This is a genomic window from Altererythrobacter litoralis, from assembly GCF_036324225.1.
In the GTDB taxonomy this organism is placed as follows: Bacteria; Pseudomonadota; Alphaproteobacteria; order Sphingomonadales; family Sphingomonadaceae; genus Erythrobacter; species Erythrobacter litoralis_A.
In genome coordinates this window covers 1-113,326 of record NZ_JAZDQV010000008.1, presented here as the reverse complement: position 1 = coordinate 113,326, position 113,326 = coordinate 1, and the positions used below count along the sequence as shown (strand labels likewise).

At 61.1% G+C, this 113,326-nt stretch carries 108 protein-coding genes and 5 tRNA genes (1 of these 113 cut by a window edge); 60 read left to right on the top strand and 53 right to left on the bottom strand.

Annotated features, from left to right (window positions below; all coding sequences use genetic code 11):
* The 3 genes in view from carB to carA are tightly spaced (each overlapping or abutting the next) and all read right to left on the bottom strand, a layout consistent with a single transcriptional unit that may run on beyond the window.
* On the bottom strand, positions 1-293 hold the 5' end (the start) of the coding sequence (carB, locus tag VRS74_RS09575) for a carbamoyl-phosphate synthase large subunit (protein ID WP_354145029.1). The gene continues 3,031 nt to the left of window position 1, outside the view; only the first 293 of its 3,324 coding nucleotides appear in the window; it begins with the start codon at positions 291-293; its stop codon lies off the left edge, out of view.
* Positions 293-730 carry a hypothetical protein gene (locus tag VRS74_RS09570; protein WP_354145028.1) on the bottom strand — a complete coding sequence of 146 codons (438 nt, stop codon included), beginning with the start codon at positions 728-730 and terminating at the stop codon, positions 293-295. Before VRS74_RS09570 ends, carB begins: the two co-directional genes overlap by 1 nt.
* Complete coding sequence (carA, locus tag VRS74_RS09565; RefSeq protein ID WP_354145027.1) at positions 727-1,908, bottom strand: glutamine-hydrolyzing carbamoyl-phosphate synthase small subunit; 1,182 nt, start codon at positions 1,906-1,908, stop codon at positions 727-729. Before carA ends, VRS74_RS09570 begins: the two co-directional genes overlap by 4 nt.
* Before the next feature lie 159 nt (positions 1,909-2,067).
* On the opposite strand from carA, the gene VRS74_RS09560 reads away from it, so the two are divergent.
* The 9 genes from VRS74_RS09560 (at position 2,068) to VRS74_RS09520 (ending at position 10,152) form a co-directional block, all read left to right on the top strand.
* Positions 2,068-2,520 (top strand): GatB/YqeY domain-containing protein, encoded by a 453-nt coding sequence (locus tag VRS74_RS09560; RefSeq protein WP_354145026.1) that lies wholly within the window; start codon positions 2,068-2,070, stop codon positions 2,518-2,520.
* Positions 2,521-2,532: 12 nt separating this feature from the next.
* Positions 2,533-4,410, top strand: coding sequence for a DNA primase (dnaG, locus tag VRS74_RS09555; protein ID WP_354145025.1), 1,878 nt, complete (start codon positions 2,533-2,535; stop codon positions 4,408-4,410).
* A 9-nt stretch (positions 4,411-4,419) separates the two neighbouring features.
* Entirely contained in the window at positions 4,420-6,486 is a 2,067-nt protein-coding gene (rpoD, locus tag VRS74_RS09550; RefSeq protein WP_354145024.1) for an RNA polymerase sigma factor RpoD, read from the top strand.
* Between the two features lie 74 nt (positions 6,487-6,560).
* The gene (gene rpiB, locus VRS74_RS09545; RefSeq protein WP_354145023.1) at positions 6,561-7,025 is read left to right on the top strand and encodes a ribose 5-phosphate isomerase B; all 465 of its coding nucleotides are present in this window, start codon (positions 6,561-6,563) and stop codon (positions 7,023-7,025) included.
* Positions 7,022-8,332 (top strand): serine hydroxymethyltransferase, encoded by a 1,311-nt coding sequence (glyA, locus tag VRS74_RS09540; RefSeq protein ID WP_354145022.1) that lies wholly within the window; start codon positions 7,022-7,024, stop codon positions 8,330-8,332. The genes rpiB and glyA overlap by 4 nt, the downstream gene beginning before the upstream one ends.
* Positions 8,333-8,335: 3 nt before the next feature.
* A complete protein-coding gene (locus tag VRS74_RS09535) occupies positions 8,336-8,554 on the top strand; it encodes a hypothetical protein (protein WP_354145021.1) in 219 nt (72 codons plus the stop codon).
* A gap of 8 nt (positions 8,555-8,562) precedes the next feature.
* Positions 8,563-9,033, top strand: coding sequence for a transcriptional regulator NrdR (gene nrdR, locus VRS74_RS09530; RefSeq protein ID WP_354145020.1), 471 nt, complete (start codon positions 8,563-8,565; stop codon positions 9,031-9,033).
* The gene (locus VRS74_RS09525; RefSeq protein ID WP_354145019.1) at positions 9,020-9,745 is read left to right on the top strand and encodes an RNA methyltransferase; all 726 of its coding nucleotides are present in this window, start codon (positions 9,020-9,022) and stop codon (positions 9,743-9,745) included. Before nrdR ends, VRS74_RS09525 begins: the two co-directional genes overlap by 14 nt.
* A gap of 149 nt (positions 9,746-9,894) precedes the next feature.
* Positions 9,895-10,152, top strand: coding sequence for a hypothetical protein (locus VRS74_RS09520; protein ID WP_354145018.1), 258 nt, complete (start codon positions 9,895-9,897; stop codon positions 10,150-10,152).
* Between the two features lie 36 nt (positions 10,153-10,188).
* Here the strand turns inward: VRS74_RS09520 and VRS74_RS09515 are convergent, their stop codons facing one another.
* A complete protein-coding gene (locus VRS74_RS09515) occupies positions 10,189-10,506 on the bottom strand; it encodes a chorismate mutase (RefSeq protein ID WP_354145017.1) in 318 nt (105 codons plus the stop codon).
* Between the two features lie 207 nt (positions 10,507-10,713).
* On the opposite strand from VRS74_RS09515, the gene rpsD reads away from it, so the two are divergent.
* Complete coding sequence (gene rpsD / locus VRS74_RS09510; protein WP_354145016.1) at positions 10,714-11,328, top strand: 30S ribosomal protein S4; 615 nt, start codon at positions 10,714-10,716, stop codon at positions 11,326-11,328.
* A 122-nt stretch (positions 11,329-11,450) separates the two neighbouring features.
* Here rpsD and VRS74_RS09505 read toward each other — a convergent pair whose 3' ends face one another.
* From VRS74_RS09505 to VRS74_RS09465, 9 genes are all read right to left on the bottom strand, one after another.
* Positions 11,451-11,879 carry a hypothetical protein gene (locus VRS74_RS09505; protein ID WP_354145015.1) on the bottom strand — a complete coding sequence of 143 codons (429 nt, stop codon included), beginning with the start codon at positions 11,877-11,879 and terminating at the stop codon, positions 11,451-11,453.
* A gap of 328 nt (positions 11,880-12,207) precedes the next feature.
* Positions 12,208-13,341 (bottom strand): tRNA guanosine(34) transglycosylase Tgt, encoded by a 1,134-nt coding sequence (gene tgt / locus VRS74_RS09500; protein WP_354145014.1) that lies wholly within the window; start codon positions 13,339-13,341, stop codon positions 12,208-12,210.
* 21 nt (positions 13,342-13,362) lie between these two features.
* The gene (locus VRS74_RS09495) at positions 13,363-14,127 is read right to left on the bottom strand and encodes an ABC transporter permease (RefSeq protein WP_354145013.1); all 765 of its coding nucleotides are present in this window, start codon (positions 14,125-14,127) and stop codon (positions 13,363-13,365) included.
* On the bottom strand, positions 14,124-15,068 hold the full coding sequence (locus tag VRS74_RS09490; RefSeq protein ID WP_354145012.1) for an ABC transporter ATP-binding protein: 945 nt from the start codon (positions 15,066-15,068) through the stop codon (positions 14,124-14,126). The genes VRS74_RS09495 and VRS74_RS09490 overlap by 4 nt, the downstream gene beginning before the upstream one ends.
* A gap of 9 nt (positions 15,069-15,077) precedes the next feature.
* Positions 15,078-16,112, bottom strand: a complete 1,035-nt coding sequence (gene queA / locus VRS74_RS09485) for a tRNA preQ1(34) S-adenosylmethionine ribosyltransferase-isomerase QueA (RefSeq protein WP_354145011.1) — start codon at positions 16,110-16,112, stop codon at positions 15,078-15,080.
* A gap of 39 nt (positions 16,113-16,151) precedes the next feature.
* Positions 16,152-16,820 (bottom strand): peptidylprolyl isomerase, encoded by a 669-nt coding sequence (locus tag VRS74_RS09480; RefSeq protein ID WP_354145010.1) that lies wholly within the window; start codon positions 16,818-16,820, stop codon positions 16,152-16,154.
* 113 nt (positions 16,821-16,933) lie between these two features.
* Positions 16,934-17,443, bottom strand: coding sequence for a pantetheine-phosphate adenylyltransferase (coaD, locus tag VRS74_RS09475; protein ID WP_354145009.1), 510 nt, complete (start codon positions 17,441-17,443; stop codon positions 16,934-16,936).
* On the bottom strand, positions 17,440-18,345 hold the full coding sequence (locus VRS74_RS09470) for a polyprenyl synthetase family protein (RefSeq protein ID WP_354145008.1): 906 nt from the start codon (positions 18,343-18,345) through the stop codon (positions 17,440-17,442). The genes coaD and VRS74_RS09470 overlap by 4 nt, the downstream gene beginning before the upstream one ends.
* 4 nt (positions 18,346-18,349) lie before the next feature.
* Positions 18,350-18,604: an exodeoxyribonuclease VII small subunit gene (locus tag VRS74_RS09465; RefSeq protein WP_354145007.1), complete on the bottom strand. Its 255-nt coding sequence runs from the start codon at positions 18,602-18,604 to the stop codon at positions 18,350-18,352.
* Positions 18,605-18,683: 79 nt separating this feature from the next.
* Between VRS74_RS09465 and VRS74_RS09460 the strand changes: the two genes are divergently transcribed.
* Genes VRS74_RS09460 through VRS74_RS09440 form a run of 5 tightly spaced genes read left to right on the top strand, consistent with a single transcriptional unit; the run spans position 18,684 to position 22,779 of the window.
* Entirely contained in the window at positions 18,684-19,085 is a 402-nt protein-coding gene (locus tag VRS74_RS09460; RefSeq protein ID WP_354145006.1) for a DUF2177 family protein, read from the top strand.
* 7 nt (positions 19,086-19,092) lie between these two features.
* Positions 19,093-19,755, top strand: a complete 663-nt coding sequence (locus VRS74_RS09455) for a metal-dependent hydrolase (protein ID WP_354145005.1) — start codon at positions 19,093-19,095, stop codon at positions 19,753-19,755.
* Positions 19,756-19,783: 28 nt separating this feature from the next.
* The gene (gene purL, locus VRS74_RS09450) at positions 19,784-22,018 is read left to right on the top strand and encodes a phosphoribosylformylglycinamidine synthase subunit PurL (RefSeq protein ID WP_354145004.1); all 2,235 of its coding nucleotides are present in this window, start codon (positions 19,784-19,786) and stop codon (positions 22,016-22,018) included.
* A 12-nt stretch (positions 22,019-22,030) separates the two neighbouring features.
* The gene (locus VRS74_RS09445; protein ID WP_354145003.1) at positions 22,031-22,375 is read left to right on the top strand and encodes a DUF6122 family protein; all 345 of its coding nucleotides are present in this window, start codon (positions 22,031-22,033) and stop codon (positions 22,373-22,375) included.
* A gap of 5 nt (positions 22,376-22,380) precedes the next feature.
* Positions 22,381-22,779 carry a hypothetical protein gene (locus VRS74_RS09440; RefSeq protein ID WP_354145002.1) on the top strand — a complete coding sequence of 133 codons (399 nt, stop codon included), beginning with the start codon at positions 22,381-22,383 and terminating at the stop codon, positions 22,777-22,779.
* 5 nt (positions 22,780-22,784) lie between these two features.
* Here the strand turns inward: VRS74_RS09440 and VRS74_RS09435 are convergent, their stop codons facing one another.
* On the bottom strand, positions 22,785-23,579 hold the full coding sequence (locus tag VRS74_RS09435; RefSeq protein WP_354145001.1) for a Coq4 family protein: 795 nt from the start codon (positions 23,577-23,579) through the stop codon (positions 22,785-22,787).
* 108 nt (positions 23,580-23,687) lie between these two features.
* Between VRS74_RS09435 and VRS74_RS09430 the strand changes: the two genes are divergently transcribed.
* Positions 23,688-24,359: a nitroreductase family protein gene (locus VRS74_RS09430; RefSeq protein ID WP_354145000.1), complete on the top strand. Its 672-nt coding sequence runs from the start codon at positions 23,688-23,690 to the stop codon at positions 24,357-24,359.
* On the opposite strand, the gene serB is transcribed toward VRS74_RS09430, so the two are convergent.
* A complete protein-coding gene (serB, locus tag VRS74_RS09425; RefSeq protein ID WP_354144999.1) occupies positions 24,360-25,244 on the bottom strand; it encodes a phosphoserine phosphatase SerB in 885 nt (294 codons plus the stop codon).
* On the opposite strand from serB, the gene miaA reads away from it, so the two are divergent.
* The 5 genes from miaA (at position 25,237) to VRS74_RS09400 (ending at position 30,797) form a co-directional block, all read left to right on the top strand.
* Entirely contained in the window at positions 25,237-26,184 is a 948-nt protein-coding gene (gene miaA, locus VRS74_RS09420; protein WP_354144998.1) for a tRNA (adenosine(37)-N6)-dimethylallyltransferase MiaA, read from the top strand. The two genes, serB and miaA, sit on opposite strands and share 8 nt — an antisense overlap.
* Before the next feature lie 141 nt (positions 26,185-26,325).
* Complete coding sequence (locus tag VRS74_RS09415) at positions 26,326-28,071, top strand: acetolactate synthase 3 large subunit (RefSeq protein ID WP_354144997.1); 1,746 nt, start codon at positions 26,326-26,328, stop codon at positions 28,069-28,071.
* A gap of 12 nt (positions 28,072-28,083) precedes the next feature.
* Positions 28,084-28,599, top strand: coding sequence for an acetolactate synthase small subunit (gene ilvN / locus VRS74_RS09410; protein ID WP_354144996.1), 516 nt, complete (start codon positions 28,084-28,086; stop codon positions 28,597-28,599).
* Positions 28,600-28,612: 13 nt separating this feature from the next.
* A complete protein-coding gene (gene ilvC, locus VRS74_RS09405; protein WP_354144995.1) occupies positions 28,613-29,632 on the top strand; it encodes a ketol-acid reductoisomerase in 1,020 nt (339 codons plus the stop codon).
* A gap of 16 nt (positions 29,633-29,648) precedes the next feature.
* Positions 29,649-30,797, top strand: a complete 1,149-nt coding sequence (locus VRS74_RS09400; RefSeq protein WP_354144994.1) for an alpha-hydroxy acid oxidase — start codon at positions 29,649-29,651, stop codon at positions 30,795-30,797.
* 10 nt (positions 30,798-30,807) lie between these two features.
* Here the strand turns inward: VRS74_RS09400 and VRS74_RS09395 are convergent, their stop codons facing one another.
* Positions 30,808-31,944, bottom strand: a complete 1,137-nt coding sequence (locus VRS74_RS09395) for an epoxide hydrolase family protein (protein ID WP_354144993.1) — start codon at positions 31,942-31,944, stop codon at positions 30,808-30,810.
* Positions 31,941-32,372, bottom strand: coding sequence for a PaaI family thioesterase (locus tag VRS74_RS09390; RefSeq protein ID WP_354144992.1), 432 nt, complete (start codon positions 32,370-32,372; stop codon positions 31,941-31,943). The genes VRS74_RS09395 and VRS74_RS09390 overlap by 4 nt, the downstream gene beginning before the upstream one ends.
* Positions 32,373-32,588: 216 nt before the next feature.
* On the opposite strand from VRS74_RS09390, the gene leuA reads away from it, so the two are divergent.
* Entirely contained in the window at positions 32,589-34,277 is a 1,689-nt protein-coding gene (gene leuA, locus VRS74_RS09385; protein ID WP_354144991.1) for a 2-isopropylmalate synthase, read from the top strand.
* Here the strand turns inward: leuA and VRS74_RS09380 are convergent, their stop codons facing one another.
* Positions 34,278-36,284: a S9 family peptidase gene (locus VRS74_RS09380; protein ID WP_354144990.1), complete on the bottom strand. Its 2,007-nt coding sequence runs from the start codon at positions 36,282-36,284 to the stop codon at positions 34,278-34,280. It lies immediately after the preceding gene.
* Between the two features lie 159 nt (positions 36,285-36,443).
* Between VRS74_RS09380 and VRS74_RS09375 the strand changes: the two genes are divergently transcribed.
* The 3 genes from VRS74_RS09375 (at position 36,444) to VRS74_RS09365 (ending at position 39,187) form a co-directional block, all read left to right on the top strand.
* Entirely contained in the window at positions 36,444-36,968 is a 525-nt protein-coding gene (locus VRS74_RS09375) for a hypothetical protein (protein ID WP_354144989.1), read from the top strand.
* 76 nt (positions 36,969-37,044) lie between these two features.
* Positions 37,045-38,094: an amidohydrolase family protein gene (locus VRS74_RS09370; protein ID WP_354144988.1), complete on the top strand. Its 1,050-nt coding sequence runs from the start codon at positions 37,045-37,047 to the stop codon at positions 38,092-38,094.
* A gap of 106 nt (positions 38,095-38,200) precedes the next feature.
* Complete coding sequence (locus VRS74_RS09365) at positions 38,201-39,187, top strand: NAD(P)H-dependent flavin oxidoreductase (protein ID WP_354144987.1); 987 nt, start codon at positions 38,201-38,203, stop codon at positions 39,185-39,187.
* On the opposite strand, the gene VRS74_RS09360 is transcribed toward VRS74_RS09365, so the two are convergent.
* From VRS74_RS09360 to VRS74_RS09350, 3 genes are all read right to left on the bottom strand, one after another.
* Positions 39,184-39,708 carry an AHH domain-containing protein gene (locus VRS74_RS09360; RefSeq protein WP_354144986.1) on the bottom strand — a complete coding sequence of 175 codons (525 nt, stop codon included), beginning with the start codon at positions 39,706-39,708 and terminating at the stop codon, positions 39,184-39,186. The genes VRS74_RS09365 and VRS74_RS09360 overlap by 4 nt on opposite strands.
* A gap of 5 nt (positions 39,709-39,713) precedes the next feature.
* Entirely contained in the window at positions 39,714-40,547 is an 834-nt protein-coding gene (locus VRS74_RS09355) for a hypothetical protein (protein ID WP_354144985.1), read from the bottom strand.
* A 114-nt stretch (positions 40,548-40,661) separates the two neighbouring features.
* A complete protein-coding gene (locus VRS74_RS09350; protein ID WP_354145052.1) occupies positions 40,662-41,147 on the bottom strand; it encodes a flavodoxin family protein in 486 nt (161 codons plus the stop codon).
* Positions 41,148-41,228: 81 nt separating this feature from the next.
* Here VRS74_RS09350 and recJ point away from each other — a divergent pair, with 81 nt between their 5' ends.
* The 8 genes from recJ to phoB all read left to right on the top strand — a co-directional run bounded on the left by recJ (position 41,229) and on the right by phoB (position 49,448).
* The gene (recJ, locus tag VRS74_RS09345; RefSeq protein ID WP_354145051.1) at positions 41,229-43,016 is read left to right on the top strand and encodes a single-stranded-DNA-specific exonuclease RecJ; all 1,788 of its coding nucleotides are present in this window, start codon (positions 41,229-41,231) and stop codon (positions 43,014-43,016) included.
* A gap of 62 nt (positions 43,017-43,078) precedes the next feature.
* Positions 43,079-43,153 (top strand) — tRNA-Glu (locus tag VRS74_RS09340).
* A gap of 94 nt (positions 43,154-43,247) precedes the next feature.
* Positions 43,248-44,435, top strand: a complete 1,188-nt coding sequence (locus tag VRS74_RS09335) for a sensor histidine kinase (RefSeq protein WP_354144984.1) — start codon at positions 43,248-43,250, stop codon at positions 44,433-44,435.
* A 161-nt stretch (positions 44,436-44,596) separates the two neighbouring features.
* Entirely contained in the window at positions 44,597-45,979 is a 1,383-nt protein-coding gene (gene pstC / locus VRS74_RS09330) for a phosphate ABC transporter permease subunit PstC (protein WP_354144983.1), read from the top strand.
* Positions 45,972-47,237 carry a phosphate ABC transporter permease PstA gene (pstA, locus tag VRS74_RS09325; protein WP_354144982.1) on the top strand — a complete coding sequence of 422 codons (1,266 nt, stop codon included), beginning with the start codon at positions 45,972-45,974 and terminating at the stop codon, positions 47,235-47,237. The genes pstC and pstA overlap by 8 nt, the downstream gene beginning before the upstream one ends.
* Positions 47,238-47,275: 38 nt before the next feature.
* Positions 47,276-48,022 carry a phosphate ABC transporter ATP-binding protein PstB gene (gene pstB, locus VRS74_RS09320; RefSeq protein WP_354145050.1) on the top strand — a complete coding sequence of 249 codons (747 nt, stop codon included), beginning with the start codon at positions 47,276-47,278 and terminating at the stop codon, positions 48,020-48,022.
* Positions 48,022-48,690 (top strand): phosphate signaling complex protein PhoU, encoded by a 669-nt coding sequence (phoU, locus tag VRS74_RS09315; RefSeq protein ID WP_354144981.1) that lies wholly within the window; start codon positions 48,022-48,024, stop codon positions 48,688-48,690. The genes pstB and phoU overlap by 1 nt, the downstream gene beginning before the upstream one ends.
* Before the next feature lie 68 nt (positions 48,691-48,758).
* Positions 48,759-49,448, top strand: a complete 690-nt coding sequence (gene phoB / locus VRS74_RS09310; RefSeq protein WP_354144980.1) for a phosphate regulon transcriptional regulator PhoB — start codon at positions 48,759-48,761, stop codon at positions 49,446-49,448.
* On the opposite strand, the gene VRS74_RS09305 is transcribed toward phoB, so the two are convergent.
* From VRS74_RS09305 to VRS74_RS09275, 7 genes are all read right to left on the bottom strand, one after another.
* Positions 49,445-50,092: a LysE family translocator gene (locus tag VRS74_RS09305; protein ID WP_354144979.1), complete on the bottom strand. Its 648-nt coding sequence runs from the start codon at positions 50,090-50,092 to the stop codon at positions 49,445-49,447. The two genes, phoB and VRS74_RS09305, sit on opposite strands and share 4 nt — an antisense overlap.
* Before the next feature lie 24 nt (positions 50,093-50,116).
* The gene (locus VRS74_RS09300) at positions 50,117-53,599 is read right to left on the bottom strand and encodes an error-prone DNA polymerase (protein ID WP_354144978.1); all 3,483 of its coding nucleotides are present in this window, start codon (positions 53,597-53,599) and stop codon (positions 50,117-50,119) included.
* 104 nt (positions 53,600-53,703) lie between these two features.
* Positions 53,704-54,036: a PilZ domain-containing protein gene (locus VRS74_RS09295; protein WP_354144977.1), complete on the bottom strand. Its 333-nt coding sequence runs from the start codon at positions 54,034-54,036 to the stop codon at positions 53,704-53,706.
* Between the two features lie 72 nt (positions 54,037-54,108).
* Positions 54,109-55,710, bottom strand: a complete 1,602-nt coding sequence (locus VRS74_RS09290) for a Y-family DNA polymerase (RefSeq protein ID WP_354144976.1) — start codon at positions 55,708-55,710, stop codon at positions 54,109-54,111.
* Complete coding sequence (locus VRS74_RS09285) at positions 55,595-56,398, bottom strand: recA-like protein (RefSeq protein WP_354144975.1); 804 nt, start codon at positions 56,396-56,398, stop codon at positions 55,595-55,597. Before VRS74_RS09285 ends, VRS74_RS09290 begins: the two co-directional genes overlap by 116 nt.
* 100 nt (positions 56,399-56,498) lie before the next feature.
* Positions 56,499-58,076, bottom strand: coding sequence for an amino acid permease (locus tag VRS74_RS09280; protein ID WP_354144974.1), 1,578 nt, complete (start codon positions 58,074-58,076; stop codon positions 56,499-56,501).
* Positions 58,077-58,164: 88 nt separating this feature from the next.
* The gene (locus VRS74_RS09275; protein WP_354144973.1) at positions 58,165-59,589 is read right to left on the bottom strand and encodes a sodium-dependent transporter; all 1,425 of its coding nucleotides are present in this window, start codon (positions 59,587-59,589) and stop codon (positions 58,165-58,167) included.
* Positions 59,590-59,704: 115 nt separating this feature from the next.
* On the opposite strand from VRS74_RS09275, the gene panB reads away from it, so the two are divergent.
* On the top strand, positions 59,705-60,577 hold the full coding sequence (gene panB / locus VRS74_RS09270; RefSeq protein ID WP_354144972.1) for a 3-methyl-2-oxobutanoate hydroxymethyltransferase: 873 nt from the start codon (positions 59,705-59,707) through the stop codon (positions 60,575-60,577).
* 7 nt (positions 60,578-60,584) lie between these two features.
* On the top strand, positions 60,585-61,664 hold the full coding sequence (locus VRS74_RS09265) for a DUF475 domain-containing protein (RefSeq protein ID WP_354144971.1): 1,080 nt from the start codon (positions 60,585-60,587) through the stop codon (positions 61,662-61,664).
* Here VRS74_RS09265 and VRS74_RS09260 read toward each other — a convergent pair.
* The 4 genes from VRS74_RS09260 to VRS74_RS09245 form a co-directional block, all read right to left on the bottom strand.
* The gene (locus VRS74_RS09260) at positions 61,642-62,601 is read right to left on the bottom strand and encodes a bile acid:sodium symporter family protein (protein WP_354144970.1); all 960 of its coding nucleotides are present in this window, start codon (positions 62,599-62,601) and stop codon (positions 61,642-61,644) included. The genes VRS74_RS09265 and VRS74_RS09260 overlap by 23 nt on opposite strands.
* 60 nt (positions 62,602-62,661) lie before the next feature.
* The gene (gene prsR, locus VRS74_RS09255) at positions 62,662-64,026 is read right to left on the bottom strand and encodes a PEP-CTERM-box response regulator transcription factor (protein ID WP_354144969.1); all 1,365 of its coding nucleotides are present in this window, start codon (positions 64,024-64,026) and stop codon (positions 62,662-62,664) included.
* On the bottom strand, positions 64,026-66,146 hold the full coding sequence (gene prsK / locus VRS74_RS09250; RefSeq protein WP_354144968.1) for an XrtA/PEP-CTERM system histidine kinase PrsK: 2,121 nt from the start codon (positions 66,144-66,146) through the stop codon (positions 64,026-64,028). The genes prsR and prsK overlap by 1 nt, the downstream gene beginning before the upstream one ends.
* 239 nt (positions 66,147-66,385) lie before the next feature.
* On the bottom strand, positions 66,386-67,771 hold the full coding sequence (locus VRS74_RS09245) for a helix-turn-helix domain-containing protein (RefSeq protein ID WP_354144967.1): 1,386 nt from the start codon (positions 67,769-67,771) through the stop codon (positions 66,386-66,388).
* 150 nt (positions 67,772-67,921) lie between these two features.
* On the opposite strand from VRS74_RS09245, the gene VRS74_RS09240 reads away from it, so the two are divergent.
* On the top strand, positions 67,922-69,520 hold the full coding sequence (locus tag VRS74_RS09240) for an isocitrate lyase (protein ID WP_354144966.1): 1,599 nt from the start codon (positions 67,922-67,924) through the stop codon (positions 69,518-69,520).
* Between the two features lie 25 nt (positions 69,521-69,545).
* Positions 69,546-69,719 (top strand): hypothetical protein, encoded by a 174-nt coding sequence (locus VRS74_RS09235; RefSeq protein ID WP_354144965.1) that lies wholly within the window; start codon positions 69,546-69,548, stop codon positions 69,717-69,719.
* Between the two features lie 121 nt (positions 69,720-69,840).
* On the opposite strand, the gene VRS74_RS09230 is transcribed toward VRS74_RS09235, so the two are convergent.
* A complete protein-coding gene (locus tag VRS74_RS09230) occupies positions 69,841-71,613 on the bottom strand; it encodes an SLC13 family permease (RefSeq protein ID WP_354144964.1) in 1,773 nt (590 codons plus the stop codon).
* A 153-nt stretch (positions 71,614-71,766) separates the two neighbouring features.
* Between VRS74_RS09230 and VRS74_RS09225 the strand changes: the two genes are divergently transcribed.
* Both VRS74_RS09225 and VRS74_RS09220 read left to right on the top strand, forming a co-directional pair.
* Positions 71,767-72,816 carry a zinc-binding dehydrogenase gene (locus VRS74_RS09225; RefSeq protein ID WP_354144963.1) on the top strand — a complete coding sequence of 350 codons (1,050 nt, stop codon included), beginning with the start codon at positions 71,767-71,769 and terminating at the stop codon, positions 72,814-72,816.
* 44 nt (positions 72,817-72,860) lie between these two features.
* Positions 72,861-72,945, top strand: a tRNA-Leu gene (locus tag VRS74_RS09220).
* A gap of 168 nt (positions 72,946-73,113) precedes the next feature.
* Here VRS74_RS09220 and VRS74_RS09215 read toward each other — a convergent pair.
* A complete protein-coding gene (locus VRS74_RS09215) occupies positions 73,114-73,932 on the bottom strand; it encodes an inositol monophosphatase family protein (RefSeq protein WP_354144962.1) in 819 nt (272 codons plus the stop codon).
* A 4-nt stretch (positions 73,933-73,936) separates the two neighbouring features.
* Positions 73,937-74,500, bottom strand: coding sequence for an elongation factor P (gene efp, locus VRS74_RS09210; RefSeq protein WP_354144961.1), 564 nt, complete (start codon positions 74,498-74,500; stop codon positions 73,937-73,939).
* Between the two features lie 128 nt (positions 74,501-74,628).
* Between efp and VRS74_RS09205 the strand changes: the two genes are divergently transcribed.
* Positions 74,629-74,985, top strand: coding sequence for an elongation factor P (locus VRS74_RS09205; protein WP_354144960.1), 357 nt, complete (start codon positions 74,629-74,631; stop codon positions 74,983-74,985).
* On the opposite strand, the gene thiE is transcribed toward VRS74_RS09205, so the two are convergent.
* On the bottom strand, positions 74,979-75,626 hold the full coding sequence (gene thiE, locus VRS74_RS09200) for a thiamine phosphate synthase (RefSeq protein WP_354145049.1): 648 nt from the start codon (positions 75,624-75,626) through the stop codon (positions 74,979-74,981). The genes VRS74_RS09205 and thiE overlap by 7 nt on opposite strands.
* A gap of 131 nt (positions 75,627-75,757) precedes the next feature.
* On the opposite strand from thiE, the gene VRS74_RS09195 reads away from it, so the two are divergent.
* Positions 75,758-76,126, top strand: a complete 369-nt coding sequence (locus tag VRS74_RS09195; protein ID WP_354144959.1) for a hypothetical protein — start codon at positions 75,758-75,760, stop codon at positions 76,124-76,126.
* 24 nt (positions 76,127-76,150) lie between these two features.
* Here VRS74_RS09195 and VRS74_RS09190 read toward each other — a convergent pair whose 3' ends face one another.
* The 5 genes from VRS74_RS09190 to tkt form a co-directional block, all read right to left on the bottom strand.
* Entirely contained in the window at positions 76,151-77,041 is an 891-nt protein-coding gene (locus tag VRS74_RS09190) for a fructose bisphosphate aldolase (RefSeq protein ID WP_354144958.1), read from the bottom strand.
* A 108-nt stretch (positions 77,042-77,149) separates the two neighbouring features.
* The gene (locus VRS74_RS09185; protein ID WP_354144957.1) at positions 77,150-77,608 is read right to left on the bottom strand and encodes a PaaI family thioesterase; all 459 of its coding nucleotides are present in this window, start codon (positions 77,606-77,608) and stop codon (positions 77,150-77,152) included.
* A complete protein-coding gene (locus tag VRS74_RS09180; RefSeq protein ID WP_354144956.1) occupies positions 77,605-78,807 on the bottom strand; it encodes a phosphoglycerate kinase in 1,203 nt (400 codons plus the stop codon). Before VRS74_RS09180 ends, VRS74_RS09185 begins: the two co-directional genes overlap by 4 nt.
* A 12-nt stretch (positions 78,808-78,819) precedes the next feature.
* A complete protein-coding gene (gap, locus tag VRS74_RS09175) occupies positions 78,820-79,827 on the bottom strand; it encodes a type I glyceraldehyde-3-phosphate dehydrogenase (RefSeq protein WP_354144955.1) in 1,008 nt (335 codons plus the stop codon).
* 15 nt (positions 79,828-79,842) lie between these two features.
* Positions 79,843-81,822, bottom strand: a complete 1,980-nt coding sequence (tkt, locus tag VRS74_RS09170; RefSeq protein ID WP_354144954.1) for a transketolase — start codon at positions 81,820-81,822, stop codon at positions 79,843-79,845.
* A gap of 230 nt (positions 81,823-82,052) precedes the next feature.
* Between tkt and VRS74_RS09165 the strand changes: the two genes are divergently transcribed.
* From VRS74_RS09165 to VRS74_RS09140, 6 genes are all read left to right on the top strand, one after another.
* On the top strand, positions 82,053-82,247 hold the full coding sequence (locus VRS74_RS09165) for a hypothetical protein (RefSeq protein ID WP_354144953.1): 195 nt from the start codon (positions 82,053-82,055) through the stop codon (positions 82,245-82,247).
* The gene (locus tag VRS74_RS09160; RefSeq protein ID WP_354144952.1) at positions 82,244-82,723 is read left to right on the top strand and encodes a cell division protein ZapA; all 480 of its coding nucleotides are present in this window, start codon (positions 82,244-82,246) and stop codon (positions 82,721-82,723) included. Before VRS74_RS09165 ends, VRS74_RS09160 begins: the two co-directional genes overlap by 4 nt.
* A 304-nt stretch (positions 82,724-83,027) precedes the next feature.
* Positions 83,028-83,600 carry a 5-formyltetrahydrofolate cyclo-ligase gene (locus VRS74_RS09155; protein WP_354144951.1) on the top strand — a complete coding sequence of 191 codons (573 nt, stop codon included), beginning with the start codon at positions 83,028-83,030 and terminating at the stop codon, positions 83,598-83,600.
* A complete protein-coding gene (locus tag VRS74_RS09150) occupies positions 83,600-83,824 on the top strand; it encodes a DUF2842 domain-containing protein (protein WP_354144950.1) in 225 nt (74 codons plus the stop codon). The genes VRS74_RS09155 and VRS74_RS09150 overlap by 1 nt, the downstream gene beginning before the upstream one ends.
* A gap of 55 nt (positions 83,825-83,879) precedes the next feature.
* The gene (locus VRS74_RS09145) at positions 83,880-85,322 is read left to right on the top strand and encodes an MFS transporter (protein ID WP_354144949.1); all 1,443 of its coding nucleotides are present in this window, start codon (positions 83,880-83,882) and stop codon (positions 85,320-85,322) included.
* Between the two features lie 13 nt (positions 85,323-85,335).
* A complete protein-coding gene (locus tag VRS74_RS09140) occupies positions 85,336-86,415 on the top strand; it encodes an MBL fold metallo-hydrolase (RefSeq protein WP_354144948.1) in 1,080 nt (359 codons plus the stop codon).
* Between the two features lie 11 nt (positions 86,416-86,426).
* On the opposite strand, the gene VRS74_RS09135 is transcribed toward VRS74_RS09140, so the two are convergent.
* From VRS74_RS09135 to VRS74_RS09115, 5 genes are all read right to left on the bottom strand, one after another.
* Positions 86,427-86,503: transfer RNA gene (locus VRS74_RS09135), tRNA-Asp, on the bottom strand.
* 85 nt (positions 86,504-86,588) lie between these two features.
* On the bottom strand, positions 86,589-87,875 hold the full coding sequence (locus VRS74_RS09130; protein ID WP_354144947.1) for a dihydrolipoamide acetyltransferase family protein: 1,287 nt from the start codon (positions 87,873-87,875) through the stop codon (positions 86,589-86,591).
* A gap of 5 nt (positions 87,876-87,880) precedes the next feature.
* On the bottom strand, positions 87,881-88,939 hold the full coding sequence (locus tag VRS74_RS09125; RefSeq protein WP_354144946.1) for an alpha-ketoacid dehydrogenase subunit beta: 1,059 nt from the start codon (positions 88,937-88,939) through the stop codon (positions 87,881-87,883).
* Positions 88,936-90,240 carry a 3-methyl-2-oxobutanoate dehydrogenase (2-methylpropanoyl-transferring) subunit alpha gene (locus tag VRS74_RS09120; protein WP_354144945.1) on the bottom strand — a complete coding sequence of 435 codons (1,305 nt, stop codon included), beginning with the start codon at positions 90,238-90,240 and terminating at the stop codon, positions 88,936-88,938. The genes VRS74_RS09125 and VRS74_RS09120 overlap by 4 nt, the downstream gene beginning before the upstream one ends.
* Positions 90,241-90,344: 104 nt before the next feature.
* Complete coding sequence (locus VRS74_RS09115) at positions 90,345-91,301, bottom strand: thymidylate synthase (RefSeq protein WP_354144944.1); 957 nt, start codon at positions 91,299-91,301, stop codon at positions 90,345-90,347.
* Positions 91,302-91,413: 112 nt separating this feature from the next.
* Between VRS74_RS09115 and VRS74_RS09110 the strand changes: the two genes are divergently transcribed.
* The 5 genes from VRS74_RS09110 (at position 91,414) to VRS74_RS09090 (ending at position 95,497) form a co-directional block, all read left to right on the top strand.
* Positions 91,414-91,490, top strand: a tRNA-Pro gene (locus VRS74_RS09110).
* A gap of 212 nt (positions 91,491-91,702) precedes the next feature.
* Complete coding sequence (locus VRS74_RS09105; RefSeq protein WP_354144943.1) at positions 91,703-92,680, top strand: site-specific integrase; 978 nt, start codon at positions 91,703-91,705, stop codon at positions 92,678-92,680.
* Between the two features lie 506 nt (positions 92,681-93,186).
* Entirely contained in the window at positions 93,187-93,492 is a 306-nt protein-coding gene (locus tag VRS74_RS09100; protein ID WP_354144942.1) for a hypothetical protein, read from the top strand.
* A gap of 86 nt (positions 93,493-93,578) precedes the next feature.
* Positions 93,579-93,851 (top strand): hypothetical protein, encoded by a 273-nt coding sequence (locus VRS74_RS09095; protein WP_354144941.1) that lies wholly within the window; start codon positions 93,579-93,581, stop codon positions 93,849-93,851.
* A 353-nt stretch (positions 93,852-94,204) separates the two neighbouring features.
* The gene (locus tag VRS74_RS09090; RefSeq protein ID WP_354144940.1) at positions 94,205-95,497 is read left to right on the top strand and encodes an FG-GAP-like repeat-containing protein; all 1,293 of its coding nucleotides are present in this window, start codon (positions 94,205-94,207) and stop codon (positions 95,495-95,497) included.
* Between the two features lie 697 nt (positions 95,498-96,194).
* Here VRS74_RS09090 and VRS74_RS09085 read toward each other — a convergent pair.
* Positions 96,195-96,839, bottom strand: a complete 645-nt coding sequence (locus VRS74_RS09085) for a hypothetical protein (RefSeq protein WP_354145053.1) — start codon at positions 96,837-96,839, stop codon at positions 96,195-96,197.
* Positions 96,840-97,377: 538 nt separating this feature from the next.
* Positions 97,378-97,989, bottom strand: a complete 612-nt coding sequence (locus tag VRS74_RS09075) for a hypothetical protein (protein ID WP_354144939.1) — start codon at positions 97,987-97,989, stop codon at positions 97,378-97,380.
* Positions 97,990-98,980: 991 nt separating this feature from the next.
* Here VRS74_RS09075 and VRS74_RS09070 point away from each other — a divergent pair.
* Complete coding sequence (locus VRS74_RS09070; RefSeq protein ID WP_354144938.1) at positions 98,981-99,739, top strand: SDR family NAD(P)-dependent oxidoreductase; 759 nt, start codon at positions 98,981-98,983, stop codon at positions 99,737-99,739.
* Between the two features lie 31 nt (positions 99,740-99,770).
* Here VRS74_RS09070 and recG read toward each other — a convergent pair whose 3' ends face one another.
* Positions 99,771-101,831 (bottom strand): ATP-dependent DNA helicase RecG, encoded by a 2,061-nt coding sequence (recG, locus tag VRS74_RS09065; protein WP_354144937.1) that lies wholly within the window; start codon positions 101,829-101,831, stop codon positions 99,771-99,773.
* A 180-nt stretch (positions 101,832-102,011) separates the two neighbouring features.
* Between recG and VRS74_RS09060 the strand changes: the two genes are divergently transcribed.
* The 3 genes from VRS74_RS09060 to mfd all read left to right on the top strand — a co-directional run bounded on the left by VRS74_RS09060 (position 102,012) and on the right by mfd (position 106,334).
* Positions 102,012-102,437, top strand: a complete 426-nt coding sequence (locus tag VRS74_RS09060) for a hypothetical protein (RefSeq protein ID WP_354144936.1) — start codon at positions 102,012-102,014, stop codon at positions 102,435-102,437.
* Positions 102,438-102,514: 77 nt separating this feature from the next.
* Positions 102,515-102,793, top strand: a complete 279-nt coding sequence (locus VRS74_RS09055; protein ID WP_354144935.1) for an FAD assembly factor SdhE — start codon at positions 102,515-102,517, stop codon at positions 102,791-102,793.
* A 55-nt stretch (positions 102,794-102,848) separates the two neighbouring features.
* A complete protein-coding gene (gene mfd, locus VRS74_RS09050; RefSeq protein WP_354144934.1) occupies positions 102,849-106,334 on the top strand; it encodes a transcription-repair coupling factor in 3,486 nt (1,161 codons plus the stop codon).
* Here the strand turns inward: mfd and VRS74_RS09045 are convergent.
* On the bottom strand, positions 106,331-107,134 hold the full coding sequence (locus VRS74_RS09045) for an EAL domain-containing protein (protein WP_354144933.1): 804 nt from the start codon (positions 107,132-107,134) through the stop codon (positions 106,331-106,333). The genes mfd and VRS74_RS09045 overlap by 4 nt on opposite strands.
* 114 nt (positions 107,135-107,248) lie before the next feature.
* On the opposite strand from VRS74_RS09045, the gene VRS74_RS09040 reads away from it, so the two are divergent.
* Together VRS74_RS09040 and VRS74_RS09035 are read left to right on the top strand one after the other, a co-directional pair.
* A complete protein-coding gene (locus VRS74_RS09040; protein WP_354144932.1) occupies positions 107,249-108,037 on the top strand; it encodes an NAD kinase in 789 nt (262 codons plus the stop codon).
* 60 nt (positions 108,038-108,097) lie between these two features.
* Positions 108,098-108,172: transfer RNA gene (locus VRS74_RS09035), tRNA-Asn, on the top strand.
* Between the two features lie 502 nt (positions 108,173-108,674).
* On the opposite strand, the gene VRS74_RS09030 is transcribed toward VRS74_RS09035, so the two are convergent.
* Positions 108,675-110,747 carry a GAF domain-containing hybrid sensor histidine kinase/response regulator gene (locus tag VRS74_RS09030; protein WP_354144931.1) on the bottom strand — a complete coding sequence of 691 codons (2,073 nt, stop codon included), beginning with the start codon at positions 110,745-110,747 and terminating at the stop codon, positions 108,675-108,677.
* Positions 110,748-111,161: 414 nt separating this feature from the next.
* Between VRS74_RS09030 and VRS74_RS09025 the strand changes: the two genes are divergently transcribed.
* Both VRS74_RS09025 and VRS74_RS09020 read left to right on the top strand, forming a co-directional pair.
* Entirely contained in the window at positions 111,162-111,656 is a 495-nt protein-coding gene (locus VRS74_RS09025; RefSeq protein ID WP_354144930.1) for an HIRAN domain-containing protein, read from the top strand.
* A 70-nt stretch (positions 111,657-111,726) separates the two neighbouring features.
* Positions 111,727-111,894 carry a hypothetical protein gene (locus VRS74_RS09020; RefSeq protein ID WP_354144929.1) on the top strand — a complete coding sequence of 56 codons (168 nt, stop codon included), beginning with the start codon at positions 111,727-111,729 and terminating at the stop codon, positions 111,892-111,894.
* A gap of 142 nt (positions 111,895-112,036) precedes the next feature.
* Here the strand turns inward: VRS74_RS09020 and VRS74_RS09015 are convergent, their stop codons facing one another.
* Together VRS74_RS09015 and VRS74_RS09010 are read right to left on the bottom strand one after the other, a co-directional pair.
* Complete coding sequence (locus VRS74_RS09015) at positions 112,037-112,621, bottom strand: flavin-binding protein (protein ID WP_354144928.1); 585 nt, start codon at positions 112,619-112,621, stop codon at positions 112,037-112,039.
* Positions 112,622-113,201: 580 nt separating this feature from the next.
* A partial coding sequence (locus VRS74_RS09010; RefSeq protein ID WP_354145048.1) for an integrase catalytic subunit occupies positions 113,202-113,326 on the bottom strand: 125 nt, incomplete at its 5' end.

The window sequence follows — 113,326 nt, the reverse complement described above, 5'->3', positions numbered from 1 at the left end:
CAATTTAGCGCGGTCTGCCCGCCCATGGTGGGCAGCAGCGCATCGGGGCGTTCCTTGGCGATGATCTTCTCGACGATCTCGGGCGTGATCGGCTCGATATAGGTCGCGTCGGCGAACTCGGGATCGGTCATGATCGTGGCCGGGTTCGAATTGACCAGCACGACGCGATAGCCCTCTTCCTTGAGCGCCTTGATCGCTTGCGTGCCGGAATAGTCGAACTCGCAGGCCTGGCCGATGATGATCGGGCCGGCGCCGATTACGAGGATCGAGGAGATGTCAGTGCGTTTGGGCATTAGTCGCCTTCTGGAATCGAAACTTGACAAGATGCGGTGATTGGCAGGCCTGTAGAGACAGTTTCACCACCTCGCATTACGACACCCTGCAATTCGTGCGAACGAAGAAGCGCGTTGCTCGGCATCACAGTAATCCGTTCTGCGTCGGTCGAGGCAACGAGATCAAAGTTGCCATTCGGGTAACGGTAGTAGTGCCCCGAAATTGGGGTAACTTCCTCGTCATTCATCGCCGATGTGATGGTCCCCGAGAACTTCCAAAGATTGTTGGCTGGCTCGGAAAGTGTCGCTTCGATACGACGCTCTACCTGCTTTGCCGCAACTGCGGGACTGGTGCGCGGGCCAAGGTGCTGCACCGTGCAGTTAAGAGACGGCTTTTCTGGCTCACTACAGCCTCCGAGCGCAAGAAATCCTATGATAAGGGGCGGCAGGTATCTCACCCCAACATCCCCACGAATTTCTCGAACAGGTAGAAACTGTCCTGCGGACCCGGACTTGCCTCGGGGTGATACTGCACGCCGAACGCCTGCTTGCCCTTGATGCTGATGCCGCAGTTCGAACCGTCGAACAACGACACGTGGGTCTGCTCGACATTGGGCGGCAGCGTATCGACATCGACCGCGAAGCCGTGGTTCATGCTGGTGATCTCGACCAGGCCGGAGGTGTCGCCCCAGCCCTCACCCACACGCTGGACCGGGTGGTTAGCGCCGCGGTGGCCCTGGTGCATCTTCACCGTCTTCGCGCCCGCCGCCAGCGCCAGCATTTGGTGGCCGAGGCATATGCCGAACAGCGGGATATCGCGATCGAGCAGCCCCTTGATCACCGGCACGGCATATTCGCCGGTTGCCGCCGGATCGCCCGGCCCGTTGCTGAGGAACACTCCGTCGGGCTTGAGCGCGAGGATTTCATCGAGCGAAGTCTTGGCCGGAACCACCGTCACTTTCGCACCGGCGCGCACAAGATTACGGAAGATATTGTCCTTCGCGCCATAGTCGATCGCTACGACATGCGGGCGGGCATCGTCGCCTGCCTCGCCATAGCCATGGCCGAGCCGCCAATAGCTGCCGTGCCATTCTTCCTGCCCGTGGCGCGTGACGATCTGCGCCAAATCCATCCCTTCGAGGCCCGGCCATTCCTGCGCCCGCTTGAGCAGCGCGGGAATGTCGAACTTGCCGCTCGGCTCATGCGCGATCACCGCATTGGGCGCGCCCGCCATGCGGATCCGCCGGGTGAGCGCGCGCGTATCGACGCCCGAAAGGCCGATCTTGCCGTTGGCTTCCATCCATTCGGTGAAGGGCTGCAGGCTGCGGAAATTGCTCGCGGGGGTCACGTCTTCGCGCACGACGCAACCGACTGCGCCTTCCACGCGGCTTTCAATATCATCGGGGTTGGCGCCGACATTGCCGATATGCGGGAATGTGAAGGTGACGATCTGCCCGGCATAGCTCGGGTCGGTCATCACTTCCTGGTATCCGGTCATCGCAGTGTTGAAGCATACTTCGCCCACCGCGGAACCGGTTGCGCCGAAGCCCATGCCCCAGATCACCGTGCCATCGGCCAATATAAGGACTCCCGTCGCACCTTTAGGTTGCGCAGGACGAGAGGCAGCAGAAGCCATTTTTGGGCTCTCCGAGTCAGGGGTTTTCCGGCGATGTCGCTAAGTCCCAGCCGCTAGACGCCAGCTGCGGGCGCGTCAACCGCATGGGGGAGAAATATCGACTATTCGGGGCACAATCACTATCTGCCCGCCCAAGACCAGACAAAAGGGACCGATTCCATGCTCCGCGACGACATCAAAGCCGCCACCATCGCCGCCATGAAGGCAGGCGAGAAGGACCGCACCGCCGCGCTCCGCCTGATCGGGGCGAAGATCAAGGACCGCGACATCGAAATGCGCACCTCCACCAAGGAGATCGCCGACGACGATCTGGTGGTGGAAGTGCTGCAGAAGATGGCCAAGCAGCGCCGCGAATCGATCGACCTCTATGTCCAGGGCGGCCGCGAGGAACTGGCCGCGCAGGAGCGCGCCGAACTCGCCGTGATCGAGGAATTCCTGCCCGCCATGCTGGGCGAAGCCGAAACTTCCGCCGCGATCGAGGCCATCAAGGCGGAGCTTGGCGCAAGCTCGATCAAGGACATGGGCCGCGTGATTGCCGAGCTCAAGGCACGCCATGGTGCACAGCTCGACATGAGCAAGGCGAGCGGGCTGGTGAAAGCGGCGCTTTCCTAATACTGTCCGCCAATGCTTTCCCCGCAGTGGCTAGACGAATTGCGTGCACGGGTGACGCTTTCGAGCGTCATCATGCGCACGACCAAGCTGCAGCGCGCGGGGCGCGAGTGGAAGGCCTGCTGCCCGTTCCATAACGAGAAGTCGCCCAGCTTCACCGTCAATGACGAGAAGGGCTTCTACCACTGCTTCGGTTGCGGTGCGCATGGCGACGTGATCCGCTGGATGACCGACCAGCGCGGCCTGCAGTTCATGGACGCCGTGAAAGAGCTGGCGCAGCAGGCGGGGATGGAAGTGCCCCGCCCCGATCCTGTTGCAGCGAAGCAGGCGGAAAAGCGCGCCAGCCTTGTCGATGTGACCGAAGCCGCACAGGCATGGTTCGTCGAGAACCTGTTTGCAGCCGAAGGCGCGGCGGCGCGCAATTACCTCAAGTCTCGTGGCTTTTCGTCTGCCGTGATGCGCGAATTCGGCTTCGGCTATGCGCCCGACAGCAAGGTCGCGATCAAACCTGCGCTCTCGCAATTCGAAGAGAACATGCTGGTCGAAGCCGGACTGCTGATCTCGGTCGATGACAAGACGCCCTATGACCGCTTCCGCGACCGGCTGATGCTGCCGATCCAGGATGCGCGTGGAAGAGTGATCGCATTCGGCGGTCGTATCCTCCAGGCCAAGGAAGGCGCGGCGAAATATCTCAACTCGCCCGACACGCCTTTGTTCGACAAGGGGCGTACGCTCTATAACCTCCACCGCGCCGGCCCGGCCTCGCGCCAGAGCGGGCGCATGGTCGTGGTCGAAGGCTATATGGACGTGATCGCGCTGGCGAACGCGGGGATTGCCGATGCCGTTGCCCCGCTCGGCACTGCGCTGACCGAAACACAGCTCACGATGCTGTGGCGCATGGTGGATGTGCTGGTGCTGTGCTTTGACGGCGATGCGGCGGGCCAGCGCGCGGCAATGCGCGCGATCGGCCGGGCGCTGCCAATGCTCCAGCCGGGCAAGAGCCTGGGCATTGTGCGCCTGCCTGCCGGGCTCGATCCGGACGACTTGATCAAGCAGCGCGGGAAGGCTGCGCTGGAACAGTTGCTGGCCCAGCCCGCGAGCCTGCTCGAAACGCTGTGGAGTTTCGAGCGCGACGCGCAGGAGCTCCGCACGCCGGAAGACAAAGCGGGGCTCAAGGCGCGGCTGCTGGCGCATGCCGACGCGATCCAGCATCCCGATATCCGCGCGCTATATCGCCGCGAACTGCTCGACCGCTTCTCCGCCTTCGCCTTCCCCCAGCGTCCGCCGCGCGAATGGAAGCCCGCTCCCTTCGGGCGCCCCGCCCCGCAACCACTCACGCCCGACGCAGCATCGCGACTGAAGCGGGTGATGAGCGGCGGCGCCCGCGACGATTTCACCCGCGCCGTGATCCATGGCTTGCTGCGCTTCCCGGCAGAGATCGAGCGTCATACCGAAGCACTAGGCAGGCTCGCCCGGCTCGACCTGAAAATGGCCGAGACTGTCGAAACCTTGCTTGAGCTGTCGGAAACGCTTGATTCGCGCGCCGACATGGCCATATCAGGCGAACGTGGCCTTCCCGCCCCACCGGATCAAACTCGATACGCCTTCCTAAGAGAAGGCATAAACCCGGTAGATGCGTGCGAGGAACTGGCCGAAGCCGTTGCGTTGCTGGTCGAAAGGCCGGCCCTTATTGCTGCGCTTGAAGCAACAAGGGGCCGGTTTGCGGAGGATCCCGAAGAGGCCTTCACCGAACAAACCCGGTTGCGCGAACGGCTCGCCGCATTAGACGAACGCCTTAAGCACTTTGGGCGAAAGAAGGCCGCGATCGCGGCAGACACGGAAATTACTCGCGGGCTGGCTGACGAGCCGGTCTCCGACCTGGAAACGGACTGATACGGACCTATGGCGTCAAAGATTAAAGGCGGGGCAAGCAGCAAAGACGATGATGCGCCTCTGATCGACCTCAACGAAGCTTCGATCAAGAAACTCATCAGCAAGGCCCGCAAGCGCGGCTACGTCACCTATGACGAGCTGAACGAGGCGCTTCCGTCGGGCGAGATGAGCCCCGACCAGATCGAAGACATCCAGACCGCGCTGAGCGAAATGGGCGTGCAGATCGTCGAGAGCGACGAGGATGCCGAGGCCGAAGGCGATTCCGACGGCGAATCCGAGGTCGATGAAGTCGAAAGCGACGATAGCGACGACGACGAGGATGAGGACGCCAAGAAGGACGTCCGCAAGACCGGCAGCGCCGCCGCCAAGAAAACCGCGACCGGCGACCGCACCGATGACCCGGTGCGCATGTACCTGCGCGAAATGGGCGCGGTCGAACTGCTCAGCCGCGAAGGCGAAATCGCCATCGCCAAGCGGATCGAAGCCGGGCGCGACATGATGATCATGGGCCTGTGCGAAAGCCCGATCACCTTCCACGCCATCATCCAGTGGTCCGAAGCGCTCAACAATGAAGAGATGCAGCTGCGCGAGATCCTCGATCTCGACGCCATGCTCTCGAAGGAGCCGCCGGCCGACAAGATGGAGGCCGACGAGGACGACGATGACGACGGCGAAATCTCGGAAGAGACCGCCGGCCCCACGATCCGCGACGACGATGAAGTCGAGGAAGAGGAAGACGAGAGCGACGAGGACGAAGACGGCGAGGAAGGTTCTTCGCGCCGCCGCGAGGAAGAGGACGAAGACGACAACACCATGTCGCTGGCGCAGATGGAAGCTGCGCTGAAGCCTGAAGCGCTGGAGCGCTTCGCGCGCATCACTTCGCTGTTCAAGACCTTCGAAAAGCTCCAGGCGGAACGCGTCGAAACGCTCGCTGCCGGGCAGGAATTCCCGAAGGCCAAGGAAAACAAGTACGAAAAGCTGCGCGAAGACCTCACCGCCGAGGTCGAAAGTGTGCAGTTCCACGCGACCAAGATCGAATTCCTGGTCGACAATCTCTATGCCTTCAACCGTCGCCTGACCGCGCTTGGCGGCCAGATGCTGCGCCTTGCCGAACGGCACAAGGTGAAGCGGATCGACTTCCTCAATGCCTATGTCGGCAATGAGCTGGACGACACCTGGCTCAACGAGAACGCCAGGAAGGACAAGAAGTGGGCCGCCTTCGCAGAGAAGGAAGGTGACGCGATCGAGCGTATCCGTGCGGAAATCGCCGACATCGCCAGCCAGACCGGCATGTCGCTCCCCGAGCTGCGCCGCATCGTCAACATGGTGCAGAAGGGCGAGCGTGAAGCGCGCATCGCCAAGAAGGAAATGGTCGAAGCGAACCTGCGCCTCGTGATTTCCATCGCCAAGAAATACACCAACCGCGGGCTGCAGTTCCTCGACCTGATCCAGGAAGGCAACATCGGCCTGATGAAGGCGGTCGACAAATTCGAATACCGCCGCGGCTACAAGTTCAGCACCTATGCCACATGGTGGATCAGGCAGGCGATCACCCGCTCGATCGCCGACCAGGCCCGCACCATCCGTATCCCGGTGCATATGATCGAAACGATCAACAAGCTGGTGCGCACCTCGCGCCAATTTCTACACGAGGAAGGCCGCGAGCCTACGCCCGAGGAAATGGCGCAGCGCCTTTCGATGCCGCTCGAAAAGGTGCGCAAGGTGATGAAGATCGCCAAGGAACCGATCAGCCTCGAAACGCCGATCGGCGACGAGGAAGATTCGCACCTGGGCGATTTCATCGAGGACAAGAACGCCGTGATCCCGGTCGATGCCGCGATCCAGGCGAACCTCAAGGAAACCGTCACCCGCGTGCTCGCCTCGCTTACACCGCGTGAGGAACGCGTGCTGCGCATGCGCTTCGGCATCGGCATGAACACCGATCACACGCTTGAGGAAGTGGGCCAGCAGTTCTCGGTTACGCGCGAACGTATCCGCCAGATCGAAGCCAAGGCGCTGCGCAAGCTCAAGCACCCGAGCCGCAGCCGCAAGATGCGCTCGTTCCTGGATCAGTAATTCTTGTCACTCTATTGGTGATTCCGGGAAAGGCTCGCTGGCAATCGGCGGGCCCTTTCTCTATGGGCCTTCCCATGCGCATCGCCATCGCCTCTGACCACGCCGCCATCGAACTCAAATCCGAGCTTGCCGAATGGCTGATGGAGCTCGGCCATGAGGTCGCCGACCTCGGGCCCTACTCGACCGACAGCGTCGATTATCCCGACTATGGCTACAAGCTGGCCGGGGTAGTTGCAGAGGGCACCGCGGAATACGGCATTGCGCTGTGCGGATCGGGCATCGGCATTTCGATCAGCGTAAACCGCCACCCGCACGTCCGCTGCGCGCTGGTTTCAGAGCCGCTTTCGGCCGCGCTCGCACGCGAACACAACAATGCCAATTGCATCGCGCTCGGCGCGCGGCTGGTCGGCATTGAAATGGCCAAGGCCTGTGTAGAGACATTCCTTGAGACCGAATTCGCCGGTGGCCGCCACCAGCGCCGCGTCGACAAGCTTTCGAACCCGCCCTCCGACACCGATACGATAGAGCCTCTCCAATGAGCACAGCGCCTTCAGCCAATACCGATATCATGCACCACTTCTGGCATGACACGCTTGCCCAGGCCGACCCGCAAGTGGCCGCGGCAATCGCGAATGAACTCAAGCGCCAGCAGAACAAGATCGAGTTGATCGCGAGCGAGAACATCGCCTCCACCGCGGTGCTCGAAGCGACCGGTAGCGTCTTCACCAACAAATATGCCGAGGGATACCCTGGCAAGCGCTATTACGGCGGCTGCGACTATGCTGATGTGGTCGAAACGCTGGCGATCGAACGCGCGAAGCAGCTGTTCGGCTGCGAATTTGCCAATGTGCAGCCCAACAGCGGCTCGCAGATGAACCAGGCCGTGTTCCTTGCACTGCTCAATCCCGGCGACACCTTCATGGGGCTCGACCTCAATTCGGGTGGGCACCTGACTCATGGCTCGCCGGTCAACATGAGCGGCAAGTGGTTCAATCCTGTCGCCTATGGCGTGCGCAAGGATGACGAGCGGATCGACATGGACGACGTCATGGCGATCGCGAAGGAGCACAAGCCCAAGCTCATCATCGCCGGCGGCACCGCCTATTCGCGCTTGTGGGACTGGGAAGGCTTCCGCAAGGTAGCGGACGAAGTCGGCGCATACCTGATGGTCGACATGAGCCATATCTCGGGTCTGGTCGCAGGCGGCGCGCACCCCTCGCCCTTCCCGCATGCCCATGTCGTCACCACCACCACGCACAAGAGCCTGCGTGGCCCGCGCTCAGGCGTCATCCTGTGGAATGACGAGGCGTTGACCAAGCCGTTCAACATGGCGGTGTTCCCCGGCCTGCAGGGCGGACCGCTGATGCATGTCGTGGCGGCCAAGGCAGTCGCTTTCCTCGAGGCGCTGCGCCCCGAGTTCAAGGCCTATGCACATGCTGTGGTCGAGAATGCACGCGCGCTCGCAGCCAGCCTTGAAGAGAACGGCCTGCGCATCGTGTCGGGCGGGACCGACAATCATTCCATGCTGGTTGACCTCACTGCAAAGGATGTGACCGGCAAGGACGCCGAGAAGGGCCTCGATCGCGCCTGGCTCACCTGCAACAAGAACGGCATTCCCTATGACACGCGCAGCCCGTTCGTTACGAGCGGTATCCGCCTCGGAACTCCGGCGGGAACGACGCGCGGCTTCGGCCCCACCGAATTCCGCAAGGTCGGCAAGCTGATCGCTGAAGTGGTAGACGGGCTTGCCAAGAACGGCCCGGAAGGCGATGCTCAGGTAGAGGAAAGAGTGCGCGGCCGGGTGGCCGAACTGTGCGAGGCCTTTCCTGTCTATCCCGGGAGATAAACCATGAGCGATAATGCACCCGAAGGCCGCGATTGGGTCAATGACACCAAGGAAGAAATCGTGGGCATGGCCAAGCAGGGAGTCAAGCACCCCTCGACCAAGCCGGTGTTGACCGGGGCCGCGATCGGAGCGGTGGCGGGCGCAATCCTGCCCGTGATCAGCTGGCCGCTTGGCCTTGCGGCTGGCGCCGGCATCGCACTCTATAGCAGGTTGAAGAAGTAAGAGACTGAATGCGCTGCCCTTTTTGCGCCCATGACGATAGCCAGGTAAAGGACAGCCGCCCGACCGAGGACAACACCTCGATCCGGAGAAGGCGCCAATGCTCTAGCTGCGGCGCCCGCTTCACCACATTCGAACGCGTGCAATTGCGCGAAGTCACCGTCGTGAAAAGCGGCGACCGGCGCGAGGCGTTCGACCGCGGCAAGCTCGAGCAATCGGTCTCGCTGGCATGCCGCAAGCGCGGGGTTGACCAGGAACGGATCGACCAGCTCGTCTCCGGCATCCAGCGCCAGGTCGAAACCGCAGGCGATGCCGAAGTGCCCTCATCGCGGATCGGCGAGATGGTGATGAACGGCCTGCGCCAGATCGACAGCGTGGCCTATATCCGCTTCGCTTCGGTCTATCGCGATTTCAGCGAAGCCAAGGACTTCGAGGAATTCGCCAGCACCGTGCAGGAAGCGGCGCAAGATGGGGCAAGCTGAACAACCGGCGATCGTGCTGGTGCGGCCGCAACTGGGCGAAAACATCGGCAAGGCTGCACGCGCGATGCTCAATTTCGGGCTCACCGAAATGCGGCTGGTCGCACCTCGAGACGGCTGGCCCAATCCATCGGCAGGTCCGGCGGCGGCGGGCGCAGATGCCGTGCTTGAACAGGCCCGGGTTTTCGACACGGTCGCAGAGGCTGTGGCGGATTGCGCGCATGTCTATGCCACCACCGTCCGCAAACGCGGCGTGACAAAGCCCGTGGTCGGGCCCGATGAGGCCGGGCGCGAAATCCATGCGGCGGCCGGCAAGAGCGCGATCCTGTTCGGGCCCGAGCGTTCCGGCCTCGAAACCGAGGACGTCGCGCTCGCCCGCACGATCCTGACCGTTCCGATCAACCCCGAATTCGGCTCGCTCAACCTCGCGCAGGCAGTGATCCTGTGCGCCTATGAGTGGTCGAAGCAGGCGCCGGTCGTCCAACCGACGCAGGAAGAGCTCCTGCCCCCTGCACCGCAGGAGGAGTTGGAAGGCCTGATCGCCCACCTAGAGAGCATGCTTGAGCCCAAGGGCTATTTCTTCCCCGAAGCCCGGGCCGAAGCGACCCGCAAGACGCTGCGTGGCGTGCTGACCAAGCCGGGCTGGAACCATCTCGAAGTCCGCACGCTGCGCGGCGTCCTCTCGTCGCTCGAACGTCCGCCACGCAAGGGCTGAGCCTGGCCGGACCTGCTGGCGTGCAATCGCCTTCCGGTCACCAGAACTATCTGCAGATGCACTAGAATATCTTTGAATACGACTTTCGACCTTCATCGCATTATGCAGCCTGCGTGTGCGGTGCATTTTGCATTCCGTAGCTGTTTTCCATGAAATCCCCCGTTCTTCTCGCCGCCCTTTGCCCGGTTGCGTTCGCGCTGGCCCTTCCCGTCCATGCTGCGGGCACGCCCGAGACCGAAACTGCTGAACAGTCCGCATCGCCACAGGCCAAAGAGGAAAAGAAGATCTGCAAGCGCGAAGAGGGCCGAACCGGCTCGCGGCTCGGCAGCAAGAAAATCTGCAAGACAAAGGCAGAATGGGAGCAAAGCGCGCGCGAAGCGCGAGATAGCGACCGCTTCGCATCCTGAACGCCGGCGACAAGCCGGTCTTGGTCGAGGAATCGGCTACGCCCGATCGCGTAGCCGGTCCCACTCCTCGAATTCGTAAGCGATCGAGGTTTCGACCAGCAGGTCCCACATCTCAGCGAGCCTGCCTGCGGGAAGGCCGCGCGCCTCCGCGTCCGCACGGGCGTTGGCGATGACAGCCGCCTTGCGCGCTTCGTCGCGCACGCTGTCCCGGTCCTGCTTGATCCGCGCAGCCGCGCGCATATAGCCAAAGCGCCGGTCGAGCAGCTCCATCAGTTCCCTGTCGGTGGCATCGACACCCGCGCGCACATCCAGCATGGTTGTGCAATCTTCGGGCAAAGTCATGGTCTTGGTCATGCCGCGCCCTGTGGCGGCTTGCCGGGCGTTTGTCGAGAGGGGGTGTGAATGCTTGACGCACCATACAATCCTGCTATGCGCGCGCCTTCGCGAATTGGCCCCGTATCCCGGTGAAGCGGTGGCCGCGTCGGACAACAGGTCCGGCGGTGCGATGCCGGGTTGAACGGTCACCATTGGGGTGATCCAGCAAATTGAAGGATACGACTTATGTCGAAGCGCAAGAGCGCCAAGTACAAACTCGACCGCCGGATGGGCGAAAACATCTGGGGTCGTCCGAATTCGCCGGTCAACAAGCGTTCCTACGGCCCGGGCCAGCACGGCCAGCGCCGCAAGGGCAAGATGAGCGACTTCGGCCTGCAGCTGCGCGCGAAGCAGAAGCTCAAGGGCTATTACGGCGACGTGACCGAAAAGCAGTTCAAGCGCACCTACCAGGAAGCGGCGCGCATGAAGGGCGACACCGGCCAGAACCTGATCGGCCTGCTCGAACAGCGCCTCGACATGGTTGTCTATCGCGCCAAGTTCGCACCGACCATTTTCGCAGCCCGCCAGATCGTGAGCCACGGCCACGTCTATGTGAACGGCGTGAAGTGCAACATCGCCAGCCGTCGCGTCGTCGTTGGCGACGTGATCACCTTGGGCAAGAAGGCGCAGGAAATGGCGCTGGTGATCGAAGCGCAGGGCCTGCCCGAGCGCGACATTCCCGACTACGTTTCGGCTGACGGCAATGCGAAGGTGACCTTCACCCGCGTGCCGAAGCTCGACGAAGTGCCCTACCCGGTCACCATGGAACCGAACCTGGTTGTTGAGTTCTACTCGCGCTAAGTCCTGACAATATCGTCACGCAAAAGGGCGGTCCGAAAGGGCCGCCCTTTTTGTTTGGCACCGGTTGTTTGGGGCTGTGTCCGATTATGGGTGGTTTGCGGACTTGCCCGTCCCGACAGGGTTCAATCGAGAATAACGCGATTGAAGAATGCTTCGTGGTTTTGGACTAGACGTGCATTCACGGTCCGTTTGCCGCCGCTTTTCAGGTGGAGCAAAGCATCCTTAGAACGGACCTCGATGCGCTCGACATCTGAGATTGGTATGCGCCTAAGTGGAACGACATACTCTTTCAAAACCTTGCCATTGTAGCTGATAGCAGGCCAACCAAGGCAAGCGCGAATGGCTGAGAACAATGCGATTAGGCTGAACACACAAAAGATCGAGAAGACCACCCCGCCAATGATCGTGAACCCTTCGTCAGTCCGGAGGACTTTGCTCATTCGTCCGTGGGGGGATGCCGGTAGAAAATAGAAGCCCACTGTTGCTGCAACCCAAAAGAACGCAAAAGCGGATACTATCCCAGTCCGAAACTTCGCTTCTCGTTTGTCCATAAGATTTATGTGGCAGGGAGACCAAATGTCCGCAATTGGGTCGTTAGTGGACATTCCCGATTTTCCTACATGGTCGCGATCTGGCAAAAGCGCGCTCCGCTCTTTGCGATCGTCGTATCATCCCAACGCTCCATCCCTCGTGTCGTCATTGCGAGGGGGCGCAGCCGACGTGGCAATCCACCTTGGCCCGCGTTTGCATGGATTGCTTCGGCACGCTCACAATGACGAGCCGGGAGTTTTCTTCTTAGACAGTGTCGCATGTGTCGCATCGGTGAGAAAAGCCGTGCGCGGGAATGACGAGTCTTGAATTGCTAGCCGGGATTCTCCGCTAGCTTGGCGCAGAAAGATAATCCCGCCGGAAGTCACTCGCGAATGCCGCGAAACGCCCTTCCCCGATCGCATCGCGCATTGCCGCCATCAACTGCTGATAGAAGCCGAGATTGTGCTCGGTCACCAGCATGGCGCCCAATATCTCGCCCGACTTGTGCAAGTGATGGAGATAGGCGCGCGAATAGCTGCCGCAGGTGGCGCAGGTGCAGCGCTCATCCAGCGGGCCGCTATCCTCGGCATGGCGCGCATTGCGCAAATTGAGCGGTCCGTTCCAGGTGAAGGCCTGCCCGTTCCGGCCCGAGCGTGTCGGCAGCACGCAATCGAACATGTCGATCCCGCGCTCGACCGCGCCGACGAGATCGTCGGGCTTGCCCACGCCCATCAGATAGCGCGGCTTGCCCTGCGGCAATTGGCCGGGCGCGAAATCGAGCGTGGCGAACATCGCCTCCTGCCCCTCGCCCACCGCCAGCCCGCCCACGGCATAGCCATCGAAACCGATCTCGATCAGCTTCTCGGCGCTGACCTTGCGAAGATCCTCATCGAGCGCGCCCTGCTGGATGCCGAACAGCGCCGCTCGCCCCGCATGTTCGCCGCCGCTGTCGAAACCGTCGCGGCTGCGCTTTGCCCAGCGCATCGACATCTCCATCGAACGGGCAATCACATCGCGCGGCTGGTCTGCCCGCGGGCATTCGTCGAATGCCATGACGATGTCGCTGCCGAGCAGGCGCTGGATTTCCATCGAGCGTTCGGGCGTCAGCATATGCTTCGAGCCGTCGAGGTGGCTGCGGAATTCGACGCCCTCCTCGGTGAGCTTGCGCAGTTCGGAAAGGCTCATCACCTGGTAGCCGCCGCTGTCCGTCAGGATCGGGCGCGGCCAGTTCATGAACTGGTGCAGGCCGCCCAAGCGGGCGACCCGTTCCGCCCCGGGCCGGAGCATCAAATGATAGGTGTTGCCCAGGATGATGTCCGCGCCGGTCGCGCGCACGCTTTCGGGCTTCATCGCCTTCACCGTGGCGGCGGTGCCGACGGGCATGAAGGCGGGCGTGCGGATTTCCCCGCGCAACATGCGGATCGCGCCGGTGCGGGCCTTGCCGTCGGTGGCGTGGATCGAGAAGGAAAAGCGGTCTGCCATAGCGCCCGCGCGCCTAGCCGTTCAGGCTCTCAGGCGCCAGCCCGTCTTGAAGATGAAGGCGATGATTGCCACGCATACCGCCAGGAAGCCGAGCGTGATGCCGAGCGAAAGCCCGAAATTGACATCGGCACTGCCATAGAAGGTCCAACGCAGCCCGCTGACGAGATAGACGATCGGGTTGAACAGCGCGATCTTGTCCCACGGCTCGGGCAGCATGTCGATCGAGTAGAATGTGCCGCCAAGGAAGGTCAGCGGCGTAAGGAACAGCATCGGGATGATGCCCAGTTTCTCGAAATTGTCGGCCCATATGCCAAGGATGAAGCCGAACAGGCTGAAGGCGGCAGCAACCAGCATGATATAGACCACCGCCAGCAGAGGATGCGCGATCGAGTAGTCGACGAACAGCCGCGCGGTGACGAGGATGATCGCGGCAAGGATCAGGCTCTTGGTGGCCGCTGCCCCGACGAAGCCGATCAGCGTTTCCGCCACCCCCACCGGCGCGCTGAGAAGCTCGTAGATCGTCCCCGTGAAGCGCGGCATGTAGATGCCGAAGCTCGAATTGCTGGTCGTCTCACCCAGCAGCGTAAGCATCAGCAGGCCGGGAATGATGAAGGCGCCATAGCCGACCCCGCCAAGGTCAGGCATGCGCCCGCCGATCGCCGCGCCGAACACGATGAAATAGAGCGAGGTCGTGAGCACAGGCGCCAGCACCGACTGAAACGCGGTGCGCAGGAAGCGGACCAGTTCGCGCTTGTAGATCGACCAGGTGGAACGCCACGCAATCATGCTGCGGCCTCCTCGTGATCGAGCAGCGAGACGAAGATCTCCTCAAGGCTGCTCTCCCGCGTGTCGATCCCGGTATAGTCGATCCCGGCGCGGGTCAGCGCCTTGGTCAACTCGGCGACTTCGGCCTTGCCCTTGCCGGTGCCATCGCCCCCGCGATAGCGCAGCGACGTACCGCCGTTCTCCAGTTCGACCGGGAAACCGGCGATGGCGGGCGGTATCTCGCTCATCGGCGCAGCCAGCGCGATATGCGCTTCGGTTCGGCCGAGCTTGGCCATCATGGCCGCCTTGTCGTCAACGGTGATGATCCGCCCCTTGTTGATGATGCCCACCCGGTCGGCCATCTCCTCGGCCTCTTCGATATAGTGGGTGGTGAGGATGATGGTGACGCCGCGCGCGCGCATCTGGTCGATGATCGCCCACATGCCCTTGCGGAGCTCGACATCGACCCCGGCTGTGGGTTCGTCGAGGAACAGCAGGTCAGGCTCGTGTGCCAGCGCTTTGGCGATCAGCACGCGGCGCTTCATCCCGCCCGACAGCGTCATGATGCGATCGTTGCGCTTCTCCCACAAGCTGAGCGAACGGAGGATTTCCTCGATCCGCCCCTTGTCGGGCGCAAGGCCAAACAACCCCCGCGAATAGCTTACCGCGCGGATCACCGGCTCGAACATGTCAGTGCTGAGTTCCTGGGGCACCAGGCCGATCCGGCGACGCGCATCGCGCCAATGCGATGTTATGTCCTGCCCGAACGCATGGATCGTGCCGCTGGTGGGTCGCACCAGCCCGCACACAGCGCCGATCAGCGTGGTCTTGCCCGCACCATTGGGGCCAAGCAGCGCGAAGATTTCGCCTTTGCGGATCTGAATATCGACGTGATCGAGTGCTTTCAGGCCACCGGGATAAATCTTGGACAGGCCGCGCAACTCAAGAATGGGTTCGCTCATTGCAACTGATTAGGGCAAGAGCAATGAGGAGTCACCATAGGAATAGAAGCGGTATTCCGCCTCGATTGCATGGTAATAGGCCGCCATCATGCGCTCCCTTCCCATCAGTGCGCTGACCAGCATCATCAAGGTCGATTTGGGCAGGTGGAAATTGGTCATCAGCCCATCGACCGCCTTGAAGCGATAGCCGGGCGTGATGAAGATCGCGGTGTCGCCTTCGAACGGCGCAATCGTACCGTCTTCGCGCGCGGCGCTCTCAAGCAGGCGCAGCGAAGTCGTGCCGACCGCGATGATCCGTCCGCCCGCGGCGCGTGCCGCGTTAAGCCGCGCAGCCGTCTGCGGTTCGATCCGGCCCCATTCGGCATGCATCTGGTGATCTTCGGTGTCTTCGGCCTTCACCGGCAGGAATGTGCCTGCGCCTACATGCAGCGTCAGCATTTCACTCAGGATGCCGTGCTCGGCGAGGTCCCGCATCAGGCGATCGGTAAAATGGAGCGCCGCTGTCGGTGCGGCAACGGCACCGTCCTTCGCCGCGAACATCGTCTGATAGTCCTCACGGTCACGTTCGTCAGTTGCGCGCTTGCCCGCGATATAGGGAGGCAAAGGCATGGTACCGGCACGGTCGAGCAGCACCTCGACCGGCTCCTCGCCTTCGAAGAACAGCGTGAAGCTGCCGTCCGCGTGCCGCGCTTCTGCAATGGCGGTAACTCCGCCGCCGAAGACGATCTGGTCGCCTTCCTTCACGCGCTTGGCATTGCGGATAAAGGCGATCCATCGGCGCAGGTCTTCCCGCTTGTGCAGCGTTGCACCGATCTTCGCTTCGCCGCCAGCTTTGCGGCCTTCGAGCTGGGCGGGAATTACGCGGGTATCGTTGAAGACCAGCACGTCGCCCGGCTCGAGCAAATCGGGCAAGTCGCGCACATGGCGGTCAATGAACTCGCCTTCACCGTGCACCACCAGCATGCGCGCGGAATCGCGCGGACGCACCGGGCGCAGCGCTATCCGTTCTGGCGGAAGCTCGAAACCGAACAGGTCTACACGCATGGCCTGCGCCCCTAGAGGCGGTATGCGGCGATGGGAAGGCTAATTGCCGATCGGCGCGCTCAGCATGTCGGCAGTGATGTCCTGCGACGCTTCAGATTCGGGTATCGCCGGGCGCGGCTTGTTGTCCGCGGCGATCGATGCCTGCAAGATACGCGTGGGATTGGCGGGCGGTTCGCCGCGAGTGATCGCATCGACACCGGCCATGTTGCTGATTACGCGCCCGAAATTGGTGTAGCGCTTGTCGAGGCTGAAGCGCGGGTAAAACACGATGAAGAACTGGCTGTTGGCGCTGTCTTCATCGTTGGCTCGCGCCATCGAGACCGTGCCGCGAATGTGCGGGATCGGGCTGAACTCCGCCTTGAGGTCAGGCAGTTCCGAACCGCCCTGCCCCGTGCCGGTAGGGTCACCGCCCTGCGCCATGAAGCCTTCAATCACGCGGTGGAAGATCACCCCGTCGTAGAACCCCTGGCGGGTCAGCGTCTTGATCCGCTCGACATGGTTGGGCGCCCAATTAGGCATCAGGCGGATCGCCACACGTTCGCCATTGGAGAGGTCGAGCAGCCAGATATTCTCCGGATCTGCGGTCAGGTCGTAATTGACTGACTCGTAGATACGCGGGCCAGCAGGCGCCTCTTCCTGGGCGATGGCCGGAAGCGGGGCGGACAGCAGGCCGAGCAAAGCGGCGATTGCGAAAACGTTCTTCAGCATGTTTGACGTCACGAAGGTTTGAATTCCCGATGAGTTGGCGCGCGGTCTAGCCGCACATCTCTGTCGCCGCAATGAATGATCACCTGTGGCTGCACAGCTTAGTGAGACAGTCTCTAGCTACCAAGCCGCCCGTTGTGCTCGACCCTTGCCATGACGTCGTCGCGCACGCTCTGCGTCACGAACTTGGAGATGTCGCCTCCGTAGAGAGCGATTTCCTTGACCAACCGGCTGGCGATCGGTTGCAGCGCCACATCGGCCATCAGGAACACGGTTTCGATCTCGTGGTTGAGTTGGCGGTTCATGCCCGTGAGCTGGTATTCATATTCGAAGTCGGTCACTCCGCGAATGCCGCGGATCACGACCGAAGCGCCCATCCGGTCGGCAAAATCCATCAATAGCGAATTGAACCCAACCACGCGGATCTTGCCGTCTGCGATCGAAGCCACCTCGCGCTCGACCATGGCTAAGCGTTCGTCATCCGAGAACATTGGCGATTTCGCGGCATTGGTGGTGACGCCAATTATCAGCTCGTCGACGAGCTTCGCACCGCGCTCGATAATGTCCATGTGGCCCAACGTGATCGGGTCAAAGGTTCCCGGATAAATACCGATGCGTCGTGTCACCTGTCCCTCTCCACAATATACCGCGCGACTGCCGCGAGCATCCGTGCATCCTCACCATGCGCGGCAAGATGCCCTACCGCTTGCTCTACCAGAGCCTTGGCCTGTTCGCGCGCCTTTTCAGCTCCCATCAGCGTGACGAAGGTTTGCTTGCCCTGCCCATCGTCTTTTCGCAGCGCCTTGCCTGCCTTGGTTTCATCTCCTTCGTGGTCGAGCAAGTCGTCCGCGATCTGGAAGGCAAGCCCGATGTCGCGGGAATAGGCGCGCAAATGTGCACGCCCCTCCGGCGGGACATGGCCCATGATCGCACCCATCTCCACTGACGCAGCCAGCAAGGCCCCGGTCTTTAACTGCTGCAACCGCGTGATTGTGTGGAGGTCGTAATCCTGCTCCTCGGCCATCATATCCATCATCTGGCCGCCTGCCATGCCGTCCTTCCCGCTCGCGCGGCCGAGAGTGGAAATCAGCTCAACCCGGATGAACGGATCTGCGCTGGTTTCCGGGTCTGCAAGTATCTCGAAGGCGAGCGCATGCAGCGAATCTCCGGCCAGCACGGCTGTCGCATCATCGAACGCCTTGTGCAGCGTGGGCTTGCCGTGGCGCAGGTCGTCATTATCCATGCAAGGCAAATCGTCATGGATCAGAGAGTAGACGTGGATCGCCTCAACCGCGCAGGCCGCGCGCAATGCCCGGTCGCGATCCACACCGAACAATTCGGCCGTGCTCACCAGCAGCAGGGGACGCACGCGTTTGCCGCCACCGATTGCGGCATATCGCATCGCTTCGACGAGCCTCGCACGGCTGTCTTGCGGCACCGGCAGCATGGCGTCGAACACGCTGTCGACCTCGCGCTGAACGCGTGCAAGCCCATCCTTCAGGAGGCTTTGTCCGATACCCCCGCCCATTGATTTACCCGTCGGAATCGAACGGCGCTGTGCCCGCAGCCGCGCCTGCACCGTCACTCACAATGCGCTCGATCCGAGCCTGCGCATCGTCGAGGCGCTTCTGGCAATGCTTGCGCAGCGCTTCTCCGCGTTCATACAGCGCAATAGATTGATCGAGCGGAACATTCCCGCTCTCCAACTGCTGCACGATTTCTTCCAGCGCGCCCAGCGCCTGCTCGAAGGTCAGCTGCGATATCTCGGTCGTGTCGGAAATGGCCATGGCCCCTTTCTCTTGCACAGCGAGCATTGACCGCCACGACGCAGACGGTCAAGCTGTCAGTCGACAACGGGAGACGTCGATGAAGTGGATAATCGCCTATGTAGTGGCTGCGGTCGCCTTCGGTATCCTCGACTCAATCTGGCTGCGGTGGGCAGGACCAAACCTCTACCGCCCGGTTATCGGCGAAATCATGGCAGATGATTTCCGGCTGGCGCCCGCAGCAGTTTTCTATGTCGCCTACCTCGCCGGAATGGTCTGGTTCGCGATTCGACCAGCGCTTGAAAGCGGCCAAGTGACTACCGCAATCCTCAACGGCGCGCTGCTCGGCGCGCTATGCTATGCCACTTTCGACCTCACCAGCCAGGCAGTATTCAAGGTCTGGGCGACCCATGTGAGCGTAGCCGATATCATTTGGGGCACCTTTGCCACCGCCACCGCCAGCGCGATCGCGACCTGGGCCACCCTCAAGTTCGCCAGCTGAGACCGGCATGTTCATCGGACACTTTGCCCCAGCCTTTGCCGCCGCCGCGGTCAGCCGCCGGGCACCCGGCCTTGGCACGCTCTTCGTCGCTGCGCAGTTGGTCGACTGGGCCTTCTTCGCTTTCGCAGCAGTCGGAATAGAGCACATGCGGATCGATCCGCATGCAACGGTGATGGTGCCTTTCGACCTCTACGACATGCCTTACACCCACAGCCTGCTGGGCAGCGGCGTGTGGGCGGTGATCTTCGGTCTCTTGGTTTTCGCGATCTTGAGAGAAAAAATTGCAGGCATACTGGCCGGACTGGTGGTGCTTTCTCATTGGGTGCTCGACTGGCTGGTACACCGGCCCGACCTGACACTGGCGGGCGGCAACACGGCTTACGGCCTTGGCCTATGGAACTATCCCGCGATCGAAATGCCACTGGAAATTGGCATCACCCTGGCGGCATTCTATTGGTATATCAGGAGCACTCGCGGGCCGATTGGCCAACCGCTGGTGCTGATGGCGCTGCTGCTGGTGTTCCAGGCGATCAACTGGTTCGGCCCGCATCCCACAGAAGCCGGGCTTGGCCTTTATCTCCAGGCGCTGGCCGCCTTTGCCGTAGCCACATTCTTTGCGCGGTGGGTGGGGGACAATCGGCGGCACAAACGCGCTCGGGACTGGCGATAGAGGCACGCGGGCGCTAAGGGCGCTCTCCATGTCTCAGATCACGCCCGAAATCGTCGAATCGCACGGCCTTTCGCCGGAGGAATATGACCGCGTGCTGCATGCGCTCGGTCGTGAACCCAATCTGGTCGAGCTTGGCATCTTCTCCGTGATGTGGAGCGAGCATTGTTCCTACAAGAGCTCGCGCCTGCACCTCAAGAAGCTGCCGACCAAGGCACCATGGGTGATCCAAGGCCCGGGCGAAAATGCAGGTGTGATCGATATCGGTGATGCGCAGGCGGCCATCTTCAAGATGGAGAGCCATAACCACCCGAGCTACATCGAACCTTACCAGGGCGCTGCTACGGGCGTGGGCGGCATCCTGCGCGACGTCTTCACCATGGGTGCCCGGCCGATCGCCAATGCCAATGCCCTGCGCTTCGGGCGGCCCGAGCACCCAAAGATGCAGCATCTCGTAAAAGGCGTGGTCGCCGGCATCGGTGGTTATGGCAATTGCGTGGGCGTGCCGACGGTCTGCGGCGAAACCAATTTCGACCCCGACTATGACGGCAACATCCTCGTCAACGCGATGACGGTCGGCCTCGCCGATGCAGACAAGATCTTCTATTCCGCCGCGACCGGCGTCGGGAATCCGATAGTCTATGTCGGTTCGAAGACCGGGCGTGACGGCATCCACGGCGCGACCATGGCCAGCGCCGATTTCGGCGAAGACGCCGAGGCGAAGCGCCCGACCGTGCAGGTGGGCGATCCCTTCACTGAAAAGCTGCTGATCGAGGCCTGCCTCGAACTGATGGCGACCGACGCCATCGTCGCTATCCAGGACATGGGCGCCGCCGGCCTGACTTCGTCGAGCGTCGAAATGGCGACCAATGGCAAGGCCGGCATCCGGCTCGACATGAACAAGGTGCCGTGCCGCGAAGAGGGCATGACGCCTTACGAAATGATGCTTTCGGAGAGCCAGGAGCGCATGCTCATGGTGCTCAAGCCAGGCAAGGAAGCCATGGCCGAAGCGATCTTCCGCAAGTGGGAACTCGATTTCGCAGTTATCGGCGAAGTCACCGACACGCAGCACATGGTGCTCGAATGGAACGGCGAAGTCGTGTGCGACATCCCGCTGGGGCCGCTCGCCGCCGACGCGCCCGAATACGACCGGCCCTATCTCTCGAAGGAGGAATACAGGGCCTGGGCGCAGGTGAAGCCGCTGGCTGACGTGCCCGCAAGCGCTGACGTGGGCGCCGATCTGCTCAAGCTGATGGCCAGCCCCAACCTCGCTTCAAAGCGCTGGATCTACGAACAGTATGACAGCCAGGTGATGGGCGACACACTCCAGACCGGCGGCGACGCAGGCGTTGTGCGCGTGCATGGCACGAAGAAGGCGATCGCGATCTCGACCGATTGCACCCCGCGCTATGTTTTCGCCGACCCCTACGAGGGCGGGAAGCAGGCGATTGCCGAGGCATATCGCAACCTTTGCGCGGTCGGCGCGAAGCCGCTGGCGGTGACCAATTGCCTCAATTTCGCCAATCCGCAGCGCCCAGAAATCATGGCGCAACTGGTGCATGCACTCGAGGGCATGGGCGATGCCTGCCGCGCGCTCGATTTCCCGATCGTGAGCGGCAACGTCAGCCTGTACAACGAAAGCAAGGCAACCGGCGGCGGCTCGGCCATTCTCCCCACCCCCGCAATTGGCGGCGTGGGCATCATCGAAGACTATTCGAAGATGATGACGATGGGCTTCAAGAACGCGGGCGACACGCTGTATCTCGTCGGCCCCGAATTCTGGGCAAAGCCGGACCCGACGCGGTCGCATCTCGGTAAGTCGCTGTGGCTACGCGTTATTCACGGCCGCGACGAAGGACGCACTCCTCCGACCGATCTCGTGATCGAACGCAATGCGGGCAAGATCATCCACCAATTGATTGACGAAGGGCTGGTCAACGCGGTTCACGACCTGTCCGACGGCGGCCTAGCCGTCGCTCTCGCCGAGATGGCTCTGGCCAGCGGGCTTGGCGCAGAGGTCGAAGCCAATTCCGACTATACCGCCGCGCAATGGTGGTTTGGTGAGGACCAGGGCCGCTATGTGATCAGCGTCCCGGATACCGAAGCGCTTAACGCCGCGCTCGCCAAGGGCACCGAGAATGCAGAAACCGCGCAGATCGGTTTCCGCCGGATCGGGACCGTGGGCGGAGATAGGCTGCTCGGTGTGTCGCTGGCAGACCTGCGCAACGCGCACCAGAGCTTCTTCCGCGACTGGATGGAGGGCTGAGGCCAAGAGCAGGTGCAACTGCTCCAGCCCCTGATCCACTACGGCGGGCATCTTGCCGCGCCGTTTCTGATCGCCTGGCTATTGTGGCGCGAGCGCTGGAAACAGGCAGGTCTCGTCATTCTTGCAGCGAACCTGATCGACCTTGATCATTTGCTGGCCGATCCGATCTTTGACCCCAATCGTTGCAGCATCGGCTTCCACCCGCTGCATGGCGGGGAGGCCGCGATCGCCTATGTCCTCATGCTCGGCGTGCCCAAATGGTGGGTGCGCGCACTGGGATTAGGCGCATTGTGGCACCTTGCTGTAGACTGGAGCGACTGCGGGATGCAGGGTCTGGGGCAAGCGATCGGAGGCTAACTATCATGGCGGGTTACTCAGGCACGCCACTGGCAAAGAAGCTCTCGCTGAAGCGCGGCCTGACAGCCTGGTTCCACGAAATGCCGGAGCCGATCCATGTCGAGCTAGCGGAAGCGGATGTTCAGGAACAACCCGGCCCTATCAAAGACCTCGACGTTGCGCATATTTTCGTAACCAGGCGCACCGAGCTCGAACACCTGCTCACCGAATTGCGCCACACAATTGCGCTCAATGGCTTCGTTTGGGTGAGCTGGCCGAAGAAAGCCTCGAAGGTCGCAACCGACATCACGGAAGACACGATTCGCGAGATCGGCTTGCCGCTCGGCTTCGTCGATGTGAAAGTATGCGCAGTTGACCAGACTTGGTCTGGTCTCAAGCTGATGATCCGCAAGGAGCTCCGCTAAGGAGCTCAGGCAGCGAGCGGCTCGGGCAAGCGCATGTCGCTGTCCGCCAGCCCTTCCTCGATCAGTTGCGCGATGCAGCGACGATAGATCACCGGCTCGCCGATGTTCAGCCGCTTGCGCGCCGCATCGATATCCTCGCGCATTAACGCTTCGACATCCTCATGCGCGATCTTTGCTGCCGCGCGGCCAAGCGCCCTGCCTTCGCGGATGGCGTCAAAAAGCGGCGCGTTCGTCTTGCTTTCCTTCAGCCGCTGGCGCGTGCCGGCATAGGCGATGAAGAGAATGCCGAGATTGTGGTTCTGCTCATAGCTGAAGCCCAGCAGGCAGGCTTCCCCTAAGCCGTCGCGTCCATAGCTGGTCAGCACATGGAACAGGTCATGCGTGTCGCGAAGGCGTTCGAAATACCATTCTGTCTGGTCCTGGTGGCGGTTTTCGGGCGGCGACCACTTGTGGCTTTCCGCCACAAGTCCGGCAGCGCTGAGCCCTTCGCGCTTCATGAAACGGATATAGTGCTGCGCCACGCTGTTCGGTCCGCAATCGGCCCAGCGTGCGTGGTCGTCGAGCATCTTCGGTATGTTGACCTCTTCGCGCATCATGCGCTTGCCCTCATCCGACTGGATGAAATTCCATGCCTGGCGATGCCCCTTGCGCCCCTTGAGCGCCTCGATGATGTGGAACACCTGTTCGGTGTCTTCCTTGTCGGCTACCAGCTTGCGGAAATGCTTCCACACCTTGAACGGGCGGAAACCGGAAGTTTTGCGGCCGGACGCAACGAGTGGACGATCAGTTAGGCTTGTCATGGCTTCCTCATTATCGCGACACTATTTACAGGATTGTAAATTGTCTGTCCACGGCTGCAACATGCTTACCGCTTTGCCTTTCCCTGGGAATGCGCGAGTAGTTCGCCCATGCAATCACACGAACAGATCCCCTATTCGCTGCCCAGCCTGCCAGAAGCGGAAAGCATCGCCCGCGCGCGCGCCATGCGCGACCGACTGAAGCAGCGGCGCAGCTGCCGCTATTTTTCCGCAGAGCCGGTGCCGCGCGAAGTCATCGAGGCCGCGATCGAGGCCGCTGGCAGCGCGCCCAACGGCGCGAACCACCAGCCGTGGCATTTCGCGGTGGTCTCTTCGCCCGAGAAGAAGCGCGCGATCCGCGAAGCCGCCGAGGAGGAAGAGAAGCGCTTCTACGCTGGGAAAGCGAGCGAGGAATGGCTTGATGCCCTTGGGCCGCTCGGGACCGATGCAGACAAACCCTTCCTCGAAACAGCACCATGGCTGATCGTGGTTTTCGCACAGCGCAAGGGCGGGATCGACGAGGACGGAGCGACTCAGAACTATTACGTCAATGAAAGCGTCGGCATCGCCTGCGGCATGTTGATCGCGACGCTCCATGAAGCCGGGTGCGCCACACTGACCCACACCCCTTCCCCCATGGGATTCCTGCGCGAAATTTGCGGGCGCCCCGAACACGAGAAGCCGCTGATGATCGTGGTGGTCGGCCATCCCGCAGAAGGGGCGACCGTTCCGGCCCATGCATTGAGGAAGAAGACGCTTAGCCAGATCGCCACTTGGCTATGATTAACCCGCAACCCATTCGCTTTGGGCAATGCCGAGCAGTTTGAGCACTGAAGTCAGGTCGCCGCGATCGATCCAGCCATTGGCGGCAAGTTTTGCGGCAGGCTTGGCGCGATAGGCCACGCCATAATCCGCCGCGAGCAGCATCGGAACGTCATTTGCCCCGTCACCTGTCGCAAGCGATACTGCGCCCTCACCCAATTCCGCCAGTTCTCCTTCAAGTGTGGCGCGCTTGACCGAGCTGTCGGTTACCGGACCCGCTAGCTGCCCTGTGAGTTTGCCGCCGTCGATGGCGAGCCTGTTTCCGACAACCCGCTCGAAACCGAGCTGTTCGGCTATCGGATCGGCAAATTGGTGAAAGCCGCCGGTGACCAAAACGGTGCGACATCCCCTGGATTTCAGCGTTTCGACCAGCATGCGCGCGCCCGGCATCGGCACGATGCGCGTCGAAAGGCATTTGAAAATTGCCTCTTCGGACAAATCGCGCAGCAACATCACCCGTTCGCGCAGCGCACTTTCGAAGTCGAGTTCCCCCTGCATGGCGCGTTCGGTTATCGCGGCAATATGGTGCTTGATCCCGGCGAAGTCGGCCAGCTCATCGATGCATTCCTGCTCGATCATGGTCGAATCCATGTCGGACACGAACAGTGCCGGCGTAACAATCGGCGCTTGCGACACCAGCACGTCAGCCGGGTCGAAATGTTTCGAGAGCAGCTTCTGCAGCGCCTCCGCTTCCCCATCGGGAACGAGCAGCTCAAGCACATCCTCGTTCGATTCCAGCATCATCGCCGATGCCAGCTCATAGCCATCAGCCTCGATTGCGCGCGTTGCAGCATCGAGGCGCGTTTCCAAGCTGGCCGGGTCTGCTATCAGCCGGGCGATGGGCACTTCGGATTCTCCTCGACAACAACCGGTCGCGCTCATCGCAGGGCCAACCGCCAGCGGCAAGAGCGATCTCGCGGTTCGGCTGGCATTGACGCTGGAAGAGCAAGGAAAGCGGGCGGTTGTAATCAATGCCGACAGCGCACAGGTCTATGCCGATCTGCGTGTGCTCAGTGCGCGGCCCGATGATGAAGAGATGCGCGGGATCGAGCACCGCCTGTTCGGCGCATGGGATGGAGCGCAGCCCTGCTCGGCGGCGGATTGGGCTGATGCGGCCAAATGCGAGATCGCAGCGCTGCATGCCGATGATGCCTTGCCCATTCTGGTCGGTGGGACCGGGCTGTACATGCGGACGCTGTTGGAAGGGATAGCCCCGATTCCGCCGATAGACCCGGCAATGCGGGACGCGGTGCGTGCGCTCCCGACTGGTGAGGCCTATGCGGCATTGCAGGTAGAGGATCCCCAACGCGCCGCCTTGCTCAACTCGGCCGACAGCCAGCGGATTGCACGCGCGCTGGAAGTAGTCCGCTCGACCGGCAAGTCGCTGGAGCATTGGCAGGCCGAGAAGGCGGGAGGGATCGGTGAAGAGATTACGCTTCACCCGCTGGTCCTGCTGCCCGATCGCGAATGGCTCTATGCCCGCTGCGACCTTCGCTTCGCACGCATGCTCGATATGGGCGCGATAGCGGAGGTCGAAGCCCTGCTTGCGCGCAAGCTCTCCGCGGAACTGCCTGTGATGCGCGCGATCGGTGTACAAGAGATTTCGGCCTACCTGCGCGGCGAGGTCTCTCGCGATGAAATGATAGCCAGCGGGCAGCAGGCAACGCGCAACTATGCCAAGCGGCAATATACGTGGTTTCGGCGCCAGCCGCCGAAAGATTGGCCAAGATGCGAGTCTCAAAATATCTCTATTGGAGATCATTTTGCATCATTATTACGTGGTTAACGGTTGACACGTTAGATTTGAACGCATAGCGGGTCATTCGCTGGCTCGGTGCGTGACCCTGCACCGGGCCGCGTTTTATTGTGAAGCGCGCGAAATGCGCATAAATGCGGGGGTCGCCCGCGCGGATGGAAGGAAGCGAACGTGTCACAGGAGCGCAGCGGCGCAGCAATCCTGGTCGAATGCCTGATCGAGCAGGGTGTCGAATTCGTATTCGGCTACCCCGGCGGCGCTGTGCTACCCATCTATGACGAGCTTTTCGGCGACGAGCGCATTCGCCACATTCTCGTCCGGCACGAGGCAGGCGCGGCGCATGCGGCTGAGGGCTATGCCCGCTCTACCGGCAAGCCCGGCGTTGTGCTCGTCACTTCCGGCCCCGGCGCGACCAATGCTGTTACCGGCATCGCGGACGCGTTTCTCGACTCGATTCCCATGGTGGTGATCACCGGTCAGGTTCCGACAGCATTGATCGGTACCGACGCATTCCAGGAAGCCGACACGGTCGGCATTACCCGCCACTGCACCAAGCACAATTACCTCGTGAAGGAACCGGCGGACCTGAAGCCGACGATCGAGGAAGCGTTCCGTATCGCCACCACCGGCAGGCCTGGTCCGGTGGTGATCGACATACCCAAAGATGTGCAGATCGCGGTCCCTTCCACGACTAAGACGTCGAATGGCTCGGCGGCACACCGCTACCAACCTCGCATGGTCGGCAGCGCCGACGAGATCGCCGAAGCGGTCGAACTGCTGGCCAAGGCCGAACGCCCCGTGTTCTACACGGGCGGCGGGGTGATCAACTCAGGTCCCGAAGCAAGCCGCTTGCTGCGTCAGCTGCAGGATATCACCGGAGCGCCCACTACCTCAACGCTCATGGGCCTCGGCGCATTCCCGGCGGACCACCCGGACTGGCTCGGAATGCTGGGCATGCACGGTACGTTCGAAGCCAATATGGCGATGAACAAATGCGACGTGATGGTCTGCATCGGCGCTCGCTTCGATGATCGCGTGACCGGCAGGCTCGACGCCTTCAGCCCGGATTCGACCAAGATCCACATCGATATCGATCGCAGTTCGATCAACAAGACGGTCCATGTCGACTTGCCGATCGTGGGCGATTGCGCCCACGTCCTCTCGCAACTGATCTCCGCCTGGGGCGATCGCAAGCCGAGAGACCTGGGCGAATGGAAGGCGCGGATCGCGGGCTGGCGCGCACGCGAATGCCTGGCCTATCCCGAAAAGTCGGACATGATCATGCCGCAAAAGGCGGTGGAGCGGCTTTTCGCGCTGACGAAGCACCGCAATCCGATCATTTCGACCGAAGTCGGTCAGCACCAGATGTGGGCGGCGCAATATTTCGGCTTCAACGATCCGAACAAGTGGCTGACTTCCGGCGGGCTCGGCACGATGGGCTATGGCCTGCCCGCAGCAATCGGCGCGCAGCTCGGCAATCCGGACGACCTCGTGATCGATATCGCGGGTGAGGCTTCGATCCAGATGAACATTCAGGAGCTCGGCACGGCCAGCCAGTATCGCCTGCCGGTGAAGGTGTTCATCCTCAACAACGAGTTCATGGGCATGGTGCGCCAATGGCAGCAGCTGACCTATGAGAGCCGCTATTCGAACTCCTATTCGGACAGCCTGCCCGATTTCGTGAAACTGGCCGAAGCCTATGGCTGGAAGGGCATACGCATCGAAGACGAGGCCGGGCTCGATGCCGGGATCGAAGCCATGCTGGCCCACGACGGCCCGGTGATGGTCGATTGCCTGGTCGCCAAGGAAGCCAATTGCTTCCCGATGATCCCCAGCGGCGCGGCGCACACCGACATGTTGCTTTACGGCGAGCAGGTCGAAGGCACTATGGACGACGAAGCCAAGGCTTTGGTCTGAGGAATTGACGACATGAAAATCGCAACCGCTGCCAGCGAACGGCACGTGCTCAACATCACGGTCGACAATGAATCGGGCATCCTCGCCAAGATCGCGGGGCTATTCACCGCGCGCGGCTATAATATCGACAGCCTGACCGTGGCCGACATCACCGAGAACCACGCGGTGAGCCGGATCACCATCGTCACCAACGGCCCGCCGCAAGTGATCGACCAGATCGAGGCTCAGCTCGAACGCCTGGTGCCGGTCCATAAGGTAACCGACCTCACCAAGGCCGGCCCGCACGTCGAACGCGAGCTGGCGCTGGTAAAGGTTGCGGGAACCGGCGAGAAGCGCGTCGAGGCGCTTCGCATCGCCGATGTGTTCCGCGCCAGCGTGGTCGACACCACCACCGAAAGTTTCGTGTTCGAGATCACCGGCGCGCCGGACAAGATCGACAGTTTCATCGCGCTGATGCGCGGCCTTGGCCTCGTCGAGGTCGGTCGCAGCGGCGTGGTTGGCATGATGCGCGGCGCGCAAGGCGCTTAGAAGAGGGAAGACAATGAAAGTTTATTACGACGCCGATGCGGATCTGGGCCTCATCAAGGACAAGAAGATCGCCGTCCTCGGCTATGGTTCGCAAGGCCATGCCCACGCGCAAAACCTGCGCGACAGCGGTGTGAAGGATGTCGCCATTGCGCTGCGCGAAGGCTCGGCAACCGCGAAGAAGGCTGAAGGCGCGGGCTTCAAGGTGCTCAGCAACAAGGATGCCGCGGCATGGGCCGACATCCTGATGGTGCTCGCGCCGGACGAGCACCAGGCCGCGATCTGGGAAAACGACCTCAAGGGTAACATGAAGCCCGGATCGGCACTCGCCTTCGCGCATGGCCTCAACATCCATTTTGGCCTGATCGAAGCCCCGTCGGACATTGACGTGATCATGATCGCGCCCAAGGGCCCCGGCCACACCGTGCGCAGCGAATACCAGAAGGGTGGCGGCGTGCCCTGCCTCATCGCTATCCACCAGGATGCCAGCGGCAAAGCACATGACATTGCGCTGGCTTATGCCAGCGGCGTCGGCGGCGGACGCAGCGGCATCATCGAAACCAACTTCAAGGAAGAGTGCGAAACCGATCTCTTCGGCGAACAGGCGGTGCTGTGCGGAGGCATTACCCACCTGATACAGGCCGGCTTCGAAACGCTGGTCGAAGCGGGCTATGCGCCCGAAATGGCCTATTTCGAATGCCTCCACGAAACCAAGCTGATCGTCGACCTGCTTTATGAAGGCGGCATCGCCAATATGCGCTATTCGATCAGCAACACTGCGGAATATGGCGACATCACCACTGGCCCGCGCATCATCACTGCCGAAACCAAGGCAGAGATGAAGCGCGTGCTCGATGACATCCAGTCTGGCCGCTTCGTGAAGAACTTCGTGCTCGACAATCGCGCCGGCCAGCCCGAGCTGAAGGCCGCCCGCAAGCGCGCCGAAGCGCACCCGATCGAACAGACCGGCGCTCGCCTGCGTGCCATGATGCCGTGGATCAGCGCCAACAAGCTGGTCGACAAGGCCAAGAACTAAGCCGAAAAGGTGCCTCATGCGCCTTTCCGACTGCCACAATATCGACGATTTCCGGAAGCTGGCCAGGGCGCGACTGCCCTGGCCGGTTTTCGACTATATCGACGGGGCAGCGGATGACGAGCTGACCAAGGCGCGCAACACCGCCGCCTTCGAAACGTGCGATCTGGTGCCTGACGTGCTGGCAGGGGTCGCCCAGATCGATACCAGCTGCACGATCATGGGGCGCAAGAGCGCCCTGCCTTTGATGCTCAGCCCCACGGCCGTCCAGCGCGCTTTTCACTGGCAGGGCGAAACTGCGGTCGCCAAGGCAGCGGAAAAGTTCGGCCTGTGGTTCGGCATTTCAAGCCTCGCGACACGCAGTATCGAGGAAGTGGCCGCGCTCACCAACGCCCCCAAGCTGTTCCAGCTCTATGTGCACAAGGACAAGGGGCTGAACCGCTCGATGATCGAGCGCTGCCATGCCGCCAAATTCGATGCCCTGGCGCTCACAGTCGACACTATCGTATCTGGCAAGCGCGAGCGGTGCCTGCGCAGCGGGTTCACCACCCCGCCCCGCTTTTCGGCCAGCGCGGTGTGGAGTTATGCCACGCGCCCGCGCTGGACGCTCGATTACCTCTTCCGCGAAAAATTCCGCCTGCCCAATCTCGACACCCATGTCAGCGAAGGCAGCGGCAAGGCGGTGAGCATCGCCGACTATTTCAACACCATGCTCGACACTTCGATGGATTGGGACACGGCGGCCCGCATCCGCGAGGATTGGGGCGGAAAATTCTGCCTGAAGGGCGTGATGAGCGCGAATGACGCGCGGCGAGCGGTGCAGATCGGAGCGGACGCGATCATGATCTCCAATCACGGCGGGCGCCAACTCGACGGCAGCCGCGCGCCTTTCGACCAGCTGCGCGAGATCGTCGATACAGTCGGCGGCGAAATCGAGATCATCGTTGACGGCGGCGTTCGACGCGGCACGCATGTGCTCAAGAGCCTGTGCGCCGGCGCAACCGCCGCATCGGGCGGCAGGCTTTACCTCTATGCCCTTGCCGCCACCGGCCAACCCGGCGTCGAACGCGCGGTCGGCATCCTCAAGGATGAAATCGAACGCGGGATGCGGCTGATGGGCGTCACCAGCATCGATCAACTGACCCCCGAAAGGCTGCGCTGGCGCTGACCGATCCCGCCTAACGCATCTGCACGAAACAGGCCCGCAATTCATCGACGAACAACTCGGGCTGTTCCCATGCCGCAAAATGCCCGCCCTTGGGCAAGTCGTTCCAATAGACGAGATTGGTGTAGCGCCTTTCCGCCCACTTCCGCGGTGCCGGGATGATTTCCTTGGGGAAGGCGCTCGCCCCAGTTGGAACCTTCACTTCTCCTTGTCCGAACTTGGCGAAGCTCTCCCAATACAGGCGCGCCGAGGACGCACCCGTGGCCGGCAGCCAATAGAGCATGATGTTATCGAGGATCCTGTCACGCGACAGCGCATCGAACGGCGAACCATCATTGTCCGTCCATGCCCACATCTTCTCGAATATCCACCCGGCCAGCCCAACCGGCGAATCGACGAGGCCATAACCCACGGTCTGGGGCCTCGTGCTCTGCTGCTTGGAATAGCCCGAGTCCCAATCCTGGTAATGCTGCAGCGCCCCCAGCGCCTTCAGCTCGGCTGGCGTAGGGCTCGCAAGGTCTTCCGGCGTCGGTTGCCCGAGCGGCATGTTGATGTGAATTCCCGCGCAACCTTCAGGCGCTTGTGCACCGATGGCGGTCGTCACAGCGCTGCCCCAGTCGCCGCCCTGCGCCACCCAGCGAGAATAGCCGAGCCGCCGCATCAATTCGGCCCAGGCAGTCGCAATCTTCTCGACGCCCCAACCCGTGGCATTCGGCTTGCCGGAAAAACCGAAGCCGGGCAGCGACGGCGCGACCACATGGAATGCCTGGCTGGCATTCCCGCCGAATTCCTCGGGCTGAGTCAAACGCGGAATCACTTCGAGGAACTCGATCACCGATCCCGGCCATCCATGCGTCAGGATCAGCGGCAAGGCATCCTCATGCGGCGAGCGGACATGCAGGAAATGGATGTCCAGCCCGTCGATCTCGGTCACGAACTGGCCCAGAGCGTTAAGCCGGGCCTCACACGCGCGCCAGTCATACCCGTGACGCCAGTAGCGGCACAGCTCCTGCAACTCGGCTAGCGGCGTCCCTTGCGACCAGTCGTCGACCGCTTCCTTCTCGGGCCAGCGGGCCATATCGAGTCTGAGATGCAGATCGGCGAGTGCCGCGTCCTCGATATCCAGGTTGAATGTGCGAATCTCGTTCATTGCGTTGCTGCCTTCGATGCCGCGACCACTCGTTCCGTATCTACCAGAAGGATCGTGCTGGTCGCCTTGGCCAATACAGTCCCGTCCGGGGCCTTGAGGTGCCCCTCATAGAAATTGGTGCGCTTGCCCGCGCGCTCGACCCAACCCTCTGCGATCACCAGCCCAGGCCGCGCCGGAGCGAAAAAGCTAACCTTGAGTTCGAGTGACATCGGCACGAAGCCTTTGCCGTGCCGCGCGATCACCGCATGCGCCATTGCCGCATCGATCCACCCAGTCACGAAGCCGCCCTGCACTACGCCACCCGAATGGCACATCTCCGGTCTCGCTTCGTATTCAAGCGTCGCGCGCCCTTCCGGGTCGAGGATGACGATACGTACCAGCCCCATGATCTGGTACAGTGAAGGCTCTGCGGCGTGAGTGTCTGTCATGCTTCGGTGATAGTCGGCTCGCTTTTTCTCTCCAAGCGCCTTGCGCTCGACGCAATTTTCGGCAATTGAGCCCGCATGACACGTAACGGATCGCTGCCGCTGCTACGACTTACACGCCCTTGGGCGTGACCAGTCGCGTGCCTTGATGGCGCGCGGGGCGCCCAAGGGAGCATCGCCGCACCGCCTCAATCCAGTTTCGTTACGAGTTCGATACCAATGACCATGCTGTCCGATCCAAGCCGCAAGTACCGGCCCTTCCCTCAGGTCAACCTGCCCGACCGGCAGTGGCCAAGCCGCACCATCACTTCGCCGCCGCGCTGGCTTTCGACCGATTTGCGTGATGGCAACCAGTCGATCATCGACCCGATGGATGCGGTGAAGAAGAACCGCTTCTTCGAGGAACTCGTGCGCATCGGCATCAAGGAGATCGAAGTCGGGTTCCCGAGCGCTGGCGCCACAGAGTTCGACTTCATTTCCGGCCTCGTCCGATCAGGCAAGATCCCGGACGATGTGACGGTGCAAGTGCTGACGCAAAGCCGTGAAGACTTGATCCGCACCAGCTTCGAAAGCCTCGAAGGCGCCCGGTCCGCCATCGTCCACCTCTACAATGCCGTCAGCCCCGCATGGCGCGATATCGTGTTCCGCATGTCCAAGGACGAAGTGCGCGAAATCGCAATCGCGGGCGCGAAAGTGATGCGCGACGAAGCCGCCAAGCGGCCTGAAACCGACTGGCATTTCCAATACTCGCCCGAAACCTTCTCAACTGCCGAGCTCGATTTCAGCATCGCCGTGTGTGAGGCCGTGATGGAAGTTCTCCAGCCAACGCCGGAGCATCCCATCATCCTGAACCTGCCCGCCACGGTCGAAGCGGCAACTCCCAATATCTACGCCGACCAGATCGAATATTTCTGCCGCAACCTGCCCAATCGCGACAGCGCGGTGATCAGCCTGCACACGCATAACGATCGCGGTACTGGCGTTGCGGCGGCGGAGCTGGGGTTGATGGCGGGCGCCGACCGCGTCGAAGGCTGCCTGTTCGGCAATGGCGAGCGCACCGGCAATTGCTGCATCGTGACCGTCGCGCTCAACATGTACACGCAGGGTGTCGACCCCGGCCTCGATTTCTCCGACATCGACCGGATCATCGAAACGGTGGAATATTGCAACGAGCTGCCCGTGCACCAGCGCCACCCCTATGGCGGCGAACTGGTCTTCACGGCCTTTTCGGGCTCGCACCAGGATGCAATCAAAAAGGGCTTCGAAGCCCACACCAAGCAGAATGACGAGTTGTGGCGCGTGCCATACCTGCCGATCGACCCGGCAGACCTCGGCCGCAATTACGAGGCCGTGATCCGCGTCAATTCGCAATCCGGCAAGGGCGGCTTCGCGTGGGTGCTGGAACAGGATCAGGGCCTGAAGCTGCCGAAAAAGATGCAGGCGGACTTTTCCAAGCACGTCCAGCACCTTGCCGACGAGCTGGGACGCGAGCTGAACGCAGCCGATATCTGGAACGCTTTCCGCAAGGCCTACTACGTCAAGATCGAGCCGCGCCACTTCCGCCTTGTCGACTATGAAGAAAGCCGCGCAGCAGACGGTACGCGCATTTTCTCCGGCAAGATCGCAGTCGATGGGCAGGAACAGACCGTCAGCGGGCGCGGAAACGGGCTGATCTCCAGCGTGATGAGCACGATCCGCAACACGTTTGGTGTCGAGCTGGAAGTGACCGACTACACTGAACATGCGCTCGGAACCGGCACCGATGCGCGTGCAGCCGCCTATCTCGAATGTCGTACGCCCGATGGACGCACCATTTGGGGCTGCGGGATCGACGAGGACATCGCCACGGCGAGCGTTCGCGCGGTGCTCAGCGCCGCCAACAGCGCCGTACGGGAAGTCGCCGCTTAGCTATTTGACCTTCGCGTCGAACCAGCCGAGCCAGCGATCCATCCGGTCCGTGACGAAGCTCGGGCGACGAATTCCGTGCGACTCGCCGGGATAGATCACCAGCTTCGTCTCGATCCCGCGCGAGCGCAGCGCCTGGTACATCTGCTCGCTGGCAAGCGTCGGCACGTTTACGTCTGAGCCACCCACCATGAACAAGGTTGGCGTGACGATCCGGTCGTTGTGGAAGAAGGGATAGCTGATCCGATCCCAGACCTCACGGTTCTCCCAAGGGTAACCGAGTTCGACGTCGTACTCGTAGACGTAGTGATCGGTGCCATAGCCGGAAAGGACATTGCTGATCGACGCACCGCTCACCGCACCCTTGAAGCGCTTGTCGCTGGCGATGGTGTAATTGGTCAGCATGCCGCCATAGGACCAACCGCCGATCCCGAGCCGGTCGGGATCGGCCACACCGCGCGCCACGGCGTCGTCCACGGCTGCAAGCACGTCTTCGACATCGACCGAACCCCACGCCGCATTGATCGCGGCAGCAAAGGCTTCACCGCGACCGGTGCTGCCGCGCGGGTTCACGAAGACCACAGCATATCCGCGCGCCGCCATCACTTGCCGCATCATATCGAAATCAGCTTCGAACTGAGCGGTCGGGCCGCCGTGGATGTGCAGGATGGTCGGAACCTTCGTGCCCTGCTTGTAGTCAGGCGGGGTCATCAGGAACCCGCGCACTTCGGTTCCGTCCTTGCTCTTGAAGCTGGTCCTCACGACCTTGCCGAGATCGAGTTCCCCGATCAGCGCAGAGTTGTGATCGGTGAGCGCGCGCAGCTTGCCCTTGTCTAAGGCAAAAACCTCCGTGGGGCTCGTCGGATCGGAAGAAAGAAGCGCCAGCCGCCCATTGGCTGAAGCCGTTGGCGAGGTAATCACGCGCTCGCCGCTTGCCACCTGCGTAATGGCGCCGCCCTTTGCGGAGACACTGTCGAGCCGCTGCACACCGTCGTCCTCGACGATGAAATTGATCGAGCGACCGTCGGCCGACCAGAACGGCTCGGTGACATTGCGATCGAGCGATGCCGTGACGATGCGTTCCTCGCCACCGACCGAGGGCACGACAGCCAGTGCATTCACCGCATACCAGATCAGCTTGGGATCGCCCGTGCGAATATAGGCTATCTGCGATCCATCGGGGCTCCATGCAGGATAGGATCCGGTAGACGGATCATTGTCTGCGCCCGGATAGGTCGTCAGTTGGCGCGGTGTGGCACCGACATTCGCCGCATCAGCAATGAACAGGTTGAAGTCGGGCGAACGCTCAGCGTCGGGGAAGCGGCGCGATACGAATGCGATATGCTTTCCATAAGGAGAAAACGAAGGCAGCGCCTCGTCATAATCGCCATCGGTCAGCCGCTCTGCCTTGCCGCTGGCGATATCGTATAGCCACAGCCGCTCGCGCCGATTGTCGAGATAGCCGGTGCCGTCGCGCTTGAAGCGGTAACGATCGATCACGATCGGCTCAGGGCGATCCTTGTCCTTGCCTTCCTTCTTCGGCTTCGGGTCTTCCACTACCAGCACCAGCTTCTTGCCGTCCGGCGAGAAGGCATAATCGGATACTGAACCGCTGATCCCCGGCAAGGGATAGGCCTCGCCACCAGCGCGCGGCAGGAACCAAAGCCGTGCATTGCTGTCTTCGTCGTCCTTCGCCGCACGCGAAGAGATGAAGGCAATCACCGATCCGTCAGGGCTGAAGCGCGGGGAGCTTTCGCTTTCGCCGGGACGACTGGTCAATTGTCGCTTGCCCGACCCATCCCACGCCGCGAGCCAGATATGGCTGACATTTGCGTCCTTTTCGGTATCGGCAGTGGTTACGGTGTAGACTACCGCGCTCCCGTCGGGCGCGATGTCGGGATTGCCGACCCGCGCGACCTTCAAGAGATCTGCTACCTCCGCTTTGCGCGCCTCGGCGATGGTTGGTGCAGTAGTTACCAGAAGTGCCAGAGCCAGTGCCGCGTAACGCATGAAAATCTCCCGAATGTTGTGCCGCTAGGGGATAAGGATTCACGCGCCAGAGGCAATGCCGAAGATCAGTCGAAAGGAGATCGATCAATAGAGCGGCTGATTTGTGGCTCGGAAATCGGTATAGGGATCATAGGCCGGTAAGGCAGAGCGGAGGGGATTATGGTTTCACGTTTTCTCGGTGCACTGATGGTCTCAGGGTTGATCCCTTCCCTCAGCGCTTGTTGGTCCTCCGATGAACCTTTGATCTTCCAGGCGGGGTCTGTGCAGCCGGTCGAGGCAGGCGCCTATCGATTCCATGCCCATGGTGAGGACCCGGTCGATGTCGAACTCCAGGTGATACCGGGCGGCGGCTATGTCTATCACAGTGACGATGAAGTGATGTCGCTGTTTGTCCATGAAGCAGCAAAGGGATGGTATGCGGTGCAATTCGCGGGAGAAGGGTCATCCCTGCTGTTTGCCGTCGCGCATGTCAGTGAGCGCCGCGTCGATTTCTACGACCCGCCATGCGATGAGGAGCTTGGTGCAATCGAAGGTATCGAGCAGGACGGAAACGACTGCCTTATCACGAGCAGCGATGGCCTGATGGACGCAACACGCATAATCGCGGGACGGATCGACCGAGGTGCAGAAGTGGAGCTGAACAGTTGGGCCGAACCCGCATGGCCACAATACAAACCGGACTAGAGAGGATTGGTCTCTTTAGACAGTTTGATCTGTGCGGCTTTGCGGGTGAGATGGGTGGAGTGGAGAGGCGCCTGATATGACCGAAGAAATTCTCGAACCCGACCTGCCGATCATCGACCCGCATCACCATTTGTGGGACCTGCGACCGCTGATGGGAGCCTTTCCGGAACCACGGCACCCCTTTATCGAGGCGCTGGGCGACAACGCCTATTACACCTTCGATGAGCTTCACGCCCACCTGACTAGCGGCCACAATGTCATCGGCACGGTCTTCATGGAATGCGGTGCCTTTTACCGGGCCGATGCGAGCGACGATATGAAGGTCGTTGGCGAAGTGGAATTCGTGAACGGCGTTGCCGCGCAATCGGCCTGCGGGCTCTACGGCCCATTGCGCGCCTGTGCCGCAATCATCGGACACGCCAATCTCCAATTGGGAGACAAGGCAGCGCCAGTACTCGAAAGGCTCAAGGCCGCCGCGCCAGATCGCTTTCGCGGAATCCGCCATCAGGCTGCATGGGACGCCGACCCCAAAGTCCTCGGCGCCCCCTTCCACGCCCCCGAAGGCCTCTATCGGGATGTGTCTTTCCGTGAAGGCTTCGCACATCTGGCTCGCATGGGCCTGACCTTCGATGCCTGGCTGCTCGAACCGCAATTGCCCGACATTATCGACCTTGCCCGCGTTTTTCCCGACCAGCCAATTTGCCTCGACCATTGCGGCACGCCGCTCAATATCGCGAGCTACCACGGCAAGTTGCATGAACGCTTCGACACGTGGCGGCACAACATCCACGAACTTGCGAAATGCGAGAACGTGGTCGTCAAGCTCGGCGGATTGGCGATGGCTTTCTGCGGGCTACCCGAAAAGGGCCCGGCGGCAGGATTCAGCTCCGAAGACCTTGGCGCGATGTGGCGGCCCTATATCGAAACCTGCATCGAAGCATTCGGCCCTTCCCGGGCGATGTTCGAGAGCAATTATCCGGTCGACTACTGGGGCGCAGATTATCCCGTGCTCTGGAACGCGTTCAAGCGCATCACCCTAGGCGCAAGCGCCGATGAGAAGCGCGCGCTTTACGCAGGCAACGCGGCACGCTTCTACGGCATCGAACATATCCTGCCAGCAGCCTGACGCTACGGCATCGAAGCGCACGGGGCCCTAGCAAATTCAGGGCCTCGACAGCGGCTGCGGCGCTGCCTAATCGATCCGCCAAACAGTATCTTGAACGGAGAACCCGATGGCCCTTCCCGCACCCTTCGACCGACTGCGACTTCCCCTGATCGGCTCGCCGCTGTTCATCGTTTCAGGCCCTGAACTGGTGATCGCGCAATGCAAGGCAGGGATTATCGGCAGCTTCCCCGCGCTGAATGCCCGGCCGCAATCACTGCTCGATGAATGGCTGCACCAGATCACCGAGGAACTGGCCAAGCACAATCGCGAGAACCCCGACCGCCCGGCTGCCCCCTTCGCCGTCAACCAGATCATCCATAAGTCGAACGACCGCGTCGAAGCCGACATGGCGACTTGCGAGAAATGGCAGGTGCCGTTGGTAATCACTTCGCTTGGCGCACGCGAAGAAGTGTTCCAGGCCGTGCGCAATTGGGGCGGGATCACCATGCATGACGTGATCAACAATCGCTTTGCCCAAAAGGCGATCGAAAAGGGTGCCGACGGCCTGATCCCGGTAGCCGCCGGCGCTGGCGGGCACGCAGGTTCCCTTTCACCCTTTGCGCTGATGCAGGAAATTCGAGAATGGTTCGACGGGCTGGTCGCCTTGTCCGGCTCGATCGCCAATGGCTATTCGATCCTGGCCGCGCAGGCGATGCGCGCCGACTTCGGCTATATGGGCAGCGCCTTCATCGCCACGAAGGAAGCCAATGCCGACCAGCGTTACAAGGACGCAATCGTGGAAGGCAGTGCCGAAGGAATCGTCTACACGAACCTCTTTACCGGCGTTCACGGCAACTATTTGCGCAGTTCGATCGTTGCCGCAGGACTCGACCCTGATGACCTGCCTGTCAGCGATCCATCCAAGATGAATTTCGGCAGCGGCGGCAACACCAAGGCCAAGGCATGGAAGGATATCTGGGGCTCGGGACAGGGCGTTGGCGCGATCAAGCAGGTCGGCACAGTGGAAGACCTCGTGGCCCGGCTCGAACGCGAATATCACGCGGGCAAAGCCGAACTCGCGGCAAAGTCAGCCTACAAGCCCTGGGTCGGCTAGGTAACTTGCCATAGCGTCTCGGCCATAGCGTCGAGCTCGCTGAAGTCGAAGCCTGTCCCCAGCGGGTCTTTCCGATTGAGCACCATCCTGCGGCGCTCCGCGAGCAGGCGCGTGTGAAGTGCGCGTTGCAGCAGCGCGAGCCGAAAGATCGCTTCTTCCAGCGCCTCTTGCGGCGCGCGCGCCCTCGAGTAGGACCAGCGATGCTCGATGCACCCTACCCGCTCGATCACAATGGCATTGTACTCGCGGTGAGGACCGCGATGCAGTGGCATGCCGATGCTTGCAGCGCGCTTCTCGGTCGCTGGTAACGGCAAGCCGTTCGCGCGGAAATCATCGAAGCCAACCCGCCGAGTGCCGATGCTCTCGAACATCGCGCCAAAGCATCGCTGTGACAGCAATTGACGCGGTAAAAGGTGGTGTCGCTGGAGTGCCGGGTCGTAATCGGGGGCTTGCTTGCGATTTACCGCTCGAAAGGGAATGAAGGAACGATTGGCGCGGGCAGCCCCTGAGAAATCCCTCATCCGGTTCAAGCACCCCAGACGCGGACGAACCTGCCATTGCTTGAGGGCTCGAGTTGCAAACGCTGGCCATCGGGAGCGATAATTTGTTCCATTCCCTCAACCGGGCCAGACAGCACCAACTGATTGACCAGTCGAACCCCCAGGCGGGTGGCCGCAACCTTGTCTCCGGCAAGTGGTGGTTCGATGCGCAGTTCCTGGCCAATCAGGAATTCGAGCCCGACACTTACGAGGCCGCCATTAAGTGTTTCGCGGAACGCAGTCAGGCCCAGCGCAGGAAAGGCTCCCCCTTCAAGCCAAGCCGTAACCGTGGATTCGAAGAATCGCCGGCCGATCAGGCTCGATGATGGGGGCCATGCGATCGCTTCGATCGCCTCGGAGTGCCGCACCAGATCGCGCGTAAGCGAAAACATGCCTCGCAACACGGGCAGGCTGGCCTCTCCTCCGGCAAGGTGCGATCCGGGCGTAAGCCGCACAGCCTCAAGGCGACTACGGCAAATCTCTTCACGATAGTCGAATTGATGTTCGCACGGGGGAACCTCGAGGCCTTCTCCGGGCAAAAGGCCAGCGATGTCGAACGTAAGTCCTTCGCGCAGCAGTTCCAGCCAGACGAGTTCGTTGTCACTTCCCCCATCGTTACTCGTCGAAGTGGGATGTAGCGCTTCCGTTTCACCAACGAGATGCAGTTGTGTTCTAGCGGTCCGATCGTGCGTCAGTGAAATTGTCGGATGCGATTTGACGAAATCGCGGATTGCTCCTCGATCGGGGCGCTTATGGCGGGAAAAGAGTAAGAATACCCCTCGCACGACATGCCGTGCATGGTTGTCCCGGCCCTCCGTCACGCTTACGACCAGCCGCCCGCTCCTACCTTCATGCCTAAAAACGAATAGTGACTCTATTTTTGGGCGACGTCGAGTCTTGATTGCTCCAGATTGGAGCCGTTTGACTTTGAAACTTCAATAAATTCCGAGCTCGATACCTTCCGCCAGAGCGGCGCCAAGTTCGCTCGCCCGCGTCAATTGGGCACTATCTAGGTGCTTCGGGGCCAGGATTTCTTCCGGCGTTTGCGCATGGACGTTGACGATGATCGGGTCGGCCACGCGTCGCAATCGCCAGCCAGTAGCAATCCGATCGATCTGGCGCTGCGCGCCCTCCCCATCGGACCCGGCCGAAATAATGGTAGCGTATGCTCGCCCTTCGATTTGACCGAGAACCGGATAATAACAGCGATCGAACATCTCCTTCATCAGCCCGCTCATGGTGGCCAAATTCTCGGGACAAACGAAAAGATAGGCTCGTGCGCGGATGAGGTCCTCCGGCCGGACTTCATCGGCGCGTGCCAAAAGCGCTGCCGAGCCTGCTCCCTGCGCGGCCGCACGAGCAAGCGCCTCGCTCGCGCCAGTGCGGCTGTGCCATGCGATAAGGAGTGTTCCCTCTGCCATCCAACGCAACAGACGGGCCAAGATGTCGAAAGTCAATCTTGCAGCCTTCTCGCGCCCGCAGCGATCGGATAGGTATTGGAAATGGCCTCCCGATCGATCTCCCATGTGCTTGGCGTAACATCATCCCTGTCAGGCCGTGCATGGCATTGGCGCGGAGGGAATATGGAAATCGAACCAGGCGTAGCCGGCCTGGAAGACGATATACTCACGCAACTGCTGCTGACGCGCGGCGTCACTCGAGAAGACCTTGCACGCAATTTGACGCCCACTTTGCGCGAATTCCTGCCCGACCCGAGCGAATTCCGTGACATGGAATCCGCCGCCGAGCGGATCGCCCAGGCTGTGCTGAGCGGAGAGGCGATCACGATCTATGGCGATTACGACGTCGACGGGGCAACCAGCGCGGCCCTTCTCGTCAATTTGCTGCGAGAATTGGGGGCGGATGCGAACTACTACATCCCCGACCGCTTGCTTGAAGGTTACGGCCCCAGCGGCGAGGCACTGCTGAAGCTGGCAGAAGCGGGATCGAGCCTGATTGTCACGGTCGATTGCGGCGCAATGGCGCATGAGGCTCTGAAGCAAGCGCATGACGCAGGTGTCGACGTGATCGTGGTCGATCACCACAAATGCGCGCCGGAACTGCCGCTGGCGGCTGCGCTGGTGAACCCGAACCGGCTCGACGAATCCGACCTTGCGGCCGCCCATGGCCACCTGGCCGCAGTGGGCGTGGCCTTCCTGCTGGCGATCGCACTGGTGCGAACGCTGCGTGAGCGCGGATTCTTCGAAGACCGGCCAGAGCCCAATCTCATGGCGCTTCTTGACCTTGTTGCGCTCGGCACGGTGGCCGATGTCGCGGCGCTCCACGGCCTCAACCGGGCCTTCGTGGCTCAAGGGCTCAAGGTGATGTCGCGCCGTGAGCGCATTGGTATGGCCGCATTGATCGACGCAAGCAGGCTGAAGCGCGCGCCACAATGCAGTGACCTGGGTTTTGCCTTGGGCCCGCGCATTAACGCCGGCGGGCGCGTAGGCGAATCGACGCTTGGCGTGCGGCTGCTGACCACTTCCGATCCCGATGAAGCCCGCGAGATCGCCGAACAGCTGTCGCAACTGAACGAGGAACGCCGCGCAATTGAGGCCGAGGTACAGCAAGCCGCCGAAGCGCAGATCGCCTCGCAGCACAACCGATCGGTCGTGGTGCTCTCAGGCAGTGGCTGGCACCCGGGCGTGATCGGGATCGTGGCTGGTCGGATCAAGGAAAAGACCGGCAAACCCAGTATCGTGATCGCACTCGATGAAGACAGTGGCACCGGCAAGGGATCGGGGCGCTCGATATCGGGCGTGGATCTTGGGGCCGCAATCATCGCTGCACGCGAATCGGGCCTGCTCCTCGCCGGTGGAGGCCACGCCATGGCCGCGGGGCTCACGGTGGAGCGCAGCCAGATCGATCCGCTCGGCGAGTTCCTCGACAATCGGCTTGCACGCGATGTCGGCAGGGCGCTGGAAAGCCAGGCGATCCAGCTCGATCTGGCGGTGGCGCCCGGTGGCCTAACTCCGGACCTGGTCGAAACGCTCGACCGGGCCGGGCCGTTCGGCGTCGGCTGGCCCGGCCCGCGAGTGGCCGTTGGGCCGGTACGAATCGTGAAGGCCGATATCGTCGGGCAAGACCATTTGCGAGTGATCGCCGCAGGAGACGATGGGCGCTCGCTCAAGGCAATCGCCTTCCGCGCGGCGGAGACCGAAATGGCGCAAACGATCCTGCATCGCGCGCAGGGCAGGCGTTTCCACCTCGCAGGCCGGGTCAAGATCGACGATTGGGGCGCACGCCCTCAGGCTGAGCTTCACCTCGAAGATGCGGCCTTCGCGGATTGACGAAAAACTGGGGTTGACCGGAATCACCCGCGCCCCTATTGGCGCGCTCTCGCAACGAGCGTGGCCCCTTCGTCTAGCGGTCAGGACGCGGCCCTTTCACGGCTGAAACACGGGTTCGATTCCCGTAGGGGTCACCACCTCCTTCACATTGTTTTCATAATTTCCCCTCGCGGGGGACAGCGACTTGTTGGCGCTTTCCTTGCCGCGAGGTTCTGGTATGCCCCGCCCGCCATGGACGATCGCCAGCAGCATCCGATTGCGGGAATCCTGATCGCGCTCGCCACTGCGCTTGCGCTGATTCTACTGGGTTTCGACGCCTTTATCGCCCTTGGTATGCTGGTGATCTGGATAGGATCGCTCTACCTCGTCAGCAGCAAACCGCCCCAGACCAGCGCCCCCGCAAAGGCTGGCATTATCTCGCGCGAGAACATGGGCGAACTGTTCGAGCATTCGGCAACACCCTTGCTTGTGCTTGACCGCGGACGTATCGCAATCGCCAACCGGGCAGCACAAAAGGTTCTCGGCAAGCACGTGATCGGCCAGGACGCGCGCATGGCCTTCCGCCAGCCCGAAGCAATCAAATTGCTGGGAAAGAAAGGCAATGGCGCTGCCATCATCCGCGGGCTGGTGCGCCGTCGCGATATCTGGCGGATCAACCGCCAGAAGGTCGATGGCGAGCTGTCGGTCATCGAACTGATAAACCTCACCGCCGAAGCTGACATCAGCCGAGCGCATACCGATTTCGTTGCCAATGCGAGCCACGAATTGCGCACCCCGCTCGCTTCAATCATCGGCTATGTCGAAACCTTGCGCGATGACGACCTTGATGCGCCGACCACGCAGAAATTTCTCGATACGATCCTGCGTGAAGCGCACCGGCTCCAGTCACTGGTCAGCGACCTGATGTCCCTCTCGCGAGTCGAGGCCGAGAAGCACGACCAGCCGACCGAAGTGATCGATCTCGCACCGGTGGTCGAACGCGCCGCGCGCGACGCAGCCGGGCATGAGCGTGCCGCGCGATTGCAATTTGAAATCAAGCAACCCATGCAAATTCAGGGTGATACGCAGCAAATCGAACAACTGGTGCGAAACCTTGTCGACAATGCGCTCAAGTATGGCGAGGCCGGAACGCCGGTCACCGTCGAACTCGCTGAAGCAAAGGACGGGCAGGCTCGCCTGACAGTGTCCGATCAAGGCGAAGGCATTGCGGCCGATCACCTGCCCCACCTCACCCGTCGGTTTTATCGCACCGATCCCGGTCGCAGCCGCGCTTCAGGCGGAACCGGCCTCGGCCTGGCCATTGTGAAGCACATTGTTGAACGTCACTGCGGGCGTCTCGACATCCAGAGCGAACTGGGCAAAGGAACTTCGGTGGTGGTGCGGATTCCGGCCGCTACGAATGAGCCGGACGGAATGTAATGGAACTGTCACATTTCTTTAACATTGGGGCGGTGAGCCATGTGCGAATCCACGCCCGATCGAGGACAGTCCGCGTCTTACGCCAGTTTGAAACACACGCCGCCTAGCCCATCCTTGGGCTGCCAGCGCCGGACAGAAGTGCAGGTTTTAACAGTAACCCGATGACTTCGATTACCTTGCTCTTGATCGCCCTCGGGCTTGGCCTTGCCGCCTGGCTTGCGGCTCGCGCGAAGGCGTGGAGCTTCCAAAAGGACAGCGAACCCCGCCGACTTGCCGCTCGCCCAAACTATCACGCATGGTATGTGGCCCTGTGGGTCGTGGTGCCCCTGCTGGCCTTTACCATTCTGTGGGCAATGATTGAGCCGCAACTGGTGACGAATGCGGTGCTGGCCTCGCCTGCCGCTCAAAACCTCCCCCTGTTCGGTTTCGAGCGCGACTCTATCCTGGCGGAAGCGAGCTCGGTCGCTGCAGGCGGCGGAGCTGTGTTCAATCCGGATTCGGAAGCGCTGGTCGCTCCGTTTACCGATGCGATCCAGCGATTCCGCCTTATCGGCATAGCGATCGCAGCGGCGATCGCCTTGCTCACCGGCATCTTCGCTTTCCTCAAGGTCAAACCGGACTTTGCAGCCCGCACGCGCGTTGAACGCGCTGTCATGGCCATCCTGCTGCTGGCTTCGTTGGTCGCGATCCTCACGACTTTCGGCATCTTCGCCAGCCTCGTGTTCGAGACAGTCCGCTTCTTCGGAATGGTTTCGCCGATTGATTTCCTGTTCGGCACGCACTGGGGCCCGGACCCGATGAGCAACCCCGACAATCCGGACCCGAGTCGATATGGCGCGATTCCGCTTTTCTGGGGCACGATCTACATCGGTGCGATCATCGCCATGATCGTGGCCATTCCACTGGGCCTGATGAGCGCGATCTACCTGACGCAATATGCCAACCCGCGCCTCCGCGCCTGGCTCAAGCCCGCGCTGGAAATTCTCGCTGGCGTTCCGACCGTCGTTTACGGTTATTTCGCCGCGCTTACAGTTGCACCGGCAATCCGCGACGCGGCCGTAGCCATGGGCATCGCCAATGCTTCGAGCGAAAGCGCCCTCGCTGCCGGTGTCGTTATGGGTGTGATGATCATCCCGTTCGTTTCCTCCATGGCAGACGACTCCATCGCTGCGGTGCCCAGCGCGATGCGCGATGGCAGCCTGGCGCTTGGCGCAACAACGTCGGAAACGATCCGCCGTGTGCTGGTGCCTGCCGCGCTGCCCGGTATCGTTGGCGGCGTCATGCTGGCGATAAGCCGCGCCATCGGCGAAACCATGATTGTGGTGATGGCGGCCGGCGCTGCGGCAAATCTCTCTGCCAACCCGCTTGAGGCAATGACGACTGTCACCTTCCAGATCGTTGCCATGCTGACCGGCGAAGGCAGCTTCGACCATCCTGCCACGCTCAGCGCCTTCGCGCTCGGCCTGGTCCTGTTCATCGTGACGCTTGGGCTCAACTTCGTTGCCCTGCGCGTCGTCAAGCGGTTCCGCGAAGCATATGAGTGACGCTGCAACATCCACGCATATAGCGCCGACGCGGACCGAGGCCTTTCGCAAGCGCCTCGCCAAGCGCTATGCTGCCGAGCGCCGCTTCAAGCTGGCTGGGCTCAGCGCCGTGCTTGTGTCGGTTGCTGTGCTGATCTTCCTGCTTGGCAATATGACCTTCAATGGCGTTGCCGGCTTCCAGCGCGCCGAGCTTGATGTCACCATCGACTTTCCTTCTTCGGGGATTTCCGGTGACGCCAACAGCCTGAGCGGACCTGGTGGGCTCCAGACGCTGCAGATCCAGGGCCTGCCCGATGTCGTTGCGTTCTACGCGGAGCAATCGCTCGGCAGCGAAGCTGCTGAGGGCCTCAGCACCGAGGCATGGCGCGATGTGGCAGCCGCAGTGATCAAGGACCCCGCCCTGTTGCAGGGCACCCATCAGTTCAGCCTTCCGGCGACTGACAACCTTGCTGCAGCACTGAAAGGCGAAGGCACGCCTGAAGAAAGGGCACTCGCAGAGCGGCTCGAGGCGGAAGGCAAGCTGTCGAACAATTTCGACCCCGGCTTCCTGTCACGCGCCGACGCCACCAGCCCGCAGAAGGTGGGCATCTGGGGCGCCTTGAAGGGCTCGATCCTGACCATGATCGTGACCTTGCTGCTCGCCTTTCCCATTGGCGTGCTGGCCGCGCTCTACCTCGAGGAATACGCTCCGAAGAACCGCTGGACCGACGTGATCGAGGTTTCGATCAACAATCTGGCGGCAGTTCCTTCGATCATCTTTGGCCTGCTTGGTCTGGCGGTATTCCTCTGGATATTCCCCAACTTCCGCTCGGCCCCGCTGATCGGCGGCATGACGCTGGCACTGATGACTATGCCGGTGATCGTGATTTCAGGGCGCAACGCGATCAAGGCCGTGCCGCCTTCGATCCGCGACGGTGCGCTGGCGATCGGCGCTTCGCCAGTGCAGGTGGTGTTCCACCATGTCCTGCCGCTCGCGCTGCCGGGCATCCTTACAGGCACCATCATCGGGATGGCGCGTGCATTGGGTGAAACTGCGCCGCTGCTGATGATCGGCATGCGCGCATTCGTGGCGACCCCGCCCGACGGCTTCACTTCGCCCGCAACGGTGCTGCCGGTGCAGATTTTCCTGTGGTCCGACGAGATCGACCGCGGCTTTGTCGAGCGCACCAGCGCTGCGATCATCATCCTGTTGCTGTTCCTCCTGGTGATGAACGGCCTCGCGATCTACCTCCGCAACAAATTCGAGAAAAAGTGGTGACTGTAATCCATCCAAACCTGGAGGTCATCGACCCCAAGATGCGCGCCGTGGACGTTTCGGTCTACTATGGCGACAAGCAGGCGATCGACAATGTCTCGATCGACATCCCCGCCCGTTATGTGACGGCTTTCATTGGCCCATCGGGTTGCGGCAAGTCGACTTTCCTTCGCGCGCTCAACCGGATGAACGACACCATCCCTTCCGCGCGCGTGGAAGGAACGATCGAGCTCGACGGCGAGGACATCTATCGTTCTGGCATGGACGTGGTGCAGCTGCGTGCTCGGGTGGGGATGGTGTTCCAGAAGCCTAACCCCTTTCCGAAGACGATCTATGAGAACATCGCCTACGGCCCGCGAATCCATGGCCTGGCAGAGACCAAGGAAGAACTCGACGAAGTGGTCCAGCGTTCGCTGACCCGCGCCGGCCTGTGGGACGAAGTGAAGGACCGATTGAACGATTCGGGCACCGCGCTTTCGGGTGGCCAGCAGCAGCGCCTCTGCATCGCACGCGCGATCGCGGTCGATCCCGAAGTGATCCTAATGGACGAGCCCTGCTCGGCGCTTGATCCGATCGCCACCGCCAAGATCGAGGAACTGATCGCCGAACTGACTGATCGCTACGCAATCGTGATCGTCACCCACTCGATGCAGCAGGCGGCGCGCGTTTCGCAGCGCACTGCGTTCTTCCACCTTGGCAAGATGGTCGAATACGGTCACACTTCCGACATATTCACCAATCCGATCGAAGTGCGGACCAAGGATTACATCACAGGACGGTACGGGTAATGGCCGAGCATACAGTCAAGGCATTCGACGAGGACATCACCCGCCTGCGCGGATTGATCGCAGAGATGGGCGGCTTGGCCGAGGTTTCGATCAACGAGGCGCTCGATGCGCTGGTACGCGGCGACGAAGTGCTGGCGGACCAGATCGTTGCGCGCGACAAGAAGATCGACGCACTCGAAATGGAAGTCGACAAGCTCGCGGTGCGCGTGATCGCCTTGCGTGCGCCCATGGCGGACGACCTGCGCGAAGTGATCGCGGCGTTGAAGATCGCCGGCGTGGTTGAGCGCATTGGCGACTATTCCAAGAATATCGCCCGCCGTGTGGGTGAAATCCAGGATCGCAAGCGGTTCGAACCGCTGACCCTGCTGCCCGCGATGGGCGAACTGGCAGGCGAGATGGTGCATGACGTGCTTACCGCCTATGCCGCACGCGACCCTGAGCTGGCGCGCGAAGTGATCGCCGCGGACGCTAAGGTCGACGCGTTTTACGACAGCATTTTCCGCAATCTTGTCAGTTACATGGTTGAAAATCCTGCCACTATTTCGAGTGCTGCACAGCTGCTGTTCGTCGCGCGCAACATCGAGCGGATCGGCGACCATGCGACAAATGTGGCCGAGATGGTGCATTTTGCCGCAACCGGGACTTATCCGCCCGATCATGACGACTGACATCATTCTGTCTTGAAAGTGACATAAGGGCAGGAGCCGGAAAGCGCATCTAAGGAGTGAAGCGCCGCATGTCTGCCGCAAAACTGCTCTTGGTCGAAGACGATCCGGCCCTGTCCGAACTGCTCGAATACCGTTTCCGCAACGAAGGTTATGCGGTCCGCTGTACCCCGGATGGCGACGAGGCTTTGATCCTCGCGGCAGAGGATACGCCGGACCTGATCATCCTCGACTGGATGATCGAAGGCACCAGCGGGATCGAAGTCTGCCGCCGTTTGCGCCGCGACAAGCAGACAGCCCATGTCCCGATCATCATGCTGACCGCGCGCGAAGCCGAGGATGACCGGGTACGCGGGCTCGAAACCGGCGCCGACGACTATCTCACCAAACCGTTCAGCCCGCGCGAACTGCTCGCACGGGTCGCGGCGGTGATGCGGCGCATCCGCCCTGCACTGGCCGGCCAAACGGTGTCTGTCGGCGATCTCAAGCTCGACCCGGTGGCGCACAAGGTGCAGCGGCGCGGCAAGGATTTGAAGCTCGGCCCGACCGAATACAGGCTGCTCAAATTCTTCATGGAAAGCCCCGGTCGCGTGTTCAGTCGCGGGCAGTTGCTCGATGGCGTGTGGGGCACCAGCAGCGATATCGAACTGCGCACGGTTGACGTGCATATCCGGCGCCTGCGCAAGGCGATCGAGCTTGGCGGCGCGAAGGATCCGATCCGCACGGTCCGCTCGGCCGGATACGCGCTCGAAGCGGTCTAGATCAGGCCACCGGGCGCGCTTCCCATCAAGTCTGCCAGGATCAAGCCGCCTATCAGCAGGAATACTGCCCCGATTCCGCGATCCACCCAGCGCCGAGTGTTTGGGCGATCCAGCGTGCGAGCGAGCTGACGCCCGGCAAAGATGTAGAGCGCGCCCGCGATCAGGTCGATGACCAGCGCAACGATGGCCAGCAAGGCAATCTGCCAGCCGATGGATTTGCCCGGGTCGACGAAGGGCGGGATCAGGGCAACCATATAAATCAGCGATTTGGGATTGCCGATGGCGACAAAGATGCCGTCGCGAAATGCGTTGCGTGAGGCCTTCTCCGTTGCGGGTTCGTGCGCTTCCTCATGCTTGAATGAGTGACGGATAGCCATGATCCCAAGCCACATGAGATAGGCCACACCTGCCAGCGCAAGGCCATAGAAGGCGAGCGGATATGCCTTGGCCAGCGTTCCCAGCCCCAGTGCCGCAAGCACCCACCACACACCGTAACCGATCTGCATTCCTAACAGCGCGGCCCAGCCAGAACGCGTGCCGCGCCAGATCGCCTGACTCATGACAAAGGCCATCGAGACACCCGGGACGATGCTGGTCACGCCGGTCACGATCATGAATGCGATGAGTTTTTCGGGATCGAGCATGGCGCACGCGCGCTAGCTTCGGGATCAATGGAAGTCACGTGATTTGGGGAGGATCCTCAGATCGCGTGGGTGCCCGCGGCTGGGCGGCGCTCGCTCACAATGCAAATCCCGCGGGCGGATAACTGGCGGATTACGCCCCGTCAGCGGACTGCTGACATGGTCAGCACGCGCAACTGGGGCAGAAAGAAGGTCGTCAGCCAGGCCGTAAAGCGCATCGGTCGCATCGGTCAGGTGCTGCGCGATCACATGAATCACTTCGTCATCATATTCGACCCGGCCGCGTACCTCCATCAGCCGCGCCCCCATGATCACACGGCGCTGTTTCTCCATCAGATCTGGCCAGATCACGAGGTTTGCCACCCCGGTCTCGTCTTCCAGCGTGATGAAGCACACGCCCTTGGCGCTGCCGGGCCGCTGGCGGATCAGCACCAGCCCGGCGACCTGCACCATGCTGCGAAAATTGCGTTCCCTCAGGTCGCAGGCGCGCACGAAGCCGCGCTCGGCCAGCGAAGCCCGCAGGAAAGCCATGGGATGCGCTTTCAGGCTCAACCGCATGGTCTGGTAGTCATTCACCACTTCCTCGCTGAGCGGCATTTGCGGCAGCAGCGTACGTGCGCGCTCCGCGCCTTCATCGCGCTCGGCGGCGGCCCGGAACAGCGGCAAATCGGGCGCAGCGATCAGGCTGCGTGCATCCCACAGCGCCTGCCGCCGCGACAGCCCCATCGAGCTGAAGCAATCCGCACTGGCGAGCCGTTCAATATGCGCGGGCGAGAGCCCCGCCCGTTCGCGCAACTCGGCCACGTCACCGAACACCCCGCCTTCAGCACGCGCCGCCACGATCCGCGCCGCGACATGCTCGGGCAGGCCATCGACCTGGCGCAAGCCGATCCGCATGGAGATGTGCCGGTCAAACCGCCCTTCCCGCGCCCCGTCCGCCGCGCTGACTTCCTCAAGCGTATTGTCCCACATGGAATGGTTCACGTCTGCAGGCAGGACCTCGACCCCATGTTCGCGCGCATCGCGCACGATCTGCGCCGGAGCGTAAAACCCCATCGGTTGCGAATTGAGCAGCGCGCAGGCGAAAGCCGCAGGGAAATGGCATTTAAGCCAGCTCGAAACATAGACAAGATGCGCGAAACTCGCCGCATGGCTCTCCGGAAAACCGTATTCGCCAAAGCCCTTGATCTGGTTGAAGCAGCGCGCGGCGAAATCGGGATCGTATCCGCGCGCGACCATGCGCCCCACCATCATGTCTTCCAGTTCGTACACCATGCCGCGGCTGCGGAAAGTCGCCATCGCTTTCCTTAACCGGTTGGCCTCGGCGGAAGAGAACCTGGCCGCGTCGAGCGCGATCTTCATCGCCTGTTCCTGGAAGATCGGCACCCCCAGCGTACGCGCGAGGATGCTGGAAAGCTCGTCAGGCGGGCCGTGCTCGGGGCTCGGGGCCGGGATCTGCACCGGTTCCGCCCCTCGCCGACGCTTCAGATAGGGATGCACCATATCGCCCTGGATCGGGCCGGGCCGCACGATCGCCACCTGGATGACGAGATCGTAGAACTCGCGCGGGCGCAGGCGCGGCAGCATGTTCATCTGCGCCCTACTTTCGACCTGGAACACGCCGAGCGAATCCCCTCGTCGCAGCATGGTGTAGGTTTCCGGATCCTCACGCGGCACGCTTGCCAGCGTCAGTGCGCGGCCATGATGCGCCTCAAGCAAGTCGAAGCACTTCTTGATGCAGGTAAGCATGCCCAGCGCCAGCACATCCACCTTGAGGATGCCAAGCGCTTCGATGTCGTCCTTGTCCCATTCGATGAAGCTGCGATCGGGCATGGCGCCATTGCCGATCGGCACCGTTTCGGTAAGCGCGCTTTCGGTGAGGATGAAGCCGCCGACATGCTGGCTCAAATGGCGCGGCATGCCGATCATCTGTTCGGCCAGTTTGATCACGCGCCTCAAGTATGGATCGGTGATGTCCATGCCTGTCTCGGCGACATGCTTCTCACCGATCTCGCGCCCGTAGCTGCCCCACACGGTGCGTGCGAGCGCACTGGTGACATCTTCGGAAAGACCCATTGCCTTGCCCACTTCGCGGATCGCCATGCGCGGGCGGTAATGGATCACTGTGGCGGCAAGCCCGGCCCGATGGCGGCCATATTTGCGATAGATATACTGGATCACCTCCTCGCGCCGCTCATGCTCGAAATCAACATCGATATCGGGCGGCTCCTTGCGTTCCTCGGAGATGAAGCGATCGAACAACAGCTGGTGCCGTGCCGGGTCGACGCTGGTGATCTCGAGACAGTAGCACACTGCCGAATTGGCCGCCGAACCGCGCCCTTGGCACAGGATCGGCGGATCGACCCCGCGCGCATAATCGACGATATCCTTGATGGTGAGAAAATAGCGCGCGAGATCGAGCTTGCCGATCAGCGCCAGCTCGCGCTTCAGCGTGTCGCGCACGCTGTCAGGCACGCCTTCAGGATAGCGCCGGTCCGCACCCTTCCATGTTTCAGCTTCGAGATATTGCTGCGGCGTCATACCATCGGGATGGATTTCCTCGGGATATTCGTAGCGCAGTTCGTCGAGGCTGAACTGGCAGGCATCGGCCACTTCGCGTGAGGCAGAAATCGCATGCGGCCAACGCGCGAACAGGCGCTGCATTTCTTCCGGCGACTTCAGATGCCGCTCGGCATTGGCGGCGAGCAAGTGCCCGGCCCTGGCGACCGTGGTCTTGTGCCTGATCGCAGTCATCACGTCCTGCAACGGACGGCGCTCGGGCGCATGGTAATGCACGTCATTCGTGGCCAGCAGGCCAAGTCCATTGGCCCGTGCCAAGGCGTCGAGCCGGGTGATCCGCGCCACATCATCCCCGCGATAGAGGTAGCTGGCCGCAAGGAAGCGCAATGTCGGCAAACCCAGCGTCAGGTGCGGAAGCAATTCGGAAAAGCTGCCAGTGACCGTTTCCGACAACTCACGGCCGTCGAGCATCACGACATTGCCGGCCCAGGCGGGAATTGTGAAACGCGCTTGCAAATCATCGGGCGGCAGCAGAACCAGTTGCACGCCCTCTGCGTGCCCGGCGAGCATCGGTAGCGATATATCGCAAGCTCCCTTCTCCTGCCATTCGCCATCGATCGTCGCCATCCGCCCGGCGCTGATCAGCCGGCATAGCCGCCCATAGGCTGCACGGTCTTGTGGATAGGCAAGGAAGGCGAGGCCTTCGATCGTCTCGATCCTCGTGCCGATCACCGGCCGCAGCTTGAGCGCCTTAGCCTCGGTATGGATGCGCACCACGCCAGCCATCGAATTGACATCGGCGATCCCGATCGCATCGTAACCGAGCGCGCGGGCCTGGCTCACCAGGTCGACCGCATCGGATGCCCCACGCAGAAAGCTGAAGCAGCTCGCCAGCCCGAGTTCGACAAAGCGTGCACGCGCTGGCGGCTCAAGCGTATCGGGGTCGAGCTCGATCCGGCGTTTGGCAGGTGTCAGCGGTGCATCGGGCATGGTTTCAAGGCCAGCGACTGAATTCGGTCGGCCTTATGTTCACTATATGTTCTTATATAGACTTTCAACCGGAACATGCCCGGTTGAAGCACCACAGTGAAGGATCAGGCTGCCTTGCTTTTGCCCGATGCCGGCTTGCGCTTGAGCCGCTCGTGATAGAGATGGTCGACGATCGCCGGATGCATCGTGCCCTCGAAGGCAATTCCCGTAAACTCGCCATCGACCCACACGATCTTGCCCAGCGGCGTACGTACGCCGTCGATCCGCAGGCTGACCTTCTCGCCTTCTTCGGCGAAGCCATGGCGCCCCTTGATCTTGCAGCCGCCTTCGGAAACGTCGACCACTTCGACGTAGAGCGTGCGCGAACGCATCCGGCCCTGCACCAGCAGGTCGAGCCGCTTGCGATCTGAGGAGCGTGTCGAACCAGTTTCTTGCATTGGTTCTATATGCCGAAAAACCGTAAAGAAATGTCTATCACCAATTTCCGTTATTTTATCGTAACTTGGGCGTTAACCGTAAAGCCCGTGCAGATACCAGAGCGGCAAATCGCCGCGCTCGTCACCGGCGAGGCCGTGGCGATAGATCCAGTATCGCCGCCCCTTCTCGTCCTCGATACGATAGTAATCGCGCAGCCGCGCGCTGGAGCGTTCCCGCCACCACTCGGGCGCGATCCGCTCGGGCCCTTCCACCTTCACCACTTCGCGCACTGCGCCGCGCCAGCGGAACGAACGCGGATAGCCATCGGGCGTGGCATAGAGCACCGCGATAGCCTCGGGCCGGTCGAGCAGCTTGAGCGGGCGCTGATGAAACGCCAGCTCGCCTTGAGTGGCAGGTTCAGGTTCGAGCGGGGGCTGCCAGCGCTGCGCCCGCTCGGGCACATGGCTGGCATGCGGGACAGGGCGGCGCACCGCCTGCGGCCCAAGGCGGACGGTAAGCCGGTCGATACAGGCATTGAGCGATGTGCCATGCGATTCCGCCGCACTTTCGATATCGCGCTGGCCGAGTGCAAGCGGCTCGACCCAGCTGGCCCGCAAGCGCAGCAGTTCGATCCCGAAACCGGCATCCACACCATCCAGCTTGGCGCCGAACAGGCGACAGATATGCGCTGGATCGCGAGTGGATGCGGAAAGCTCAAGCGCACGGATGATGACTTCTCCATCGACCCGCCACAGCCCCAGCTCGAGCCGCCGAGCGCCCTCGCCCCGCCCTTCGAGTTCGCGCGTCATATCGGCGGCAAGGTCGCGCAGCACCTGGTCCAGCAGCTCGCGGTGACGGATCGGTTCGAGCAAGCGCCGCTCGACCAGTGGAATGTCCTGCGGCACGACCGGCAGCAGCGGCTCGGGCACGCGGCCAAGCAGCTGGTCCATCCGCACCAGCGGATTGGCCGAGGGTGACTTGCGGTTGCGGAAGCGGCGCTGCAGCGCGTCGCGCCCCACTCCGCCGAGTTCCCCAAGCCGCTTGAGCCCCAACCTGCGCAGCACGGTGAGCACATCGGGATCGAGACGCAACGCCGCCACTGGCAATTCGGCAAGGCGCATCGCGGCATCGTTGTCCGGGCCCAGAATCGCGCCATCCGGCCCGTAATGCGCGAGCGCCCATGCTGCACCGGCAGTGGGCGCGATCGCCAAACGAGCATTGAGGTCGCGTGCGGCAATTGCAGCGCGTGCATCGGCGATCAGGCGCCGCTCGCCCCCGAACAGATGCGCTACAGCCGTGACATCGACGACCAGCCCGTCGGGCGGGTCAAGCGCGCTCCATGGCCCCCAGCGTTGCGCCCACAACGCCAGCTTCTCCAGAAAGGCAAGGTCGCCTGCCGGATCGGATGGCGCGACGGCAATCGCGGGGCACAGGGTACGCGCATCGGCCAGCATCATGCCCGCGCGTGCACCGGCAGCTCGCCCTGCATCATTGGCTGCGGCGATGCGCGGACCATGCGCCGTTTCGGCAATCAGCACAGTGGGCGCGGCATCCGCGCCTTCACCGCGCCTGAAGCCGTTAGAGAGCCGCCAGCGATCGACCGCAAACTGCGCGAACCAGATCGACATGATCCGGCGCGGCGGCCCTTTCAGGGCTGTTGTGCGGTCGAGCGGCGGCGAGGCTGTTGCCGTCATCGCTCAAGCTCCATTCCCCGTGTGGATGCGACCGTGCACGGAACAGTTCGGCATACCAGGCAGGGTGGCCCGGCGCAGCCGCATTCCACCTTGCAGGAGCCGAAGGTGCAGCCGCGACTTTCCAGCGCATCCGCGCAGAGGAAAGCTCGGGCTGCGCTTCTAGCCGCACCAACCATAGTGGCACGCCATGCTTCTCCGCTGCGAGGCTGAGCCGACGCGAAGCGGTGAAATCCAGCGCGCGCGGATTGCCAGCGATTTCACCCAGCACGAACGCCAGGTCGCGGCAACGCAGTCCCTCTTCCAATGCGAACAGCGCGTCCTCCGGAGTCTGGGCTTCGACATGGATCAACCGGTGGCGCAATTCGGGTGGAAGCCCGTGGCGATAGGGGCGCCCGGTCAATCTCACCGCTGCACGATCCTGCACCCACAGCAGTTGGCGCCGGTCCTCTTGCGCCGGGCCGGATCGCCCGGCTGCTTTCAGCGCATCGCGCGCCAGGGCGAGCGCCAGCCCCGCCCCGCTCGCTTGATCGCCACTTGCAAAAACCTCGCTGTGCGCGGGCGCGGCCAAGCCCGGCCGCCAGCGCGGCAAGCGGGTACGCAGCAGCGCAGCGGCACCCTCGCCAGTGACAGCGAGCGGCGGCGTTTCCGGGGAATGGACGGCAGGATGGAGCATATGGGAACGACTCATTTGTTCTTATTATGTTCCATCCAGTCCCGATTCGCAATCGCGCACAAAAGAAAAGGGGCCGCCCGCAAGCGACCCCTTCGCAAATCATCCCAGACGCAGATCACTCATGCGGCGGATGGATCGGAACCATCAGTTCCTCCCCTGCGACATCGTCAACCACTTCAACGATTCCGCGCCCAAGGTGGCTACGGCTGCGGGAATAGAAGAAATAGACCAGCAACCCGAGCGCCCCCCAAGCCGGAAGGAACAGCATTGCAGCGCTGGGCAGGTTGAAGAACAGCAGGACACAACCGATGATCGTGAGCGGCGCAACCAGCCAAATTGCCGGCACCTTGAAATGGCGCTGGCGCGTCGGATCCTTCACCCGCAACACCATTACGGCCACCGCCACCATCAGGAATGCGTAGAGCGTACCGGCATTGGAAATGTCAGCCAGCTGACCGACAGGGAAAAAGGCTGCGGCAACCGCCACTGCGAGGCCGGTCATGATCGTCACGACGTGCGGCGTCTTGAACCTGGGATGCACGGTGCTCAGCTTCTCGGGCAGCAGCCCGTCACGGCTCATCACGAAGAAGATGCGCGTCTGGCCGAAAATCAGCACGAGAATGACAGACGGCAGCGCAAGGAAAGCCGCGATGCCCAGCATGTTGCCGATGCCAGAGAACCCGATCGCGCGCAGCACATGCGCCAGCGCCTCGTTCGAACAGACCAGCGCCTCGGCGTGTTCCGGCATGGCGCATTGCCGCGCCAGTTCTGCCGATCCAGCCTCCAGCGGGAATCCGGCGGCATCCATGATCGGCTGTCCGCCTAGCGTGCCAATGGCACCAGCAGCCACGAGGATGTAGAACACGGTGCAGAACAGCAGCGAACCGACCAGACCGATTGGTACGTTGCGCTGCGGGTCCTTGGTTTCTTCTGCCGCGGTCGAAACCGCGTCGAACCCGACATAGGCGAAGAACATAGTCGCCGCCGCGCCAACCGCACCGACGCCCGTACCCCAGCCACCGAACAGGCCCGCAGGTAAGAAGGGGTTGAACTTCTCCGCGCTGAATTCGGTGCTGCTGAGCGTGAGCGCGATGAAGGCCGTCAGCGCAGTCACCTTGATCGCCACCAGGATGGCATTGACCTTGGCGCTTTCGCTGGTGCCAATCACCAGCAGGCCGGTGATGAGCAGTGCGATCACCAATGCAGGCAGGTTGATCAGCCCGCCTTCTGCACCGCCCAGTGCCAGCGGCCCCGCGCTCAGCCAGCTAGGTAATTGTATGCCCAAGAACTCGTTGAGGATCGTACCGGTAAAATAGCCTGACCAGCCAACCGAAACGGCGCTGGCGGCAATCGCATATTCCATGATCAGCGCCCAGCCGACGGTCCATGCGAAGAACTCGCCAATGGTCGCGTAGCTGTAGGTGTAGGCGCTACCGGCCACCGGGATCATCGCTGCGATCTCGGCATAGCAGAGCGCAGCAACGATGCAGACAAGACCGGCAATGGCGAATGCAACCATCAGTCCGGGCCCGGCCTTTTGCGCGCCGACTGCGGTCAGCACGAAAATCCCCGTGCCGATAACGCAACCGATCCCCAGCAAGGTGAGCTGCAACCAGCCCAGCGTACGATGCAACGACTTCTTCTTCGCCGTCGCAAGAATTGCGTCGAGCGGCTTAACCCGGTCCAATAGCATAGAGCACTCCCCAATCAGGGGAGGAGATCCCTATCCTCCCCGACGGGAACACAGTTACCCTTCATTCGCCGGCAAGGAAAACGAATTCCTAGGCCGAAAGGCCGCTCACCATGATCCCGATCAGCGCCGCCGGGCACAGATAGCGCACCAGGAACCGCCAGAGCTTGTGTAGAGCCCCATCGAGCCCGTTCTCGCGATCGATCAACTTGGGATCGGCAACCCAGCCCACGAAGATGCAGGTGAGCAGTGCACCGATCGGCATGAACAGCTTCGACGTCACGCCATCGAGCGCGTCGAAGAAATTGGCCTCCGCGAACAGCGGAATGAGGGCAAGCGGCCGAAAATCGGCCATGTCGTTGAACGAAAATGCCGCCAGCGATCCCAGAACTGCGGCGCCCATTCCGACAATCAGCACGCTGGTTACACGAGAAATGTCGAAACGCTCCATCATCCACGATGTCGGGACTTCAAGCAGCGAAACCGAGCTAGTCAGTGCGGCGAAGGCAACCATCACGAAGAAGGCCACACCCACCAGCGAACCGATGGGCATGTTCTGGAAAGCCACCGGCAAGGACTGGAAAATCAGTCCCGGACCCGCGCTGGCGGACAGGCCTGCCGCAAACACAATCGGGAAGATGCACAGCCCAGCGATGAGCGCGACGGCGGTATCGGCACTAGCGATGATACCCGAGGTCTTGCCCAGATTGACGTCACGCCCCGCATAGGCGCCATAGGTGATCATGCCAGCCACACCCAGCGAAAGCGAGAAGAACGCCTGCCCGACGGCGGCAAGCATCACTTGCGGGGTCAGCTTCGAGAAATCGAAGGTAAACAGATAGTCGACCGTCTCGCTCGCAGCGCCGGTCGCGAAACCATAGACGGTGATCAGGATGAGCAAGACGAAGAATGCGGGCATCATCCAGGTCGCCACCCATTCGATACCCTTCGATACGCCGCGCGCCACGAAATACACAGTGATGCCTAGGAACAGCAGTTGGAGCCCGACCATCAACTGACCGTCACCGAACAGGCCGGGCAACAGGCTTTCGATGTCCTCGGCCGGGCGGCCCTGGAACGCACCGCCCATAACCCCGGTATGGAAAAGGTCGTTGATGAATACGCCAACGTAATAGAGCACCCAGCCGCCGACCACGCAGTAGAAACTCAGGATCAGGAACGCAGCGAAGACGCCGATCGAGGCGAAGATGTCCCAATGCTTCGATGCGCCGCTTTCGATCGCCAAGCGGCGCACGCTCTCAGGCGCAGAAGCCTGGCCGTGCCGCCCGATCAGAGTCTCCGACAGCAAGACTGGCAAACCGATCAGCAGCACACAGAGGATGTAGAAGAGCACGAAGGCGCCGCCGCCATTCTCGCCCGCTTCCGCAGGAAAGCGCCAGAGATTTCCCAAACCAACCGCGGCTCCGATCGCAGCCAATGCAAAAGCAGTTCGCGATGACCAGCCCTCACGCTTCGTTGCGGTGGTTCCGGAATTGTTAGCGGGTGCTGCAACCATCTGTATTCCCTTATATCATTGACGTGGCGACCTGCGGAAGGTGGTTACTGCCCCGATTTGCCAGTCCAGTCGAGCGGGCATTTGCGCAAATCCCCGGCTGGGCTAAAAGCGCGCCATGTCCACGACTTTCCAACTCGACACGGCAACCAGCCGTTCCCACCCCACACCGCAACCGATGCGGCGGCTAACCGTTCCCGCAATCAGGCAGCGCAAGAAGGATGATGTGACCGAGCAGCCCATCGTGATGCTTACCGCATACACGGCGCGCCAGGCGCAACTGCTCGACACGCATTGCGATATCCTGCTGGTGGGGGACTCGCTCGGGCAGGTGATCTACGGGCTCGATTCAACGGTGCCCGTCACGCTCGAAATGATGGCAAACCATGCTGCGGCGGTGGTCCGGGGCTCCTATCACTCGGTGGTGGTGGTCGACATGCCCTTCGGCTCCTACGAAGCGTCGAAGGAAAAGGCCTTTGAAAGCGCAGCCTACCTGCTCAAGGCGAGCGGCGCTGCGGCAGTGAAACTGGAAGGCGGCGCGGCAATGGCCGAAACGGTCGCGTTCTTGAACCAACGCGGCATCCCGGTGATGGGCCATGTCGGGCTGACCCCGCAGGCGGTCAATGTTCTGGGCGGCTATGGTGCGCGCGGACGCAGCGATGCGGAAGCCGAAAAAATCGTCAATGACGCCAGGGCGCTCGACGAAGCCGGTGCCTTTGCGATCGTGATCGAAGGGGTGGTTGAACCGATTGCGATCGAGGCTACCAGGGCTGTTTCCTGCCCCACTATCGGTATTGGAGCATCGGCCCAGTGCGACGGGCAAGTGCTCGTAACCGAGGACATGCTGGGCATGTTCGACCGCGTGCCGCGCTTCGTAAAACGCTACGAGGACATTGCCGGCATCATCGAGAAGACCGTCGCCCAATATGCGGAGGAAGTGCGCAATCGCAGTTTCCCGACCGAAGACCAGACCTACCAGCCCAAGGCCTGACGAGACCATGCAAACATTGATCCGCTACTACGGCTTCTCGCTGGCCTTCTCTTCCGTCTGCCTTGCGCTTGCGGTTTGGTACGGCTGGGCCAGCACTGAAAACATCACTGCCACCCTGGGCATCCTTTGGATCGTTTTCGTCCTGTCGATCCTCGAAGTCTCGCTCAGCTTCGACAATGCAGTGGTCAATGCCACCGTACTGCGGAACATGGATCCGGTGTGGCAGCGCCGCTTTCTCACTTGGGGCATCCTTATCGCAGTGTTCGGCATGCGCATCGTGTTTCCGATCGCCATCGTTGCCATTGCAGCAAAGCTGGGACCGATCGATGCGATCAACTTGTCGCTCAACAATCCGGAGGAATACCAAAGGATCGTATCCGCGGCCCATATCGGGATTGCCGGGTTCGGTGGCGCGTTCCTTGCGATGGTCGGGCTCGTCTTCTTTTTCGAGGAAGACAAAGAGATTCACTGGATCGCGGTGCTTGAGCGCAACATCAATCGCTTTTCGACCGTTCCAGCTGTCGAAATCGGCCTCGTGCTGGCGCTGATCTATGGCGTGTCGACCATGCTCAGCCCTGAAGATGCGAATACCTTCCTGACGGCGGGCATACTGGGACTGCTTACCTATATTGGTGTGAACGCAATCGCTGCCCTGCTGGAGCAGCACGAGGCGAAAAAGCGTACCGCCGGGGTTATCGTAAAGTCAGGCCTCGGCGGGTTCCTTTACCTCGAAGTGCTCGATGCTAGCTTCAGCTTCGACGGCGTGATCGGCGCCTTCGCACTCTCGAACAACATGATCATCATCGCGCTGGGCTTGTCTGTGGGCGCGATCTTCGTGCGTTCGATCACGATCCACCTGGTGCAGACCGGCACGCTGGCGCAGTACCGCTATCTCGAACACGGCGCATTCTGGGCGATCATCGTGCTCGGCGCGATCATGCTGCTATCGGCCAAGTTCCACATTCCCGAAACTATCACCGGCCTGATCGGGGCGACGCTGATCGGCCTGTCGTTCTGGTGGTCAGTGCGGCATAACCGCCGCGAAGGCAGCGGAATGATCGATCTCAATGCCGCGCAAGACGGCTAGCCAGCGGCGCTGCCATCAGAAGTTGCAGCAGGTGATAGAGCAATAGCGGTGCGATCACGAAGCCCGCGACCTCGGGCTTGAAGAGGATCGCAGCAAGCGGCGCCCCGATTGCCACGCTTTTCTGCGCGCCCGCATACATGAAGGCCTTTCGGTCGGAGCGAGGATAGCCGAGCAGTCCTCCGGCCCACCAAGCCGCCAGATGGGCCAGCAGCAGGAACGCGACGGTCAGCGCGAGCAGCCATGCCCAGATTGCCCCGCCGAACATATGGAGCAAGCCCTGCTCGACTGCACCCGACATAGCCACATAGACCGCAATCCCGATTACGGTCCGATCGAGCCACACGATCCGCGCCTTGCGTTCGCGCACCCATTCTCCGGTCCAATCCTGCAGCGCCTGGCCGATCATGAACGGCAGCACGAGGATCATCCCGATGCGGATAATCGCTTCATAGCCGACATCCACAGCCGCGCTGCCGGCCATCAGTGCAAACAGCGGCGCGGTGACAAACACGCCGGCGATGTTGACCAGCGCCGCCCCCACCACGGCAAGCGCGATATTGCCGCCCGCCAGCGTCGTGTAGGAAGTCGCCGACTGGATGGTCGATGGCAGGGTGCCGAGAAACAGGAAGCCCAGCGCCACAAGCGGCGGCAGCAGCGGCGTCGCCACTGCCGCGAAGCCCATCCCGCCCAGTGCCATCACGCCGAAAACCCACAGCATCAGCGGGACGAAATAGCGCCAGTTCCGCAGCCCCAGCGCAATCTCGCCGCGAGGGACACGCATCCCGTTGACAAGGAAAAGCAGGAAGATGCCGATACTCGAGATCAGCCTGGCCGTTTCGCGCAACTCACCTTCCGCCGGCAGGGCGAGCGCCAGCAAGGTCGCCACCAGCAGGACTGCGATCATCGGGTCAGCGAGGAGCGAGAGGCGCGAACGCATCCCCGACAACTGCCCGCATGGTGCAGGCTTGTCGAGTGGCGACCGCCTTGCCTTCCCCCGTCAGGCCTGCAGCCCGTATTGCCTAAGCAGGTCGTAAAGCGTCGGGCGGCTGATCCCCAGCATCTTGGCGGTGCTGGAAATATTGCCTTCGCTGCGCGCCAGCGCATGGCGGATCACGCGCCGATCTGCATCCTCGCGTGCGCTCTTGAGGTTGAGCACATCGTCGCGATCCTCACCGTTTTCCTGAAGGTCGAGATCGCCCGCGCCGACCAATTTGCCATCGGCCATGATCACCGCGCGCTTCACGCGGTTTTCGAGCTCGCGCACATTTCCGGGCCAATGCCATTCGTCGATCGCGGCCAGAGCATCGGGCGCGAAGCCGCTAACCTGTGGGTTCATTTCATTAGCGAAGCGCTTGAGGAAGGCCTTGGCCAGAAGCGTCGCATCGCCATGCCGCTCCGCTAGGGTCGGGACCTTCACCACGATCTCGGCCAGGCGATAGAACAAGTCCTCACGGAAAGTGCCCTGTGCGCACATTGCCTCGAGATCCTGGTGCGTGGCGCATACGATGCGGGTGTCGACCTCGATCACCTTGCGCCCGCCCAGCCGCTCGATGGTGCGTTCCTGCAGGAAGCGCAGAAGCTTCACCTGCAGCGACAGCGGGATATCGCCCACTTCGTCAAGGAACAGCGTGCCGCCTGCAGCATTTTCGATTTTGCCTTCGGTCGTCTTGACCGCACCGGTGAAGGCGCCCTTCTCATGGCCGAATAGTTCGCTTTCAAGCAGGTTTTCCGGGATCGCCGCGCAGTTGATCGCGATGAAAGGACCGCGCGCGCGGTCGCTAGATTCATGCAGCCCCTTGGCGAGCAGTTCCTTGCCGGTCCCGCTGGCGCCAAGCAGCATCACTGAGACATTGGTCTTGGCGACGCGCTCGATCGTGCGCGCGACCTTGACCATCTCCGGAGCTGCGGTGATCAGCCCGCCCAGCACGCGATTGTCATCGCCCGAGCGGTCCTTCAGCCTGCGGTTTTCCTGCTCGATCTGGTGCAGGTTGAAAGCGCGGCGCACGATCAAGCCTAGCGCCTCGATATCGACCGGTTTCTGGTAGAAATCATAAGCTCCGCGTTCGATCGCATTTAGCGCGCTTTCGCGCGCGCCATGGCCCGATGCGACGATGACCTTGGTGTCGGGCTTCAGTTCCATGATCGCATCCAGCACGGCAAAGCCTTCGCTGGTGCCATCCGGATCGGGCGGAAGGCCGAGATCGAGCGTAACGACAGCGGGTTCGACCTGGCGCAACGCGGCAATTGCGCCTTCGCGATCGGTCGCCTGGACGACTTCGAAGTCGTCATAGGCCCACTTGAGCTGCGCCTGCAGGCCCTCGTCGTCTTCCACGACCAGCAATGCGGGTTTCCTGTCGGCCATCACGCCACCTCACTCTTGAATTGATTGTCTTGGCCCAGCAGGTCCGCCGCCGCTGCGAGCGGCAGGCTCACGATAAATCTTGTGCCGAGGCCCTCGCGGCTTTCGACGTTCAGCCGACCGCCCATCGCACGCACCAGTTCGCGCGCCTCGAAGGCACCGATACCGAAGCCGCCATCCTTGGACGAGACGAAGGGCTTGAACAGGCCGCCGCGCACGAATTCGGGCGTCATTCCCGAACCACTGTCGACGATTTCAATTCGGCCGTTGAGCCCGTCGCTCGAAATATCGAGATAGACCGGGGCATCGGAGGCACTTGCGTCGATCGCATTCTGCACCAGGTGCTGCAGCGCCTGTTCCAGCGCTTCGGCGTCTCCCTGCACCACGCACAGCTCATTGCGCGTGAGCTTCACCGGATGGATCGTGCCAAAGCGTTGCACGAGCCGCTTGGCGACCGCGCCCAGATTGCCTTCGCGACCGCCGCCAACCTTGCCGGTGCCGTAACGCCCCAGTCGCGCCAACAAGGTCTGAAGCTTGTCGGCGCTGTTGCGCAGGGTGATCAGCATGTCGGCACGGAAATCTGGGTTCTCCGCATGCTTCTCGGCATTGCGGGCAAGCAACGTAAGCTGGCTGGCGAGGTTCTTGATGTCATGCATCACGAAAGCGATGCGTCGGTTGAACTCGTCGAACCGCGCCGCTTCCATTAGCGCCTGCTGCCCCGCCTGCTCGGCCAGATAGCTGGCCAGCTGGCGCCCGGCGGCGCGAAGCAGGTCGAAGTCTTCCCAGTCGAGCGCGCGAGCAAGCGGCGGGCGCGCCAGCACGACGACACCTGCAAGCCGTTCGAAATGGATCAGCGGCACCACCGCCCAGGCAGCTGGCGCGGCGCGCAGCCATTGGGGCATGTCGTCCGCTTCCGACGCGGTGCCAACGCGAGCGCGCAGCGCATCTATGTCGAAGACGAATTCGCTGCGCTCGAGCAGGCCCGCAAAGCGATATCCAGCGGCCGGCGACGGCACATCGAGGTCGGGCCATTGCCAGCGTGCAACCAGTTCAAGCTCCGCCTCCTCGTTAGGGGCAAGCAGGATGCCGGCGGGACTGTCGGTAATATCGGCCATAGCCTTCACCGCGCGTTCTTGCAGGCTCCCGCCCGATGCCCCGCCGCGACCCATTGTCTCGGTGAAGCGGAGCCACTCGGCGCGATAATCATAGCGGTGATGGAAAAGGTGTTTGGCGAGCATGACGCGAAGCCAGCCACGTGCCCGCGCTGATGGCAGCCAGATGATCGCGGCGACGCTGGCCATGACGAGGAAGCCGACCTGCGTAACCCGGCCAAGATCGCCGCCAAGCAGGGCGAGCGACCGCGTCACAACCACCATCACAAGCAAATAGCCGCCGATGAGCAGCAGCGACAGGCTTCGAAAGGCAACCGCCCGCGAAGGGCTGAACCGCAAACCAGCCGTGGCAGGGTGGCTGCCGATTGCCAGCGCGATCGTAAGCAAGCCCATGAGCGATCCACGAAGCGCTAGGAGCAGTTCGGGCGATTCGCTGCTCAGGTAGGCAACGGTGTGCAGATTGAGGTCGTAAAGCCAGATCCCGGCCAGTGCGATCGCGCTCCAGCGCAGCAAACGCTGCGAGGCCGCCGCCGCACCTGCGTAGAGGTTGTGCAACAGCACCAGCGCGCCGATCGAAACAAGGACATGGAGCACGGCGGCACTCTGGAATGTCAGGACGACGAATTCGGCCGGGACTGCCAGCCGCATCGACAGGATCATCAGCGGAAGTTGGGAAAGCTCGACGAGGAACAGGGTGATCACGAGCGGGCGGATCGGCCGCAGGCTCTCATCACGCCCGTCATTCGCGAACAGTCGGAACAACAGATAGATAAGGGAAATGTTGCGCGCTGACTCAGCCAGTTCGGCTGCCAAAGATACCGGCGTCAGCGCCGCAGCCAGCCCTGACCACAGCCCGGTGAGCGCAACGGCAACTATGGCCGCATGCCGGTCGAGCCGCGAACGGTCGCCCTTGCGCAGGATCCACAGCGCCGCAGCTATGCAGGCGATTGCGCCCAGCACATTGCTGGCTAGCCCTACTGTCGCGAACAGCCCTGTTTCGACTACCGGCATCAAGCGAGCACCGCCTTGAGCCGGGCGCGCGAAAGCACGCGCGTCAATATGCGCTGTTCATCGCGATTGTTCAGGCTCTGCATCACCACGTACCGGCGCCTCATCATTCGAAGGACTAAGCCTAAGGCCGAGGTGTGAAATGTCGGTAAACTTTACACTAGGTTTGAAATGCCAGCTTTCCTGCGGGTTTGCAGGGTTGATCTCAGGTTAACTCGGCGAAGTTTTCCGCGAGATCGCTCCTAGCGCTGGGGACTGAATTCGAACGGTGTTACGCCGCGCGCCACGCGGTCGACCCGCAGCGGCGCACCTCTGGGCGGGAGCGAACGCTGGCGGCACCCCTCGCGATAGCATCGCGCGCAACCTAGCCCGATTGGCTGCGCGGCCGCTTGGTCGAGCGATATTCCCTTGGCCAGCGTCAACTGCCCGCCAAACCGTGCCTCCACGCCCAGCACGATAACAAATGTCGCGTCTTCACCCGCACCAATCGCTTCGACCGTCCTCGCGATAGTAAGCCAATGAGCCGGCCCGGAATCTGCACCTTCGACCATGACCGGTTGTACGCAGAATTCGCCGCGCCGTTCGAAGGCCTTGTGCGCAACCCACAGCGGACATGTAGCCTCGCTTTCGAGAAGCGTCGCGCCACTCGCACCGGAGAAACGCTTCGAGAATTGGCCCGCCCGGTCGAGCCGCGCCATGAAGAAAGGCAGTCCACGCTGCCCAACCCGCTGGAGCGTGGTGAGCCTATGCGCCAATTGTTCGAAACTGACGCCGAAACGGCGCTGCAGGACGGTGAAATCATATCCCGTCTGCTCGCAGGCACGGAGAAAACGGCCATATGGCATCAGCAGGGCAGCGGCGAAATAGGCGGTGAGGTGCCGTTCGAACAACTGGCGCGCGGCATTGTCGTCGAGCTGGGCACCGGCCACAAGCTTGGATATCGCTTCTCGCTGCTCGAGCGAGACGAGCTGCGACGCGATCTGGAAATTGCGCGAGGATCGGTCGAGCATCTCGGAGAGTTGCAGCTGGCGCGCATGGAGGTCGAGCCGGCGAAGGGCATCGGGCATGACATCGAGCGGCAGGATCCGTACAGTCAGTTGATGCCTTTCGCGTAGCCGCTCGGTCAGGGCCGCACCAAGGTCGCCATGGGACAGGCGCAACTCGTCGGCAAGTTGCTCCGCTGCATGATCGAGATCGGCGAAATGGTTGCGCCATCGCTCGATCTCCCGCCGTGATGCGACAAGCGAGTCATTGACTCCGCCCGCATCCTGACCGCTACGGTCGTAGAGCCGCGCGAGGGCCGCCGCGGCCTGCGGAGCGACTGCCAGCAATTCGCTGACTTCGTCCCGGTCGATCCCCAGATCGGCGAAACGTTCGTCGGCAAGGCGCCGCGCCATACCGTCGACCCCGCCAATCGCTTCATCTTCCCGCAGCGAACGGGGATCGAAGTCGAACCGCTCAATCACCTGCATCAGCACCCGCGCGGAAAGCGGACGCTGGTTCCGCTCGATCAGATTGAGGTAACTCGGGCTAATTCCAAGTGTGGCGGCCATGGTCGCCTGGGTCAGCCCCTCGCGTTTGCGCAGGCGACGCAGAGCCGGGCCAGCAAGGAGCAGGTTCTCGGTCATATTTGTAAATATATTTACATTTTTACACTCTGAAAAGCCCAAACCTGCTCATTGAGACAAGATATTTTGTAATTTTTTCTGTTGTCCGGGCGATTCGTACGTCATTCCTGTTCGCGAGGGGCACCTTCCCGCCCCGTCAGGAGACAGCAAATGACTTACCAGGCCACCATCGCCGATCTGCGCAAGACCATCACAACGAATGGCTCGCCGTGGAATGCGATTGATGCCGAGAGTGCCGCGCGCATGCAATTCCAGAACCGCTTCCGCTCGGGTCTCGACATCGCCAGGTACACCGCGAAGATCATGCGCGCTGACATGGCGGCCTATGATGCCGATCCTGCCAATTACACCCAGTCGCTGGGCTGCTGGCACGGCTTCATCGCCCAGCAGAAGATGATCAGCATCAAGAAGCATTTCGGCAGCACCAAGCAGCGTTACCTCTACCTGTCGGGCTGGATGATTGCCGCGCTCCGTAGCGAATTCGGGCCGCTTCCCGACCAGTCGATGCATGAGAAGACCTCGGTTCCCGCTCTGATCGAGGAACTCTACACCTTCCTGCGCCAGGCCGACGCACGCGAACTGGGCATGATGTTCCGCGATCTGGATGCTGCGCGCGAGCGTGGCGACGAAGTTGAAGCAAAGCGCATCGAACATGCAATCGACAGCTACGAAACGCATGTCGTCCCGATCATCGCGGACATCGACGCCGGTTTCGGCAATGCCGAAGCGACGTATTTGCTCGCCAAGAAGATGATCGAAGCCGGCGCTTGCGCCATCCAGCTTGAAAACCAGGTTTCCGACGAAAAGCAATGCGGCCACCAGGACGGCAAGGTCACCGTTCCGCATGAGGACTTCCTGCAGAAGATCCGCGCGGTTCGCTATGCCTTCCTCGAACTCGGTGTCGATGACGGGATCATCGTTGCCCGCACCGACTCGCTCGGCGCTGGCCTGACCAAGCAGATCGCTTTCTCGAAGGAAGCAGGCGACCTGGGCGACCAGTACAATTCCTTCCTCGATTGCGACGAGGTCGAAGCAGGCCAGATCGGCAATGGCGACGTGCTGATCACCCGCAACGGCAAGCTGCTGCGCCCCAAGCGCCTGCCCAGCAACCTCTACCAGTTCCGCTCGGGAACGGGTGAAGACCGCTGTGTGCTCGATTGCATCACTTCGCTCCAGAACGGCGCAGACCTGCTGTGGATCGAAACCGAAAAGCCGCATATCGGCCAGATCGGCGGGATGGTGAACCGCATTCGTGAGGTCATTCCCAATGCCAAGCTGGTCTACAACAACTCGCCCAGCTTCAACTGGACGCTCAACTTCCGCCAGCAGGTGTTCGACGCATGGACCGAAGCAGACAAGGACGTTTCGGGCTATGACAGGGCCAAGCTGATGAGCGCGGACTATGACGGCAGCGAACTCGCCGCTGAAGCCGATGAACGCATCCGTACCTTCCAGAAGGACGCGGCGGCGCAGGCAGGCATCTTCCACCATCTCATTACCTTGCCGACCTATCACACGGCTGCACTCAGCACCGACAATCTCGCCAAGGAATACTTCGGCGACCAGGGCATGCTGGGCTACGTCAAGAACGTCCAGCGGCAGGAAATCCGCCAGGGTATCGCCTGCGTGAAGCACCAGAACATGTCTGGCAGCGACATCGGCGACGACCACAAGGAATATTTCGCTGGCGAAGCGGCCCTAAAGGCAGCTGGCAAGGACAACACGATGAACCAGTTCGAGGCTGCGTAACGCGCAGCCTTGAGGGAGAACGACTATGACCGATAGCGAAACCAAGCCGAGCGAACCGGGACGTGCGAGGGCACTGCTCTCAACCGCGGACTTCAAGCTGCTTCGCCGTGCGCTCGAAAGCTACGCCCGGACCACAGAGGACCGCGACGAATTGGCCAAGATCAATGCGCTTCATCACCGACTCGGCAATTATGGCTAAGTAACCCTTTTCGGGGCGCCCCCTTCGCCCCGTTACCATTCTCCTGGGGAGGAGACACGGCCGTCGGTGCACCCCCCGCACCGGCGGCCGTCAGATGTCTGGGATGGACCGAATTGACGACCTACATGCCGTAGGTCGTGACCAGCAGCACCGAAAGCACAGTGACCATCAGGAACACCAGTGGCACGCCAGTACGAATGTAGTCGTTGAACTGGTAGCTGCCTTCGGACATGATCAGCATGTTCGTCTGGTAAGCTACCGGAGTCGCGTAACAGAGGTTGCAGCCGAACAGCACGGCCAGGATCAGCGGCTCCGGTGGCAGGCCGAGCTGGGTCGCGATCTTGAAGGCAATTGGCGTGCCCACTGTTGCGGCCGTAGCGTTCGAAGCGAAATTGGTCAGAAGCGTCACGAACAGCATGATCGCCGCCAACACCGCAGCGGGCGGCAAGTGCTGCAACCCCATCGCCAGTGCCTCGCCCAGCCATTCCGCAGCACCGCTTTCGAGCACGATGCGCCCGATCGCAATGCTGGCGGCAACGAGCACGATCACTCTCGCGGAAAGGGCGCGCCCTACCCGGTCGAACTTCACGCAGCCGGTCACGAACATCAGGATTGCGCCTGCCAGCGCCGATATCGCGATCGGGAAGATGCCAATTGAGGCAGTAAAGACCGAGAAGATCATGATCGCCGCAGCGAGCAGCGCCTTCGACTTGCGCGGCAGTTCGCGCGCGCCCTCGAGCATCAGCAGGCTGTCGGCATCGGCGAAATCCTGCAGGCTGCCGGGCAGGCCCATCACCAGCAACACGTCGCCTTCCGAAATCCGCAAGTCGCCGCCCTGGCTGTATTGGTCGCGCTCGCCCATCAGCCTTTCGGGCCGGTGGATTCCCAACACGGCAACGCCGTAAAGATCGGCGATGCCCGAAGTCGGCAGTGTCCGGCTGATAAGCCGCGAGTCGGCAGTTACCGTCATCTCGACGACGGTGATATCCTGCCCCTTGGCCGCGGATTCGCGCCGGATACGGTCGACCACCCAACTTGGCGCGAGATGCCCCTTGAGAACGCGCATCGCATCCTCGAGCGCTTCGTGTGTGCCCGATATGTGGAGACGCTGTTGCGGCTGGAGCGGACCACTTGGGTGGTCGTGAAAGCGAATATCCCCCGGCAGGCGCGGCAGGATGGAAGAAAGCTCGACCCCCGCCAGCGAGCTGTCCGGCGCAATCCTGAGGCGGGTATGGAAGCGCCGTTGGACGGCCTTGCTTTCCACGCTGTTGTCACCCAGCAGGCGCGGCATCACCAACCATAGATAGGGCAGCGCTATCAGCGCCGCGATCAGTACGATCGGCGTGTAATGGAACACGCCCATTGTTGGCATGCCCAGGTCGACGGCAATCGAAACCACAAGGATATTGGTTGAAGTGCCGATCGTTGTCGCCATGCCGCCGATCAACACCGCCGCGTTGAGCGGAATGAGTGTTTTCGATGCAGGCATTGCCCCGCGCGCGGCCAGCGCCACGAAAATCGGCATCAGCAACACCAGAACAGGCGTGTCGTTGACGCCCATCGACAAGAACAAGGCCAGCAGCAATGATACGAGCAGCCCAAGCTGCAAGTTGATTTTGAAAACCCGCTCCAGCAAGCGCGCTGCCGGTTCGAGCGCCCCAGTCACGACCAGGCCGCGCCCCATGATCATCAGTGCGCAGATCGTGATCAATGCGTAATGGCCGAAGCCCGAGAAGGCGAGCGCAAGCCCGTCGGTGGGGTTGGTACCTTCAAGCGGGAAGAAATAAAGTCCCACCGCAATTACTGCGATCGTGAGCAGCGAAATGATCTCGACCGGCATGCGCCCGCGCGCGAACGCAACGAACATCGCCAGCGTCACCGCCATCGCTGCCATGGCATGGAAGGAAGGTAAGGCCAGCATCGCTAACCGCATGAATCCCAAAGGCTGGATGAAAAGACAAGGCCTTTTCCCAAAAGCGCTGGTTGCGGCGCCTGAGACGAGCGGCAATGGTCTCTTTGCGGGATAACCGCATGAGAGGAAAACGAGATGAAGGCACTGGTATTCAACGGGCCGCGGGACATCCGCTATGACAGCTATGCCGACCCCGAGTTACGCAGCCCCAACAGCGCCATATTGAAGGTCGAAAGCTGTTCGATCTGCGGCAGCGACCTCCACATGTATCACGGCGCGCATATCGGCTCGACCGACTATGCCGCTGAGGCACCCAAATTCTGCTGCGGGCATGAATTCATCGGCGAAGTGGTCGAAACGGGCGCGGAAGTGCACGGCTTCCGCGTTGGCGAGAAAGTGCTCGCTGCGGGCGGCACTGGCTGCGGGAGATGCCCGGCCTGCCGTACGGGCAATGCTGGCGCCTGCCGACATGCGACTGCGTTCGGAATCGGTCCGACGCTGGAAGGCGGCCAGGCTGAGTTCGTCTGCGTGCCCAATGCCGACGCCACGCTCTACAGCCGCGAAGGGCTTTCGGACGAGCACGCCATGCTGCTGACCGATGCCATGGCCACCGCCTATTTCGGCCTGACCCGCGCCGAACCCATGCCCGGCGGGTCAGTGGCGGTGATCGGACTCGGCCCGATCGGGCTTATCGGAGTAGAGCTGGCCTACCTTCTCGGCGCCTCGCAGGTCTTTGCTATCGATCCTGTCGCCTCGCGCCGTGCGATGGCCGAAAAACTTGGTGCTACCGCTCTGGCACCCGGACCGGAACTTGTGGCGCAAGTGCAGGAATTGACGGGCGGTCGGGGCGCACAGTCCGTGTTCGAAGCATCGGGAGCAAGCGGTGCCATCGCCAGTGCGCTGCCGCTGGTCGCTTCTCGCGGGAATGTGTCGTTTATCGGCATACCCGAACCTGAAGACACGCTTCCACTGCCGCTGATCATGTTCAAGCATGTGACCGTACGCGGCGGAATTTGCGACGTGACCAACATGTGGCCGCACCTGGTTCCTCTGGTACAGGAAGGCCGCCTCAAGGCATCCGGGCTGTTCAGCCACCAATTCAATCTGAGCGAAGGCGCGGACGCTTACTCGCTTTTCGACAGTCGCGAAGACGGCGTGATCAAGATCCGTATAGATGTGACTTGATGCGGCGCGCGAGCGCCGCTAACAGCCGCGCTCCCGCAAGCAGTGCCCCTGTGGTGGAATTGGTAGACGCGCTCGACTCAAAATCGAGTTCCTTACGGAGTGCCCGTTCGAGTCGGGCCAGGGGCACCACTGCTACTTCAAAGCAACTTGTGCCCTACTGCTTCGCTACTTGAGGGCGGTTTGCGCCCTACCGCTTCGCTACTTGAGGGCGGTTTGCGCCCTACCGCTTCGCTACTTTAGGGCGGTTTGCGCCCTACCGCTTCGCTACTTTAGGGCGGTTTGCGCCCTACCGCTTCGCTACTTTAGGGCGTTGGCAAGCAGCTTGTGCAGCTTGGAATGCAGCGCATCGTTGGCGGCTAGCACCTGGCGCGCAGCGATAGGTTCCGAACGCCCGCGGAAGTCGCTTACAAAGCCGCCAGCTTCGCGCACCAGCAGGCAGCCCGCCGCCGTGTCCCAATCGCTCAGGCCAGTTTCCCAGAAGCCGTCGAACCGGCCAGCGGCGACCCATGCAAGATCGAGCGAAGCCGCGCCAAAGCGGCGGATACCCGCCACATTGGGGCCGATCGCACCGTAGATCTTCATCCATTCGGCCGCATCGCCCGCCCCCTGGAACGGAATGCCGGTGGCGATGAGCGCTTCGTGCATCTGCGAGCGCGCCGAAACCCTTAGGCGGGCGTCCTGCAGCCATGCACCGCGCGTTTTTTCTGCCCAGAAGGTCTCGTCGGTGATCGGCTGGTAGATCACCCCGGCCGTCACTTCACCCCAACCCGATCCATCGAGCTTGGGCTCCTGCACCGCGATCGAAATTGCGAAATGCGGGATGCCGTGCAGGAAGTTGCTCGTGCCATCGAGCGGGTCGATGACCCAGCGCGGCTTGCTCGGATCGCCTTCGATCTCCCCGGCTTCCTCAAGCTTGAAGCCCCAATCGGGCCGCGCCTGCAGCAGTTCGTCATAGATCGTACGCTCGGCGCGCATATCGGCCTTTGAGACGAAATCCGCCGGCCCCTTGCGGCTGACCTGCAAGTGTTCGACTTCGCCGAAGTCGCGCCGCAACCGGCCACCCGCCTTGCGGGCAGCCTTTTCCATTACGCGGATGAGGCCGGAGATCGCTGCCACGTGATTAGCTCGCCTTGCCGACGTAGGACTGTTCGTAGACGTCGACCACGATGCGCGTGCCGCTTTCGATATGCGGCGGCACCATGATGCGCACGCCATTGTCGAGGATCGCGGGCTTGTAGCTGGAAGAGGCGGTCTGCCCCTTCACCACGGCATCGGCCTGGACGATGGTGGCCTCGATCTGCGCGGGAAGCTCGACGCTGATCGGCTTTTCTTCCCACAATTCGAGCGTCACTTGCATCCCGTCCTGCAGGAAGGGGCGCGCATCGCCAAGGAGGTCGCTCGGCAGGTTGATCTGCTCGTACGTGTCATTGTCCATGAAAACCAGCATTTCGCCGTCTTCATAAAGGAACTGGAATTCCTTCGTGTCGAGCCGTACGCGCTCAACCGTGTCGGCGCTGCGGAAGCGGACGTTGGTCTTGCGGCCGTCTTGCAGGTTCTTCATTTCGACCTGCATATAGGCACCGCCCTTGCCGGGCTGCGTGTGCTGGATCTTGGCGACCTTCCAGATGCCGCCTTCATATTCCAGGATGTTGCCGGGGCGAATATCGACGCCGCTGATCTTCATGGGAACTTACCTTTTCAAGGAACCTGCAGGCCACAGGCCTGCTGCTGTAGCGCGCGCCCTTAGCCGAGGTGCGAACGCGGGGCAAGGCGGCTGGCGAGCCGCGCGCGAACGTGATAGCGCTGGCGGCCATGAAACGGCTCATCCCGCTCACCTTCCTGCCCGCACTCGCGCTGGCAGCGCCCGCGCAGGGCGAAATCCTCAAGACCATGCCGCATGGGCCCTACCAGTGCTCGCTGCCCGGCGATGCGGCGGGCCCAGCGCTGATCCCGGTGGACGAGGAAAGCTTCACCATCACGCGCGCTTCGCGCTACCGCACCGAGACCGGGCGCGGAACCTATTTGCTCAGGGGCGACCTGCTTACCTTCACCGGCGGCCCCAAGAACGGCCAGCAGCTGCGCCGCACCGGAACGAATGAATTGCGCTCCATCAATGAGGACGGTTCGACCGGGCGAATGATCTGCGTGCGCGTCGGCAGCAATTACTGATCGGCGGAAGCCTTCGCGATCGCTTTCGCGAAATCCTTCACTGCCTGTACCTCATCGCCGTTCCAGACCGCGCCCGACACAGCAAGGAAATCGGCCCCTGCTTCGACCAGCGGTGCGCAATTCTGCGGCGTGATGCCGCCGATAGCGACTGAAGGAATCTCGAACAATTGCGTCCACCAGCTGAGCAATTCGGGCTCGGGCCGGTGCTCCGTTTCCTTGGTGGTCGACGGATAGAATGCCCCGAAAGCGACATAATCCGCGCCAGCCTCGCCGGCTTCCATCGCGAGGTGGCGGCTGTCATGGCAGGTCACGCCGATCTGCGCATGCGGCCCCAGTTCCTGCCGCGCCTCTTTCGGGCAGCCATCTTTCTGGCCAAGGTGGACCCCGTCGGCCTTGAGCCGCTTGGCAAGCGCGATGCTGTCATTGACGATGAAGGCCACATCGCGCGCGGCGCAGATCGCCTGGAGCGGCTCCGCCAGGCGTGCAGCCTCGTGCTGGTCCGTATCCTTCACGCGAAACTGGAACGCGGTGATCAGCCCCGGTCCCGCGTCGAGCGCGCGCTCGAGCCGCTGCGGAAAATCGCCCGAAACGTCGAGCGGTGAAATCAGGTACAACTGAGTCGAAAGCGTCTGGTCACTCATGCGGCGTGCCATAGCCGCGACATCGCCGCCCGCCAACACGATCGAATCTGTCCGCTTGCGAGACAGTGCCAGTATCGCGCTCATGCGCGGCTGGAATTGCGCTATGATCGCCCGGCAAAGGAGAAGCCGCCATGCCGCTATTCGCCATTGGATCGTCGCTCACGCTGCTTGCCGCCGCCAGCGCGGCTCCCATCACCAGCGAGGTCGCGATGTTCGAACGCGTCGCGCTCGAAGGCGGGCTGTCTTTCTATACCGTAGGCGTTTTCGAGGACACCCGTTGCCCCGACCGCGAGCTGTGCTTCCGCGACGAGCATCTGGTCGTGGCTGCGGTGATTGTCGACGGAAGCCGACGGAAGGGCTACAACTTTGAACTCGGTGTTCCGCAGCGCGTCCCGGGAGGCTGGCTCACGCTGATTTCGACCACGGCCAAGCCGCGCGAATACGGCGCAATTCCGCTGAGGGAATACGGGCTGACCTACATTTACGAGCGCGACCTCTAGGCGGCGATCGCGCCGCCCGTCGGATCAGCCGGCCACAGATGCAGCGTAAATCTGGTCGATCGCCTTGCCCAGCGCAGCGTCGAATTCTGCGTCGGTCTGGTCCTTGCGCAAATCCTGCAGCAGGCCGCGGCTGAAGCTGGCGATCATTCCCTTGTTCTTGGCGAGGTGCTCGCAGGCTTCTTCGGTCGAATAACCACCCGAAAGCGCGACCACGCGCAGCACATTGGGGTGCGCGATGAGCGGGGCGTAAAGGTTCGGTTCGACCGGGATCGACAGCTTGAGCATAACCTTGCGGCCTTCAGGCAGCGCATCGAGCCCCTTGGCCAGTTCTGCCAGCAGGATCTTTTCGCCTTCCGCGCGATCGGCGGCGGTGATGTCATATTCGGGCTCAAGGATCGGGACGAGGCCCTTATCCGCAATGCGATTGCCGTACTCGAACTGTTGCGCAACGATCGCCGCGATACCCTTGGGGTTCGCCGACTTGATCACCGAGCGCATCTTGGTGCCGAACATGCCAGCCGCGACCGACTTGTCGAGCAGCGCGTCGAGCTTGGTCATGGTCTTCATCAGCTGGACGCCGTCTGCTTCGTCCTGCAAGCCTTCGTCCACCTTGATAAAGGGCACGACGCGGCGCGCTTTCAGCGCATCTGCAGTGGGCATGCCATCGACCATGCCGTCCATGGTCTTTTCGAACAGGATCGCACCGATCACCTTGCCGCTGGAAAAGCTGGGAGCGGTGATCACGCGGCTGCGCATCGCATGGATCGCCGCGAACATTTCGTCATCACCCGACCATTCGTCGTCGCTCACGCCATAGCCTCGCAGCGCTTTGGGCGTCGATCCGCCAGACTGGTCGAGCGCGGCAATGAACCCGTCGTCATTGGCAATCCTGGCGGTCATTTCATCGAAAGTCATGGCAGCGTCCTGTCTTGAGATCTGGTCTGGAATTCATTGCGCATACGTATGCGTTCGGCGCGCACTTAGCGTCGACTCACTCGCGGGGCAACGGGGCCAAACCGGGTATCAGGATTTCTTGCCCACCTTGCGAATGATGCCGTTGAAACGCAGCACCGGCTGGTCGTCAGCGGTGACAAGCCCCTCGACGAAAATCGTCTTTCCGCCTGCCCTGACCACGCGGCCCCGCCCCTCGACCAGCTGGCCGACACGCGCGGGATCGAGGAAGTCGCCCGTGAGGCTGAGCGTGACGCCGCGGTCGTCGCCCAATTCCCTGCTGGCGATGGTGAACAGCGCCGAATCGGCGAAGGTCATCAGGCAGCCGCCATGCATGAAACCCGCGCCGTTCATGTGACGCGGCTCGGCGCGAAACGCGCTGACCATTTCGCCATTCTCGTCGATCCGCTCATAGAACGGTCCTGCGCGTTGCTCGAAGGCGTCGCTTTGCCAGGTCGACCAACCGGCCCATTCGCCTTCGGCGATCGGCTTGAGCCCGCCGCTGGATCCTACGGCTTCGTTCTCGCTCATTGGCTCAGCGCCGCCACCCCGGGCAGCACCTTGCCTTCCATCCATTCGAGGAAGGCGCCACCCGCAGTCGAAATGTAAGTCACGTCATTGGTGACACCAGCATGGGCGAGCGCGGCGACGGTGTCGCCGCCGCCAGCGACCGACACGAGCGATCCCTCCTGCGTCAGCGCGGCAGCCATGCGCGCAAGCGCGACAGTCGCCTCGTCGAAGGGAGGCGTTTCGAAAGCGCCCAGCGGCCCGTTCCATACCAGCGTGCGACAAGTCTTGAGCACATCGCCCAGCGCCTCGACCGCTTGCGGCCCGATATCGAGGATCATCTCGTCCGCAGCGACCTCATGGACGTTGCAGACCCTGAGCGAGGGCGGATTGGGCGCAAATTCCTTCGCCACCACCACGTCATAGGGAAGATGCACGGTGCATCCGGCATGGTCGGCTTCGTCCATGATCTTGTTGGCAGTCGCGGTCAGGTCATGCTCGCAAAGCGACTTGCCAACATTCACCCCGCGCGCGGCAAGGAATGTATTGGCCATGCCGCCGCCAATTATCAGGTGCTGGACCTTGCCGACGAGGTTTTCGAGCACCGCAAGCTTGGTCGAGACCTTGGCCCCGCCCACGACTGCCGCAACCGGCGTTTGTGGCGAACCAAGCGCAGCCTCGAGCGCATTCAGCTCCTTTTCCATCGCGCGCCCGGCATAGGACGGAAGCAGATGTGCCAGCCCTTCGGTCGTCGCATGGGCGCGATGCGCGGCGGAAAAGGCGTCATTGACGTAGAAGTCGCCATTGGCCGCGATCGACTTGGCGAACTCGGGATCATTGGCTTCCTCGCCGGGCCAGAAGCGGACATTGTCCATCAGCCCGATATCGCCAGGGCGAAGGATGCCAATCGCCTGCTGAGCCACCGGCCCCGCAACCTCGGGAATGAACATGATTTCCTTGCCGAGCACACGCTCGACATCGCCCTGCACCATGCTGCTCGACAGCACCGAGCTGCGCTGACCCTTCGGGCGGCCGAAATGCGCAAGCAGCAGCACCTTGGCACCCTTGCCCGTCAGTTCGAGGATAGTGGGCTTCGAAGCCTCGACGCGCGTGACGTCGGTCGCCGATCCGTCCTTCATCGGCAAGTTCAGGTCGACGCGCACCAGCGCGACCTTGCCGGTCAGGTCATCGGGAAGATCGTCGAGGGTCTTGAAGCCCGCCATCATTCAACTCCCTTAGAGCAGGCCGCCCATCACGCCTGCTGTATCGACCATGCGGTTGGAGAAGCCCCATTCGTTGTCGTACCAGCTGAGCACACGCACCAGCTTGCCGTCGATCACGCCCGTTTCGAGGCTGTCGATGGTCGAGCTGTTGGGGCAGTGGTTATAGTCGATCGAGACTAGCGGTTCGTCCGAATAGCCGAGCACGCCCTTCATCGGGCCTTCGGCAGCGGCCTTGAGCAGCGCGTTGACCTCTTCCTTGGTCGTTTCGCGCTTGGGCTGGAAGGTCAAGTCTACCACCGAGACGTTCGGGGTCGGCACGCGGATAGCAGAACCGTCGAGCTTGCCCTTGAGTTCGGGCAGCACTTCACCCACCGCGCGGGCAGCGCCGGTGGTGGTCGGGATCATCGACATGGCTGCAGCGCGGGCGCGGCGCGGATCTTCGTGGATCTGGTCGAGGATCTTCTGGTCGTTGGTATAGGCGTGGACCGTGGTCATAAGGCCGCGCTCAATCCCGATCGCGTCGTTCAGCACCTTAGCGAAGGGCGCGAGGCAGTTGGTGGTGCACGATGCGTTGGAAACCACGGTGTGCTCGGCCGTCAGCTTGTCATGATTGACACCATAGACAACGGTAAGGTCGACATTCTTGCCCGGTGCCGAGATCAGCACCTTCTTGGCGCCGGCCGCAAGGTGCTTTTCGCACGATGCGCGATCAGTGAAGAAGCCGGTGCATTCGAGCGCGATATCGACGCCGTTTGCGGCATGCGGCAAATTCGCCGGATCGCGCTCAGCGGTCACATGGATGCGCTTGCCGTTGATGATCAGGTCGTTGCCGTCGACTTCGACCGTGCCCGAAAATGCGCCGTGCACGCTGTCGCGCTGGAACAGCATGGCGTTGGCCTTCGCAGAAGCGAGATCGTTGATCGAAACCAGTTCGAGATCGTGATCGGTGCGCTCGAGGATCGCGCGCGCCACATTGCGCCCGATCCGCCCAAAACCATTGATTGCAACCTTGGTCGCCATGAGAGAAACTCCTGCTTAATTGTTCACTTTATTCAAGATTTGCGGGACAATGGCGTCCGCCGTGATGCCGAATTTCTCGAACAACGCCTCCGCCGGAGCGGATGCGCCGAAACGATCGATCCCGATATTGAGCCCGTCGGTTCCGGTATAGCGTTCCCAGCCGAACGTGGTGCCCGCTTCGATCGAAACCTTGAGGCAATCGGAGGGAAGGATATCGCTGCGGTAAGCCGCCCCCTGCTCGTCGAACAATTCGGTGCTGACCATCGACACCACATCGGCGCCAACTCCCTGCGCTTCGAGCTGTGCCGCGCAGGCAAGCGCCACCTCTACTTCGGATCCGGTCGCAACCAGCACCACCTTGCGGGGCGCTTCGGCGAGTTTGAGGCGATAGGCCCCGCGCGCCGAGAGGTTTTCGCCAGTTGCCTCCAGTCGCACTTGCGGCAGGTTCTGGCGGCTCAGCGCCAGCACCGTCGGGCGGTTCGACTGCTTCAACGCAATCTCCCAGCATTCTGCGGTTTCGATCACGTCGGCGGGGCGCATCACCAGCAGGTTCGGCATCGCACGGAGCGAAGCGAGATGCTCGATCGGTTGGTGGGTCGGCCCGTCTTCGCCGAGGCCGATCGAATCATGCGTCATCACATAGATTGCACGCACGCGCTGCAAGGCCGAAAGGCGGATCGCGCCTCGCGCATAGTCGGTGAAGACCAGGAAGGTCCCGCCATAGGGGATCACCCCGCCGTGGAGTGCCATTCCGTTCATGGCCGCCGCCATGCCGAATTCGCGGATACCCCAATATACGTAACGTCCGCTGTAATCGTCCGCGGTGAAGGGGCCGATGCCTCCCGCCTTGGTATTGTTCGAGCCGGTGAGATCGGCCGATCCGCCAATCGTCTCGGGCAGCTGCGGATTGATATGCGCCAGCGCCATTTCCGAAGCCTTGCGGGTCGCTACCTTCTGCGGCTCTGCAATCAGCTTGGCGACATGCTCGCCCATGATGTCACCCGCAGGCAGTTCGCCCGCCATGCGCCGCGCAAATTCGGCCTTGTCGGAAGAGGCTTCGAACCGCCCCGCCCACGCGCCATGCGCTTCCTTGCCGTGCTGGCCGGTCGAATGCCAGTCGCCAAGAATGTCCGCGGGCACTTCGAATGGCGGATAATCCCAGCCCAGCTCGAAGCGGGCTGCAGCCACTTCGTCGGCGCCCAACGGCGAACCGTGCGTGGCCGATGTGCCCTGCTTGTGCGGGGCGCCCTTGCCGATAATGGTCTTGCACGCGACCAGCGAGGGGCGCTCGTCGGCAACCGCTTCTCCCAGCGCGCGGGCGATGTCGGCGAAATCGTGCCCGTCGCAGCTGGTTACGTGCCAGCCGGTCGCTTCATAGCGTGCCCTGATGTCTTCGCTCGTCGACAAATCGGTGCTGCCATCGATGGTGATGTTGTTGTCATCCCACAGCACAATCATGCGACCGAGCTTGAGGTGTCCCGCGATGCCGATCGCTTCGTGGTTGATGCCTTCCATCAGGCAGCCGTCACCCGCGATCACCCAGGTGCGATGATCGACCAGCTCGTCTCCGAACACGGCATTAAGGTGGCGCTCAGCCATGGCCATGCCAACGCCCATCGCCAGGCCCTGTCCCAGTGGGCCGGTCGTGCATTCTACGCCCGGCAGCAGGAAGTTTTCAGGGTGGCCGGCACAGGGGCTGCCAAGCTGGCGGAAATTGCGGATGTCGCCGATGGTCGGCTGCTCATAGCCCGAAAGGTAGAGCAGGCTGTAAATCAGCATCGAGCCGTGGCCGGCAGAAAGCACGAAACGGTCGCGATCGGCCCAGTCGGGTGCCGACGGGTCGAACTTGAGGAATTGCGACCACAAGACGGTGGCAACGTCCGCCATGCCCATCGGCATGCCCGGGTGTCCGGAATTCGCCGCCTGCACAGCGTCCATCGATAGCGCGCGAATGGCATTGGCCATGGCTTGCAGGCGGGCGGGATCGAGGCTCATGCGCTCTGGCTCCTGGTCTGGCTGCGCGCCCCGCAGAAATGCGCGGCCCGGTGCGCCGATTCGGCGCGTTGACGGACCCTTTGCGGAGCGCTCAAGAGAGGTCAACCCGCGCGTTCGGGGCTTTCACCGGCTCACCTGAAAATACTTGCCTTGCGGCTAAGCAAGACGAGTTATCAACAGCCCCACCCAAGGCTTTGCCCTGACAGCGCAAATTCGGTAAATTGCGCGCCATGGAGGGGAGCCGGACAGAGCAGGCCATCCGCAGGATCGAGGCCGCTCTCAACCGCATAGATGCGGCGAGTGACAAGCTCGCCCCCGCTTCGGGCATCGATAGCGAACTTACCGCGCGCCATGAGGCGTTGCGCGGAGAGGTTGCTGCAACCCTGCGCGATCTCGACAGGTTGATCGAAGGGCTCGAACAATGAGCCAGGTAACGCTGCGCATCGGCGGCAGGAGCTATGTGGTCGCCTGCGCCGACGGGCAGGAGGCGCATCTCGCCCGGCTGGGCGCCATGGTGGAAGAGAAATTCCGCCAGATGGAGGGGAACCTTGCCCCGCAGGAAGCGCAGAACCTGCTGTTCGCGGCGATCCTGCTGGCCGACGAGTTGCACGATGCACGCGAAGCGGCAGGCGGCAATCCGGCGGAGCTGGGTGAGCGGCTTGATCAGCTCGAGAAAGAGCTTGCCGCCGCGACGGGATCGAAAAACGAGGCGGCGCTTGAGCTCGATGCGGTCCGCGCCGAGCGTGACGCGCTGGCGAACGATCTGGCCAACATCAAATCGGCGGCCAGCGGCCAGCAACCGCTGTTCGCCGGAGCGGACATGGCAACCCGGCTCGAACAATTGGCTGAGCAGGTCGAAAAATGCGCTGACACGCTTGAGGGCAAGCTCTCCGCACCCTAGATAGGCCAGCGGCGGGACTGCCCGGCACGAGCCATTTGAATATCCCTGAGGCTATAAGCAATCCTTGGGAGCTGTCCCTGCCCCGGTTTGCGGGTTCGTCCCGAAGGCTGGGGTAAACGGCGCCCACCTGACGTTGAGGCGTCAGAGGATTTCTCGGGCAAACGACCCATGGTGGTTCCGCTACTTTTCTTGCTGAAGTGCAACCCAACAAACCCGTTCGGGCCGAGCCTGTCGAAGCCCTGCACTTCTTTCCGACCGAATCTCTCGAAGGAAGAACGGCCCTTCGACAAGCTCAGGGCGAACGGTGGAAGACAAGGCCTCATTACGAAAGCTATTGCGCAAAAAGCGCCGCGAATGTGTCGAGCAATTGCCCGAAACGATGCGCGGGCTGGTGCTCCGCCACCCGCCTGCTCCGCTGCTTGATTTGATCGCGGCGGATGCGGTGATCGGCCTTTATCATGCCACCGCCGACGAAGCGCCGACCGCGCATTACGCCGGATTCTTCTTCGATCGCGGCCATACCATCGCGCTGCCTCGCTTCGCATCGCGCGATGCGCCGATGGAATTCGCGCGCCACAGCGATCCCTATGGTGAGTGCGATCTGGAGCCCGGCCCTTTCGGCGCGCTCCAACCTGAGGCCAATGCGGACACGCTTGTTCCCGACGTCCTGTTCATGCCGCTGCTAGGCTTTACCGCACGCGGTGAGCGACTGGGGCAAGGTGGCGGGCATTACGACCGCTGGCTGGCGGAACATCCCGCAGCGCGGACGGTCGGGCTCGCATGGGACGTGCAATTGTGCGAGACGCTGCCAATCGAGCACCATGACCGATATCTCGATGCTATCGTCACACCAACACGGCTTTACGGACCCTTTTGATGCGCGAACAACCGACATGGCGGATCCCCGCAGGCATTCTCGGCCTTTTGGCAGCGCTGACCCTCTACGGCGTCGCGATCGCAAGTTATGCGCCCGGCCTCATTGGCGAATGGCCGACATTGGCGCAGACGCTGGTCTATATCGTGCTGGGCGTAATCTGGCTGCTACCGCTGAAGCGCTTCCTCAGCTGGATGGAAACCGGCAACTGGAACCCTCCCCAATAAGGCGATTGCACTGCGCCCCCTCCTCTCCTAGCCTTCGATTAGGGAGAGAAAATCAATGACATCAAGCCAGCCGGCGCAAGCCGCCAGCGGATCCGACAAGCCGGGAACCGCTCTCAAGCTTGCCCACGGGTTCGGCGCCACTGCCTTCGGCATCAAGAACAACGGCTTCGATTACTTCCTGCTGCTCTTCTATGGCACCGTGATCGGATTGGAGCCCGGGCTGGTCGGGCTGGCACTGATGATCGCTCTCGTCTTCGACGCGCTGAGCGATCCGCTCGTCGGCTATTGGTCGGATAATCTCAAGTCGCGCTGGGGTCGGCGCCACCCGCTGATGTATGGCGCAGCCCTTCCCGTTGCGCTCACCTATTTCCTGCTGTGGAATCCGCCTGAACTCGGACAGGCAGGCCTGTTCTTCTACCTCACCGGCCTCTCGATCCTGATCCGCACCTTCATCACATTCTACGAGACGCCGAGCTCCGCCCTGATCCCCGAGATCACCAGCAATTACGAAGAGCGGACCAGCCTGCAATCCTATCGCCTGTTCTTCGGCTGGGCGGGCGGCAATCTGATGAGCGTGCTGATGTTCGGCGTATTGCTGACCGGCCCGCTCGGGATGCGCGACCCCGAGGCCTTCAAGACCTATGGCATCATCGGCTCGGTCATGATGTTCCTTGCGATAATGGTCTCGGCCCTGGGCACACACAGCCGCATTCCCCACCTGCATCGCCCAAAGGTGACTGCCGAGCGTTTCGGTGTGCGCCGCATCTTCCGAGAAATGGTCGAAACGCTGAGCGAAAAGAGCTTCATCGCTCTGTTTTTCGCCACAATCCTCTCAGCTATCGCGACAGGGCTGGCAGCGGCCCTTGCGTTCCTTATGCTCAATTACTTCTGGGAGTTCAGCGAATTCCAGATATTCATCTGGACCTGCACTGTGTTCTTCTCCGCCTTGCTCGGCGCACTGATTGCGCCCTGGGCCACGCGTCGCCTTGGCAAGAAGAAAGCAACGATCACACTGGGTTTGCTCGCCTTCTCGATCCAGCCGCTGCCCGTGCTGCTGCGCCTTGTCGACATGATGCCCGAAAATGGCGACCCGCTGCTCTTTCCGCTGGTGCTGGGAATCAATGTGATCGACCTCGCTCTGATCATCGCAATGCAGGCGGTGAGTTTCTCGATGATCGCGGACCTCGTCGAATCCAGCCAACTCAGGACCGGGCGCCGCAGTGAGGGCGTCTACTATGCTGCAACCACTTTCACGCGGAAAACGACACAGGGCCTTGGCGTGCTGGCAGCAGGTGTAATCCTGTCAATTATTGCCTTTCCCGAAGGGGCCGCGCCGGGAACAGTCCCTGCCGACACGCTATGGTGGCTCGGCGCGCTCTATGCGCCGTCGCTGCTGGTGCTTTGGTTGGGCGCGCTTTATTGCGTTTCGCGTTACAAGATCGACAAGGCGGAACACGAAGAGAATCTGAGGCGTTTGGCACAAGTCGAAGCCGCTTGAGGAGGAGCAACCGATGAAACGCAAATGGCCTGCGACAGTGCTCGGTATCCTAGCAATCGCCGGAATTGCCTTCCTCGTTGGCCAGCGCTGGATCGGAGAACGCGTCTTCAGTTCCGCGGTCGAACGACAGGCAGGTATCGATCGCTCAGCAGAATTGCCCGATGGCATGCATGCCTATGTCTGCGGCAGCGGATCGCCCATGCCCGACGCAGCGCGAGCCGGACCATGCATCGCCGTGTTGGCGGGGAAACAGGGCTTCGTGTTTGACGCAGGCTCTGGCTCGGTCCGCAAGCTGGGCCGCATGGGCTTCCCGATGGACCGGCTGGAAGCGGGCTTCCTGACCCACCTTCACTCCGATCACCTCGACGGACTTGGCGAACTGATGTTGCAGGCCTGGATGGCAGGAGGGCGATCCACTCCCTTACCCATCTATGGCCCTCAGGGGACAGAGAGCGTCATCGCAGGGTTCATGCAAGCCTATGACATCGATCGCGGCTTCCGCATCGCCCATCACGGACCCGAAGTGGCACGGCCGGGCGGCTTCGGCGGCGAGGCTCGCGTTATTTCCTTCGCAGATACATCTGATGACGAGAGAGTGGTTTATCAAAAAGGTGGTGTGACCATCCGTGCATTGCCGGTCGACCATGCCCCCGTCGACCATGCTCTGGCATTCCGGGTGGAATACAAAGGCCGCTCCCTCGTGATCAGTGGCGATACCAAATATTCGCCTCGCCTTGCACGATTCTCGGAGGGCGCGGATGTGATCTTCCACGAAGCGCTCAACCCACAAATGGTCGGCAAGCTGGGAAGCACATTGGCAGCGCGGGGCAATTCCGATGCGGCCAAGATCATGGCCGACATCCCGGACTATCATACGACGCCCGAAGATGCCGCCCGCGTTGCGGAAGCCGCAGGGGCGAAGGCACTGATCCTATATCACCTGGTCCCCGCCCCGCCCGCTCGATTGGTCGAACGCGCATTTCTGGGCGATGCGCCAAGCCTGTTTGAAGGCACGCTGAAGCTGTCGGAAGACGGAATGCTGGTCAGCCTCCCGGCAAACAGCCAGGAGATCGATTTCGACCAGCTCCTTTGAGAACTCCCAAGTGGCGCGAGTGACGGGGCTCGAACCCGCGACCTCCGGCGTGACAGGCCGGCACTCTAACCAACTGAGCTACACCCGCATGAAGCGTTGCACCGCTTGGGAGCCGCGCCTCTAAGGCTAGCGGCTGATAGTGTCAATGGCCCTGATATGCCTTTTTTGTCGCTTCAATTGGCGAGCAGCAAAACCGGCGTTTCGAGCAGCTTCTTGAGCTCCTGGATGAAGCTCGCAGCATCATAGCCATCGACCACGCGGTGGTCGCAACTGATCGAGATATTCATCAGCTTTCGCTTCTCGATACGCTCTCCGCCCATGCCGTCAGGCACGAACATCGGACGCTCGATGATCCGGTTGGGGCCGATGATGGCCACTTCGGGGCGGTTGATCACCGGAGTGGTTGCAACTCCGCCCAACGGCCCGAGCGACGTGATAGTGAGCGTCGAACCCGAAAGCTCTTCCGACTTGGCACAGCCGTCGCGCGCGGCACTGGCAAGCCGCTGGATTTCATTTGCGATCTGCCAAAGGTTTTTGGCTTGCGCGTCACGGATAACCGGCACCATCAGACCATTGTCGGTCTGCGTCGCCATGCCGAGGTGCACGGAGCCGTGGCGAGTGACCACATTCGCTTCGTCATCATAACGGGCATTGATCATCGGGAATTGCGGGATGGTCTTGCAGATCGCGCTGACCAGCAGCGGTAGCATGGTCAGCTTGGGCTTGCTGCCACGATGGGCGTTGAGGTCGGCGCGCAATGCCTCGAGGGCAGTCACATCGCATTCCTCGACATAGGAGAAATGCGGGATGTGGCGCTTCGATGCGGCCATGTTCTGCGCGATCCGCTTCCTGAGACCAATCACCTTGATCGTCTCGTCGGCGCGCGCACGACCGGCAGGAGCAAAACCGCCGCCGGCATTGTAGGCAAGGAAGGCGTCCAGATCGCCATGGCGAATGCGACCATCTTCGGCCGGCTTCACCTCACCCAGGTCGATCCCCAATTCGCGCGCGCGCTGGCGCACGGCAGGGCTGGCGAGCACCTTCGCTTCGTGCCGTGGTTCGGGCGCCGGAGTGGGCGCAGGCAGCGGTTCCGGATCCGGGTCGGCTGCCAGCGCGTCGTCCGCATCCGAGGCATCTGAGGTTTCGACTTCGATCCGCTCTTCGACGATCTCTGACTTGGGCGCAGGGGCTTCCTCATGCGCGCCCTCGTCCACTTCACCCTCAACCTCGATCACGAGCAGCATCGCGCCGACCGAAATCGTGTCCCCTTCCGCGCCGGCCACTTCGAGCACTTTGCCCGACACCGGGCTTTCGATGTCGATCGTCGCCTTGTCGGTCATCACGTCGACCAGGTGCTGGTCTTCGGAAATCGTGTCGCCCGGCTTCACGTGCCAACCGACGATTTCGGCTTCGGCCACGCCCTCGCCCACGTCGGGCATGTTGAAGGTGAATTTCGCCATCGGGATCAGTCCTTCAGAATCTTGTCGATCGCATCGCCAATGCGCACAGGCCCGGGGAAATAGGCCCATTCGAGGCTGTGCGGATAAGGCGTGTCGAAGCCGGTTACGCGTTCGACCGGCGCTTCGAGGTGGTAGAAACAACGTTCGGTGACGAGCGCGGATAGCTCCGCGCCAAAGCCCGAAGTTCGGGTCGCCTCATGCACGATCAGGCAGCGCCCCGTCTTCTCGACAGAGGCTTCGATCGCTTCGATATCGAGCGGAACCAGCGTGCGCAGATCGAGGATTTCGGCATCGACGCCCTTTTCGCGGCACACCGCTTCGGCAACGTGAACCATCGTGCCATAGGCCAGGATGGTCAGAGCATCGCCTTCGGTAACCTTGCGCGCCTTACCCAGCGGGATGCGGTAGTAACCTTCGGGCACCACGCTGTCGCGGTGACGCTTCCAGGGCTCGACCGGTTTGTCGTAATAGCCCGAGAACGGCCCATTATAAATGCGCTTCGGCTCGAAGAAGATCACCGGATCATTGTCTTCGATCGCTGCGATCAGCAGGCCCTTGGCATCGTGCGGAGTCGAGGGAATGACGGTCTTGAGGCCTGCCACATGGGTGAACAGCGCTTCGGGGCTTTGGCTGTGCGTCTGCCCGCCGAAGATGCCGCCGCCGAAGGGCGAACGGACCGTGAGCGGCGCTATATACTCGCAAGCTGAGCGATAGCGCAGGCGAGCCGCTTCGCTGATCAGCTGGTCCAGCCCCGGATAGATATAGTCTGCGAACTGGATTTCAGGCACCGGGCGCAGGCCATAAGCACCCATGCCCACCGCCACGCCAATGATGCCGCATTCGCTGATCGGCGTATCGAAGACGCGGGTCTTGCCGTGCTTTTCCTGCAAGCCGGCCGTGCAGCGGAACACACCGCCGAAATAGCCGACGTCTTCGCCCATGATAATCACGTCCGGGTCGCGCGTAAGCATGATGTCGAGCGCGTCATTGATCGCTTCGATCATGTTGAGACGCCGTTCGGAGCCTGCATCAGCGGGGAGCTCTTTGGTGATCTCCGTGCTCATGACCGGGGCCCTCCTTCAGGCCACTTGATCTGGCGTTCGCGGATCGCCTGTGCAGCCTGCTCTTCAAGGTGCCACGGCAGTTCCTCGTAAACATCCTCGAACATGGTGTGGAACGGGTGGTGCATGCCGTGACCGAGGATGCCGTTCTTCTCGGCTTCCTTGGTCTCTGCCTTGACCCGTTCGGCGCATTCGAGGTCCATCGCCGCCTGGCGGTCCTCATCCCATTCGCCCAATTCGATGAGGTGGTTCTTCAGCCGCATGATCGGATCGCCGAGCGGCCATTCCTCGCGTTCCTGCGCGCTACGATATCCGCTTGGATCGTCCGAGGTCGAATGCCCCTCGGCGCGATAGGTGAAGTATTCGATCAACGTCGGACCGGCATTGGCACGAGCGCGGTTGGCAGCCCATTGTTCTGCCGCATAGCACGCCAGCGCATCGTTGCCGTCAACTCTCAGGCCGGCAAGGCCATAGCCAAGCGCACGCGCCGCAAAGGTTGTGCGCTCTGCCCCGGCAAATCCCGAGAAGCTGGAAATCGCCCATTGGTTGTTGATCACATTCAGGATCACCGGCGCGTTGTAGACCGCAGCGAAGGTGCAGGCGGAGTGGAAGTCGCCTTCGGCGGTCGAGCCTTCGCCGACCCAGGTTGCGGCAATCCGGCTGTCCCCCTTCACAGCACTGGCCATGGCCCAGCCCACAGCCTGCGGGCATTGGGTGGCAAGGTTGCCGCTAATCGAAAAGAAGCTGTGCTCGCGGCTCGAATACATGATCGGCAGCTGCCGGCCCTTCAGCTTGTCACCCTTGTTCGAATAGATCTGGTTGATCATGTCGACGATGGGATAGCCGCGCGCGATCAGGATGCCCTGCTGGCGATAGCTCGGGAAGACCATGTCGTCAGAAGCCAGCGCCATCGAAGTGGCGATGCTGGTGGCCTCTTCCCCGGTGCACTTCATGTAAAAGCTGGTCTTGCCCTGCCGCTGCCCGCGGAACATGCGGTCATCGAAAGCCCGAACCAGCGCCATGTGACCAAGCATCGTGCGCAGTGTCGCTGGCTCGAGCTTGGGATCCCATGCTCCATGGGCCTTATTGTCTTCGCCCAGAACTCGGATCAGCCCGAAAGCGAGATCGCGCATTTCCTTCGGGTGGGCGGTCTCGTCGGGGCGCGCATGAGCGCCCGCCGGCGGGATCTCGATATGGCTATAGTCGACAGTGTCGCCGGGCCGGAATTTCGGCTCGGGCACGTGAAGCTGAAGCGCCGGTTTGTTGCGCTTCGACGGTGGCGAAATGTCGGGCCGATCGGCCATGTCCGGGCTCTCCCCCAGCTACAGCAGGCCTGTAGCAATCTTTTAGGATCGAGTTATTTTATTTCACGCAGCCCGCCCGGTCAAGCCAATGCGCCCCGTTCAACCTATACCGCAACAGGTGCCTTGATCGGCCCGTGCGGCGTGTAATTTTGAACCACAAAATCCTCGATCCGGTAATCGAAAATACTGTCCGGGCGGCGCGCAATCTCAAGCACCGGGTGCCCCTGCGGCTCGCGCGCAAGCTGTTCGGTAATGAGATGCTCGTGATTGAGGTAGAGGTGGACGTCACCACCCATCCATACGAGTTCGCCCGGCTCAAAGTCAGTCTGCTGCGCGATCATCCGCTGCAGCAGCGCCGCCGACCACAGGTTGAACGGCAGGCCCAGTGCGACATCGCAGCTGCGCTGGTAGAGCACACAGTTCAGGCGATCACCGGCAACATGGAACTGGTAGGTCTTGTGGCATGGCGGCAGCGCCATCTGGTCCAGCTCCGCGACGTTCCATCCTTCGATGATATGGCGGCGACTGCCCGGATTGCTGCGCAGGCTTTCGACGACCTGGGCGACCTGGTTGATCCCCTCGCCCTTTTCGAAAAGCCCGTCCTTTCGATAGCGATAGGTCGGCCAGTCTACCCATTGCTTGCCATAGACCGGGCCGAGATCGCCCCAGCGCATGGCGAACTCCTCATCGTCGGCAATGCGCTGGACGAAATCGTCGAGCGCGATGTCCTGACCGGTCTCCTTCACATAGCGGGCGTGCGGCCATTCGTTCCATATCTTCACGCCTTGCAGCACCAGTGGGCGGATATTCGTTTCCCCGGTGAGGAACCACAGCATCTCGCGCGTCGCGGTCTTCCAATAAACACGCTTGGTCGTGAGAAGCGGCATGGCGCCATCGGCAAGGTCGAATCGTAGCATCGCGCCGCAGATCGACCGGGTGCCTACTCCGGTTCGATCGACCCGCTCGCTGCCCTGCTCCCAGATCTGGCGCATCAGTTCGAGATATTGCCATTCCGGGTGACGGATGGCGGAGTTTTCGGAAAGATTCGCAGCACTGGCCATGCGCCGACCCTAAACCTGCATTTGCCCGCTTGCCACCCCGCGAGCACCTGCCTATAGGGCGCGCCTTGACTCGGCCCACAGCTTTTTGCGAGCGTGGTGGGTACGACACGGTCGGGGAGTAGCTCAGCCTGGTAGAGCACTGTCTTCGGGAGGCAGGGGCCGGAGGTTCGAATCCTCTCTCCCCGACCAATTCCGGCACGCATTATCAAATGCTTACACGGATACGGGCGTTCGCTTTTATCCTTCTGATGCACCCTTGATGCAATTTTGATGCAGAGGTGCACATGGCAAGCATTTCACGGCGCGGGAAGCGATGGTTTGCACAAGTACGAATGGCCGGCAGGCCGTCACAGTCCAAATCTTTCGATAGCAAGGCCGACGCAGTAGCTTGGGCGGCAAGGATGCAGAGCCAGTTGGCTGCAGCCCCCCTTTCCATCCAAGATGCCGATTTTCAAGCAGCTTCGTTAGCTGATCTCATCACTAGATACGTGAATTCCACCACCCGCTTCAAGCGCGGTGTCGAGGCTGAGCGCTATCGCCTAAACAAGATCGCGCGACATCCCATGGCTCAAAAGCCTATCAAAAAGATCGCTCCTGCCGACATTGCCGCATATCGCGATGATCGACTCAATGTCGCCAAACCAGCCACAGTCAGCAAAGAGCTGATCCTCATCAAAACCGTGATATCTACAGCACAGAACGAATGGGGCGTTTTCTTGTCCGAGAACCCTGCCGATCGTGTTCGCAGACCCAAATTTCAGAACTGCCGACAACGCCGTTTTACAGAGCCCGAAATTGCAAAGTTACGGACCAGCCTCGCGATGTGCCGGTCCGAATTGCCCCTCAAAATTTTCAACTTCGCACTTGAGACCGCGATGCGAAGAGGAGAAATTTTAAATCTGATGTGGCGGGACATCAATTTGGTTCAACGTACCGCCTTCCTTCACGACACAAAAAACGGTGAACCGCGCAATGTCCCCCTCTCTGCGAGCGCTGCCCGCCTTTTAATGGAGGCGGCAGCGGCCCCTGACATTCAGGAGCGGGTTTTCCCCATGGAGGAGGCCGCCTTCAAGAGCGCATGGAAACGGGCAGTCGAACGCTCAGGTGTTACCGACACACACTTCCATGACCTGCGACACGAAGCCATTAGCCGCTTTTTTGAGATGGGGCTTTCCCTTCCAGAGGTGGCGGTGATCTCTGGGCACAAAGACCCAAGAATGTTGATCAGGTATACCCACATACCTGCCGAAAGGATCGTGCAGCGACTTAATGGTTTGCCACCATGGGATTTTTCGCGCGCTGGGGCTTCGGATGAAGCCACAATGATGGTGCCTCAACCGGATAAGCACGAACTCACTATCGCTCATCACGGCGCATAAGAGTGATGAAACTTTATTTACTTTTATATATATATTTCAATGCTTTGATGTCATTTTTGTCTTCACAATCGGGTGTAATTGTGCCATGCACGAGTTGTCAGCGCGGTTAACTGCGGTGCTGGCGTCATAATCGTTGGCTTTTTTGCTTTCCCCCTAAGGGACGCCTTCCCAGCCCGCCGAGGTAAGACATGGGAGTGAGGTGACGGCAGTTCGGGGACAGATGCTTTATCTGTCCTTCCAGTCAAAATCATTTGACTGGGCGCAAGCAGCTCAGGCTGCGTGAGTAGGCGATCCTTCGCAGGAACCTACAAGGGGCGTAGTAGTCATCAGATCGGCTTACGTACCCTGCGTCAATAAGTAGCGGGTAATCGGGCGACAGCATGACCACCCCCACCTCACTCAAGGTGCCGCTGATCTGACTGTGTCTAACTTTGGGCTGGCTCCGAGGTTCAGGGACACGGCTTTGCCACGACAAAGGGGAGCCTCTTTGTCCGTTAGGCAAAGCTATGCCCACAGAAAAGCTTCACCAAGGTTCAGGAGTAGCAATGAAGTTGAACAGACAAGCTTCAGACTGGTTGAAGGCGAACAAAGAGCGGATTGAGAATGGCTCAAAGTCAGTCAGAAGACTGAGCAATGAGCAAGCGAAGGCCAAGCGACGGCAATCGCAAATTCGCAAGCAAGCAACTAACCTGAAGGCGAAGTACCTTGCTCATCCGTCAGCGCAATACCTAATGACTTTCTCTGACTTCCGCGACCTGAACAAGCGCGATGCGATATGTCGGCAATATGGGGTCGAGCAAATCAGGGTTTAGACATCTGTCGACATGTCCCTACCCATCGACAATCATGACATGCTACATGCACGAGCGTATCCAGACGCAACCAGCCAAAGTTCCATATGTCCGATCGTGAACCGAACATCCTCTATTCCAGTCTTGGCCGCGTGCTGACGATCGATGGCGTGACGGTCGACATCAAGATCTACCGGCTCGAACATGACCCGCAGTGGGCTTTGGAGGTGATCAACGATCAAGGCACATCAACCGTATGGGATGCTCTCTTCGACACCGATGACGAAGCTTACGCCGCTTTCCAGCTGACGGTTGATGAGGAAGGCATGCGGGCATTCATCGACGATGATAATGTGATCCCTTTCCCTCGCCGGTCTTAAGAGGTGCCACTCCGGTTGATTTTGGCGGCGCACATGGCTGTTAAGCATGCGAATGCAGCACTATCCATCGAGATAGATGGAGGTCGGGTATAAGCTGTAAGCCGGCCCTTCGTATCAGATCCGAGGGCCATTAGAATGGAGGCCATGGCGAGGGATATTCGATGACAGCTTTTCAGCCGGCATATCCAGCGATCCTACTAATGTCCGCCATCCTCACCGGTTGCGGCGGAGGCTCTTGGACGTCGAGCAATTCTGGCAACCCAACGTCATCACCAACCCCCTCGCCCACTCCTTCGCCTTTCGTTGAACTAAGGTTCGATTATGAGGCCCACCGCTTTGCCACAAGCGATAGGGTGCCAGAATATACCTATGCAGGCGTCACCTACCCCGCAGCTGTCGCAGACATCTTCCCGCAAGGAAGTCTGTCAGCCGACTTTCAAAAGGATGGCTACCCAGAGTTAGTCATTCCCCTCAACAAAGCATATGGAACTCCGGCTTACGCAGCGCTGCCTTATGTTCTCCTGTCAAACTCCAACGGACGCCTAAGCTATAGCGCGCCGCTCAACGCTCAATTGCCTTCTGTTTTCGGAGCACGCAGATCGGCAATCCTATCGGTCGCCGGACAACCTTCAGCTTTCTTCGTCGCCCACAATGTTTCAGGCGTTTACAACGAGCCGGAAGCTCACGGAACAGCCGTGCTGTTGGGGCAGAGAGATAACGTGATAGGCCGTATCTCAACTGCCATCCCGCGTATCACGACTAATCCAGACCGCCCTGATGACGCCACAGATGCCCACTCAATGGCAACAGGAGACATCAATGGGGATGGCCTAGACGATATCGCGATCGGAAACTGGAACCCTTTTGGTGGTTTTGCTCCGGTGTTCCTTATCCAGCAGGAGGGTGGGAATTTCAGGGTCTCGAGCGACACATTTCTGGAACGCCTACTTCAACTTCCGATGGTGAATTCTGGGTCGACCGGCAATGAGGGATTTAACCTCCTGCTCGATCTCCACTTGGCGGACGTTAACGCAGACGGCTTTGCTGACCTTATCGCTGGTTTTGGGCATGGGTCGGCCTACAGCCTGCTGTTTATAAACAACAATGGCTCTTTTGATTTTGACCAGCAAGTGCGCTTGCCGCCAACAGTCTACGGGGTGGATGCAAACATGCATTTGGAAACGAGAAGCGTTGATCTGGACAACGATGACGACCTTGACTTGGTGCTCCTCCACTCAAGGATCTCGCCCTACTACGCGGGGACCTATCTGCAGGTCTTAAGGAATGATGGGGGGCAATTCGCCGATGTGACGCCTAGCGCTATGGTCCAAGAAGATAGATATGTCCGCGCCAACCGTCTCGAATGGACATCTGACCTCTTCCTTCGCGATATCGATCGAGACGGCAAGGTCGATATCATCCATGGCCTGTATGACGGCCGACTTTCTGTGTTCTTCAACCAAGGTGCTATGAGGTTTAGCAGGCTTACAGCGTCTCTGCCCAACAATGAGAACGGTCGCCTCCTTGCGGTGGATGATTTTGATAAGGACGGCGATTACGAACTCGCTTATTATCAATACGGGGGTTCGGCATCGGAGAAGGCATATTTCGTCAATGTCTATAATGTTGCCTTTTCAAAGCCATGACGTCGCTTAGAATGCTGCGATGTGGCTTTCATGATTGCCAATCAAAGAAACCAGCAGTCGGGCAGATTGACCTTTGATCCTTCCTTTTATTCTCGCAGCGCAGGTGGCAATCGCGCCGGCAGGCGAGGAGTTCATTTGCACGCCCATACGGGTTTGGGATGGTGACGGCCCGATATGGTGCGAGGAAGGCCCTCGTATACGGCTTGCCGGCATTGCAGCGCGCGAGATGGATGGCACATGCCGCACGAACCAACCTTGCCCTGATGTCGGCGCAATAGAAGCCCGTGACGCACTTGTGGCCCTCATCGGCCAATCTATCGGTCGCAGCCCTGAGGGTCACGTTCTCGTGAAAGGTCCCGCCATGCGCTGCAGATCAGATGGTGATGGCGTTGGAAGTCGCACGGCGGCATGGTGCATTTCTCCGAGGGGCGGAGACCTCTCCTGCTCCATGGTTGCAGGCGGATGGGCGTTGCGTTGGGAGCGGTTCTGGAAAGATCACCGCTGCGACTAGGGGGGTGCGTGGTGTGGAGGCACCGGCGTCGATTTGCAGGTACCATCCTCTTTGTGTAACGGTTTGGGTATTATAAATTCTAGATCAATGGTGCTGCCTTAATCCACATATACATTGATTATTTCTTCCCTATTCAAATCGTATATGCAGTGGGCTTCTGATCGAACCATTGAACCAAAGGAATTTTCAATTCTGAAATTCGGTAATTATCGCTCCCCCTCCTCCATGTATAAGATTGCAACTGCTATCTAGGCCTCTTTGGGCCTCTTCTCTTGAAGGGCGGAAAAAATAAAACTGGCGTTGCAATTTCGAAGGTCCTGTTCTTACACAATAATAAAATGCATGTGCAACTTCTCCTGCGACGGGGCCAAGTCCAAATGACGGGCTATAACTATCTGCCGCAGCCTTCTCTTTATTGGCCCTTTCTCGTCTTTCTTGTTCTTCGGCGTCACGATGCCTTTTTTCCTTTTTAGCCTTTTCCTGCTCACGGAAGGCGATGAACTCTGACGGATTATCGAAGCCCGCCTTCGACATATCGCTTAAGAATTTTCCCCAATCACCGGCCGTACTAATCCCTGCAGCCTGAGCGGCTAGGAACGTTTCTTTGTCGGAAAATCCTCCAGCCTCTGCAGCCTCCATTTGCTTATTGCTGTCGTAGCCCTTGATGAGGCGAGGACCTTCTTCGACCAAAGCGATGGCCGCAAAAATTAAGAAAAATTCCGCTGCTACGACTGCCAAAAACGCAGGCCATTTGCTGGTGCCAACTTCGACGACTGTGTCCGGTTGCACAATCTCAAATTCTAGTAGCTCATGAGTGAAATAATCGCGCATGGTCCCCACAGATTTTATCAAGATGGTATCTCCATCTTTGACCTGATCTACGGGGAGCACCTGCCTCGTTAACGACGTCAGCACATGCCGAATTTTGATGTCAATAAACTGTGAGTCTGCGGGAAGAACTATCTCCACTTCCTCACCCGCCCGAACATCTCCAATTTCTATGTCGTCAGCGTATAGCGTAAGCTTCTCGCCAAATCTGACCCACATGTGTTGTCTGATAAAATGAACTGTGATCGGGCCTCGCCCTGCATTTGCCCCCGCCGGTCTCGACGGACCCTCTTGAACCGGAACCGCATCCTCAGCCGCTGGGACTGAAAAACGATATCCACAATGCTTGCAAACCCGCGCAGCCCTCTTGATGGTCTCCGCACAATCCGGACAAGACTTCTCGTTTTCGTTCACTTTGCCCCCCTGCGCATAGCCATTAACTCACAGACTACGACCGTGCTCCGTTACCGACAACTGCCAACTGCGATCACCTTCGAGCCACCTTGCGGTATGGAAGCGAGGATCAGAACCGAACTAGAGACTACTGCGGCGTCACTTCCTGCCACCCGCTGTTTTCCATCTCGTTCCTAGCCGCTGAGAAAATACCACCACCGGTGTTAGCTCCAGCATGTAAATTGCGAACGAAGTACTTCCCTTTACCGTCGATAATTCCAACCCATTTGGATTGCTCATATTTGCTTTCAGCCATATAGCGTTGAACCGAAAGCCTCTCCCCGCTTACCGCATCTCTGATCGTGAAGGTGAGGTCGACAGTAGCCTCTGTCCTTCTAGATGCCTTGAGGATTGGAACACTGGATTTACCCGCATCATTACCAGCTCGGTTCACGGCCACTTCGATAGAAATCTCCGGATCACCACTGCGGACCAAGAAGGCCCCAGCGCTTTCCGCCTCGACTTCAACTAGATTGGTCAAGAACCCCCTGTTTCGATCCTCGACAAAGCCAGTCAACTCCACCGCAACCCGCCTGCCTTTCACACCGGCAAAGTCTACATCCTCCATGACGCGGCTTCCGGCGATGCGCAGAACATTCTGAGAGACAACAGAAAGCAAGCCCTCGCCGCTAGTTTTTTGGGTAGTCGAGCAACCCTGCAACGACATCGCTAGCGCAGCCGCGAATATCAAACGCCTCATGGCCTTCTCCCCCTTTTTGAATTTAAGTCGAAATTAAAGGCCGCAACATTTTTGGCAAGAGGGGTCGGTCACGTTATCGGGAGGAGGACATCGAGCGCGATCACCCCAGCCCGTCGATGGCCCGCCACATGAAGACAAACCTCTCTTTTGGACAACCAAAAAAGCAGGGTGGCAGGCACACAAACTATTCAGATGCTTCTCGTATCAAAAATGACCGCAAGCATTAAGAGGCACACAAAGGTCTCGACCCTCTCAGAGGGCATACCGATCACAGTGCGTTGCGCATTGATCTTGGAGCTGAGAATTTGTCGGCGGCACCCGCTCCAAAGCGAGCGCACACCCCGATCTGATGCACAATGCATCAGATCTAATGGCGAGACAAAGCCCGATGCAGGGATGTGGCGGCGAGAGAAAGCAGGAGAGGCTCGCGATAGTGTAGGGTAAGAAAGCCCTAGCCTTGCCGCTCTGCATTCTTATGCGGGGCGAGGGTTTGTGCATGTTACACAGTAACATAGGGGTCTTGCGGGCAGCCTAAGGTGGAGCCACCATCGCTAACACAAGACTGACATCCAGCAGCTTGAGATCACCCATCGGCAAACGGCAATGCACACGATTGAGGCGATGCGCGCTACTGCACCCAAATGTCCCCTCAGCTCAATTTTGGGGCCGACAAAAACACTTCAAGCCTGATGCAGTTTTGATGCAATAGCTGACAAAATCCGGCCAATCTCGGCTTGAAAAGTTTCCGTTGGCGAACTAGAAGCTTGAGCGGGTAATTCAGGTTATAGCATTGATTTAATGCAAACCCTTCATGCGGACTTGATCGATCGCATCACTTTTTCGTTCAGGGGAACGCGGTGGAGCGTGAATTCGGGAGGCAGGGGCCGGAGGTTCGAATCCTCTCTCCCCGACCAATTTCGCTGCACAAGCAGCTACATTCCAGCATTCGTGATAGTTGCCCGCGCTTTTCGCATGGGGCACGCTGCGGGGCATGAACCTATTCGATCTCAGCGGGCAGACCGCAGTCATTACCGGCGGCAACAGCGGCATCGGCCTTTCCATGGCGCGCGGGCTGGTCAAAGCGGGCGCGGATGTCGCAATCTGGGCGCGGAACGAGGACAAGAACGCAGCGGCGGTCGAGGAACTCAACGCGCTGGGTGGCGGGCAGGCCGTGGCTTTTCCTTGCGATGTCGCGGAAGAGGAAACGATCGCCTCTGCCATGGCATCGACGCTCGATCGCATGGGCAAGGTCGACATCTGTTTTGCCAATGCCGGGATCGGCCAGGGGATGGCGTTGCCCGAAATGACCGCCGAAGCATGGGACCGCGTGATGGCTGTCAATGCGCGCGGGCCCGCGCTAACCTATCGCTATGTTACCGAGCATATGGTTGAGCGCGGCGTCGGCGGAAAGCTCATCGCGACAAGCTCCGGCCAATCGATCATGGGGGTCAACCGGAGCTCGAATTATGCGGCGTCGAAGGCTGCCGTAAATGGCCTGACCCGCGCTGCGGCATACGAGCTGGCTCGCTACAGGATCACCGCAAATGCACTGCTGTTCGGTTTCTACGAGACCGACCTGACGGCACAGGCTGACCCGCGCTTCGCCGAATGGATGACCAAGCGAATCCCGCTGCGGCGCTTTGGTGATCACGAGGGGCTAGAGGGGCTCGCCGTATTCTTCGCCTCGCCGCACAGCGACTACATCACCGGGCAATGCCTGCCGGTCGATGGAGGACTCTGCATCAGTTGATTGGGTGAGTTTGTCTCGCGAATATCTACCCCTAGCCGCCTCTCAGCAGTTGCACACCCCAGTCGCGCTCGAACAAATAGAGTAATAACCGGGCCGCCTGCCCGCGCTTGCTAGCTAGCCCCCCATCGCGTTCGATAAGGAGCCGCGCATCCGCATGGGCGGCTGGCAACAGCCGTGTGATCTGTTCGAGATCGGCGACACGGAAGGGTGTGTCGCCCGATTGCCGCGTCCCGAGCAATTCGCCGCCGCCGCGTAGTTCAAGGTCCTCCTCGGCAATACGAAAACCGTCCTGCGTTTCACGCATCAGTGCCAGGCGGCGCTTCGCGGTTTCCGAAAGGGTGCTCCCGCGCAACAGCAGGCACACCGCCTGTTCGCTGCCCCGGCCAACGCGCCCGCGCAGTTGGTGCAATTGCGCAAGGCCGAATTGCTCGGCCTGTTCCACCACCACCAAAGTCGCGTTGGGCACGTCCACACCCACTTCAATCACCGTAGTCGCAACCATCAGCTTCGCATCGCCCGCGACGAACCGCTCCATCGCGGCGTCTTTCTCCTCGGGCCTCAGTTGCCCATGCACCAGCACGACAGCATCCCCGAACCGCTCCTTGAGTGCTGCATAGCGAGCTTCTGCCGCCGCCAGATCTGCGACCTCGCTTTCGTGCACCATCGGGCAGACCCAGAAGGCCTGCTGGCCTGTTTCCAGATGGCGCGCGATCCCGTCTACGATTTCGTCCATGCGGTCCATTGACGTCACGCGCGTGATGATCGGCTTTCGCCCGGGCGGCATCTCGTCGAGGCGGCTGACATCCATTTCGCCATATTGCGCAAGCGTGAGCGTGCGCGGGATCGGAGTGGCGGTCATCGCCAGCGTATGCGGCGTTTGCTTGCCCTTGTTCGCGAGCTGCAGCCGCTGCGCCACGCCAAAGCGGTGCTGCTCGTCAATCACGACCAGCCCCAGATCCTTGTAGTTCACCGTGTCCTGGAAGATCGCATGTGTGCCAACGACGATGTCGATGCTGCCATCGAGCAATCCCATGAGGATACTCTCGCGTGCCTTGCCCTTGTCGCGCCCGGTCAATAGCGCAACCTCGACCCCCGTGGGGGCAGCCATGCTGCGGATCGTTTCATAGTGCTGGCGCGCAAGTATCTCGGTCGGGGCGAGCAACGCGGCCTGCTTGCCCGCCTCGTTTGCGATCAACATCGAATAGAGTGCTACAACCGTCTTGCCCGCGCCAACGTCGCCCTGGAGCAGTCGCAGCATAGGCGCGTCTTGCACCAGATCGCCCTCAATCTCCGCGATCGACCGCTTCTGCGCGCCCGTCAGCGGGAATGGCAATTGCAACTTGCCGCGCAGGCGCCCGTCACCCTTGAGCGGCTGCCCCTTGCGGCGTCGATTGTCTGCTCGCACAAGCATCAGCGCGAGCGAGTTCGCTAGCAGCTCATCATAGGCGAGGCGGTCACGCGCCGTAGGGTTCTCTCCCTTGTGCGCCAATTGCAGCGCATCGCGCCATGCCGGCCATCCAGCGCGATCGAAATGCGCCGGTTCGATCCACTCCGGCAAATCAGGAACCCGTGCCAATGCCTGCTGCGCGAGCCCTGCAATGCGCGGCTGGGTCAACCCTTCCGAAAGGCCATAAACCGGTTCGTTGAGTCGCCCCAGCGTGGCTCCGCTCTCGCTCTCGACATGATCCGGATGAACGATTTGCAGCATGTCGCCAAAGCGGTCGAGCTTGCCTGCCACCCAGCGCTTCTCACCGACCGGCAGCTGTTTGCGCGCAGAAAATGATGCGCGCCCGAAATATGTCAGGGCGCAAATATTGCCTGCGCTGTCCTGCGCCAGCACACGATAGGGCCCGCGCCCCAAGCGTGGCGCGCGATGTTCTACCGGCGTCAGCGCAATCACGATCTGCTCGCCTTCTGCTGCGTCGTCGAGCGTTTCCACTGCCCGGCGCGACACGAAGCGTTCGGGCAAATGATAGATCAGGTCACGAACACGGGTCAGCCCAAGCTTTTCGAGCGGCTTGCGCAATTTCGGCCCGACGCCTTCCAGCGCGTCTGTTTCAACGAACAGGGGATTGAGGGCTTCGGGGCGCATCCTGTCCTCCCTAACCGCTTTGTCCGCGCATGCGAAGCCGCCGGAAAGCTTGCCACCCACCCCTTTTTGCGGTCTAACGCCTGCATAGGCGACGCTTTGGGGGGAAAGGTCGCATCCTCTCTGCACTAATCCGGCACAGCCTTACGGGTCGCAGCGTAGTACCAAGAGAGGGGACTCAATATGATCCGTAAACTGACTATCGCCCTTGCGGCGGCATCATTCGCGTTCACGGCAGCTCCGGCAATTTCGCAGGACAATGAACAGCCACGCACCACCTACAGTATCGAATTCCTGCGTTTCGCCCCCGATAAGGCCGACACATGGACCGAGATGAACGATAAATATTGGGCGCCCGCAGCAAAGAATGCCGGGCTCAAGCCTGCACAGGTACACTGGCTGATGGATGGCGAATGGGACCTGATGGTGGTGCGAGAGATTCCGCGCGGTCTCGCTGCATTCGACACGCACGCCTCGCCCGAGCGGGCGGCCTGGCAGGTCGAGTTTCTCAAACTCGTTGGCGGTGAAGAAGCAGCCAAGAAGATGCGTGAGGAACAGGGCCAGCTTATCGATGCCTCAATGCGTTTCTTCAGTCACACCCATCCGTGACGATAACGCCCCCTTGATCGCAAGGGCATGATCAGACAGAGGGGGCGCCATTCCCAAACCGATTGGCGCCCCCTTCCATGCCCGAAGCCCTTACATTCGATGCCCGCCTGGCCCGCGCCAAGTTTCGCGCCTGGCACCGCGGCACCCGCGAAGCAGATTACATGATCGGCGGCTTCTTCGACCGCTATCACAGCCAGTGGCGCGAAGCCGAGTTGCGCTGGTTCGAAGCGTTGCTCGACGAAGACGATGTCGACGTGATGGCCTGGGCGCTTCAGACCCAGCCGGTTCCGCCACATTTCCAGGGAGACCAGATCGAGCTGATGCAGCGGCTCGACTATGTCGACATCCCGCGCTAGGCGCTGCCCCGTGTGAGCGCAGGAGTCCCGCCTGCATCGCAAGCCTGACCTGACCATGCCCGACTTCAATCGCATCCTTTCGGCCAAGAAGCCGCTGACGCTGGCGTCGGTTGCGCGCGGAGCGCAACCGCTGGTCATGAGCGACCTCGCGCGCGCGACCAATGGCCGCGCCGTGTTTATCGCTCCCGATGACGCCGCGATGCGTTCGGTCGCGGAAGCCGCCAAATTCTTCGCGCCCGAACTCGAAGTGATCGAGTTTCCTGCATGGGATTGCCTTCCATACGACCGCGCGAGCCCCGCACTTTCGGTCAGCGCACGGCGGCTAGCAGCATTGCACCGGTTGCAAACCGGCAAAGCCGGGACGCAGCTGCTCGTGACGACGGTGAACGCAGTGCTCCAGCGCGTGCTGACGCCTTTCCGCATCCGCGAAAGTGTACGCGAATTCAAGCCAGGAACCGTCATCGGCCACGCGAGCCTCTCTGCGTTGTTGCAGCGACAGGGCTATTCGCGCACCGATACGGTGGTCGATCACGGCGAATATGCGCTGCGAGGTTCGATCGTCGACATCTTCCCTTCAAGCCTTGAACAGGGGCTTCGGCTCGACTTCTTCGGCGACGAGCTAGAGAGCTTGAGGCTGTTCGATCCCAACACTCAGATGACGGTCGGCACGCTCGACCGGCACCTGCTGCTACCGGCGAGCGAAGCCCTGCTCGACGAAGATAGCATCAAGCGCTTCCGCAGCCGCTATCGAGAGTTGTTCGGCGCCACCGCCACGCAGGACCCGCTCTATGAAGCTGTGAGCGATGGCAGGCGACTTGCCGGCATGGAGCATTGGCTTCCGCTGTTCGAGGATCGTCTGGCGACGATATTCGACTACCTTAGCACTGACGATGTGGTGGTGATTGATAGCGGCGCTCTTGGGGCTGCGGACGAGCGCTTCAAGGACGTTGCCGATTACCACCAGGCGCGCCGGAAAACCGCCGGACAGGCCGCGGGCAGCTATCGCCCGCTCGGCGAAGGCGCGCTCTATCTGGAACAAGGCGAATTCTCGGCATTGCTGGCCGAACACACGGTGCATCGCAGCGTGATCTTTGCCGAGCCCGCAAGCGACAATGTAATCGATTTCGGCTTCGCATCGGGCCGCGACTTCGCGCCTGAACGTGCGCGCGGCGACAATGTCTACCAACTTGCCGCGCAGCATCTTACGGCGCTTGGCAAGGCTGGAAAGCGCCCGCTCCTAGCCGCCTATTCCACCGGCAGCCGCGCGCGTATCGCGTCGATCCTCGGCGAAGCGAGCACTCCCTTAAAGCTGGCTGACAGCTGGCAGGAAGCCCTCGGCCTTTCTGCCAAGGGGCAGCCGGTTGCCATGGTGCTGCCGCTCGAAACCGGCTTCGCCAATGCCGAGCTCGAACTGCTCACCGAGCAGGACCTGCTTGGCGACCGGCTGGTCCGACGGCGCAAGCGGCGCAAGGATTCGGATGCCTTCCTCGCCGAACTGCAGGCATTGGCTCGCGGCGATCTGGTGGTCCATGTCGAGCATGGGATCGGCAAGTATCTCGGTCTTGAGCCGATTACGGTTGGCAAGAGCGAGCATGATTGCGTGATGCTCGAGTACAAGGGCGGCGACAAACTCTACATCCCGGTCGAAAACATCGACGTGCTAAGTCGCTACGGCTCCTCCGAAGACGCCGTCATGCTCGACCGGCTCGGCGGCGAAGGCTGGCAGAAGCGCCGCGCTCGCTTGAGAGAGCGTATCCGCGAGATTGCCAATGAACTGATGCAGGTTGCGGCCCTGCGCGCGCTCAGGAAAGCGCCGGTGCTCGAAGCCGAGCCTTCGGTCTACAACCAGTTCGTCGAGCGTTTTCCGTGGGAAGAAACCGACGACCAGGATGCCGCCATCGGCGACGTGCTACACGATCTGGAAAGCGGCAGGCCGATGGACCGGCTGGTGTGCGGCGATGTCGGCTTCGGCAAGACCGAGGTGGCGCTGCGTGCGGCGTTCGTCGCGGCAATGAGCGGCCAGCAGGTGGCAGTGGTGGCTCCCACCACCCTTCTGGCTCGCCAGCATTACAGCAATTTCGCCGAGCGATTTTCCGGTTTTCCGCTCAAAGTCGGGCGGCTTTCCCGCCTGGTTCCCTCCAAGGAAATGGCCGAAACTCGCGAAGGGCTGGAAAAAGGCGATGTCGATATCGTGATCGGCACCCACGCCATCCTTTCGAAGAGCACGAAATTTCGCAATCTCGGGTTGGTAATTGTCGATGAGGAGCAGCGCTTCGGGGTCAATCACAAGGAACGCCTCAAGCAATTGCGCGCCGACGTGCATGTGCTGACCCTCACCGCGACGCCGATTCCGCGCACGCTGCAGATGGCGATGAGCGGGTTGCGCGAACTCTCCACAATCCAGACCCCGCCGGTCGATCGCCTGGCGGTGCGCACCTATGTCATGGAGTGGGATGACATGGTGATGCGCGAGGCCTTGCTGCGCGAACATCACCGCGGCGGGCAGAGCTTCATCGTGGTGCCGCGCATCTCAGACATGGGCGAAGTCGAGGAATGGCTTCGCGAACACGTGCCCGAAGTAAAGGCCATATCGGCCCATGGCCAGATGGGTGCAGGCGAGGTGGAAGAGCGAATAAGCGCCTTCTACGACCGCAAATACGACGTGCTGCTTTCAACCACGATCGTCGAAAGCGGGCTCGACATCCCCAGCGCCAACACGATCATCATTCACCGCGCGGACCGCTTCGGCCTCGCCCAGTTGTACCAGCTCCGCGGTCGCGTGGGCCGTTCGAAGCTGCGCGCTTATGCCTATCTCACCTATGAGAAGGACGTGCAGCTTTCCGAAGTCGCGGAAAAGCGGCTCAAGGTGCTGGGCGACCTCGACTCGCTTGGCGCGGGTTTCCAGCTCGCCAGCCATGACCTCGACATTCGCGGTGCGGGCAATTTGCTGGGCGACGAGCAATCGGGCCACATCCGCGAGGTGGGCTTCGAACTTTACCAGTCGATGCTGGAAGACGCGATCCTGGCGGCAAAGGCGGGCGAAGTCGGCCTGTCCGCTGAACGCGATACGCTTTCGCCGCAGATCACGGTCGATGCACCGATCATGATCCCCGAGGATTACGTGCCCGACCTGGCGGTGCGAATGGCGCTTTACCGCCGCTTGAACGACGCCAAGGACAAGGCCGAGATCGAAGCGATCGCGGCCGAGATGATCGATCGTTTCGGCGCGCTTCCCGATGCCACCGCCAATCTCGTCAAGCTGATCGAAATCAAGCACCAAGCCATCATCGCCAATATCGCCAAGATCGATGTGGGCGCGCGCGGAACTCTGGTGAGCTTCCACAAGGACGATTTCCCCGACCCGGCAGGCTTGCTCGCCTATGTCGACCGGTTGAAGGGCACAGCGCGGCTTCGGCCTGACATGAAACTGGTGATCGAGCGTGCATGGGGCGACCCGCAAAGCAGGCTCAACGGGCTGTTCCAGCTTACCAAGGGGCTCTCTACAATCGTCAGGAAAGCGAAAAAGGGCGCCGCCGCCTAGGCGAGCTGCATCAGTTCCTCGCGCACGAGTGGTTCCGAGCCGAGGAAACCCTGCCAGCTGAAGCAACCTTCTGCGACAACGGCAAGCCGCTGCTCCTCTGTCTCAATTCCCTCGGCCACGACATCAAGGTCGAGTACGCGCGCCAGCGAGACGATGGCGCGAAGCACCGCCAGGTCGCGTTCGTTTTCGGCAATGCCCTGCACCATCGAGCGGTCGAGCTTCAGCGCGTCGAGCGGCAAGCGCTTGAGATAGTCGAAATTGCAGAAGCCCGCGCCGAAATCGTCGAGCGCAATGCGAATGCCGAGATCTCGCAATTGCTTGAGCCGGCGCGCAGCCAGGTCGAGATCGCCGAGCAGCAGTTCCTCGGTGATCTCGAGCGTTACCTGCTTCGGATCGAGCATGCTCGCAGCAAGTTCGCTGGAGAATCGCGCAACGAAGCCTTCCGCAAGCAATTGCTTGGGCGTCACATTGAGCGACAGCCGGAGGGTATCGGGCCAATTCTTCGCCTCGGCGACGGCCAGTGTGAGCATGTGCCGCGGCATGTCCTCGGCCAAACCTGCCTTGGCAGCGAGGTCGAACAGCTCGCGTGCACCGATCTCGCCACAGCTCGGGTGGATCCAGCGCGCGAGCGCCTCTGCGCCAACCATGCGGCCGCCATCGCCCGCGAATTGCGGCTGGAAGCGAATCTCAACCTGCCCGAGCCTGAGCGCCAGTTCGAGCTCGTCCGCCAGTTCGATCGAATCGCGCTCGAATAGCGCCGATTGCCGCTCGCCTGCTCCGGGACGCTGGAGAATCGTCATGCGATTTGCCTACACTTCACAGGGCAGGAGTGCCTGCCCAAAATTGCGTGCGTTGAAAAATGGCACAACCCGCCATAGGGAGAAGTGCCAGCGAACCGGCGGAAAGGGCAAAAATTGGCCAAATCGCATGATTTCCAGCGCGTTGCCCTGATCGCATCCGATACGGAGCGCGCGCAGGCGGCCTATGCCGATATGCAAAGCGCGCACGATTGGGCACCGCTGGCCGAAGCCGATGCAGTGGTCGTTTTGGGCGGCGACGGTTTCATGCTCCAGACGCTGCATGCCATGCTCGATTCGGGCCGGGTGATCCCGGCCTACGGCCTGAACCTCGGCACGGTCGGCTTCCTGATGAACCGCTATCGTGCTGGCAGCGATATTGCGAAGCGGCTTTCACGCGCTCGCGAGATCGCGATCGCGCCCTTATGCATGGACGCACTGACACAGGACAAGCAGCACCATCGCTTTTACGCGATCAACGAGGTGTCGCTGCTGCGTGAAACGCGCCAGACGGCCAAGATCGAAGTCACCGTGGATGAAAAGGTACGGATTGCGGAGCTGGTGTGCGACGGTGTGCTCGTGTCGACCCCGGCAGGCTCGACCGCCTACAACCTTTCGGCCAATGGCCCGATCCTGCCGCTCGATTCGCAACTGCTGGCGCTTACTCCCATCAGCGCCTTCCGCCCGCGGCGCTGGCGCGGTGCGATCCTGCCCGATCGCAGTACCATCAAGCTGACGGTGCGCGAACCGCACAAGCGCCCCGTTTCCGTAGTGGCCGACCAGAAGGAAGTGCGCGACATCGCCGAAGTTTCGCTCGCAATCGCGCGCGAATGCGAACTCAGCCTGCTGTTCGATCCGGGCCATGCGCTGGACGAGCGCATCGTTGCCGAACAATTCGTCGTTTAGCCCTCTTGCCAAACGATTCCGTCGCCCATATAGGCGCACTCCTGCCCGCGAAGAGGCTGCTCCCCGATAGCTCAGCGGTAGAGTAGGTGACTGTTAATCACTTGGTCGTTGGTTCGAATCCAACTCGGGGAGCCACTATTTTTCAATAGCTTAGGCTCATATTCAGGTTCACTTTGTGGGCCTGAAATTCGTTTGGGGTAGCGTCTGGGGTAACGAGCGCCAGAGCAAAAAGGGGCCAGCCCGAGAGCCAGCCCCTTCCCTGTTGAACCACCTTGCGCGCCCCAAATAGCTTGCCCGACTCGGCCCGATAATCCAGTGTGCCGCCAATGGCCTCATGAGCGCGCTACTGCTCACGACGGTCAGGGGCGGCGTCCCTAGACCCTTCGCCGCCCCACACCTTCACCGACAAAAGACCCCCGACACCGTTTCCGATGCCGGGGGCCTCGAACCCACCTAACAACCGGGCATCAATCCGGCCTTCGGTATCGTTATGCAGTCAGCGTCACCTTGGTGAACGCTGCAGGATGGCGGACAGCAATGTCGGCCAGCTGCGTCGCGCGATACGTTGGCCTTCTCTCACGCGCTGTGATGCACGCTGCCGCTAGCGAGGCAACTGCCCCCGACCGCTGCGTGTTTCCTAAATCTGCGGATCGAAGCTTTGACCCCTTCTGCGCCTAGCGGGCTCTTTGCCTTTGGTGCCGCCCTGCTTGAGCAAGGTTGTGATGAGCTGCTCTTCGGTGAATGGTTTTGTGATGCAGTCTGTCATGCCGGCTGCAAGGGCTTCGTCGATGGCGGTTCGTGTTGCCCCTGCGGTCATGGCGATGACGGGCAGGTGTTGGAGCTCCGAATCACGGCGCATCATGGCGACGGCCGTGTTGCCATCCATGACAGGCATGTGCACGTCCATCAGGACGATATCGACCTTGCCTGGGTTGTTGGCCAGCCAGTCGAGCGCTTCCTGACCGTTGCTGCAGGAACTGACCTGCGCCCCGGCAGTCTCGAGCAGCAGTTCGGTCAACTCGACGATCAGGTCGCTGTCATCGACCAGCAGGATGTGCTTGCCGGCCAGAGGCTCTTCGGAGTGCCCGGTTGCGCCCTGTTGCTGACCTTCCAGCGCTACAGGCAGGTCATCGCAGCGACCGAACTCCAGTTCGACTGTAAAGGTACTGCCAACGCCTGGCTCGCTCTCGACATTGGCGCAGCCGCCCATCAGTTCGGCCAGTTCCTTGACAATGGCCAGGCCAAGGCCTGTGCCCTGGAAGCGACGGGTCGCACTCTGGTCAACCTGCCGGAAGCGCTCGAACAGATATTGCTGGTCCTGCTTCGAGATGCCCACGCCGGTGTCGCTGACCTCGAACCTCAGGCGCACCTTGTCCGGGTCTGGGCAAGGCAAGAGGCTGGCCTCGACATGCACCTCGCCATGCTCGGTGAACTTGATGGCATTGCCGATGAGGTTGTACATGATCCGCTGGAAGCGCGTGGCATCCCCGGTCACATATTGCGGCAGGTCAGGTGAATGGTTCAAGCTAAACGCGAGGCCCTTGTCGCGCGCCTGCCCTCCCATGACCGACTCCATGGTCGCGCATGCGCTGGCCAGATGGACGGGTTCGTTTTCGAGGTCGATCTCGCCTGCCTCGATCTTCGACCAGTCGAGCACGTCGTTGACCAGGCCGAACAACATGTTGCTGGCCTGTTTGAGACGCTGCAGTTGCTCCCTATGCTCACCTTCGAGCGGAGCCTTCTCCAGCATGCGGGCATAACCCAGCACCGCGTTGAGCGGCGTGCGAAGGTCGTGGCTGACATTTGCAATGAACTGGCCGCGCGCACGCTCGGCACGCTTGCGATAGCCGATGTCTCGAATGACAATAACAAAATACAAATCACCTTCGAGATCGCATATTCCTACAGAAATATCTGCGTCGAAAACGCTACCATCCGCCCTCAAGCCGAAAACATCGCATTCTTGCCAAGATTTTTGGATTTTCTCTTTATTTATTTCGTCTAAAATTGAATTTTTGTTATTTATTTTTATTATTTTATTAATATTCATTTTATTATCGGATATACATGAGCCAAAATACTTATATGCTACTTTGTTATATTTGCAAATATTACCAGCAAAATCAACTAATATCACGGCATCCATTGAAGATTCGATTATTGCTTCTAGCCTGAGATTTGATCTCTGAAGGCTTTTGGCATTTTCCTCATATTTCAGATTTCCAAGACGATTTTTGATTAAATCAACTGCAATTATTGCAAATTGTTCTAACAAAAGAATATCAGATTCGCAAAGAATGCGAGGCTTATGATCTATTATGCATAGCGTCCCTACCGCAGACCCCTCAGACAAATGTAGGGGAAAGCCCGCGTAGAAACGAATTTTAGGCTCGCCTTTAACAAGGGGGTTGTCTCGAAACCGCTTATCAAGCCGGGCATCTTCAACGATTAATGGGGCCTTGTGTTGCAGCGCGAAGTTGCAAAAAGCTTGATCGCGAGGCGTTCCCTGAGCATCCAAGCCACACGAACCCTTAAAAATCTGATCAACGTCTCTCACGATCGAAATTAGTGCAATTGGCGTGTTGAAAACCTGAGAGGCAAGCCGGGCCAGGTGCTCAAATTCAGGATCTTTACTCTCATCTGAGAGCCGATAACGCTCTATAAGAGCAAGTCTTTCCGGTTCATCTTGCGGGATAGGAAATCTAATCATAATAAATCTGCCTATTTCCTGTCATAATAATATATATTGTCTGTCGTCAGAACATTAGGCTCAGATCGCGGAGAAACCTAGCGGAGCGCAGGCCTCGTTTGCGGGGTGATGTTAAGCGGCGAGCTTGCGGCGTTGCAAGCGCCGATATGGGCTTCCATCTCTGAGCCCAACCAACCCCCAGTTGCCCTTTAGGCAAAGTCGCGGAACGGCCCAGAGATCTCCAGTGAACCGACAGTTTGCGAAGATCCCGACGGGCGCGGTCATTCTTGCAAATAGTTCGCAAAATTACTTAATCTTCTTTTTGGTCGGGGTGCCAATTACCCGAGACGCAAAGCGTCTGGCTAGGACCCACTGTGACGGCTGGCGCTGACATGTGGGCCTTGCCCTGATCTGGCTTCGCGCTAGTCTGACACCATGCCAGCACCGACACGCAGGAAGCTATTCGACATTGTGGGTGAGTCCTATGACACGAAGGACGGAACGCCCCGCCAGAACGTGCTGGCCAGAGTCGACCCCGGCGACAGGGTTACGCTGGAAAGAGAGCCGGATAATCCGCGCGACCCGAATGCGGTGGCAGTCGTGTGGAAGGGATACGACATTGGCTATTTGCCGCGAGAAGATGCCAGCACGCTCGCATCGGCATTAGATGCGGGTCGAGAACACGTAGCCCAAGTTCACGAGATAAAGGGCGGGATGCCTTATTACCCCAGTTATGGTGTTCGCATTTCCATTGCATGGGACGGCAAGAGCCTGCCGATGTGGCAGGAGTTGAATGGCGAGCAGGAGGAGTACCGAGAGCGCAAATTGAAGGCGCTGAAGCGCACAGGTGACGATGTAGGCGGCGGCTGTTTCGGCGTTCTTGTGGGACTCGTGATTGTCGGCACTGTTGGCTTTCAATTCTTCGCCTAGCCTTCACCACCAATTCAGCCACCCAGCCCTTTAGCCTTCGGGCGCGGGCGTCCCTGATCTGCCGCGCTTCGTGCAATTGATCGCAGGACAACCCAATTTCTTTAACCTTGGGCTTTCCAAGGTTACTTTTGCCGCCACCTTGGCGCGCAACCTCACCCCGTTCCTGCGCCGCATCATATTCGTCGGCCAGACGGCGCCGGAAATCGTGCTGGCGCTTGACCTATATCATAGACTCTAGCCCAGGCATGGTTTAATCAGTTCCTGCGACCCGAGGGAAATGGCCTAGCCAGTTCCTCGACTAAAGCCCCGAGCGGACTGCCCCAACCAATACCCGCTCGGGGTTGTTTCTGCGCTGATTAAGTTCCGCTTCCGCGCTGCACCTACGGGACGACCCACCGACCTTGCCAGTCGCCCCCCTCGCGCCGCGTAAACTGCGCTCTGACATGACCGTCATGCATGAGAATGAACCAGTCCAAGCTTGCAAGTTCAACCAGCAGCACCGCGAAATTCTCGCGCGCAGGCATCACCTGCTCATCGGTCGGTTGGATTCCTTCGGCCCAGTCGGGGAGCCCGGAGGTCGGCGCATCAGAAAGCGCGCCGGGCCCGTCACCCAGATAGCAGCGCCGCGCATAATTGGTGCTTTCCGCCCAGGCTTGCTGAACCAGCGCTGTGTCCGTCTCGATCCGTCCTCGCCCGCGCAACCGCAGCTGCAGCTTTGCCGCGCGATCATAGCCCAGCACGCCCACTGGAGCACCGGCGCCAATCATGGCGCATTTTGGCGAGCGGATATCGGTGTGGAATCGCAGCGTCCAATCCTCGGCACTGAAGGCGCGCAGCACCATCACACGGGCATTGGCATCGGCGGTAGTCACCACCGGGGTGTGTAGCGGCGAATTACGGTCTGTCACTGCCCGCGTCAGCCGCGCGACGATATCGCCCCGGATGTCATCGAAATTGTCGAACATGGCGCGAGCCATCACCCGACCGACGCGCGTGAGTCAATCTGCCGACCACCGCCGCGAAGGTGCTGTCAGTTGCTGCTTGCGGTCGTAACTTGCAGAAGTGCTGCCTTAAGGATTATGACATTACCCAGACTCATAATAATCTTAATTCTTTTTGGCACTCGCGCATAGATCGGTTTGAGATACCCTTGCTCCGGTAAGGGTCGCAACTTACGAAGGCCCTGACCGTGCTGGGGGGCATTGCGGTCAGGGCCGTTTCGTTTCAGCCCATCGCCGCGTGACTGAACCCCACCCCCGCTCCTCTTCGGCGCCTCTGATCGCCCGTGCTTCGTGGATGTCGTTCACCGATAGGCCAACGTTACGAAAACCTGGAGTTTTACGAATCAAAACTCCACTTCCACCATGTCCGCGAACCTCATTCCGCTCCTGTGCCGCATCATATTCGTCAGCAAGGCGACGCCTCGTGGATGTCTTTGTAAGTAAGGCCGAGATCAGGCGCAGAAATCAATTCTTCCCGATTGGAAGAATAGCCAGCCCTGCCGACCTCACTGACCGGCCCCCACCGAGTGGTCCGTGTTGTTTGTTAGTGCATAATTGCCTCCTGCGCCATGGGTGGCCGTAGGTGGAGCGAAGCGGAACCGGAGGGCAGCCATGGCGATGGCGATGTTTCTGGGGCCGGTGGCCGATAACCGAGCGAGCTGTGCGGCC

What these genes read in the sequence shown, in the direction of transcription:
- VRS74_RS09400 (WP_354144994.1), top strand. Translation starts at nt 29,649, where the DNA reads ATGCGCCTTTCCGACTGCCACAATATCGACGATTTCCGGAAGCTGGCC.
- VRS74_RS09560 (WP_354145026.1), top strand. Translation starts at nt 2,068, where the DNA reads ATGCTCCGCGACGACATCAAAGCCGCCACCATCGCCGCCATGAAGGCA.
- VRS74_RS09305 (WP_354144979.1), bottom strand. Translation starts at nt 50,092, where the DNA reads ATGCTCGATCCCGAAAAACTCATCGCATTCATGATCGTGACCGGCGTG.
- VRS74_RS09335 (WP_354144984.1), top strand. Translation starts at nt 43,248, where the DNA reads ATGGACGATCGCCAGCAGCATCCGATTGCGGGAATCCTGATCGCGCTC.
- VRS74_RS09470 (WP_354145008.1), bottom strand. Translation starts at nt 18,345, where the DNA reads ATGGGCGGGGGTATCGGACAAAGCCTCCTGAAGGATGGGCTTGCACGC.
- VRS74_RS09440 (WP_354145002.1), top strand. Translation starts at nt 22,381, where the DNA reads ATGGCGGGTTACTCAGGCACGCCACTGGCAAAGAAGCTCTCGCTGAAG.
- VRS74_RS09505 (WP_354145015.1), bottom strand. Translation starts at nt 11,879, where the DNA reads ATGGACAAACGAGAAGCGAAGTTTCGGACTGGGATAGTATCCGCTTTT.
- VRS74_RS09140 (WP_354144948.1), top strand. Translation starts at nt 85,336, where the DNA reads ATGAAACGCAAATGGCCTGCGACAGTGCTCGGTATCCTAGCAATCGCC.
- VRS74_RS09055 (WP_354144935.1), top strand. Translation starts at nt 102,515, where the DNA reads ATGCCCGAAGCCCTTACATTCGATGCCCGCCTGGCCCGCGCCAAGTTT.
- nrdR (WP_354145020.1), top strand. Translation starts at nt 8,563, where the DNA reads ATGCGCTGCCCTTTTTGCGCCCATGACGATAGCCAGGTAAAGGACAGC.
- VRS74_RS09045 (WP_354144933.1), bottom strand. Translation starts at nt 107,134, where the DNA reads ATGACGATTCTCCAGCGTCCCGGAGCAGGCGAGCGGCAATCGGCGCTA.
- VRS74_RS09060 (WP_354144936.1), top strand. Translation starts at nt 102,012, where the DNA reads ATGATCCGTAAACTGACTATCGCCCTTGCGGCGGCATCATTCGCGTTC.
- VRS74_RS09105 (WP_354144943.1), top strand. Translation starts at nt 91,703, where the DNA reads ATGCAGAGCCAGTTGGCTGCAGCCCCCCTTTCCATCCAAGATGCCGAT.
- tgt (WP_354145014.1), bottom strand. Translation starts at nt 13,341, where the DNA reads ATGGCAGACCGCTTTTCCTTCTCGATCCACGCCACCGACGGCAAGGCC.
- prsR (WP_354144969.1), bottom strand. Translation starts at nt 64,026, where the DNA reads ATGGCCGACAGGAAACCCGCATTGCTGGTCGTGGAAGACGACGAGGGC.
- rpsD (WP_354145016.1), top strand. Translation starts at nt 10,714, where the DNA reads ATGTCGAAGCGCAAGAGCGCCAAGTACAAACTCGACCGCCGGATGGGC.
- VRS74_RS09460 (WP_354145006.1), top strand. Translation starts at nt 18,684, where the DNA reads ATGAAGTGGATAATCGCCTATGTAGTGGCTGCGGTCGCCTTCGGTATC.
- recJ (WP_354145051.1), top strand. Translation starts at nt 41,229, where the DNA reads ATGGCCTCCCGATCGATCTCCCATGTGCTTGGCGTAACATCATCCCTG.
- efp (WP_354144961.1), bottom strand. Translation starts at nt 74,500, where the DNA reads ATGAAGATCAGCGGCGTCGATATTCGCCCCGGCAACATCCTGGAATAT.
- glyA (WP_354145022.1), top strand. Translation starts at nt 7,022, where the DNA reads ATGAGCACAGCGCCTTCAGCCAATACCGATATCATGCACCACTTCTGG.
- VRS74_RS09390 (WP_354144992.1), bottom strand. Translation starts at nt 32,372, where the DNA reads ATGACAGACACTCACGCCGCAGAGCCTTCACTGTACCAGATCATGGGG.
- phoU (WP_354144981.1), top strand. Translation starts at nt 48,022, where the DNA reads ATGGCCGAGCATACAGTCAAGGCATTCGACGAGGACATCACCCGCCTG.
- VRS74_RS09225 (WP_354144963.1), top strand. Translation starts at nt 71,767, where the DNA reads ATGAAGGCACTGGTATTCAACGGGCCGCGGGACATCCGCTATGACAGC.
- VRS74_RS09480 (WP_354145010.1), bottom strand. Translation starts at nt 16,820, where the DNA reads ATGCTGAAGAACGTTTTCGCAATCGCCGCTTTGCTCGGCCTGCTGTCC.
- VRS74_RS09195 (WP_354144959.1), top strand. Translation starts at nt 75,758, where the DNA reads ATGCCGCTATTCGCCATTGGATCGTCGCTCACGCTGCTTGCCGCCGCC.
- VRS74_RS09280 (WP_354144974.1), bottom strand. Translation starts at nt 58,076, where the DNA reads ATGCTATTGGACCGGGTTAAGCCGCTCGACGCAATTCTTGCGACGGCG.
- VRS74_RS09205 (WP_354144960.1), top strand. Translation starts at nt 74,629, where the DNA reads ATGAAACGGCTCATCCCGCTCACCTTCCTGCCCGCACTCGCGCTGGCA.
- recG (WP_354144937.1), bottom strand. Translation starts at nt 101,831, where the DNA reads ATGCGCCCCGAAGCCCTCAATCCCCTGTTCGTTGAAACAGACGCGCTG.
- panB (WP_354144972.1), top strand. Translation starts at nt 59,705, where the DNA reads ATGTCCACGACTTTCCAACTCGACACGGCAACCAGCCGTTCCCACCCC.
- rpoD (WP_354145024.1), top strand. Translation starts at nt 4,420, where the DNA reads ATGGCGTCAAAGATTAAAGGCGGGGCAAGCAGCAAAGACGATGATGCG.
- leuA (WP_354144991.1), top strand. Translation starts at nt 32,589, where the DNA reads ATGACCATGCTGTCCGATCCAAGCCGCAAGTACCGGCCCTTCCCTCAG.
- VRS74_RS09260 (WP_354144970.1), bottom strand. Translation starts at nt 62,601, where the DNA reads ATGCGTTCGCGCCTCTCGCTCCTCGCTGACCCGATGATCGCAGTCCTG.
- purL (WP_354145004.1), top strand. Translation starts at nt 19,784, where the DNA reads ATGTCTCAGATCACGCCCGAAATCGTCGAATCGCACGGCCTTTCGCCG.
- miaA (WP_354144998.1), top strand. Translation starts at nt 25,237, where the DNA reads ATGGGCACTTCGGATTCTCCTCGACAACAACCGGTCGCGCTCATCGCA.
- VRS74_RS09095 (WP_354144941.1), top strand. Translation starts at nt 93,579, where the DNA reads ATGTCCGATCGTGAACCGAACATCCTCTATTCCAGTCTTGGCCGCGTG.
- VRS74_RS09015 (WP_354144928.1), bottom strand. Translation starts at nt 112,621, where the DNA reads ATGTTCGACAATTTCGATGACATCCGGGGCGATATCGTCGCGCGGCTG.
- rpiB (WP_354145023.1), top strand. Translation starts at nt 6,561, where the DNA reads ATGCGCATCGCCATCGCCTCTGACCACGCCGCCATCGAACTCAAATCC.
- gap (WP_354144955.1), bottom strand. Translation starts at nt 79,827, where the DNA reads ATGGCGACCAAGGTTGCAATCAATGGTTTTGGGCGGATCGGGCGCAAT.
- VRS74_RS09185 (WP_354144957.1), bottom strand. Translation starts at nt 77,608, where the DNA reads ATGAGCGAGAACGAAGCCGTAGGATCCAGCGGCGGGCTCAAGCCGATC.
- pstC (WP_354144983.1), top strand. Translation starts at nt 44,597, where the DNA reads ATGACTTCGATTACCTTGCTCTTGATCGCCCTCGGGCTTGGCCTTGCC.
- VRS74_RS09245 (WP_354144967.1), bottom strand. Translation starts at nt 67,771, where the DNA reads ATGACCGAGAACCTGCTCCTTGCTGGCCCGGCTCTGCGTCGCCTGCGC.
- phoB (WP_354144980.1), top strand. Translation starts at nt 48,759, where the DNA reads ATGTCTGCCGCAAAACTGCTCTTGGTCGAAGACGATCCGGCCCTGTCC.
- VRS74_RS09495 (WP_354145013.1), bottom strand. Translation starts at nt 14,127, where the DNA reads ATGATTGCGTGGCGTTCCACCTGGTCGATCTACAAGCGCGAACTGGTC.
- VRS74_RS09150 (WP_354144950.1), top strand. Translation starts at nt 83,600, where the DNA reads ATGCGCGAACAACCGACATGGCGGATCCCCGCAGGCATTCTCGGCCTT.
- mfd (WP_354144934.1), top strand. Translation starts at nt 102,849, where the DNA reads ATGCCCGACTTCAATCGCATCCTTTCGGCCAAGAAGCCGCTGACGCTG.
- tkt (WP_354144954.1), bottom strand. Translation starts at nt 81,822, where the DNA reads ATGAGCCTCGATCCCGCCCGCCTGCAAGCCATGGCCAATGCCATTCGC.
- dnaG (WP_354145025.1), top strand. Translation starts at nt 2,533, where the DNA reads ATGCTTTCCCCGCAGTGGCTAGACGAATTGCGTGCACGGGTGACGCTT.
- VRS74_RS09515 (WP_354145017.1), bottom strand. Translation starts at nt 10,506, where the DNA reads ATGACCAAGACCATGACTTTGCCCGAAGATTGCACAACCATGCTGGAT.
- VRS74_RS09380 (WP_354144990.1), bottom strand. Translation starts at nt 36,284, where the DNA reads ATGCGTTACGCGGCACTGGCTCTGGCACTTCTGGTAACTACTGCACCA.
- VRS74_RS09365 (WP_354144987.1), top strand. Translation starts at nt 38,201, where the DNA reads ATGGCCCTTCCCGCACCCTTCGACCGACTGCGACTTCCCCTGATCGGC.
- VRS74_RS09075 (WP_354144939.1), bottom strand. Translation starts at nt 97,989, where the DNA reads ATGAGGCGTTTGATATTCGCGGCTGCGCTAGCGATGTCGTTGCAGGGT.
- ilvN (WP_354144996.1), top strand. Translation starts at nt 28,084, where the DNA reads ATGAAAATCGCAACCGCTGCCAGCGAACGGCACGTGCTCAACATCACG.
- VRS74_RS09375 (WP_354144989.1), top strand. Translation starts at nt 36,444, where the DNA reads ATGGTTTCACGTTTTCTCGGTGCACTGATGGTCTCAGGGTTGATCCCT.
- VRS74_RS09030 (WP_354144931.1), bottom strand. Translation starts at nt 110,747, where the DNA reads ATGATTAGATTTCCTATCCCGCAAGATGAACCGGAAAGACTTGCTCTT.
- VRS74_RS09240 (WP_354144966.1), top strand. Translation starts at nt 67,922, where the DNA reads ATGACTTACCAGGCCACCATCGCCGATCTGCGCAAGACCATCACAACG.
- thiE (WP_354145049.1), bottom strand. Translation starts at nt 75,626, where the DNA reads ATGAGTGACCAGACGCTTTCGACTCAGTTGTACCTGATTTCACCGCTC.
- VRS74_RS09120 (WP_354144945.1), bottom strand. Translation starts at nt 90,240, where the DNA reads ATGGCCGATCGGCCCGACATTTCGCCACCGTCGAAGCGCAACAAACCG.
- VRS74_RS09025 (WP_354144930.1), top strand. Translation starts at nt 111,162, where the DNA reads ATGCCAGCACCGACACGCAGGAAGCTATTCGACATTGTGGGTGAGTCC.
- VRS74_RS09370 (WP_354144988.1), top strand. Translation starts at nt 37,045, where the DNA reads ATGACCGAAGAAATTCTCGAACCCGACCTGCCGATCATCGACCCGCAT.
- queA (WP_354145011.1), bottom strand. Translation starts at nt 16,112, where the DNA reads ATGCGTGTAGACCTGTTCGGTTTCGAGCTTCCGCCAGAACGGATAGCG.
- VRS74_RS09230 (WP_354144964.1), bottom strand. Translation starts at nt 71,613, where the DNA reads ATGGCAGCGATGGCGGTGACGCTGGCGATGTTCGTTGCGTTCGCGCGC.
- VRS74_RS09180 (WP_354144956.1), bottom strand. Translation starts at nt 78,807, where the DNA reads ATGGCGGGCTTCAAGACCCTCGACGATCTTCCCGATGACCTGACCGGC.
- VRS74_RS09165 (WP_354144953.1), top strand. Translation starts at nt 82,053, where the DNA reads ATGGAGGGGAGCCGGACAGAGCAGGCCATCCGCAGGATCGAGGCCGCT.
- VRS74_RS09430 (WP_354145000.1), top strand. Translation starts at nt 23,688, where the DNA reads ATGCAATCACACGAACAGATCCCCTATTCGCTGCCCAGCCTGCCAGAA.
- VRS74_RS09070 (WP_354144938.1), top strand. Translation starts at nt 98,981, where the DNA reads ATGAACCTATTCGATCTCAGCGGGCAGACCGCAGTCATTACCGGCGGC.
- VRS74_RS09190 (WP_354144958.1), bottom strand. Translation starts at nt 77,041, where the DNA reads ATGACTTTCGATGAAATGACCGCCAGGATTGCCAATGACGACGGGTTC.
- VRS74_RS09100 (WP_354144942.1), top strand. Translation starts at nt 93,187, where the DNA reads ATGCCCACAGAAAAGCTTCACCAAGGTTCAGGAGTAGCAATGAAGTTG.
- VRS74_RS09265 (WP_354144971.1), top strand. Translation starts at nt 60,585, where the DNA reads ATGCAAACATTGATCCGCTACTACGGCTTCTCGCTGGCCTTCTCTTCC.
- VRS74_RS09395 (WP_354144993.1), bottom strand. Translation starts at nt 31,944, where the DNA reads ATGAACGAGATTCGCACATTCAACCTGGATATCGAGGACGCGGCACTC.
- VRS74_RS09235 (WP_354144965.1), top strand. Translation starts at nt 69,546, where the DNA reads ATGACCGATAGCGAAACCAAGCCGAGCGAACCGGGACGTGCGAGGGCA.
- VRS74_RS09520 (WP_354145018.1), top strand. Translation starts at nt 9,895, where the DNA reads ATGAAATCCCCCGTTCTTCTCGCCGCCCTTTGCCCGGTTGCGTTCGCG.
- VRS74_RS09130 (WP_354144947.1), bottom strand. Translation starts at nt 87,875, where the DNA reads ATGGCGAAATTCACCTTCAACATGCCCGACGTGGGCGAGGGCGTGGCC.
- VRS74_RS09115 (WP_354144944.1), bottom strand. Translation starts at nt 91,301, where the DNA reads ATGGCCAGTGCTGCGAATCTTTCCGAAAACTCCGCCATCCGTCACCCG.
- prsK (WP_354144968.1), bottom strand. Translation starts at nt 66,146, where the DNA reads ATGCCGGTAGTCGAAACAGGGCTGTTCGCGACAGTAGGGCTAGCCAGC.
- VRS74_RS09125 (WP_354144946.1), bottom strand. Translation starts at nt 88,939, where the DNA reads ATGAGCACGGAGATCACCAAAGAGCTCCCCGCTGATGCAGGCTCCGAA.
- ilvC (WP_354144995.1), top strand. Translation starts at nt 28,613, where the DNA reads ATGAAAGTTTATTACGACGCCGATGCGGATCTGGGCCTCATCAAGGAC.
- carA (WP_354145027.1), bottom strand. Translation starts at nt 1,908, where the DNA reads ATGGCTTCTGCTGCCTCTCGTCCTGCGCAACCTAAAGGTGCGACGGGA.
- VRS74_RS09525 (WP_354145019.1), top strand. Translation starts at nt 9,020, where the DNA reads ATGGGGCAAGCTGAACAACCGGCGATCGTGCTGGTGCGGCCGCAACTG.
- VRS74_RS09275 (WP_354144973.1), bottom strand. Translation starts at nt 59,589, where the DNA reads ATGGTTGCAGCACCCGCTAACAATTCCGGAACCACCGCAACGAAGCGT.
- VRS74_RS09435 (WP_354145001.1), bottom strand. Translation starts at nt 23,579, where the DNA reads ATGACAAGCCTAACTGATCGTCCACTCGTTGCGTCCGGCCGCAAAACT.
- VRS74_RS09490 (WP_354145012.1), bottom strand. Translation starts at nt 15,068, where the DNA reads ATGAGCGAACCCATTCTTGAGTTGCGCGGCCTGTCCAAGATTTATCCC.
- VRS74_RS09535 (WP_354145021.1), top strand. Translation starts at nt 8,336, where the DNA reads ATGAGCGATAATGCACCCGAAGGCCGCGATTGGGTCAATGACACCAAG.
- VRS74_RS09350 (WP_354145052.1), bottom strand. Translation starts at nt 41,147, where the DNA reads ATGGCAGAGGGAACACTCCTTATCGCATGGCACAGCCGCACTGGCGCG.
- VRS74_RS09360 (WP_354144986.1), bottom strand. Translation starts at nt 39,708, where the DNA reads ATGAGGGATTTCTCAGGGGCTGCCCGCGCCAATCGTTCCTTCATTCCC.
- VRS74_RS09145 (WP_354144949.1), top strand. Translation starts at nt 83,880, where the DNA reads ATGACATCAAGCCAGCCGGCGCAAGCCGCCAGCGGATCCGACAAGCCG.
- pstB (WP_354145050.1), top strand. Translation starts at nt 47,276, where the DNA reads ATGCGCGCCGTGGACGTTTCGGTCTACTATGGCGACAAGCAGGCGATC.
- VRS74_RS09085 (WP_354145053.1), bottom strand. Translation starts at nt 96,839, where the DNA reads ATGCGCGATTATTTCACTCATGAGCTACTAGAATTTGAGATTGTGCAA.
- VRS74_RS09465 (WP_354145007.1), bottom strand. Translation starts at nt 18,604, where the DNA reads ATGGCCATTTCCGACACGACCGAGATATCGCAGCTGACCTTCGAGCAG.
- VRS74_RS09285 (WP_354144975.1), bottom strand. Translation starts at nt 56,398, where the DNA reads ATGAGTCGTTCCCATATGCTCCATCCTGCCGTCCATTCCCCGGAAACG.
- VRS74_RS09160 (WP_354144952.1), top strand. Translation starts at nt 82,244, where the DNA reads ATGAGCCAGGTAACGCTGCGCATCGGCGGCAGGAGCTATGTGGTCGCC.
- VRS74_RS09290 (WP_354144976.1), bottom strand. Translation starts at nt 55,710, where the DNA reads ATGACGGCAACAGCCTCGCCGCCGCTCGACCGCACAACAGCCCTGAAA.
- VRS74_RS09455 (WP_354145005.1), top strand. Translation starts at nt 19,093, where the DNA reads ATGTTCATCGGACACTTTGCCCCAGCCTTTGCCGCCGCCGCGGTCAGC.
- VRS74_RS09300 (WP_354144978.1), bottom strand. Translation starts at nt 53,599, where the DNA reads ATGCCCGATGCACCGCTGACACCTGCCAAACGCCGGATCGAGCTCGAC.
- pstA (WP_354144982.1), top strand. Translation starts at nt 45,972, where the DNA reads ATGAGTGACGCTGCAACATCCACGCATATAGCGCCGACGCGGACCGAG.
- VRS74_RS09295 (WP_354144977.1), bottom strand. Translation starts at nt 54,036, where the DNA reads ATGCAAGAAACTGGTTCGACACGCTCCTCAGATCGCAAGCGGCTCGAC.